The sequence below is a fragment of the Bacillus sp. N3378-2at genome, from assembly GCF_033412715.1.
Classification (GTDB): domain Bacteria; phylum Bacillota; class Bacilli; order Bacillales; family Bacillaceae; genus Bacillus; species Bacillus subtilis.
The window spans coordinates 230,685-344,137 of record NZ_CP117986.1; the positions used below are offsets into that span (position 1 = coordinate 230,685).

Sequence of the window (113,453 nt, forward strand, 5' to 3'; positions counted from 1 at the left end):
GAATTGGCGAAGGGATTGCTGTCGCTGTTGCTTTAGCAGCTGCGGGTCAGGCGCTGACGATTTTTGTTCGGACGATCACTGTCTTTTTCATCCACCGCGCTGATCAATATGCAAAAGCGGGAAATATAAGAGGAATTGAAATTATGCATATTACCGCGATGGTGTTTCAAGCTTTGCGCGTCATGATTCCTACATTGATTGTTGCTTTAATTAGTGTCAGCGCTGTTCAGGCGTTCCTGGGAAATATTCCTGATGTCATTACAAAAGGACTGCAAATAGGCGGAGGCATTATTGTGGTTGTCGGGTATGCCATGGTGATCAATATGATGAATATTCCTTATTTAAAGCCATTTTTCTATATTGGTTTCTTATTAGCGGCGTTTACCGATTTTAACTTAGTGGGATTTGGAGCCCTTGGTCTCTGTCTGGCGCTTTTATACCAGCAGGTGATGCAAAAACAAAGCGCTCACGGAGCAGTCGCGGCCGCATCAGACAGTGGCAGTGTTGCTGTTTATGATGACGATGATGATGATCTTGATGCCTAAACGATGAGGGGGGAAGAAAAAATGGAGAAAGAAAAACGATTAACGAAGAAAGAAATTTTCAGCATGTTTATTCGTTCAAATTTTTTACTCGGTTCCTTTAACTTCGAACGTGTGCAGGCAATGGGATATTGTTATGTCATGATACCGGCGATCAAAAAATTGTACGGTCCCGGAGCGAAAAGAAACGAAGCCTTGCAGCGGCATTTGGAATGGTTTAATACACATCCGTGGCTGACAGCGCCTATATTTGGCGTGACGGCAGCCATGGAAGAAGAAATGGCGAACAATAAAGGAATTGACGGAAAAGCGATAAGCGGAATGAAAATTGGTTTGATGGGACCAATAGCGGGCGTAGGCGACCCAATTTTCTGGGGAACGATTCGTCCTGTCTTAGCTGCGCTAGGAGCCTCCCTTGCTTTAGGAGGAAACATTGCCGGCCCTTTGCTATTCTTTTTCTTGCTGAATGCCATAAGATTAAGCACAAAATATTACGGATTAAAGTATGGCTATGTGAAAGGAATGGAGATTCTTCAGGATTTAGCGGGGAATCGCATTCAAAAGCTTACAGAGGGCGCTTCGATTCTCGGGTTATTTGTTATGGGGGCTCTCGTGTCCAAATGGACCACCATCAACATTCCAATCGTTGTATCCAGGATTAAGGATGAAAGCGGAAAAGTAGATGTTCAAACGGTACAAAACGTGCTAGACAGCATTATGCCGGGGGCGCTGCCTCTCGGATTAACGTTATTGGTGGCATGGATGCTTCGCAAAGGGGTGAATCCTCTTCTCATTATTTGCGGCATCTTTGTCATCGGGATTCTCGGGTATTGGGCTGGATTCTTAGCATAAGGTGTGTGAAGGAAAAAGAGAGAAACTGCAGCAGTCTTCTCATATATAAATCATTCGGATAACAGCGAAACAGAGGAGAATTGCCAGAAACGGACCAGCTTGCTTAGCAGTCTCTCTTTAAAGTGTTCAAACATGAAGAGAGGAGCGAAGGAACAAATGAAAAAGAGACTTATTCAAGTCATGATCATGTTCACCCTGCTGTTGACTATGGCATTTTCGGCAGATGCAGCCGATTCAAGCTACTATGATGAGGATTACCGTCCTCAATACCACTTCACACCAGAGGCAAACTGGATGAATGACCCAAACGGAATGGTATATTATGCCGGGGAATATCACTTGTTCTATCAATACCATCCATACGGGCTTCAGTGGGGGCCCATGCATTGGGGGCATGCCGTCAGCAAAGATTTGGTTACATGGGAACACCTTCCTGTTGCGCTGTATCCGGATGAAAAAGGCACGATCTTTTCTGGAAGCGCAGTTGTAGATAAAAATAACACAAGCGGTTTTCAAACAGGCAAAGAGAAGCCGCTTGTGGCCATTTATACACAGGATCAGGAAGGCCATCAAGTGCAAAGTATTGCCTATAGCAACGACAAAGGAAGAACATGGACGAAATACGCTGGCAACCCTGTCATTCCAAACCCGGGTAAAAAAGATTTTCGCGATCCAAAAGTCTTTTGGTATGAAAAAGAAAAAAAGTGGGTGATGGTGCTTGCGGCCGGTGACCGTATCCTCATTTATACATCAAAAAATCTGAAGCAGTGGACGTATGCAAGTGAATTTGGTCAGGATCAAGGAAGCCACGGAGGAGTATGGGAATGCCCGGATTTATTTGAGCTTCCGGTAGACGGCAATCCGAATCAAAAGAAATGGGTCATGCAGGTCAGTGTCGGAAACGGAGCGGTCTCGGGAGGATCAGGCATGCAATATTTTGTAGGGGACTTTGATGGAACTCATTTTAAAAATGAAAACCCGTCAGACAAAGTTCTCTGGACGGATTACGGCAGAGACTTTTATGCGGCTGTATCCTGGTCCGATATTCCATCAACAGACAGCCGCCGGCTATGGTTAGGGTGGATGAGCAATTGGCAATATGCGAATGATGTTCCGACATCCCCATGGAGAAGTGCAACGTCCATTCCAAGAGAGTTAAAATTGAAAGCGTTTACCGAAGGGGTTAGAGTGGTCCAAACACCAGTGAAAGAGCTGGAAACCATTCGCGGGACCTCTAAGAAGTGGAAGAATCTGACCATATCGCCTGCAAGTCATAATGTGTTAGCAGGGCAATCTGGAGATGCCTATGAAATAAATGCAGAATTTAAAGTAAGCCCTGGTTCAGCTGCTGAATTTGGTTTTAAGGTCCGAACAGGTGAAAATCAATTTACGAAGGTCGGCTATGACCGAAGGAACGCCAAATTGTTCGTTGACCGGAGCGAGTCGGGCAACAACACCTTTAATCCGGCCTTTAACACCGGAAAAGAAACAGCCCCATTGAAGCCGGTAAATGGGAAGGTTAAGATGCGCATTTTTGTTGACCGCTCTTCGGTTGAAGTATTTGGGAATGACGGAAAGCAGGTCATAACGGATATTATTCTCCCAGACCGATCAAGCAAAGGGCTTGAATTATATGCTGCAAATGGCGGTGTAAAGGTAAAATCTTTAACGATACACCCTTTGAAAAAGGTATGGGGAACGTCACCTTTTATGTCCAATTTGACCGGCTGGACGACTGTAAATGGCACGTGGGCCGACACAATTGAGGGGAAACAAGGGAGGTCGGACGGAGATTCCTTTATCTTGTCTTCAGCATCCGGGTCAGACTTCACTTATGAATCTGATATCACCATTAAGGATGGAAACGGAAGAGGGGCAGGAGCACTAATGTTTCGCTCTGACAAAGATGCCAAAAACGGTTACCTTGCCAATGTGGATGCGAAGCATGACCTAGTGAAATTCTTTAAATTTGAGAACGGTGCTGCTTCTGTCATTGCTGAATACAAAACACCGATAGACGTTAATAAAAAGTATCATCTGAAAACAGAGGCCGAGGGCGATCGCTTTAAAATCTATTTAGATGATCATCTTGTGATTGATGCACATGATTCCGCATTTTCAGAAGGCCAATTTGGCTTGAATGTGTGGGACGCGACTGCTGTCTTTCAGAATGTAACGAAGGAGTCTTAATTTTAAAAAAGGCACAGACCTGAACAGTCTGTGCCTTCTCGTTTTATTTTAACAAATTTAATGATTCGCGGTTAAATGCTTCCAAATCATCAGGTGTTCTGCTTGTGACAATGTTGTGGCTGACGACTACTTCTGCATCTTTGTAGTTTGCACCGGCATTGATTAAATCTTTGCGGATGCTGCGGTAGCCTGTGATATCTTTGCCTTTTAGAAGATCCGTATCAATCAGTACTTGCGGGCCGTGGCAAATTGCGAAAACAGGTTTTTTGTTTTCGACAAATGCTTTTGCGAATTCACCCGGACGGTCATCTGCACGAAGCAAATCCGGAGAGAATCCTCCAGGAATTAGAAGTGCATCAAAGTCACTTGCATCCACATCAGAGATGGCTTTGTCAATCTTTACTTTCTCGCCATGTTTACCGGTGACTTCTTTGCCGGCTTCCAAATCGATAGCCACAACACTGTAGCCAGCTTCTTCGTATGCTTTTACCGGACTTGTATATTCGATGTCTTCGAATTGGTCTGTAACAAGAACTGCAATTTTTTTGCTCATAAAAAACCCTCCTAATAACTCTCTATTCATAGAATAACAGGAAGATTGACCGGCCTTCAAAATATTTGCTTAACGAGATCGTTTTTCGTGAGTTTCATTATAAGCGGTTCAGCCCATATAAGGATTAACCTATTACAATGTGGAAATATCAATCACAAATCGATAGCGGACATCGCTTCGGAGGATACGTTCGTATGCTTCGTCCACTTGGTCAGCTCCGATGACTTCGATTTTAGGTTCGATGCCATGCTCAGCTGCGAAATCCAGCATCTCTTGAGTTTCTTGAATTCCGCCGACTAGAGAACCTGCAATGCTGCGGCGCCCCATGATTAGGGAAAACACACTGTATGTGTCCGGCTTGGCAGGAGCTCCAACGTTTACAAGTGTCCCGTCTATACGAAGCATTGATAAATAGGCATCTACATCGAGATTTGCCGATACCGTATTTAAGATCACGTCAAAACGCCCGGCCAATGCAGTGAATGTGGCTGGGTCACTTGTTGCAAAGTAATGATTTGCACCGAGTTCCAGAGCTTCCTCTTTCTTATTCATGGAACGGCTCAGGACGGTTACCTCTGCACCCATCGCATGTGCAAATTGAATCGCCAAATGTCCAAGGCCACCCACGCCTACAATCGCAACTTTTTTACCCGGGCCAACATTCCAGTGTTTCAGCGGAGAATATGTTGTGATACCTGCACACAACAGCGGACTGGCAACATCCATTTCCAAACGATCTGGGATTCGAACAACAAATCTGTCAGTGACAACGATTTTTTGGCTGTACCCGCCATAAGTGGGGTTTCCGTCGTAGTCTACTGAGTTATACGTTTGAACAACACCCTTCGTGCAGAACTGTTCCTCTCCGTTTAGACAGTATTCGCATTCTCCGCATGAGTCAACAAAACAGCCGACACCAACGCGGTCCCCGACAGCAAATTTGGTGACTTCTGCTCCAACGGCTGTTACGACACCGGCTATTTCATGTCCTGGCACCATTGGGAAGATGCCACCGCCCCATTCATCAAAAGCACTATGAATGTCTGAATGGCAAATACCGCTGAATTTAATATCGATTAAGACATCGTGCGGCCGTAATCCTCTTCGCTCAATCGTCGTTTGTTCAAATTTGGCTTTTGCATGTGACACGCTTAATACACGGGTTTGATGTTGATTACACATACGAACCTATCCTTTCTTCATCATAAGTGTTGTAAATAAAAACATGCACTTATTTATGTTTTATGGTGTCTTCAACATAACGATAAACCTTAAAGTCTGCTTTAAGGCAAGGGTTTTTTTTTAAAACCATTTAAAATGAACCTGATTTATAAGCTGAGAAACAGTCAGCAATTAATGCAGAAACTGTAATCATGCTGCGATCCCGGGATGAAAGTTCTTCTTCTCTTGCCCAAATGTCACCGAATAGAACATCATCATGAAGTTCAGCAAACTTTGGCGCAAATTCTCCTAATTGTTCTCTTCCGGCAGTGTGTTTATTTGCCATTCAACAATCCCTCCAACTACACTGTTTTTAGTGCATGGAGAAGTATAGAGTTTAAAGTGTGCTTTAAGGCAAGTCCCGAATATATAAACCCAGATTCAGCAGCTAACCACTTGTTTTGAGCTTGACTTAAAGTTAACTTTAAGTGTTACCTTCACAACATACAGGATAGAGAGGTGAAGATCATGAATATTGCTCAGGTGGCAAAGCAGTTTGGCCTGACAGCCGCAACACTCCGATATTACGAACGTGTAGGATTAATCCCGCCTGTAAAACGAAAAAACAGCGGCATTCGCGACTATGATGAAGAAGATATCAAATGGATTGAATTCATTAAATGCATGCGAAATGCGGGACTATCGATAGAAGCGCTAATTGAATATACAACATTATTTACCGAAGGTGACCGTACAGTAGAAGCTCGAAAAAATATCCTGGCTGACGAACGACAGCGGCTGATAGAGAAGCGGAAAGAAATTGATGAAACAATTAAAAGATTAGACACAAAAATTAAAGATTATGATGGGAAATTGCGCGAAAACGAGGCAAAACTCAAAAGCAGGCCTAAAACGGAAAGTCTTCACGGATCAGTGGAGCAAAGAAGGTAGCATTCTTTGCGTGTGAAGAGGGCAGGTCAAAAACGAAGGATTTTGTTTCTGGCCTGTTTTCTCCATCAAGAGATCGCATAAAAAGAGGTGGTTACGATTCCTTATTTGGATTGGAGAATTTGCAAACATTATCGGAGATCAGATGGAGAAAAGCGGTTAATCTATTTACGGTCATAGGACCCGAACAAACAGTGCTCATTTTGAAGCTGAGGAACAGTTGTGGCCAATCAATACTGTTCCTCAGCAAATCAGTCATTGTATGTTAAAGGGTCGGCAATTGAATCGCTGTATCAATATTTTGTAAATTCAGCTTGACTTGTTCGTCAGTGTTCCAAGGATGGTACCAGCCTTTTTCCATCATATAGCTCGAGAGTTGTTCGTGCATATCAAGGGCTTCTTCCAAATGGCGGATAAGGACCTCTTTTACTTCAGGTGTTCCGGCTTCAGTGGCTGCCATCGCATAATTTCTGACTCCGTTTTTTGCTGAAATTAATAAGTCCATAGCGATGATTTGGTCTGTCAGAACATTCATGCCAGTCAGATATTCTATGATAGGATTCATGATTTATTCATCTCCTCATTCGTGCTTTGCATTAGATAAAATAGAGGCGAACTCCTGCAGCTGCCGTGTGGTGATGTCAACGTCTTGCTGCATGATTTCTTTAAGCTTCGGATCAGATACCAGTGCTTTCATTGTTTTAGATTTCGTCAAACAAAGTGTCTTAAAAGCAGTCATTTCCTGAACCTCAAGCACTTCATGTAAGGCGTATTCCATTTCTATAACCTCCGTTTTTTAAGGCTTTAACACAACTTTGATACAATCATCCATTTTTGAATCAAAAATGTCATAGCCATGCTTGGCTTCACTAAGCGGCAGGACATGGCTGACAACATCTCCCGGATCAATTTTGCCCGTTGATACGAGTTCAAACATGTACGGCATATAGTGAATCACAGGAGCCTGTCCAGAGCGTATATTGACGTTTCGCTGCATAATATCTCCTAACGGAAAACCGTTATATCTGCCTCCATACACACCTGTAATTTGTATGGTTCCTCCTTTGCGAACAGCTTGGGAGGCAATGACCAATGCACTCATCGTTCCGCCATGAAGCTTTAATCCGCTGGCAAGGAACTCGAGATCGCTCATTTTACCATCCATCCCAACAGCGTCAATGACTACATCCGCTCCGCCTTTCGTGATTTCCTTTAAATAACTTCCTGTATTCTCATGGTCTTCAAAGTTTACGATTTCTACTTTGTTTGTGCGTTTCGCATGCTGTAAGCGATAGTTTACATAGTCAACTGCTATGACGCGTTTTGCGCCCTTTAGCCAGCAAAATTTTTGCGCAAACAGGCCGACTGGCCCGCAGCCGAGAACGATAACTGTATCGCCTTTTTTTACGCCGGCATTATCCACACTCCAAAAGCCGGTGGTCATGGCATCGGCAATCACGCTTAATTTCTCATCGGGTTCCTCACAAGATTCAGGGATTTTAAAATGGGTAAAATTCGCAAACGGCACTCTTAAATATTCAGCTTGCCCGCCTGGATAACCGCCTGTTTGCCCTGAATAGCCGAAATAAGCGCCCATTTCCCCATTGTCATTAGACTGATCGCATTGGCTTTCCAGCTGGTTTTTACAAAAAAAGCATTCCCCGCATGCTATATTAAAGGGAATAATTACCCGATCTCCCTTTTTTAGTTTAGTCACACCAGAACCAACTTCTTCGACGATTCCCATCGGTTCATGGCCGATGACATAGTCTTCTTGCATATTAGGAATGAATCCATGGATTAAATGTAAATCTGATCCGCAAATGGCTGTACTGGTGACCTTTATAATCATGTCATCGGATTTTTCAATCTTTGGATCGGGGACATCTTTGACAACAACATTTTTAATGCCTTGATACGTTACTGCCTTCATGCTGTAAAACCTCCAGTGTTAGTGTTCATCAGGTGTCCGGTCAAACATCCCTTTACGATTTGTTTCATCAGGAAAGAGGTTCATATTGCCGACCATGATCGTGTTTTTTGCAGAGAGCTGGTCCAGCTTATACTGTTCGCTCAGCTCATATGGATGGAACCATTTTTTGCTGATCATCAGTTCCGTAATCTCTTGGTGCATCGCAATTCCTTGCATCAGCTGTTTCCGCAGCAAGGCTCTTACATCTGGTGAAGCGGTTTCTGTCAAAGCTACAGCAGTATTCCTTACGCCTTCCTTAGCTCGTATAAGAAAATCCATCGCGAATGTAGTGTCTGCAAGTTCAGGCACATTCAGCGAATTAATGGGGTCTAAATGATCATTATTCAAAGATGCGTACCTCCTTCAATTGATGATTGGCGTTGGGCGGCTTTGAGGGACAGGGGCCTGAAATGAGGCACGCTCATAAACCGCTTGTAATTCAGTGAGGGCTTGAATGGATTGCTGCACATCTTTTTGCATCAAGTCCTTCAGTTCTTGGTCAAACACAAGCCCTTGCATTAACTTTGATTTCGCTATACAAAGTGTTTTAAAGTTCACAATTTCATGTAAGTCTACAGCCTCGTGAGCTGCTAATGTTTGATGATCCATATTAATGTAACCTCCTTTTATCAACGTTACATTTCCCGAAATGAAGTTGAAGCATACAGAAAATACACTCGGTATCATTTTTTGTTTTAAGAATCGCTGTTTTTGCTCGTTCTTATGACTTGCACTAAGCTGCACTTAAATCTGAAATAAGGGTGAAGTATGGAAATTTATTTATGGAAACTTGACATAGTGCTGTCAGGTTTCTTTGGTATCATTAAATTGGATGACCAGTAAAAGTATGGTTTTATAGGAGGCACTCGATATGAAGCTGTTACAAATTAGACTTTTGGTGAATGATTTTAAGAAAAGCGTCGAGTTTTACAAAGATTCATTAGGACTTCCAATAAGTTGGTTAGAGAATGAAATGGAATATGCACTCTTTGATAATGGGGAAACGAAAATAGAGCTTTTATCTCGAGAAACGATGGCTGAAATCGTTGGAGAGGAAAAAATATCGTTGGAAGGAGAAGCTCAATCAAAATTTTTGCTTCAGTTTAAGGTAGAAGATGTTGATAAAACGTATGACGATTTACACGAAAAAGGAGTTAAATGTGTGAATAAACCGCATGATCGCAAGGAATGGAGTGCCCGAGTTGCTCACTTCAGAGATCCAGATCATAATCTGATTGAAATATATAAAATGTTATGATTTTTCGACTCGCAAAATCATAGAATAATGTTTGATAACGTACCTCATCATTTTTATACGCCCTGGTAAAAGAAAGCGAAGTCATAATAGGTTGCGGACACTGAACTTGCAGCATTTACGCTGATTTGTTTGGTGTCCGTTTTTGATTGGTGAAAAAGGTGGAGTATCTATGAATCGAGAAGAAGCGTGGATACAAGGCAGAAGTACACTGATTGAGTTAATTGGTGGAAACGAAGCCGCTTGATCCATGTCCTTTTTCCGGATTGTCAATCGTGATTACTGACTGGACAAATGATTAAGAGCCAAATGTAACACACCATCAATATCACGCCTGACTGCCATTTATTTTGTATCCTTAATTGTCGAAAACATAGGAATAATTCCACTTTTGAAAGATCTAGTTTATGGTACATTGATAAATATATGGGAGGGGAGGAGGCATGGTATCTGAAAGTAAATCCTTAACTGGATGTAAGAAAGTCAAACGTACGGCATTTATAAGGGGAGGGTATTAGGTGAATAAGCTAAAGAGGCTAAGTATGCTAACGGTGATGATTGCATCTGTGTTCATTTTTTCTAGCCATGCACTTGCGGCTCAGTATTATACGGTTTCAACAAGCAGCGGTGCTCCTGTCAATATGCGCAGCGGCCCAGGTACAAGTTGGGGAATTGTAACGACCATTCCGAGCGGAACCCGCATCCCGATCTATTGCTACAAAACCGGTACAACTGTAACTGGAAAGTATGGAACGAGTAATATTTGGAATTACACAGAGCGGACGCTTGCCAGCGGGGAGATCGTTCCTGGATTTGTCTCTGATACATATATGTATACAGGCTCAGACGGTCCGGTTGTTCCTAAATGCAGCTGGTAGCCTATGTTCTATCGTTTTTTAAAATGAAGGAATTGAAGAAAGAGGGATGACATTGACTAAACTGAAAATGCTGAGTATGTTAACCGTTATGATTGCATCATTATTCATTTTTTCCAGTCAGGCACTTGCCGTTCAGTACTTTACTGTCTCAACAAGCAGCGGTGCGCCTGTCAATATGCGCAGCGGTCCTGGTACAAATTATCCTATTATGCTTTCCATTCCGAGCGGCTCCCGTGTTCCTTATTATTGTTACGCTTATGGAACGACTGTTACAGGGAAGTATGGAACGAGTAATATCTGGGACCAAATCCAGTGGAAAGATTCACGGGGTGTCGTGAATATTGGATATGTGTCTGACACATATGTGTACACAGGTTCAGACGGCCCTGTCGGTTACAAATGCAATTAGATATATACTGATCTCCCTCTTAAGGGTCTATCAGAGAAAAACCATACCAACAACAATAGTAGGTATGGTTTTTGCTATGCTTGCGTCTTCTATTCCTGCATTTGTGATGATTTTCAAAAGAGATTCATGATGTTAGACACTGGTGGTTGTTGAGGACAAAATAACGAGCCGCTTTAAAGTTGTATCTATTGGTATAAAATACGGAATTAAGATAGGAAATAATCAATAGGAGAACGTAATGTACAAACCTATTTTTCGATGAAATTCCTAATATCACTTTGGTTAGACATCTCACATTGCGTTCTCGTTAGTGAAAAGTTCTTTTTACGCTTCGTGAAATCTTCTCTAATTCCATAGTTAGTTTTACCTGTCCTATTATGAAAATTTTAATCAATCCTTAACACGTATGTTTCTTTTCTTTTTCTAACATGTCGTGTAACCTCTCAGAAAATTCTTTATGATGCATTGTGTACCCCGTATGATTTCCGGGGAATTCAACCAATTCTGTTTTCAATTGTTCCGCTAGGGCGTTCGCGCAACGATAAGGAAAAAGCTCCCGAGAAGCACTTCCGCCAGCTGGGAGTACCTTCATCGGTGAAGATGTAAACACAGTTTTTAATGCTTCGAAATCTAATGTATAATTGAGAATTCCTTGAATTTCATACTCAGTGAAATACGTTGAATTGCCGAGAAGCCGCTTTGTCAGCACAGCCTTTGATTGTTCGTCTGTCTCTAATCTTGACATTAACTTAATGACTTCACTTCGATGATTTTTCTTAAGGTCTTCCATGAATTGCTCGGCTTGTTTCAGCTCATTTCCATGCAGAAGCTGCAATAAGATTGGTTCGTGTGGGATCATGACATGTACTTGTTCGGGATGGCGTATGCACAGATCAAGCCCGATAACAGCCCCGGAGCTGCTTCCAAATACGTATGCCGGTTTATTGGTGATTTTGGCTAGAAGACGGTGAGCATCGTCACTGTGTGTTTCCACACGGTAATCTTCAATCTGATTGGTGAGATTGCTGCGGGAATGGCCGCGGCGATCATAAGTAACAACCGTGTACCAGTTAGCCAGATGATTGGCAACATGATGGAACTTATCGGCATCACCGCCTCCGCCGTGGACCAAAAGAATGATTGGACCTGAGCCACGCACCTAATAGTGGATGTTCGCGCCGGGTACTTGCAACGTTCCATTGTTTATTGTCATTTGTAGGACCTTCCTTTCTTCTCATCTCCCTTAACTTTACACAATTGGCCAATGGTATCATATGCAGGAAATAACTAAGAAACAAACTCGCCATATAAAAAGCACTGATGATTTTTCATCAGTGCTTCCGTTTTGTTTATTTAGAGTAGACAATTTTTTTTATTGTTTCATCAGAGAGGTGATATTCATCAGATAATTGATGAATGGTTTTGCCATTTTTAAATGCTTTTTTAATAGAAGCGTTTCTGTCATCGATCAGCTTTCTTGTTCCTGAACACGCACCCCATTTTTGATGAGAGGATTCAGGTTTAGGGATATATATTGTTTTTCCTTGAACATACTTTTGAATTTCCGATATCAGCTTTTCAGGTAAAATAGCGGTTACTTTTACATATGCCATTTCTGCCAGCTCCTTATTTTTTATGTTAAATAAGGTGCAAAGCCACTATATCAGAAAAGCTTACTTGGGCGATCTTTTAGAAAGTCTACCCCATGCAAAGTATCGCCTTCCCAATAGTAGGCTTTGCATGGGACGTTGCGGAATCTGGCATTCTCAGCTTGCTTGCCATTTACATCACCTCCCTAACGATTTTCGATGATCACTTCCATTATAAAATAGAGTAAAGCCTTATGGCATCTTGTTAATGAAAGTTGAAGCAGTATGAAAATCAAGGGACCTTCCCAGTGAGAGGGGCTAAGGCTGATTGGCAATGAAAAGAGTAAGATTCAAGCTATATTACTTTAGATTCAAAATATTGACAAATTGATGTATTTTCAACAATAGGGCAGTCTCTTCATGTATACTGAGTCTGTATTTACAATATTTAGAAAGGGGAAGTGCAATGAAAATCAGTATGCAAAAAGCAGCGATCTCATTACTTGTTTTCACCATGTTTTTTACCCTGATGATGAGCGAAACGGTTTTTGCGGCGGGACTGAATAAAGATCAAAAGCGCCGGGCGGAACAGCTGACAAGTATCTTTGAAAACGGCACAACGGAGATCCAATATGGATATGTAGAGCGATTGGATGACGGGCGAGGCTATACATGCGGACGGGCAGGCTTTACAACGGCTACCGGGGATGCATTGGAAGTAGTGGAAGTATACACAAAGGCAGTTCCGAATAACAAACTGAAAAAGTATCTGCCTGAATTGCGCCGTCTGGCCAAGGAAGAAAGCGATGATACAAGCAATCTCAAGGGATTCGCTTCTGCCTGGAAGTCGCTTGCAAATGATAAGGAATTTCGCGCCGCCCAAGACAAAGTAAATGACCATTTGTATTATCAGCCTGCCATGAAACGATCGGATAATGCCGGACTAAAAACAGCATTGGCTAGAGCTGTGATGTACGATACGGTTATTCAGCATGGCGATGGTGATGACCCTGACTCTTTTTATGCCTTGATTAAACGTACGAACAAAAAAGCGGGCGGATCACCTAAAGACGGAATAGACGAGAAGAAGTGGTTAAATAAATTCTTGGACGTACGCTATGACGATCTGATGAATCCGGCCAATCATGACACCCGTGACGAGTGGAGAGAATCAGTTGCCCGTGTGGACGTGCTTCGCTCTATCGCCAAGGAGAACAACTATAATCTAAACGGACCGATTCATGTTCGTTCAAACGAGTACGGTAATTTCGTAATCAAATAAGCATTAAATGAATAAAACGGCAGCGTTTTTGTCGATGTTTAGCCAGCATTTTCAGCACGATGTGGAAAAGACAAGAGACAAACAAGCTCTTGTCTTTCCTATATATGATAGTTCAGCATAACTATTTAAGTAATGGGTGTATCACCAGGCGTATGCCTCAGGTGTCTCTCCTCCAGGTCCGGGAAAGATATCATTTAACATGCGGAGAACCTCCTTATCCAGACTGATTTCAACGGCTTTTATCGTATCACGCAGCTGCTCAACCGTTCGTGGTCCGATGATCGGCGCAGTTAAAACTGGATTTGCCAGCACCCATGCCAAAGCCACATTTGCTTCTTTTTCTCCTAGTTCTTTGCATAAATCTGAAAATTTCTCGAGTTGCAAACGATGTTTTTCAATTAAATCTGCTCTTTTTGCTGTACGAATTCCGGCATTGCTTTTCAATGCCTTCCCGCCAAGAAGCCCTCCTGCAAGGGGACTCCACGCCACTACTCCTAAACCAAGATCCCGTGCAGCCGGCAGCACTTCCATCTCAGCTGTTCGTTCTAATAAACTATACTTGTGCTGTTCAGTGACGAGTCCCATGAATCGCCGTTTTTCAGCTTCAGCTTGCGCTTTAACTAAATGCCAGCCTGCAAAATTACTGGATCCAATATAGTCTACTTTGCCGGAGCGAACCTGAGTCTCAAAAGCTTCCCATATCTCATCCCACGGTGTCCGCCTATCAATATGATGCATTTGGTACAATTCGATATGATCTGTCTGAAGCCGCTTCAGTGATCCTTCCAGATGACGTCTGATTTTGTATAGAGACAAGCCCCTCATATCATTTGGTCCGTCTTTCGGATCAGAAATAGGTTCATATACTTTTGTCGCCAGAACAACTTTCTCGCGGCGCTGTCCTCCTTGTGCAAACCATTTTCCAATGATGCTCTCTGTCAATCCTGCGTTTTTGCCCCAGCCGTAAATATTGGCAGTATCAAAAAATTGAATGCCGTTATCAAGCGCTTCATCCATGATACGGAACGCAGTTTTTTCGTCTGTATCAACTCCAAAATTCATCGTGCCTAAACATAAACGGCTCACCCGCAATCCTGTTCTCCCTAAATAGGTATACTCCACAACAAATTTCTCCTTTATCATTATTTTTTGCAACAGCTGCAATACAATTGATTCAACAATTGTTTCGCTCTTTGTTACGATTAAAAAGACGAAGCAAATGTAAAGCAGACGCAAAATTATAGGAGGTTTTTTCAAATGAATATAGAGGATCTATGGGATCAATTTCATCAGCCGTTAAAAACATATATTTCACATAGGGTTAACGATCAATCTATCGTTGATGACCTCTTGCAAATCGTATTTATGAAAATACAAGTGCATCTCCCAAATCTGATCGATGAACAAAAGATCGACAGCTGGATTTATCGGATCACTAGAAATACGATTATTGATTTTTACCGTACAAAAAAAACAAGCGAAATATTGCCTGATGTTCTACATTTTAATGACAGTGCAGAGGAAGAAAATTTCACCAAGGAAGCAGCTGTGTGTATTCGATCGACCATCAAACGGTTGCCTGAAAAGTATCGAGAGGCGCTCGAGTTAACTGAATTCCAGGGGTTATCACAAAAAGAGTTGAGTGAAAAGCTCGGCATTTCTTACTCCGGAGCAAAATCAAGGGTACAACGCGGACGTGGAAAATTAAAACAGCTGCTTGAGGGGTGCTGTCATATTGAAGCTGATCGATATGGAAATATCGTAGACTTTCGTATTTTAAAGGAATAACTGATGAACATAGTCAGTTATTCCTTTAAAATAGGCCATCCTGAAGAGCATTTTCCCTTTGATGTTTGCAAGAGATATATGTATAATATAAATCGTAATGTTTTCGATTTAATAAAAAGGAGTGTTGGAATGAACATTTTATTTTCAAAGCGGCTAGGCATATTAACGATTGGTTCATTACTAGTTTTGGCAGGATGTCAGACTTCCGGTTCTTCTGCAGGTGAGTCTAATAAAACAACATCATCCTCAGCAGTTGAAGAAGACTCTTCCAAAACGCAAGAGCAAACATCTGACAGTCATACACACGAACATTCTCACGATCATAGTCATGCGCATGATAAAGAAACAGAAAAAATATATGAAGGCTATTTTAAAAACAGCCAAGTAAAGGATCGCTTACTTTCTGATTGGGAAGGAGATTGGCAATCTGTATATCCATACCTGCAAGATGGTACTCTTGACGAAGTGTTTTCATATAAATCAGAACACGAAGGCGGCAAGACAGCTGAAGAATATAAAGAGTATTATAAAAAGGGCTATCAAACAGATGTTGACCGTATTGTAATCCAGAAAGATACTGTAACGTTCTTCAAAAATGGACAAGAATATTCTGGTAAGTATACGTATGACGGATACGAAATTCTAACCTATGATGCGGGCAATAGAGGGGTAAGATACATATTCAAACTAGCTAAAAAAGCAGAAGGGCTGCCTCAGTATATTCAGTTTAGTGATCATAGTATTTACCCGACTAAAGCTAGTCATTACCATCTCTATTGGGGGGACGACCGTGAAGCTTTACTTGATGAAGTCAAAAACTGGCCTACCTACTACCCGTCAAAAATGGATGGACACGATATTGCCCATGAGATGATGGCTCATTAAATGATGATTACTCTATGAAAGTTTTTCTGCCATAGCCATTTTTTTCTGTGGAGAATTGATAGAATGGGGAAAAAACTGATTGAGACCACTCAGGATCCGCCACATTATTGTGACGTGGCATACCTTGAGTCATCTCACAGGAAGAGTAGAAGAAACCTATTTCAAAATAAAAAATCATTGGATGTATGGCAGTGGATTACGCTTGAAATCTATTGGCTTATATGAAGCAAAGAAGAGACCCAAAGACCGCAAAGCTTCTTCAAGAAAGCTTTGCGGTTTTTTATATGTCTAAGCCTCGATTCATCTCACCATAAAAAGGTATTTCAACTTTCTCTTTTGATCGACAATAGTCCATAAAGGGAAGAATATTTCCCTCACAAAGAAGTCGTGGCAGTAATCTCCATAGGTGTGTTTGCATGGCCCACTTTAATGGTTTTGTTTAAATCTAATAAAAAACAGACGCCATAAAGATTTCTTATGGCGTCTGATGGATATGAGGTAAGGTGTGTTCTTAATAGCCACCAAAGAAAGATGTCCCAACGATGATTAATAGGATGAATAGAACTACAATTAATGGAAATGACCTCATAACATCACCTTCCTTAAAAGAGGATAGTACATGATATGCAGATCGAGCTTATTCGATAGTGATGCTAATTTAATTGATGTAAAAATATTTTTAAGGCTGGACTGCTAACTGATCTTTATTAGTTATTGGATCATACTTATGATTTTGGAATGAATCCGTTTCAAAGTGATGTGTTGTTCTCGGCCAATCGCTGGTTAATCTTCCTGGTGCAATCAAGCTATATGAAGACCCCTCTTTTATGAAAGTACACCCAAAACTTCTCTCTCTTGCAGACCCTTAATCATTTGACTTGCATATCGAGCGTAAGCATGCCTCATCTAAAAATAAAGTGCACCATCTGCTATTTGTTTTAACATTTTTAAGACAGTGATGCACACCTTTTGCGTTGAGCAAATGGAACAGGCTCAGAAGGGGCGAGCTGCTCCTTACTTCACCCAGATAAAAGACGGGGATAGACGGCATGCACCGAAGCTAACTGAAAGTTAAATTGAAATGAAAAAAGGGGCATGTTAAGCCCCCTTTAAGACTATCGAGAGCTTCTCAATAGCCTAACGCATTGTATGTTTAACATGTTTTAATTTTTCACAACGGATAAACTGACACTGTTGCCTGAGACTGTTACTTTAGCGAAGTCTTGTGTATCAATTACAGGTGTTATTGCTTTGTTGTCGATGGTGATGTTTGTAAAAGATGTTGAAAAATTTGATTTGATAGATTGGCGTGAACCTGTTGTAGCAACTGTAGCAAGCGCTTTCCATTTGGAGATGGAGCCGACATTTGTTTTGCTGATTTCTGAAATGAGACGGCCGTTGTATCCGGCATTGTTCGTGCCCCAGTATGTAGCGCGGGTATTGCCGTTAAGGTTTTTGTAGATGGTAAGTTGTACGGTGCTGCCGGGACGGAAGCCTTTCGTATTCGTGAATTGGCTTCCTCCTTCGAGGTACTGAACCTGATCCTGTCCTTTTGAACCAACTTTCATATATGGTTTCCATACATTATATTTATCACTGTACTGAAGCCCAATATCGGATTCTGTGCCTCCGCTAAAACCAGAGTAGATGTAGGCTGTCCCATTTGAAACCTGAGTGGAGCTAGGAAGCTGGATTTTCGTAACAAGAATGGCACCATTACTGTTCAAGTAAGCCCTCCCGCCGATTCCATCAGTTAGCTGTGATGCAGCTTCTGCGGTTTTTGGACTAATAATACCCGGCACATCTACTGCACATGTGCCAAAAAGCACGGTTGCCGTAAGCGCACCCGCAAGCAGACCTTTTTTCATCATCATTATTTCCCCCTATCATTATAATTAGAAAACGCTATCATCTTGTATTATAAAACATTATGAAAATAATTCCATAATAAACATGCACATAGATACAGAATTTACACATTATGACTTTGTGCATCTGGCAAACGGTCGATTCGCAATCGTGAAAAATCTCCTGTGAAGTGTAAATGTTACGATAACTTTTCAATCGAGACTTGTGTTTTATTGAAATAGAAAAGCTATAGAGATGGGGTAGAAATAAGAGGGGAAAGAGCGAAAACACTGTAATCAGATATGTGTGTATAACTCAATTGTTTGTTAGAAAAAAAGTGGGCTTTTTAAGCCCGCTTCTTAGTTCATGTTTCTCTTCAGGAGATTGTCTTTTTCATTTACATTCAATGTCTAACATGACTCCTTTGAGTTTCATCTAATATTTCAAACAATCTTTTGTACTTTGATATGATTTCTTGGTCCACAATTTTGTGGCCAGAATCGAAAAAGGTGATTGAGCCCGATCCTTTACCAAGCTGGTTACGATCTGCAAGAACTTTTTTCAACTGTTTTGCAGTACCGACACTGCCTGAAATCATATCAACTTTTATCCCAAACAGTTTTTCAAAACTGTTTTTGAAAAACGGAAAATGAGTGCATCCTAACACAATCGTTCCATATTGTTTCAGATCAAAAGAAGATAGTTCGTTCTTTAGATATTTAATGATTTTGTCTTCACTAAAATCAAAGTTCTCAGCAAATTCAACTAGTCCTGGAAGAGCTAAGCAATCAACAAGGTCATGGTGATCAATTTCTTTAACTAGATTATGAAATTTCTCTTCTTTAAGCGTCAAATTAGTAGCAACTACCAGAACTCTTTTTCTTTCCTCTGTACATTTATTTATAGCAGGCTTTACAGCGGGTTCGATTCCGATTATCGGAAAGTCGAAGTTTCTCCGAAGATCTTCTATCGCAATGCTAGTAGCTGTATTACACGCAATAACAAGAGCTTTGATATTTTGACTGGCTAGAAATTCAGCTGCATTGAAAATATATTCTTTAACTCTACCCTTTGATTTTTCACCGTATGGAACGTTTAACGTATCTGCATAAAAAATGTAATCTTCATAAGGAAGAACTTTTATGGCCTCATACAATACAGTCATGCCACCAATTCCTGAATCAAAAAATCCTATTTTCATCACTTCTCACGCTTTCTGTCTCATTCTTTTTTTATCATATGACTTTATATCATCTGAATCAAACGAAAAACAACCATTTTACTATTCGAATTTAATATGGGAGTTATCGATTTTTCGAATAGATAGCAAAATTTGAGAAGGGGAGATAAGATCGAAATGTTGGTGATGTATTGTGGTTGTGGTGAAATCATTAAGATCGCATCGTATCAATGGGATGATTGGTAACCCGATTCAATTAGCTTTGAAAATGTAGGAGTATTTAGATTTCCAGAGTCAGGGGATGAAATTACGAAAAAAAAGCAAACTGCCTGTCGAAGTTTGCTTTTTGCTCTATCAATGAGGTGCGCCTATATTTTTATATCTTCTTGGCAAAGCTGATTTAAAAGCTGCTTAACCGAAATTTCCTCAGTCAATGACCGTATCCCTTGACCTGCCCATAAAGACATCTGATCATGGTTATTTTGAAGTGAAGCCTGCTGTCTCATTGCCTTCGTTAGTGTATTTTGATAAGGGTACGGAAGGGTTTGTGTCTCAAACTGTTCTTTTTCTTCCATCCATTTATTTACGATTCCTCTGGCCTCTTTACCTGAAAATAATGTCGTAAGCTTTGTATCTGCTTCGTTTGCTTCTAGTATTTTCTGTTTATGTACTGGATGTGCGTTACTCTCGTGACAAATTAAAAAGGCAGAACCGATTTGAACGCCTTGGGCTCCAAGGGTTAAAGCTGCTTTTACTCCTCTATGGTCTATCATTCCCCCAGCAGCTATGACAGGTACGCTCAGTGCATCTGCTGCTTGTGGAATCAGAGCCATTAAACCTACGGCAGATTCACCTTTGGAAGGTAAGAATGCTCCGCGATGTCCACCGGCTTCACTTCCTTGAAGGACTACTATATCCATTCCCCGTTCTTCCATTAACAATGCTTCTTCTACTGTTGAAGCGGTTCCTATTAAACAGCATCCAGCGGTTTTTAGCTCCTTTACTGCGTCTTCAGGCGGCAGATCAAAAGTGAATGAGCAAGCCTTAACCTTATATTTTAAAATTAGATCAATTTTTTGATAGAAGTCATCCCACTCTTCTTGTACAGATGTGAATTGATTTACTTGATTAGCTAACGGTATGTTTTCTTTCCACTTTTTAATCTGATCTTCTGGTGGCATCTCTAGACCTAGCGGAACAAACACATTAATTTGAAAAGGAGCGTCTGTCAGCTCAAACATTTCTTTTATCTGTTGTTCTAGCAGGTCTGGCGTAAGATACCCCGATGCTAAGCTGCCAAGAGCACCTTGATTCGAAACTGCAGATGCAAGTCGGGGCGTTGTAATACCGCCAGCCATTGGAGCTTGAATAATCGGTTTTGTTAAGGAAAACTTCTTCATAAATTCATTCATACCGAATCCCCCCGTTAAGACATGATTTTTGAAAAAAGTGTCATTTTAAAATTTGCTCAAAAACTCGTATTCGCTTAAATATATCGTTTTCCTTCTTTTTGTCAATCTCTCATACCAGTTAACATGTCGATAAAGCAGGGGGGATTAAAGTGTGTCAAAGATAGTGTCGTCCCATGGCGGCTCTACAAAAAACTGAATATTCATGTAGTCCTTCATAGTTGATATCTGATTTTGAGATGTCTTGCATCTTAATTTTGAATGATATATAGAAGGACTTCATGTAAAATAAAGCTTAGAAGAATACATCACATTCAAGAGTAAAAAAATCTATAAGACGTACAGATCAATATTCGGTTTTACAGTTAGATATTAAGGCTGAAACGGAGGAACATGCGATGCGAAGTGAGCAGGAAATGATGGACATTTTCTTGGACTTTGCTTTGAACGATGAGAGAATCCGATTGGTCACTTTGGAAGGGTCACGTACAAACAGAAATATCCCTCCTGACAACTTCCAAGATTATGACATCTCGTATTTTGTAACTGATGTAGAATCTTTTAAAGAAAATGATCAGTGGCTCGAAATCTTTGGGAAGCGCATTATGATGCAAAAACCAGAAGATATGGAGCTTTTTCCTCCCGAATTAGGTAATTGGTTTTCATACATCATTCTTTTTGAGGATGGCAACAAATTAGATCTAACCCTTATTCCAATTCGTGAAGCAGAAGATTATTTTGCTAATAACGATGGTTTGGTTAAGGTCTTGCTCGATAAGGATTCGTTCATCAACTATAAAGTGACCCCAAATGATCGCCAATACTGGATGAAAAAGCCGACTGCAAGGGAATTTGATGATTGCTGTAATGAGTTCTGGATGGTTTCGACTTACGTAGTAAAAGGACTAGCAAGAAATGAAATCCTTTTTGCCATTGACCATTTAAATGAAATTGTACGTCCTAATTTATTGAGAATGATGGCCTGGCATATCGCATCTCAGAAAGGGTATTCATTTAGTATGGGGAAGAACTATAAATTTATGAAGCGGTACCTTTCAAATAAAGAATGGGAGGAACTCATGTCTACATATTCTGTGAATGGGTATCAGGAAATGTGGAAGTCTTTATTTACTTGCTATGCATTATTTAGAAAGTATTCAAAAGCTGTATCAGAAAGTCTTGCATATCAGTATCCTGATTACGATGAAGGCATCACTAAGTATACGGAAGGTATTTATTGCTCAGTAAAGTGATAAGAATATAGGATTGTCTTCATATGATATTTGATTCTCGCTGACAATGGAGACCAAGGAGTCACCATGTTTGTAAAAAGATGCGTAAATCGTTATGTTTAAGAATGTCTACGCATTTTACTATAATTATTCTTGTCCAAAATTTTTTGTTCTTTTTAACGAAACGAGGCATTATAATTAACCTATAGGCACATTGAAAAAACAAAAAGGAGGATTTTTGTGTTTCAAACCTTAGACCATTTTTTGAAATCTTGGGAGTTCGAAGCAGATGCTACACAGAAACTATTAAATAATCTGACTGATGAATCACTTAAACAAGAAATAACTTCACAAAATTGGACTCTAGGCCGTATTGCTTGGCATACTGTTGCTGCCATTCGCATCATTACCTCAAACACAGACTTAACGTTCCATGCCCCAGCTGAAGATTATCCTGTTCCAACTTCGGCTCAGTTTATAGCTGACAGCTATCATCAAGCCAGTAATGCATTTGTACAGGCATTAAAAACCCAATGGACTGACCATACACTTCAAGAACGTATCAACTTTATCGGACAACAATTGCCTAACGGTTCACTTTTGATGTTTTTAATTCAACATCAAAACCACCATCGGGGACAAATGACTGTTCTTATGAGACAAGCAGGTTTAACTGTTCCAGGTATTTATGGTCCAGCAAAAGAAGAATGGGCAAAATTTGGTTTGGAAGCCCCGAAAATGTAATCAACCTTTTTATAAAAAGTTACGCTATGACAACATATAAGAAGATGTTTTGATCAATCTTTTTTCAAAACATGTTCTTTTTTTGTTCGTTTACCAATGATAAGAACATATTCGAATCATTTTTATTCCAAACCACTTCAAATGACAACGTTCTTCCGCTTTATTGTTGGCCTATTCCCAACGATGTAAGTATAATTTTTAATGCTGTCAAATCTTCTAGATACACATATCTATAGATTCCTCTCTAACAAAACCCCGCTTTTTCTGCCATCACTCGAGGTGGGTAAGGCATTTCATTTTTCAACCACCATTCGACTACTCCTACGTATGCATTTGCAACAAATTCAGCAGCGATCTATGGTTCAGAAATTCCAATCAAACATTCAGGTATTGCTCAATTTCGACTAGAAGCAGCTGCGCCAAAAGGAAGCCTATTGGAAGAGTCTAGCTAAGTTGCAACAAATGGATACAAGAGGGGAACGTTTTCTCAAAAGGGAAGGTAGTGTATTACTGTAATTCATACAATGAGTAAAGCCTCCCAGGTATAATCTTTACTTCGTTCGACAAATTCTGCAAATTGTAGACAACTTCCTGATTATTTGGATAATTAACTGGATAGGAGGGGAAAAGTTGTCATATTTCATTATACTTATCATCGTTCTATTAATCGGAGCATTGGTAATAGCAGCAGTCGGTATCGCCTCTTCAAAAGTAGAGGTAATCTCGCCGAAAACTACAATAGAATCTAAAGAGGAAGAACAGAAAAGTTTTTATACGCTGAAATAAAGCAGAGAAAGAGCATCTCCTGCGGGGGTGTTTTTTATAGAGGAGTTGGAAAAACTGAATCAGACTAATTTACTTTTAAGATTCACCCTTGAAATTGCTGCACTAATCTCCTTAGGCGTGTTTGCTTGGATAAGCTTTAATGGTTATTTTAAATATGTTTTAACTTTGGTTTTACCTATTGCAGTTATGATTGTCTGGTCTGTATTTGCAGTACCTCATGATCCTAGTCGAAGCGGACAAACTGTAATAGCTGTAAACGGGGTAACAAGGTTAGTTATTGAATTATTGATCTTTGCAATGGCTGTTGCAGCGCTTTATTTTAGTCATTTAAAACCAGTTGGTATTGTCTTTTTATGTCTAATAATACTCCACTACATCTTTTCAGCTGAGCGTATCAAATGGCTTCTAAATCAATAGTTTTTCATTTCGGCACTCGTTATTAGAGTGTTTTTTATTATTCTCTGTAGAGCCAGTGATTCTGAGATTAGATTTGAAGGTTAACGGCTTGGGCACAGTTGCAGTATAGAACGCATTTTCCAATAAAGAAGGCGCTCATTTGAAATTCATCATTAAACAATTGTGCAAAAGTAAAATTTGTATTTAGAATGTAGTAATAAATAGAAATTCTACATAGGAGGGTATCTTGTGGAAGAAAAGAAAAAAGCTTTAATCATTGTGGATGTACAAAAAGCCTTTGATGATAAAAAATGGGGGGAACGGAATAACGTAAAGGCGGAAGAAAACATTAGTAAAATACTAAAATTATGGAGAGAAAAAGGATGGACAGTCATATACATACAACACACTTCTGATAAACCTCATTCTTTATTCCATCCAAAGAATGAAGGGTTTGCGATAAAGGAAATAGTTAAGCCTATGGATGAAGAAGTCATTATAACCAAGACAGTAAATAGCAGCTTTATTGGTACGAATTTAGAAGAATTCTTAAAATTAAATGAAATAACCACTGTAGTCATAACTGGTTTAACCACGCCTCACTGTGTATCAACCACCACAAGAATGAGTGGTAATTTAGGGTTTGATACATACCTGATTTCAGATGCAACAGCAGCCTTCGGAATGAGAGACCAAAATGATACATATTATGATGCGGCGACTATTCATAATATATCTCTAGCTACATTGCATGATGAATTTGCCACAATATTGACAACTGATCAATTAATAAATGATTTTATAAAAACTCACTGATGAAAAACATTTTGGCACAGTAAAACGGCAGGCGCCTTTCCAATAGGAAGGGCGCTTTAATTCGATTTCCTGCTTTACTGCTCAGAGGAGATGTATCAATGTTTCTTTATCGACAAGCAAGGGCAGATGAATGAAGCAAAGTGGCAAAGCTCTTTTATGGATTTACTCGTAAAACGCGAAAAAAAAGATCATTCATTTATTTTTGAAATGCATAAAGTACTGACAAGAGCATATTTTAAAAAGCATTTCTTTTTTGTTGACATTCAGAATGGTGAAATGGTTGTTGCCGCTCTATTAAAACATCGTGATAAACCCGACATTAACTTGATCGATTATATAGCAGCAGGGGGGATAACATTAATCAAAATGGGGGGATTTTCAGTATTGAACATGTTGGCGGTGACTAATGAGACTGAAAAATCTTCCAAATCCTTATAAGAGCCGGCATGGTATTTAGAAGTATTAGGAGTTTCGCCATTTTATCAGGGAAAGAGTTTGGGCAGCAAAATGATTAATGACTGACTCATACCTTTTATTTCAAAATGCGGGGCGGCATCTTGGCCCTTATCACGAATGCTGATCTCAATAGATCATTTTACAAATCGTATTGATTTTATATTTAAAGATTATCTTAACCTTTCATAAAGATGGAGGTCGAATGAATGTCTTCAAAAGAAAAAAATAGTGTAACCATTTTGACGGAAAGTCAATTGTCTTCGAGAGCATTTAAAGATGAAGCGTATGAATTTTATAAAGAATTGCGAAAATCACAGCCTCTCTACCCATTATCTTTAGGAGCTCTGGGGAAAGGCTGGCTCATATCGAGATATGAAGATGCAATACATTTATTAAAGAATGAAAAATTAAAGAAAAACTATGAAAATGTATTTACCGCAAAAGAAAAACGTCCTGCTCTATTGAAGAATGAAGAGTCTTTAACAAAGCATATGCTTAATTCAGATCCCCCTGATCACAACCGCTTGCGAACTCTTGTTCAAAAAGCATTTACGCATCGGATGATTTTCCAGTTGGAAGACAAAATCCAGCATATCGCAGATTCTTTATTGGATAAAGTGCAGCCCAACAAATTCATGAACCTAGTAGACGATTATGCGTTTCCATTGCCGATTATCGTGATAAGTGAAATGCTTGGCATTCCCTTGGAAGATCGTCAAAAATTCAGAGTGTGGTCACAAGCAATTATTGATTTTTCAGATGCCCCTGAAAGACTTCAGGAGAATGACCACTTGTTAGGAGAATTTGTTGAATATTTGGAATCCTTAGTTCGCAAAAAAAGGAGCGAACCTTCAGGAGATTTAATCAGTGCATTAATTCAAGCGGAAAGTGAAGGCACACAATTAAGTACAGAAGAATTGTACTCGATGATTATGCTGCTTATCGTTATAGGTCATGAAACAACCGTAAACTTAATCACCAATATGACCTATGCTCTGATGTGTCACGGTGATCAATTAGAAAAGCTCCGCCAGCAGCCAGACTTGATGAATTCAGCCATAGAAGAAGCATTGTGGTTTCACAGCCCTGTTGAGTTAACGACGATTCGCTGGACGGCTGAACCGTTTATGCTGCATGGACAGGAGATTAAACGGAAAGATGTGATCATCATTTCTTTAGCATCAGCAAACCGTGATGAGAAGATATTTCCAAATGCCGACATATTTGATATTGAAAGAAAGAACAACCGCCATATTGCTTTTGGCCATGGCAATCATTTTTGCCTTGGTGCACAGCTAGCCCGCTTAGAAGCAAAGATTGCGATTTCCACCTTATTACGCCGCTGTCCAAATATACAGTTAAAAGGCGAAAAGGAACAAATAAAATGGAAAGGGAATTTTCTGATGAGAGCACTCGAAGAACTGCCGCTTAGTTTTTAATTTTTGGGGGGATATGTGATTTTCAAACATATCTCGTTTTACTCCTCAATTAGATTAAACGATAGTAAAAGCTGTAACATAAAAATTTGATATGATAGCTTTTCAAAAACAAAGTTTAGCATTATTTATGCCTACCGGGCATGAAAATCTCTTGCAAACACCAATAGTTTCATCTTATCGGTGTTTTTTATTTGTTTTCAGCCTCATTTAGACAAACAGCTGTTACATAGAAAATGTTTGTTAAGATAAAATAATGGAGGGCATAGTTTCTAATGAGAAAAATAATGATAGATGGAAGAGACTTTGAAAATATTGAAGTTTTACATGATGTTTTAAAAGATAAATTAGACTTCCCAGACTACTATGGAGGAAATTTAGACGCTTTATGGGATTGCCTGACAGGGTGGGTGGATTTGCCGCTTACTTTAGTCTTGATAAATTTTGAGTTTAGTAAAAAGTTTTTAGGTTCATACGCTAATGATGTATTAGAAGTTTTACAAGAGGCTCAAGAGGAATTAAAGGACGAGTTTAAAATAATAATAGAATAGACTTTCTGTTTTGTGAATTTTAACAATTTTTGTTCGCAGAAAAAGGCAATAGGTCACCGCAAATTCAATTTTCGGTGAGACCGCAATAACTTTTTGGCTTCTGATAAGTTTCTTATGATGTTGGTATCAAGTCATACAAGTACATAACTCTCCCATGACTTCTTTCTGATGTAAGTTAATTTCATTATGAGTTAATCACGAGAATAATTTTATTCTGTGAATAATATTTTAAAAGGATTTAAATTTAAATAATATTTGATTAACGAATAAAAATTCTTTATTATTTAAACTTAATGAAATATAATTCTTTTAATTCGTATTGGGGGTTATGAAATGAGTATTATGCTTGACGAAACTGATAAGGCCATTTTAAGAGAATTGCAGGAAGATGCTTCAATATCAAATTTAAATTTATCTAAGAAAATTGGGCTTTCACCATCAGCTTGCCTTGCAAGAACAAAGAACCTAGTAGAAGCAGGTATAATTAAAAAGTTTACGACTATTGTTGATGAGAAAAAACTTGGAATCGAAGTCACAGCACTAGCTCTCATCAACTTATCACCCTTAAATAGGGAGACAATTCATTCATTTTTAGAGGATATAAACAAATTCCCACAGGTTCAAGAATGCTACACACTTACAGGAAGCCATGACTATATGCTTAAGATTGTGGCGAAGGACATGGTGAGTTATCGGAATTTTATCATTGATTCATTAATCCAGAACCCTGCTATTAGTAGAGTTGACACAAGCATAGTCATGAGTACAGAAAAAAGAACTGTCAGTGTGCCAATTGATGAAATGTAGGAGGTTGTTGATTTGAATAAAAATAAAGAATCGTTACATTTAAGCTCTCCTGCTATAAACACTCATATGAATAAGAGAGGTCAAATATGGGCTGCATTTCGTTCTGCATTCCCATATACAATTCCGATTTTTGCGGGGTTTTTGTTTTTGGGGATAGCTTATGGAATCTTTATGCATTCTTTGGGATTTAGCGCAATCTATCCAATCATCATGAGTTTTATGATATTTGCGGGCTCAATGGAGTTTGTTGCAGCGAATTTTTTACTTGGTGCGTTCAACCCTATGAATGCTCTTTTTTTGACGTTAATGGTCAATGCCAGGCATTTGTTTTATGGAATTTCCATGTTGGATAAGTACAGGGGGACTGGAAAGAAAAAGCTTTATCTGATTTTCGGAATGTGTGATGAATCATTTTCTATCAATTATACCGCTAATGTTCCGGCGAATGTTGACAAGGGCTGGTTTATGTTTTTTGTGACACTGCTTAATCATTTATATTGGGTCGCGGGGGCTGCGATAGGAGGTATTTTTTGTGATGACTGCTCTGTTTATTGTGATATTCATAGAACAATGGATGAAAGAGAAAAAGCATTACAGTGCTCTCACAGGACTTGGGCTTTCAGTAGCCAGTCTTATTCTTTTTGGCGGAAACCAATTTATTATTCCTGCTATGCTCGCCATTTTAGGGGTACTGACTGTTCTGAGAAAACCATTGGAGAAAGCTGAGGTTTCCGTATGACGATGACTATGACGCAGCAAATAATCACCATTGCAATGGTCGTGCTAGGAACAATGCTGACACGGTTCCTTCCATTCATGATTTTCCCGTCTGGCAAACCGACACCGAAATATGTACAGTATCTTGGTAAAGTGCTGCCATCAGCGGTAATCGGGCTTTTGGTCATTTATTGTTTAAAAGATGTGAGTCTGCTTTCTGGAAGTCATGGCATTCCTGAATTAGTTGGAGCAGCTGCAGTTGTACTGCTTCACTTGTGGAAGAAAAATATGCTTCTTTCCATAGCGGGGGGAACCGTTGTTTATATGGTTTTGGTGCAATTGGTTTTTTAACCGATATCGGAAACGATCAAAATGATCATGTTTTTATTGAACTTGATAAAAATATATAAAACTGACACAAACTTATTTTGGAATCAACACTGCGCCAGTGCAAATAGCATCTGTAATGTTTCCTGGCTATTCAAGAAGTGTCTACTTTAATCGGAGGATATATAATGTCAAAAAAAGTGTCTGCTTCCTATATCATCATTATAGGATTAATGCTATTTGCATTGTTTTTTGGAGCAGGAAATCTCATTTTTCCGCCTATGCTTGGTCAAATGGCTGGAAAAAATGTATGGATCGCTAATGCAGGTTTCTTAGTGACCGGAGTTGGATTGCCATTACTGGCTATAACAGCATTTGTTTTTTCGGGTAAACAAAACTTACAGTCGTTAGTCAGCCGTGTTCACCCGGTGTTTGGCATTGTATTTACGACGATTCTCTATTTGGCAATCGGGCCTTTTTTCGCTATCCCGAGATCAGGAAACGTATCGTTTGAAATTGGGGTAAAACCTTTTTTATCAAATGATGCAGGCCCTGTCTCATTGATCATATTTACAATATTATTTTTCGGATTGGCATGCTTGTTATCACTTAATCCTTCAAAAATCATTGATATAGTTGGAAAATTTTTGACGCCAATTAAGCTGACATTTATCGGATTGCTTGTAGTGGTAGCTCTTATTCGCCCAATTGGAACCATTCAAGCACCATCAAAAGGGTACACATCACAAGCGTTTTTTAAAGGATTTCAGGAAGGATACCTTACTCTGGATGCTCTTGTAGCATTTGTTTTTGGAATTATCATCGTGAATGCATTGAAAGAACAAGGAGCTTTTACCAAAAAACAGCTGATGGGTGTTTGTGCAAAAGCAGCCGCGATTGCAGCTGTACTCTTAGCAGTTATGTATACAGCCCTTTCCTATATGGGGGCTTCCAGCGTTGAAGAACTGGGGATTTTAGAAAATGGAGCAGAGGTCTTGGCTAAGGTTTCATCCTATTATTTTGGATCTTATGGTTCAATCTTATTGGGCTTAATGATTACAGTGGCGTGTCTGACGACAAGTGTCGGACTGATCACAGCGTGTTCTTCATTTTTTCATGAATTATTTCCGAACATTTCTTATAAAAAAATTGCTGTCGTTTTATCAGTGTTTAGTACACTTGTCGCAAATATAGGATTAACCCAGCTCATTAAGGTGTCAATGCCTGTCTTACTGACGATGTATCCTATCGCGATTTCCTTAATATTTTTAACGTTTTTGCATTCTGTATTTAAAGGGAAGACAGAAGTGTATCAAGGCAGTTTATTATTCGCATTCATCATCAGCTTATTTGACGGTTTGAAGGAGGCGGGAATAAAAATTGAAGTTGTGAATCATATTTTCACTCAGATTCTACCTATGTATAACATAGGGCTGGGGTGGCTCATTCCAGCTATTGCAGGGGGAATATGCGGCTATATACTGAGTATATTCCGAACAAAAACAAGTTGATCAATCAACAGCAATATCACTCAGATCTGCAGGAAGGACAAAGTGCTTGTTCGCCGGTTGACTTGCTTATTAAATGTGATCAACCAAATTTACAATCATCCTTCCTCTTGCTTCGCCTCTTCGTAAGGTAGGAAGAAAATCCGGTAATTGATCAAGAGTTACTTCATTCTGCACGAAATTTTCTAAATTTGCCGGCTTAAGTTCACTTTCAGTTACAAGTAAATCCCGACCGGAAGAGAAGAAACAAAAATTTTACAGGCTGTTAGCCGAAAGACTGGAATCTGAGTGTGGTATCGCATCAACTGATTTAATTGTATCTATTGTTGAAAATGATAATGCTGACTGGAGTTTTGGACTTGGGGAGGCCCAATTTTTAACAGGTAAATTGTAGTTGAATACTACCCTCAAATGCTTGATTGAAGAAAAGGATAGAGAAACTAGGTTAGCGGAGCAAACCATGGGTTTGCTCCGCTTTTTTATGTTTATAAAAGAATAATTAAGGAGGTATTGTGGATTTCTATAAAAATATTTTGACATTTCAGTAAAGAGCAGGTATATTTATATATGAACACATGCTCATATATAAATATTATTTGCATCATGTTAGAATGCTTCATAACAGATTTGAAATAATAAATACATATGTATTAAAAACTTTAGTTAAGGAGGAGTTTTTTATGGGTCACAATCATAATGAAGGAGCAAATAAAAAGGTTTTATTGATCTCTTTTATCATGATTACAGGTTATATGATAATAGAAGCTATAGGTGGATTTTTAACAAATAGTCTGGCGCTTTTATCTGATGCAGGCCATATGCTGAGTGATTCAATTTCATTAATGGTTGCCCTGATTGCTTTTACATTAGCTGAAAAAAAGGCAAATCACAATAAGACATTCGGCTATAAACGATTTGAGATTCTTGCAGCTGTGATAAACGGTGCTGCCTTAATTCTTATTTCTCTTTATATCATTTATGAAGCAATCGAACGCTTCTCTAATCCACCAAAAGTAGCAACAACTGGAATGCTTACAATTAGTATCATCGGGTTAGTTGTGAATCTATTGGTCGCTTGGATTATGATGAGTGGCGGAGATACAAAGAATAATCTGAATATAAGAGGAGCTTATTTACATGTAATAAGCGATATGCTCGGCTCTGTAGGTGCCATTTTAGCTGCCATCCTCATCATCTTCTTTGGATGGGGCTGGGCAGACCCATTGGCTAGTATCATTGTGGCTATTCTTGTTCTAAGAAGCGGTTACAATGTGACTAAAGATTCCATTCACATATTAATGGAAGGAACTCCAGAAAATATCGATGTCTATGATATCATTCGTACAATTGAAGGGACAGAGGGAATTCAAAACATTCATGATTTACACATATGGTCTATCACAAGCGGATTGAATGCTCTTTCTTGCCATGCAGTTGTTGACGATCAACTGACCATTTCAGAAAGTGAAAATATTTTACGCAAAATTGAACATGAACTTGAGCATAAAGGCATTACGCACGTAACCATTCAAATGGAAACCGAAGCGCATAATCACGACAATGCGATCCTTTGTCAGCCCAAAATGGAGAAGCCGCGTGACCACCATCACCATTAAATTTTTTATCTAACTTTATAGTGAGGAGATCAACTAGCATTTTGCAGATTCTGTCTACTGACAATTTGAAATTGGCGGGGTGATAATGTGTACGACACTATCGTAATCGGGGCTGGTCAAGCAGGGATCTCGATAGGATATTATTTTAAGCAGTCCGATCAAAAGTTTATCATTTTGGATAAAAGTCATGAGGTGGGGGAGAGCTGGAAAGATCGGTATGACTCATTGGTTTTATTTACTTCTCGAATGTATAGCTCTTTGCCTGGAATGCATCTTGAAGGAGACAAACATGGATTTCCTACAAAAAATGAAATTGTTGCTTATCTAAAGAAATATGTTGAAAAATTTGAAATTCCAATCCAATTACGGACAGAAGTAATAAGTGTCCTAAAAATAAAGAATTATTTCTTAATAAAAACAAATCGGGAAGAATATCAAACGAAGAATCTTGTCATTGCTACAGGGCCTTTTCATACCCCTAATATTCCATCAATATCAAAGGATTTATTCGATAATATTAATCAACTACACTCATCACAATATAAGAATTCAAAACAATTGGCATATGGAAATGTACTAGTAGTTGGTGGTGGGAATAGTGGTGCTCAGATAGCTGTTGAATTATCCAAAGAAAGAGTTACATATTTAGCCTGTAGTAATAAACTAGTTTATTTCCCTTTAATGATCGGAAAAAGAAGCATCTTTTGGTGGTTTGATAAATTAGGAGTTTTACATGCAAGTCATACATCAATAGTAGGCAAATTCATTCAAAAGAAAGGTGATCCAGTATTTGGGCATGAATTAAAACATGCAATAAAACAGAAGGAGATCATCTTAAAAAAAAGAGTCATTGCCGCAAAGCAAAATGAAATCATTTTTAAAGATTCATCTACATTAGAAGTAAACAATATTATTTGGGCTACTGGTTTCAGGAATCCCTTATGTTGGATAAATATAAAAGGTGTTTTGGATCAAGAAGGTCGAATCATACATCATAGAGGTGTTTCACCTGTAGAAGGATTGTACTTTATAGGGTTGCCTTGGCAGCATAAGCGAGGTTCAGCATTGCTTCAAGGCGTAGGAAATGATGCTGAATACATTGTAAAACAAATGAACGGTGAATAAACGAAGCAGAGCAGTAACTCACATGTTTACTGCTCTATTTTATTGTGAATAAGGGTAGCGAAGTGGAGATGCGCCTTCTCTTTTATTTAAGAAGTTAACATAGAAAGAGAAAAAGCTCTTTAAGACATACTCATATTTTTATGTTCAACAATGGTCTTAAGGAGGCTGCGCATTGAATTTGTCAGGTACGCATCTTTATGGCGTATAAAGATTGTTGAGATACAGCTATCTTTCTCAGGTAATGGGTGACAATAAACCTTACCTTGTGCAGCTAGATGCATAACAGCAGATTCCGGTACCACTGTTATACCGAGTCCAAGTGCAACACTATTTAAGATTGTCTCTAGGATGTTAAATTCCATCATTCTGTTTGGGAGCACACCTTCATCTTTGAGCCATTGTTCAAGCCTAGACCGATACCCGCACCCCTGGTTAAAAACAAGAATCGGAGTCGTTGAAAAATCCTCTATATTAAACGTTTTGTTACTGGTTACAAGAGTAAGTTTTTCAGTATAAACATCATACTGTTCCAGAATAGAATGTTTCAAAGGGCCTGAAATAAAAGCTCCGTCTAATTCGTGATTCATGACCTTTTTAATAAGTTCCTCTGTTAGACCAGCCTGCAATGATAAATCCACATTAGGATACTTTTTATAATAGGAAGCTATGATGGTCGGCAGTATCCTCACTGTTTCCACTGTACCGATTTTTAATATTCCAGATGGTATTTCAGTATCTAGAAAGACCTGCTCCAGTTCTTCAACATCTTTCAAAATTTTGTTAACGTATTCAATCATTTTTCGGCCCTCTGGGCTTAGTGAAACCCCTTTTTTATGGCGATTGAAAAGAGGTGTTTTGAGCTCATTCTCTAATTGCTTAATCCGCGCAGTTACATTAGATTGTACATAATTTAACTCTTTTGCAGCACCGGTAATACTCTTGTGATGGGCTACGCATTTGAAAATTTGTAAGTCTCGCAGTTCCATGAAGATCCCCCCTTCATTAAAGTATCATTATCAATGATGTTTTTCATCACTTTTGTTCATTTTACTTGATGCTTACTTCTTTTTATAATTCTCATTGTAATTTTAAAGAAAAGGAGGGGAATTCAATGAAAAAAAGTCAATTATTCATTGGTGCCCTTACATGTTTAGTGGCAAGTATGTCTTGGGGCGCGATGTTTCCAGTTGCAGATCATGCATTAGAATTTATTGATCCGTTTTATTTTTCATTTATTCGCTACGGTGTGGTAACAATTATGTTAGTGATTTTATTATTAGTGAGAGAAGGAAAAAAATCATTTCATTTAGAGGGTAAAGCAAAATGGATCATTTTATTTGGGGTGATGGCGTTTACTGTATACAATGTTCTTATTTTTTTAGGTCAAAGGTTGATGGGGAAGTCTGGAATTATGACAGCGTCCATTGCCGAGGCACTCATGCCGATGCTTTCAATTGTTATTCTATGGGGATATAAACATGTGAAACCTAAAAAATACACAATGATCAGTATATTGATTGCCTTTTTGGGGGCTTCGATGGTCATAACCAAAGGTAATATAAGTTTCTTTTTTTCATTAGGGGATCATCTATTCTCGCTACTCTTTATATTCATTGGTGTTTTAGGATGGGTTGTCTACACAATGGGGGGACAGTTATTCCAAGAGTGGTCCACACTTCGTTATTCAACATTGACATGTTTATTCGGCACAGCTATAACAGGAATCATGACAGCTATACTTACCGCGCAAGGTTACGTGTCGGTACCGAGTATTAAAGTGATTGCAGCAATTAAGTATGATTTTTTATTTATGATTACTTTACCAGGTATCATAGCCCTCCTTGGTTGGAACTATGGCATTAAAATCCTATCATCCATTAATGGGATTTTATTTATTAACTTTGTCCCCATTACTACATTGTTAATCATGGTGATCAAAGGATATAACATAACTGCATTTGATATAGTAGGAACACTGTTTGTCATTATTGTACTCATTTTAAATAACATATATCAGCGTAAGGAAGATTATAAGCAGGTATTACAAAAAGAAAAAACACATTTGACTATCAGTTAGACGGTGGGGGATTTAAAATGTTTGAAGGTTTATTGTTTTTCATTTCAGCTGGAATTGTCTGTGAACTTGCTGCAATTAATAGAAATGGCCGCAAAAATATAAAGCAACAGGCGGAATTGATTCAAATTTTAAAAGAAAACCTTAATAAAGACATTAAATAAATCAAGACGGTTGGATATTATTGAAACACACCAGAAAATTCAGGTGTGTTTTTATTTTGCTTCCTTTTTTAAGCCTTAAAACGCCACTAATCGTTAGTTGAAGACTATGGGAACCACTCTCCATGCGGAAAAAGATGATTATTTACATCATTCAGAGTTGATTTTAGGTTCTTTTGAACTTATAATGTTATATATACTGTTTTTTGTTTATTCAGAAAAAAAGGATGTTATAAAAATAAAAGAAAATATTTACATCGGAGGTGTACGCCTTACTAGGTAAGGCAAATCATTGACAACCATTAACCTTATAATCTTTACTATTTTAATTGTCTTAACAGCATTTTTTGTTGCGACTGAATTTGCGATAGTAAAGATCAGGTCATCAAAAATTGACCAACTCATATTAGAGGGAAAAAAAGGTGCCGTATCAGCCAAAAAGGTCATTACTCATTTGGACGAATATTTGTCAGCTTGTCAATTAGGGATCACGGTTACAGCGTTGGGAATTGGCTGGGTCGGAGAATCGACTTTTGAAGTGATTCTGCACCCCTTATTTGCTCATTTTCATGTAAGTGAAACAGTCTCACATGTATTGATCTTAGTGATTGCTTTTGTGATGGCGACTTTTTTGCACGTTGTAGTTGGAGAACTTGCTCCTAAAACACTCGCTATCCAAAAAGCGGAAACCATCACTCTTTTGACTGCAAAGCCAATTATTTGGTTTTACCGCATCCTGTTCCCTTTTATATGGTTTTTAAATGGTTCAGCCCGGTTTATAGTAGGACTCTTCGGTTTGAAACCTGCATCAGAACATGAACTTGCTCATTCTGAAGAAGAACTGCGCATCTTACTGTCTGAAAGCTATAAGAGCGGTGAAATCAATCAAAATGAGTTGAAATATGTAAATAATATTTTTGAATTTGATGAAAGAATCGCCAAAGAAATTATGATTCCGAGAAGAGAGATCGTAGCGATTTCTAGTGAGGATTCTTATGAAACTATTGTTAAGACCATTAAGACAGAGAGTTATACAAGGTACCCAGTCCTAAATGGAGATAAAGATTCAATCATTGGTTTTATCAATGCTAAAGAATTCTTGTCAGCTTATATTGACACAGACCAGAAGATAAAAGAGGATTTCAAGTTAGAAAATCATATCAACCCTGTTATCCATGTTATTGAATCCGTTCCAATTCATGATTTATTGGTAAAAATGCAAAAAGAGCGAACACATATCGCTATTCTTGTGGATGAATATGGCGGAACTTCAGGTTTAGTCACTGCTGAAGATATTCTTGAAGAAATTGTCGGGGAAATCAGAGATGAATTTGATAAAGATGAAGTGCCTAATATTAGAAAAGTAAATGATAATCACTATATCTTAGATTCGAAAGTGCTCATTGAAGATGTAAATGATTTATTGGGAACGACGTTAGCAAGTGACGAAGTGGATACAATAGGCGGCTGGTTTATGACTCAACAAATAGACGCTGCAGTTGGGTCCGTTATAGAAGCCGATGGGTATATTTTTAAAGTGTACAAAACAGTTGGCCGGCATATTAATTATTTAGAAATTGTCCGGAAAAAAGAATAACATCTGGATAAAACACATGAGATTTTGACTAATAAGATGCTTAAAGCCTGAGATGAATTGAATTTTCATCCAGGCTTTTTTTAACAGTAATCTTGCAGTTTAAGCAGGTGATAATCGAGGTTCAAAAGTTTCTCAGCAAACGAAGGAGGCTTGGATATCTATAGCTCTTTTACCATTACCTTCTCACCATTAAAGTCGAGTTCACCATTAAATTGAAAACCAAACCTTTGATAAAGGCGTATAGCATGAATATTATTTTCAAATATACTTAAATAAATTCTCTTGCATTTATATAGCTCAGCAAGGTGCTGAATGAGGGCTTTAAGCATTTTCTTCCCTAATCCTTTTCCCTGGTAGTGTTTGTCAATAAAAAATCGGTCAAGCCAGACTCGTCCGTTTTTATTATCTTCATCATACTCGGGAAACAATCCATACATTGCAAAACCGACTAGATCTCCTTCATAGTAAAGCCCGACAGGTTTATAATAGTGACATTCTTTTGCATCCTCTAAACATACTTTTGTAGATTCAATATATGATAATTGATTCTGGCTGACATGCAGATCAAGAATTGCAGCACGATTATCATCAGTTACTGCTTTTATGTTTATACTCATACTACATTCTCCTTTTTTCTTATCCCGGTGATGGCAGATGAAATCCTGATATTGCTAAAACTCAGCTTAAACTATATTCACGTCAAGCAACATGTAGCCTATCATATTAAGTACCTTTTCTTATTGTGCATACCCAGGGGCATTCCCTGCATCCAAATGACTTGACTTTATAGAAAATGAATTAATTCAAAGCTGCAGCATCATTCTTTTTTTCTTTCCAAACCATTGTAAGACCAAGGCCGACAACCATAACGAAACCTGCAAAAAGGAAAGGATAATGAATGTTAAGATCAAATAGTATACCGCCTAGAGCAGGTCCAAATATATTTCCCAGGCTGGTATATGTGGAGTTCATGCCTGCTACGAAACCCTGCTGGTTACCGGCGATATTGGATAAATGAGCGGTTAAGGCGGGACGTAGCAAATCGAACGCCAGAAAAATAAAACAAGTTACAAGCAAAACAGTTAAAAATCCTGACATAACAGTAGACACGAAAGCTAAGATCGCACCAATTATTAAGCACAGCTGAATCATTCTTTTCTCTCCAAGTTTGTCGACCAATTTCCCGAATAGTAAAACTTGAATAACTACCGCAACAATGGAACTAATCGTGATAATGGCTGCAATATCTTTTGGTGTGAAGCCAAATTTATGATCAGAAAACAAGCTGAATACCGTTTCATAAGCTGATAAACCAAAAGCCATCACAAAGACGATAATAAATGCAATCAAATAGACAGGATGAATGGATCTCTTCAAGTCTTTAATGAAATTTGATTCCTTTGTATGAGAAGAGAGTTGATGGCGTTCTTCTATCGACAATGACTCTTTTAGTATAAAAACGGAAGTGACAGCTGCTATTAACGCGATGGCGGAGGTTAAGAAAAACGGCATGCGAATGCCAAAGCCGGCAATAAATCCTCCCGCACCAGGCCCAATAATAAAGCCGGTGCTAATTGCAGCAGAAACATACCCCATAGCCTTTGACCTTTCCTTTAGGGTTGTAATATCAGCTACATATGCTGTTACCGCGGGCATGATAAAAGCCGCACTTATACCACCCAATATCCTGGAGAAATAAAATATTGAAACATGGGTCCCTAATCCGAAAATCAACTCAGATAAACTGAATATAAGCAACCCGAGAATAATCATTTTTTTTCTCCCGAAACGGTCAACCCACCTACCTGCAAAAGGTGAAGTAATTAACTGAGAAATGGCAAAAGCCGCAACAAGATAACCCATTGTGCTGCCGGATAAATGCATGATTTTCATAAAAGAAGGCATAACTGGAATGATTAAACCGATACCAAGAAATGCTACGAAGATGTTGCTTAATAGTATAATGAATATCGTTTTTTGCTCATTTATTGATTTTTTCATCTGAATTCCCCTTTTACTCAATTGAACCCTTTTTACCTATCCTTTTCGCTTGAAGCTTTTTTCAAGTACAATCAAATCATAAGGTATATGGTTACCGTATAGTCAAGGAGGTTTTTATGAGCGAAGATGTTAAGAAGTATTTCACAACAGGGGAGTTTTCGAAGCTCTGCCGTGTAAAAAAACAAACCTTATTTCATTATGATGAGATTGGTCTTTTCTCGCCGGAAATAAAAAAAGAAAATGGGTATAGATATTATTCCTATCATCAATTTGAGATTTTTCAAGTCATCAGTCTATTTAAAGAGCTTGGGGTTCCATTAAAAGAAATAAAGTGTCTAATAAAAGGAAAAACACCAGACAAGATCCTGCATGTTCTAAAAGAAAAGTCTATTGAGATTGATAAAAAAATAAATGAGCTTAAGCAGTTGCAAACGATCTTACAAACAAAAGTGACGCTTACAGAACAAGCACTTGAGACTGATTTTTCCTCAATTTCTTTTGAATATTTAAATGAAGAAACATTCATGTTAAGCCGAAAAACATTAAACTTACCAGAACGAAAATATGTGGCAGCCATTTCAGAACTCATTCATGAAGTTCAGCAATATGAATTAGATGAAGGATATCCGATAGGCGGAATCTTTGCACGGGAACAAATCTTAGAAAAAGACTTCTACAATTACAGTTACTTTTATATAAAAGTAAAAGATGGGGCAGAGAACATAAATTATCATGTACGGCCAAAAGGCCTGTATGCAGTTGGATATGAAATAGGCGGAAATACTGAAGAGGCGTACCGGAGAATCATTGAGTTCATTGAAAGAAATGGAATGCAAATAGGGGAAAATGCATATGAGGAATATATGCTGGATGAGATGGTAGTTGACGGGTATGAAAATACATATGCAAAAATCCTCCTTCAAGTTAAAGAGGTGTAAGATTACGAGATTTTCATATAGAAAAATTGCTTCTGTTGTGTGCCCAAAAAGAATATAAACTGGTTTACTAAAAGCGAGCCCACAGCCGAACTTCAAAAGCTATACCATTGAGTAAAAAGCAATGTCAACCTGTAACTATTTGTAAAACATTTAAACGTCTAGTGAAAGGGGCAAGGAGAATAAAATAAACTTCAAAGGGGTTTAATCATGAAAATGAATGAAAAGATGAAAGAGGTTCAAAGAAAATATAGTGAAGAGCTTAAGAAACAAGAACTTGAAGATGATAAAAATTATATTAAAGAAACAATTATTGTCGTAACGATAATTGTATTGTTTATTGTTTATTCTTTATTCTTTATTCTTCACTTACCCCTTGCAAGGTTTTTAACAAAAAGATCCCTTTTTCCCATTTCGATACTTACCGGTTTTTCTCACAATAAATAAACGCGCTTTTTTATGAAGTAAGTTCAGATGATGGGGTGTATCTAAAATGAAATGGATTGGTAAATGGAGTTTGCTTGATGGAGGGGTTTAATATCAATAAAAAATTATTAAAAAGGTTAATGATAATGCCAATTTTATTCATCTGTTATGTTTTATTTTTAAACCCTGAAATTATACTTGAAGAGCAATGTCCCAATAAGCCTTATAGTTTAACAATCGTAAAACACGGGACAGGTATATTCGATAAGAAAATTGAAAATTGTTCTAATAAATTACAAGATCAATGGAAAAACAGTAGCTGTTGGTAATTTGGTGTTTTTTGAGAATTTCGGCAGAGATATAGATGTTACTTGGGATACGAATACTGATGATGGAACTTGGTGGATAGATAAAAGCGTACATTTAACCATGACTTATGCTGAAAATTTCAAGGGGGATTTAGACAAGAAAGATATTGATTTTGATTATGGTACTGTTCAATAATAATGAAGTCAAATAGGAATATACACTAAAAGAACCGCCAGCCGGGTTCTTTTGTGTTTAGATTTAAACGGATTTAGGAGCAGTTTTTCTTTCCTTGCAAGTACCATGGTTCCAGAAGATTATCATAAGTATTGCTGGTATTAGGTATTCAATGATGACTTATTCAAACCAATAAACGGTCAACCAAGGGCAACCGATTGGCAGGTTGAACAAATCCAATCAGTCTTAAATTATCAATACTTGAATCATATGCCTTTGCTGATTTGTTCGGAGTTAACAATCGATGAGCTTTTGGCCATTGACGAGGCTCTTGGTTCACGAATTCACCAGATGTGTTGTGATTACATAGTGATTTGTAAAAGATGCCCTGAATCATCTGATATACAAAGATGATAGTCAGGTTGTGGATCTGAAAGTTAGCAAGTTTTATAGCGAAGAGCCAAGGGTGGAGATCAAGATAAAAGAGATTTCTGCCTAAAAATCAAAAACACTGAAGCGTTTGGCCTCAGTGTTCTTGATATGAACTGGTACCTCTATCATAACATAGGGGGCGCTTTAAGATTGACCCAGGGAAAGTTCAAATCATTGTTTTAGATGGGAATGAAGGTACTGCCCATGTCTTAGATGCTCCGGAGCACGGTAAAACTGTTATTCAAACTGTAAAGGGGAGCTTTGCGCAGGTTGATCATGAGATAGGTTACAAAGTCAGGTAAGCAATAAAAGGGAGTTTTATGATGGTGCCATTATAAGTTGAACTTCAAATGTGTTGTCAAGTCAATGACAGTTGAAGCAATGACTGTCAATCATACAGTAGAACTATAAGAAAGAGGAGGCTATAAACCTCCTCATAGTTAACTTGAATAGTAGGCGATATAAGATCCATCAGGATAAAAAGTAACACTGTCTAAATAATATGTTGTTCCGTTGATAGTGATTGTTTGTCCTGGGTCAGGATCAGAAGGAAGTCCACGAACAACTAGGGTACCTAATGCAGATACTTCCTTTGTTTGACTTACTTCAGAATGAGTATCAGTAGGACTTGCGGCAAAGGCAGGAGCGGCAGAAACAAGCAAAGCAAGTGACAATGCAGTACCAGTTAAAACTTTTTTCAACTTCATCATTTAACACTCCTTTAGTTTTTTAATACAAGTGTATTATTACATGAAATGTAAAAATATCCAAGGTATTTTTTGTTAATATTTTGTGACTTAGTTTAAATATAGAGCATCTCGAATGCCTGCTCCTCAAAGTGGAGCACAACATAGAAGAAGTTGGGTATAGAATGAAAGCATTATAATTAATAAGAGGCAGTATCGGTGATTCCACAAGATGGGCTAAAGCGAACCTTGATATGGATATCACTTCATTCTCCTGTTGCTTACTTCAGAGATATTAATAAGAAGCCCTAAAAAAAGCAAATTAGCTACCGATTTTAATAAGAGAATTAAAAAAGGTGGAATGTATATGGGAATAGTGAAGGATTTTCTTAATGAACTATGTTTACCGGATAAAGGAGGACTACTCGTGAATCAAAAAGACATTGAAAATATAATCAATTTGAGCGTTTGTTGAATCTGAAAAAATCTGTAGTGTAAAATGGAAGGCAGGTCGGCGTGGTGAAATTATGGAGCCATCTAAAACATATAGTACATAGGTTAATAAAACATTCGACAAAATTTGCGAATTGTTCCTTTGTCCTTTTCTTTCACCGATAATAAGGAGGGAGGGGATTAAATGAGCAGTCAAAAAAAATGGGGAGATCTTTCATTAAGAGGCATAGGGATAGAAAAACCTAAAATTCAGCCGCCTGCACTTAACCACCCTTTGTCTGATACCAGTTATCTTAGGGAATTTAATGAGCAAAGAGCTTTAGAAAAAGAACGAAATGAGCAAGCTAGCATAAAAAAAGAAAAGGATGAGCAAGAATATCGAGAGCAAACTCTTCAACTTCTTGCGGGTATTGAAAGGAACACCGCGATACTTCATGAAATATCCTCATTAATGAAAAAAAATAATGATAAGCAAAACGAAACTTTTGATATTATCGTTGAAATCCTAGAGATAATGAAGAGTAAATCAAATGAAGAAGTTGTTGGCAGGTATCAAAAGGTCATGAGTAAAATTAATCAATTTACTAACGATGTCGAGACAATTAAGTCTTTATATACAATAGGCGCAACAATATATAGTACAGCTTCAAATATGTTTACCTAAAGCATCCTTCGGGGTGCTTTTTTATATTCTCTGTAAACTGCTACCGGAAAATCTTAGAATAGACAATGGCGGTTGGTTTAAACATGGTGGCAGTTTAGAAGGGAATATCTTTTTCAAAACAACACGAATCAGAAGGAGGCGGCAGTGAATGTAGATGGTAGAAAAGCATATTCAGGCATATAAGGATTACGTCAAAGGAATGAAATACAAGGACCTTTCCAATCATTGTAAAGAGGAGTAGGAGAGAAACTCCAATTGCCTTCCAGATTACATTGCGTTTCTCCTCTACCCAGACAAGTTGTTGACCTTTCCGGCTATTATGGTGATGTCTGAGACGATTAAATAAGCTCATTAAACTAGATATACAACTTCAGAAAGATGAAGAAATTTGTTTAACTGGATGAATCTGGATATCTATGTACAATATTTATTCTATCGGGATTGACAGTAGCAGCTACCAATTTACCACCAGATGGATAGATGACTCTAACTTTACCACCTGACCATGCAGGTTTTCGAATATAAATTCTTCTTGGATGTTCAAATAAGTCTTCAATTGAAGCTGTAATAAAAGTATCAGGATTGAATGTTGGTCTGAATTCTGGTTCTTCAGGATAATCTTCAGAATGGTTTTGAGGATAGTATTGATAATCACATGGAATTGGAACAAGTTGATATTGTGGGTAATAATAATACACTTTAAATCAATCTTCTTCGAAGTTAATTTACAAATTATGTATTTATGCTACTCGTAACAGGAGAAAATACTCATTTTAAAAACAAACACAAACTTAATTTTGAGGTCCGGAGGTGGGTGAGATGTAATGCCAAGACCACGTGATCCACGCAGAGAGGAAGCTTTTCGTTTGTGGGAAGAGAGCTGCGGGAGCAAGAAGTTAAAAGACATTGCCGAGGAATTAGGTATCAAAAGCAACACTATTCGCAAATGAAAAGCAAACGATAAATGGGAAGAAAAAATAACAGGGAGCGCTCTTTTACGTCGAGGCGCACCTAAAGGGAACAAAAATGCAAAAGGAAACAAGGGAGGAAGAGCACCACTTGGTAATAAAAATGCATTGGGTAATAAAGGCGGTGCTGCTCCACTAAGAAATCAAAACGCTGTGACTCATGGTTTCTTCTCTAAATTCTTACCTAAAGACACACTCTCTATAATGAAAGAAATTAAGGAGCGCTCACCTGTCGATATGATTTGGAACCAAATACAAATCCAATATGTTGCAATTATAAGGGCACAAAAGATCATGTTCGTTTCTGATAAGCAGGAAATGATTAAAGAATTGAAAAAAAACTGTGCTATCTAAGACAAACGAAGTCGAAGAGGAAGAGTATGAATTCAAATTTTCTTGGGGTCGTCATATCAACGTTCTTGGAACGTGAAATAAGTATGGCATTAAAAGCGCAAAACACTATTTCTGTTAAAGAGGGCAGGTTGTTTGTTGATGGAGAAGAAATAGCCCTTATAAAACGTTTGAAGCCAACGTGGAGAAAAATAAATCCGAGGTCAATATCATGGGGGCGTCGGATGACAGGGCATAAAACGACTAGAGTAAACGGAACAGGGATAGCCACTTTTTATAAAGTGACTCCTCAATTTGTTCTTATTATGATGGACTATGTGAAAAGGGAAATGGTCTTTACTTCACTTTACAAGCTGTTCTGGATGACGCATCTTCAGGGCGTGGTACTGAACGAGTCATCTTTTATGATGTGGGCTTTGATTCTGCTAAAATCACAGGAAGGGAAGTGGTACCATTTACCTTTGAGGACTTTGTTGTTCCTGAGCAGTTAAAATCTACATTCTAATCACTTTTACAAAATCATCAAACAGATTACGAAAAAGCTTGCGTAAAAAATGACGAAACTCTCACGAGATATTCAAGAAAAAATGTGGTAAGATTACTTTAGAAGTAATCCAACTAGGGTGAAATAGAAATATGTATTTCTTTTAAAAGATATGCATAAAATAAAAAATACCGGAGTGCGGCAACACTCCGGCTGGTACAAATGCTGGCTCCTTCTTGGAGCGCTGGTTATAGGTGTATTTAGATATGGACCTACCCTAGAAGTTTCCTAGGCCTCAAAGGGTGGTCTATTTCTTTTTGTCTAAATACGTCAACAAAGCGAGAATAAACATCCCAAACGCAAGCATTAAACTAAGAGCTTGAAATGTTGACATAAGGCATCACCCCCTTTCAGGGGATTTAGCCAGCAGTCCACCTTTGGGTTAGCCGTGCAAATGTACAGGAATAATTATACACTAGACAACCATTTTTGTGGTTGTCTTTTTTGTTGGTCTAATCATGTAATCCTAAATTCAAAGGAGCTAATGAACATGAGCGAAAACAAAACGAAAAAAATTCAAAAAGCACAGGCTGTACTATACTTCTACAAGATAAAGGAGCAAAGAATAACGGCATATACGGCATTTATGGTCCGAAAACAGCAGATGCATGAGCTTTCTGTTGATGGAAACTATGGACCGATACGAGAGCAAAACTTGAAGCATTATTGAAATAAAGGATGGCCCTCTGTTAAAGGGCCTTTTATTAACCTAAAGAATGTGTATTTTTTATTTGCGTGCCCATTCATTCCACAAAGGTTCTAAGCTGTTTTTTAGATCTATGAACATCCATGGGTAGAGTTAGAAAAAAAGTAATAATAGTAGTATTCCATATACTGAATGTGTATTTAAATAAGTCTATAAGCCAAATTTTAAAAGAGGTGTGTAGACGTCAAGTCAAAATTTACATTTTTTGCTTATTTGCTTTTTACACTTCTGCTGAAAATACACTTTTTCGATGTTTCATTCGATAGCTATCTCCATCCATATGAATGACTTCTACACGATGAAGTACACGATCTAAAATTGCAGTGGTAATTCCTTGATCTCCCATTAATTCACCCCACTGTTCAGGGCTTTTATTAGATGTGAGAATGATGGAACTTCGTTCATACAAATGATTAATTAAATGAAAAAACAAATTCGCTTCTCGTTGATCCATTGCCATGTACATTAAATCATCAATAATGACCAGATCGGCGCCTCTTAATCGCTTTAGCTGCACTTTTGATTTATTTAGAAATTCTTCCGTTTTTAAAAGATGAATAAGCTCACCCATAGTTACGAAATAGACGTTGAAACCTCTGTGAATAGACTCAATTCCCAAACCGATTGCTAAAAATGTTTTACCAACACCTGGCGGTCCCAATAAAATTAAATTATACTGCTGCTCAAGCCAGTTTAGCTCTGCGAGCTGGGTCAATTGGCGCCCCGTTAAAGCTGTTTGCTCTTCTAAATTAAATTCACTTAGTGACTTCACGTAAGGGAAGTGCGCCCACTTCATTCTTTTTTCTAAACTTTTTACTTCACGTTTTCTTAGTTCATAACGTGTGATAGATTCAAGAAATTCTAAATACGTCCAAGAAGATTTTTCAGCCTCACGTAGGAGCTTTGGTAGCTCCTCAGCTGTTTCGGATAACCTTAATTGGCGAAAGTGCTCCTGCAAGTCATTTACAGTTTTATTCACTGTGGTTCACCCCCTAAAATACTTGTGTAAGCAGTAAGAGAGCGAGTTGTCACTATGATGTTGTCTTGACTTGAATGTTTTATAAAGGGAATCTTCACCTTTTGGGTACATTCAGTTTGTAATGCATTTTGATGGTTTGCGATATCCCGAAAGTCATTGGCGCTGTAAAGTTTATCTATCAGGCATTTAGTCAAAGTGGCTTCAATCCACATTGGGTATTTCTCAATGACGTTTTGAATAATTATGAGCTGATCACGCCGATACCGTGGGTATCTTAAACAAATTTCATTTAAATAAGAAGTTGCACGTTCCTGATCTTCAAAATGTGAAACAAGTTGTTGCTTAAATTCTTCAATACCTTTTGAGCGATCCCGGATATGATGTAGATGTTGAATAAGCTTTCCCTTTTCATTACTAATGCTATGTTCAGCAATTACTTCTCCATCCAACTGTTTACGGATAATCAGCGTTGGTGGTTGGCTCGAAGTGACTTCAATAAAAACCTCATTATCAGAGACTGCACTATACGTTCCGAGAGGAACGGAATAACGGTTTGATTTGAACCGTATTGTATTGTCCTTACTAATATTCCTTGTTATACTTGGGGTAATGACGCTTTCGTATGAGAGTGGTGAAGAGACGGGCTGTAAGTGTTGCTTTTCGACGGGGAACACTTCAGCTGGTCTTTTTTTCGTTGTCTGATGAACATGTTGATTTCCAGTGCGATGTAGCCACTGTAACGCACGGTTATTCCAATCTTCAATATTGCTAAATACTCGGCTGTCTGCGAAATTTCCCTTTATGTACTTTACAACGTTCTCAATCATTCCTTTTGATTCTGGGTCTGCCTTACGACATAAATGAACTTTAAACTTACGATCATTTACATAGCTTTGAAATTCAGAAGTTAAAAGTAGCTGACCTGAATTTTCGCTTACTGTAATTAAACGATCCTGATCATACACAATTTCTTCTGTACGTCCTCCGTAAAATTGAAATGCATTTTCATGACATCGTATGGCATCATTTGTCGTAAAAGGCCGGTCCTGCCACTCCATGTATTTGTATCGAGAGTGAGCTAAGACAAAAGCGATGAAATATAGTTTGATTTCATTCTTTTCAGTGGTCTTCTGTTTCGTTTCTCCCCAATCCACCTGGATTTGCTTACCCATAGGTTGTTCAGGGATTGCTTCATACTGCCGAATGATTACTTTTTTCTCAATCTGATAAATCTCCCGTATCTCTTTCACATAGGCTCTTACTGTACTCTCGCCAACAACTAAATCTGGATAACGCTCTAAGAGCCAATCGTGGATTTGTGCTGCACTGAGATGAGGGTATTCTTCAAGCCAAGCGATAATCCAATCCCTGTAGGGATCCAATTTCTTACCTTTGCCTTGTAGCTGTTCCATGTATGCTTTTGTCTCTTCAAATGTCATTTTTAAATATTTATAAACGGTTGGTCTCGATACTTTGAGCTCCTGTGCAATTTGAGATACTTTAAACTTCCGTTGATGTAACTGTTGAATATTTAAATAAAGCATTAACTTCTCCTCCAAGACGCTGTCCCCCCTAGTAAAATAACACCTTCTATTATTTTACTAGAGTTCTAGCTTATTGAAGCAAAAATGTAAAATTACGTTGAGCAAAAACTGTCAATTATATTCTAGCGTTTACAAGGTGCCTCCTTCAAAATGATCAGCAACTATTTGTAATTCCTGTGGTACTGAAAAAAACAGCAGACTTAGAAGAATGCAACATAAAATTATTTGCTGAATAAAATCGATGAAGAATTTACTTTTGTCATATGAGTTTGATGTAAGCTTTATGGCAATTGAAAAAAGAATGTACTTAATTAATATACCTGGTTATAAAGACAGCCAAAAGAATTGCAACAAACCAATAATATGGAAGCATATGGACTTGTACTCCTATGATTTAAAAAAGAATAAAGATTCAGGGTGATCAAAATGCATAAAATTATTAATTACATCCTAGTGGGGTTATTAGTACTCTAGATCATTGTATCTTTTACATTAAATATAAATAATGATACTCCTTATATAACAGTTGCTCTGGTTCTCATTATTGTATCTTTTGTAATAGAAAGAAAAAAGGTACACAAAAAATAGAAAAAACAACCCTCTTCTTATATTGAAGAGGGTCTTTATTTTTAACAACTGTAATACACAAATTATTGATTAAAGTATGTATGAATTATTGTACACAGCGGATATGTTTAATTTCATTTAAATCCATTTTACATGTTTTGTTCTTTGACTTCTCATGCTGACGGCTTTATGGCCCTCAAAGAGATAGCGAAACCGAAGCATCTTTGGATTAAATAGGCCCTCTCATAAAATGGGGGCCTTTCAGTGTTTCTTTTAAATAGCTTCTTTTAGTTGTTCTATTACACTTTTCAACCATTCTATTGGTGGTAATCCAATTGCCGGGAAATATATTTCTGTATTACACTTTATAATGTCTTCCTTTTCTTCTTCAGTTAGATTGCTATTTAGAAACTCTTCGCAATACTCTACTGTAAATAGCAAACCTGCTCTACTAATTTCCTCAATAAATTCGTCTAATGCGTGTTCAGGCGATTGGATATCTTGATGAAATGTTCCACCTAAAAAATTTTCTAATTCGTCTAAGAAATCATAACTTTCATCCATGGTACTTCCTCTCTTTTTTATATGGTTGGTTGGAATAAGCCCCCATTAAGAGGGACTTGTCTAGTACTCTTCTTTATTAAATAAAACATCGATTTTGAATGAATGTTATTTAAGCAACAGATTCTCTCTTTATATCAAAGATATCAATCTGCTTTGATTCCAAAAGATCTTGTAAATGGTCTGGACTGTATTGTTCAGCTATTTGCAATTCTCCTTCTGATATAGGTATAGCCATTAGCCAAGTAACACTTTTGTTGCTAAATTCAAGTAGTTCTAAATCTTCCTCCCAGAGAAATGGGGGAACGAACATAACATGTTTCATATCGGTTTCCTGATCATACATACTAATCACATCTTTAAAAATAACACCTGGTGCACAAGAGAAATTTGAGTTGATTATATTAAAGGCGCAAGTTGATAAAACATTAGCATATATGTCTGAAACTGACTCCATTGCAGCTACGATTTCTATCCGTAACGGGGTGCCATTCACCTCATAATTAATAGAATGATCCGACAAGCTAGAGTTGAGTACGACGTGATATCTTCCTGAGGCTGGTCACTAACCGATAAAATATCTATGCTGCTATTCTTGTTATTGTCCTAATATTTCGTAATTTTTGGTTTACCTCCAAAAGCTCCTAAAACTGTTCTAGCAATTACTTTATTTTCTTGTGTAACGCCCATTAGACAATCACTCCTAATCACCAAAGTCAAAGGTAATTCAGGTTGATAAAGCTCTGGATTTTTGCTGTTAGTTTAGAATTCGTAAACTTGAAAACCTGATCTGGAGTTAAGCTTTTGTTGAATTGTGCTAACACCAAAAGGAACTAACATTTTGTGCTACCGAGGCTCTGTTCTTGCCTTTCTTTGAAGACTTTATATTGCTGGAATAATTTTATTTTCCCAATCTGTATATTTCACATTATCATACTTTTTGGTAGCAACAATTTTTCATGAATTTAAATAATCGCCAGGAAGCCGTTGGATAGTTATATTTTGATTAGACTCTTGGTTTGAAGAACAAGTTGTAATATCATTTTGAGAAAAAGTGGTTGGAACTATTGGTGCTGTAATATCTTTGCTCTGTTCATTGTTATTTTGTTGAGCAGCAAGTATACTGTTCGTAGGAATCAACAAAACAAAAGACATTACTAAAGCTAATACAATTTTTATACTACCTTTCATTCAAAAAACATCCCTTCTTTGGTTATATGGGCCCGTATATAATATACTTCTTATTGGGATTTTTTGTTTAAATTTTGAATTGAATTAAGTGAAAATTAAGAAAGGTATGGATTTTACAGTGAAATTACTAATGAGTTTTGTATTTGGAACTTTAGGGGCATTATTAATGGTAAGTGTGAGAGAAAATTTTTCTTTCACTGTGACATTAATTGTTTTAGTTGTTGTTATTATCGTTGCTTTTATTCTTGATGAGGTATGGAAAAGGCATAAAAAAAAGAGAGAAGAAGATTAATTTTCTTCTCTCTTTTTTTTAGTCAATTTGGTTTATTTTGATCTTTGGGTTTAGTGAATTTTGTAGAATATCCAGCGGCTAATAAAAAGATAATGGCAAGAACATACGCTAAAATACCTTGATGAAATACGAATATAGAAATTAAATTAGATGCTACAGCAAGAATAATGAAAATAATTGTATATATGTTTAATCGCAATAGGGAGACCTCCCTTGGTTTCTTTTGAAGAATTTTATCATTTGTAAATAGAAAAATAAAGAAAGCCAAAGTACCCAAAGGATATTTGGCTTTCTTTATTTCGTTTAGTTATTTATTGGGCCCACAATCTTCTAAGCAGTTCATAATCTGTACGCTATATACCAATAAAGGTCCTTCAATACAAGCAGCGCAAAGGATGATCGTGCCACAGGCAGCCCCACATAATGCTGCGAAGACTCCAATAGCCCAGTTACTTAGCCCTTGGTTTGCTAAGCAAGTGTTCATACAGCTTAACCATCCTTGTGCAGAAATCTCGCCTTCTGAAATTGGTGTAGTCCCCGTAGCAGTCTCTTCATTATCAATATAATATCTGTAGGTAACTGAAGAAGAATCTTGATTTTCAACAATGAGTTCTTGATATCTTAAAAAATCTTTTTCTTTATCAAATACTAAGGTAATTGCACTTGTTTCTTTAATAGATTTTTTAATTTTATATGGGATTGCGACAATATAGTTGGAATCCTCTGTGTTTTTATTGACTACTGCATTATCCCCGAATAAATTATGTCCAGTTATAACCCTTACCATTTGCTGAAGCAGAACCTTCTTGAAATAGAACAAAGCCCCTTAGAAATTTCATGGGGCTTCAAAATAACATAACAATGTACAACATAGAAATATTCAGCTTTTCCTTATAGCTTAATATTATATTTCTCTTTAATGGTTTCCATATATTTTTCTACTTCTAATTTATTGTCTGGGTGTCGTTCTACATATTGACCAACAATTTCATTTAAATATTTATAGAAATTTTCGTAATCTAATATGACTTCTTCATCTTCTTTGACTGTTGGGTAATCGAAATAAAAAGCTATACCCTCATCTCCAAAGTAATCTTCTTCCCACTGTTCGTAGTCATCAGCAAATACACACCAGACATTCTCTATACCATAACCTTCTCCGTTGGAGAAATTCTCTAAAATTCGTATAAATCGTTCATCACCAATAACCTTAAAGAAATAATTAATTAATTCTTTATTTTTATTATCCATTTCATTTTTCCACCGAATTAAAGCCTCTCATAACGAGAAGTGCTTTCCACCTTTTAATACTCTCTTCTCAAAAAGAAGGGGAAAGGCTTTATCCGTTTATCCCTCGTATAGTTTATTAATCAACTCTGTAAATGAATCACAAACATAGCTAATGGAACTTTCCTTATCTTCATAAGCTATCTCATGATCCCAAAAAACAATTACGGGTTCTTGAGCAGACATTCTGTAATCAAAACAAAAGAGGTTTCCCCCTGCATCTGTAGCAAAAGGTATGATCTTATCAACTAACCGGTCTTTAACATTATCAATGGTACTAAGGAGATCAATTGGCCGAGTAGGATCTCCTATGCTCAGTAAATTGTTGATTGTTTCTCGAGAATTTTGGAATAAAACAACCTTTTTATCTATAGGGGAACATCCATTATGGTCTTTAATGAACTCTCTGTAATCTGTTGGGAACTTGATTTTTAATTTCTCTTCTACATACTCAATTTGATTGTTTGTAGCCTCTTGAAAAGTGCTTCGTTTTCTCCATTTAATACTTTGCATTTGTTAACCTCCTACTGTCATATACCTGGCAAAGTTATCCCTTGTATTAAATAAAAAGAGCCTTTCTCCTCAAAAAGAAGGGGAAAGGTCTTATCCGTTTATTCCTCGTATAGTTTATTAACCAACTCTGTAAATGAATCACATATATGACTCAAAGCTTTATCAGGATCTTCATATGCAATCTCGTGATCCCAGAAAACTACGGACGGATTCTCTTTATTAAGACGATAATCGAAGCAGATTTCGTTACCGAAAGGATCACAAGCAAAAGGAACTACCCCAGAAAGCATCCTTCCATCCTGGTAATCTTCAAAGACCTCTAAAATAAAACTTGAACTATCCTCAGTTAGACCATGTAATCGATTAAAAACAGCACCTTTTGTATTTTTAAAGTCAAATATCTTTTTATTTGGGCGCGCCCCATTGTTGTTTAATATAGTTGTAACATAGTTGCTAGGGAACTTAATATCTAATGCCTTTTCGATTTTTTTAACAGTTGTTTCCCCAATAGGTTTTTCGGCAAATCTCCACTCTGTCATATTGTCCAACTCCTATCTGTTCTTACTTCCTCCAACCCAAAGGTGTCGACCTCCTGTATGGCCTGTTTTCTGTTGCGTCTTTTGATCAACTAATTGCATCCTCCTGAATCTTGATGATATTGTCAAGTATAACCATTCGGTGTTATCCCATCTTCAAACAGAATAAGAATAGAAATATTGTCGAAGTTTTCTGGAGATAAGTTTCAGCCTTGGGATAGTGAATAAAATATAATCTCTTTCGGCCTTTGACGGAAATATCGTCTGAAACAGCAGACAGTTCGACGATTGTATAATGCATGGGCTTTCTGCTAATGGAATTTACGGACCTAAGACTAGAGAGAAAATAGAAGCGTTATTGAAATAAAAAAAGGCCTTCTTTTTAAGAGGACCTTTTTTATAATATTAATTCTCGATATTTTTAATTACCTGTCTAACCATCTCATGTATTTGGTCAAACTGCCATTCTATATCACCTATTACTAAATGTAACTGTAGTAATTCAGAAGTTAGTTTTTCTTTATCTTCAATTTGACTTAAATTAGCTAAAATTTTATTCATTCTTTCATCTATTTGCGGAAGTTCTTTAATATTTTCCTCTTCTTCTAAAAGTTCTTCTGTTGAAATTAATGTACTATTATATTTTTCATTTAATTCTTTTAAAGCACTAAAGATTTTATCAATATTTTTCATCTATCTTAACCACCTATTTTAATTTTCTTCCAATGGCATTCTTAGTCTTAACTTCGTTCAATGTTCCATCCAAATTCAACACTACTCTTAAATTTCCTCTTTTATCGAAAACTTCTAAATGATCCTTGTGCAAATTATCTAAATAAAATCTATCGCCTTTTTTCAGATACGAATTATCCAATTTTTTATTAACTTCATAGATTGATTGGCCTTGGAATTGATTTTTTGTTTTTGTAACATTGTTTTTTATAGTTTTTCCAAATCCATCATTAAAAAATTCTTTCATATTCGATACGGATTTAGCTTCACTGGTTATCTTACTACTATTAGCATTCCCCTTAGAACCATGATCAACATCAAAAGACTTTTTAATTTGTTGAATTGTATCTTGTCCAGATTTTTGTAAGTTTAGCACATTTATAGGAACATCACTAGCTAACAGAAGTTCTTTAGCAAAAGGATTTGGTATTGACTCTAAACCTTTTTTTAAAAGTTTCCCAAAGTCTTTGGTGTCTTTTACTACTTTTTTTGATGCAGATTTACCAACATTTCCGGCACTGTTTACCCCTTTTTTACCCGACTTGCTGATTCCCTTCTCTGCGACTTTCCCGACCTTTGAAACGACGGATCCACTCTTTGTAACAGCACCACCGCCGCCTGATATGAATAGGCTGGCTACATTCAAAGTGAAATATGTGGTGTAGTGCGATTGTGAATACATATCTCCGTTACAAAGTTTTTGTCCCAGCTTTCTTTTACCTCATCCCAAGTAGAATCCCAGGCTTTTTTATAGTCGAATTCAAAAACGGACTTTATCGTTCCTTTTGGATCTAAACCGAGATCGATCCCGAATTTTGCAATTCCTAAAAGTCCTTCACCAGTTTCCTTCGAAAAATCATAATATGCCATTTGTTTGCCTTTATAGTATTCATATACTGGACCTAGGTATTTTTTACCCGCTGCATCTATAGGGGCTAAATATTCTTTAACCGTCTTCTCTGTATCATCTATACCGGCTAATAAACCTTCATATACACCGTCAATCTGTTCTTTCAAAATATCCTTGGTCGCTCGAAGAGGATTATCCCAAAACTCGAGGGATTTAACATACTCCTGTTGTTCAGTGGTGAGGTTGTCGTATCCAATCTCTTTAGCAACTTTTAGATACTCGTCAGGATCATCAACCAACGTATTGAGCTTTTTCTGTAATTCTTTGATTTCCCAATCTTTTTCTTCTTTCTTCTTAATCATCAAATAAGCTTCCGTTCGCTTCTCAATATCGCCTTTTTTCTTATGTATGTCGCTTTCACGGTATGCCTTGGCGTTGTAGTGGATGGGCGTAGCGTTTTTGCCTTTGCCAGTTGCTTCTTGGAGCTTTTGGAAATCTGACTTGATGAATTGTTCATTTGGTTCCGACATAGCATATTCTGTCAGTAAATCTTCGTCAAGATCACCTAGTTTTTCAATTGTTTTTTTGCGTTTATCATTGGCATCTGCAAGCTTTTCTTTGAAGGTTTCTGTTGAAAACAAGTCGAGCGGAAGGATGTCGTCAATGTCGTTTAGGATATCTTTCATGGCTTTTTTCTGCTCCGACATGATTGATTTTGATTTTTTATGGGCGTTAGCTAGTTCATGTTCTAGAAAAGACTCTTCAATATAAGCATCAGAGAGACCTTTGTCTTCGACAGCTCCGGCAATGCTGTTAAAGAATGCGATTTTCATGTCAATGTAGTCAATCCATTGATCAGTGACACCAACCTAATCGTGATAGAATGCTTTAATGTTATTAGCGCCTTTACCTGAGAATTCACTGTCGTCAAGTTCAGCGACGCTTTGTAAAGCTTTTCTCAAGTTGACCATTTGCGTCCTTAGTTCTTTATATTCTTTGGCGCGCGGTCTGTAGCTTCAGACATAAGTGTTTTAGCTTCAAAGACTTTCATAATCATACCCTTTCATTTAATCATATATCAAAATATTACCATGAAAGAAGAAACGAACCTAAAATTAACTTGATTGATCATATCAAAGATAGCAAATAAAAAGTTTGCGGTTTTTTTGCGGTCCGAACACTTTTTGGAAATGTTAGAATATTACATAAAAAGACATAAAAGGAGGGGTCCTGTGAATCCGGTTTTATCATCGTCAGAAGTTGGCGTAAAGATCAATGAATGGTATAAAATGATACGTCAATTTAGTGTCCCGGATGCAGAGATTTTAAAGGCAGAGGTCGAGCAAGAAATCCAACGGATGGAGGAAGATGAGTATTTACTCATTTACTTCTCCTTAATGAAATTCCGTCATCAGCTCATGTTAGATTATTTGGAACCCGTAACGACACGTATAAGACCAACTATTGAGGAACTTCTTGAAAAAATTGAGACTTCAAATAAAGGCATATCTGGCCTGTTATCGTATTATTCTCTGTTTTTCAGAGGGATGTACGAGTTTGATAAGAAGCAATACATGAAAGCTATCTACTATTATAGAGAAGCCGAAAAGCAGCTTATACATGTCCCTGATGAGATCGAAAGGGCAGAGTTTCATTTTAAGTTAGCTGAAGCATATTATGGTATGAAGCAAAGTCATGTGTCTATGCATCACGTTAAACAAGCGTTGGATATTTATAATCAATATGAACTTTATAAGGTGCGAAAAGTTCAATGTATGTTTGTTATCTCAGGGAATTATACTGATTTTAAACATTACGAAAAAAGTCAGCCGCATCTTGAAAAGGCATTAAAGTTATCTAGGGAATTGAATAACAAAAGGTTGATTAGTTCTGCACTATATAATTTAGGCACTAATTTTGCTGACAGTGGTGATTACGAGCAGGCGGAAGTATACATAAAGCAAGCAGTGGAGATTACAGAAAAAGAAAAGCTCACAAACTTGCCACATTCTTTATTTTCTTATGCAAAAATCCTTTTTAAACAAGGAAAAATGAATGAGGCTATCCAAGTAAGTAAGAAAGGTTTGTCAGCAGCTCTTTATCAAGGTGATGAGCTTTTCGCAAAATTACAGGGATATTTAAATGCTCTTTATGTCGATGCAGTGGACCAACAAGGTGTTAATAAAACCATAGAATACTTAGAAAAAAATAAGAACTATTCATATATTGAAGACATTGCCTGTGAGACCGCAGCTGCTTACGCAAACTCAAAAGAATTTGAAACATCCTATGTATATCATCAGAAAATGCTTGAGACTCAAACACAAATTCAAAGGGGAGAATGCCTGTATGACTTTTAAAAAGAAGGTATGCCTAATCCTGGGTTTGTCACTTGTTTTAGTGTGTGGTTTCGGATCCTTAACAGAAAATCAAACTCAAAACACATTTCATATTGCCTCTGATCGTTTTCAAACTTGATAATATTACATTCAACCTCCTTCAGAAATGGAGGTTTTTTTATTTGATATCAACAGAAACATTGGAATCAAATGCGATATAATTAGTCCCCCCCTTTAAATCCTTGAGGCCTAATCTTATTTTTTGGAGAGAAAAAGGCAATAGGGCACCGCTATAACTTTTGGTTCTCCAGGAAATCTCTCAGATGGGAATTAAGTGGTTTTGGGATGCAAAAAAGACGCTTTCTTATAAAAGAATAGCGCACGATTGTTGAATACCTTATCTTTCTAACTCAATGAGTTACATTTAAAGTGATTTTGAGGCATGGCTGACCAATAACACTAGCTGCCCGGTATCAAACGAATCCCCTTCACAGAGCTTCAGTGTTTTTCTTTCTGATGGACCATCGAATATGTCTTCAGGAAGTTCCAGTTCGGTAGCATTAAAGATTGTAAGTGAACAGCATTTGTCGATGTCGTGATGACAGCAGCATATTTTCTGTTATTCGAAAAATGGGGCTTCTTATCCTGAATTCATGGACTTCCGTTATATCCTTATGGACGTCTTACATAAATTTGTGGAGAGTTCCTTTGCCATGGTTCTTTTAACGCTTCAATAAAATCCTGATTTATTTTGCATAGTTTACGGTTTAGTAATCATCCATGTAACACCAAATTTATCTATCACTTCTCCATAGTATGCGCCCCATGGCTGTAAAGCAATGGGATATTTGTTTTCTCCACCCTCACCAAGCTTGGTATATGCCTCTCTTGCTTCGCTCTCATTATCATAGGTTAAAGCAAGACTGATGCTACGATTACCGACCACTTGTTCAAAGGAATCAGAAAGCATCAGAATATTGTTTCCAGCTATCTTCAAAGACAGATGCATTACTTTCTCCTTCATATCTTCTGGAGTGTCTGGTACCTCACCGAATGTTTTAAGTGATACAATTTCTCCACCGAGTGATTCTAAGTAAAAATCCGCCTGGCTTCTTGCGTCCTCTGACATTAGATAAGAGTTTAATTGTGCTCCCATGATTTCAACAACCTTTCCATTTTTAATTGTCTTTCTACGAATACAACGAATACGACTTAATGAAATCGACAAAGGAAAAAACTTTTTTAAAATCTTTTTAACATGTGGAGTTGTTCCATTAAATTGATTTTCATAAATCAGAACATTTGAGTCCCTTAAGAACCCCCCCTATCCTCCTGGATTACTTTTCGACAATTACTTTCGACGTGAAGCAGAAAATTCCTGCCAGTCATAAAAGGGTAGTACGGACGTTTATTGTTTGTGCTCACCATTTTTTAACCATAATTCATATAAATGTAAGGAAATGAGGGCAAATGAATATAAGGAATGTAATGAAAATAAGCTTCCATAACCAATGATATGGATTTACTATGTTGAGGGCCTCCTGGTTATATAAAATTCATGGTTTTTAAACTATCGGTTTTTTTAGTGTTTTTTTCATACTCCCTGAAAATCTCCTCATTAGGATAATCAGTTATTACATAGCATCACCTAAGGGATGATGCTGCTTGAACGTCTGGCTAAATCTTAATGGTGGGTGAAAGCAAATAAGTAAATAACCTGCAATGACTGAACTTTTCATCGGCAGTATGGATTAAAATAGCATCTTAAATATTTACTCACTTTGTAGATACAGACAGAGCCTCAAATGTTGGTTTCATAATAGTTGGAGATCAAGTTAGGGACTAAAGGAAGGAAAAAATCGTGCCCATTTTGTGCCCAAAATAGATATAAAATGATGCAATGAGTGTGTATTAGATAACTTCAGACGCTTGAAAGCTTCTGTAACTGACAATATACTTCCACTTTATTGAGGGCAACGAACTAATAAAGAAGATACCAAAAAGCCATTTTGGTATCTTCTTTGTTTGTTTTTTCTTTAGAGCTATTAAATCCATCTAGGAGTACGATGACTTGGCCTCAACAACAGTAACTAAATACTATATCGAATCTATTTGAGGAAACTGATTGATGATATATTGCTTGAAGTTTTCAGTGACAGGTGATAGGTGCTTCCCTTTAATCCAAGAGAGGCCAACTGTACGCTCAAACCTTGGCCAACTAATCCGAACCTTTGCGATATTCGTTTGGTCTAAGCCTTTAAAATCAGGGAGAATTGAAACACCAAGACCCGCTGCAACAAAACCTGCGATTGTTGTAGCTTCTTCACCTTCAAATACAATGTTTGGGGTAATATTAACTTGCTCAAAAATATCATCTATTGTCACTCGAAGGGCGAAACCTTCTTTCATTAAAACAAAAGGCTCATTAGCTATTTCGTTTAACGTAATATCCTCACGAGTAGCTAACACATGTTTTTTTGGCAAAAATAAAAAAAGCTCCTCCTTCCATAAGGGTTTCCACATTATATTTGATTCGACTGGAAAAGAAGCAAGTAGGCAGAGATCAAGCTCACCTGATTTTAGTTTATCTAAAAGCAAATTAGAGTGAGACTGGTTTAGTTGAAATTGAACTTTTGGGTAATTATCTTTAAACGTTCCAATTAAATTTGGAACTATTGTTGTACCCAGGGTGTGTAAAAAGCCTAAAGACACTTCACCTTGATCCGGTTTTAAAAGAGATTGAATTTCTTCCTTTCCTTCTGTATATTCTCGAATCATGGAATCAACCCTCTTGAGGAATATTTCCCCATATTTATTTAATTTAATGGACCGGCCTTGTCTATCAAAAAGCGGAACACCTAAGTGATTTTCTAATCTAACAATAGACCGAGAAAGTGCTGGCTGTGTTATTGATAACGTTTCAGCAGCTTTGGTTACATGCTGTATACGAGCAAGAGTTTGAAAGTACTCTAATTGTTCCCATTCCATAAAAAAACCTCACTTCTTATAAATCATTACATAAAAGAATTAAAATCATATTTATTATGCATTATACATCATGATTTATTAGTGTTAAGCTAAATTTAGCAGCAAAATAAATAAATTTTTATATGAATTTTAAACTATTTTCGTGTTCAGAAGGAGGACTATTTTAATGAACTATCGAATTGAAAAAGATACTTTTGGAGAAATAAAGGTGCCTGCTGATAAGTTTTGGGGAGCGCAAACACAACGTAGTAAAGAGAACTTCAAGATAGGTTCTGAAAAAATGCCAAAACGTATTGTTAAAGCTTTTGCTATATTGAAGCGCAGTACAGCTATTGCTAATAATCGTTTAGGAAATTTGGATAGTGAAAAAACAGAGGCTATTACCGCAGTTTGTGATGAAATTCTTGAAGGCAAATATGATGACAATTTTCCACTCGTTGTTTGGCAGACGGGAAGCGGTACACAAAGCAATATGAATGTTAACGAAGTTATAGCGAACCTTGCAACATCTTTACTAAAAGAGAAAGGCTCTATCCAAACCATACATCCAAATGATGATGTGAACCGCAGTCAAAGTTCGAATGACACTTTCCCAACAGCGATGCATGTTGCAGGTGTATTAGCTATCTATGAACAATTAGTTCCTGTACTTGATCAACTTCGGAACACATTAGATGAAAAAGCAAAAAAATTCAATGACATTGTAAAAATAGGTCGTACACATCTTCAAGATGCTACACCTCTTACGCTTGGACAAGAAATTAGCGGTTGGGTATATATGATTGATCGTTCGAAAGAAATGATATTGGAAGCAACTGATAAAATGCGTGAGCTTGCTATCGGGGGTACGGCTGTAGGGACAGGCATTAATGCACATCCACAGTTTGGAGAAGTTGTCTCAGAGGAGATCTCGAAGTTTACAGGCCAACATTTTAAAAGTTCACCTAATAAGTTTCATGCGTTAACTAGTCATGATGAAATAACGTATGTACATGGTGCTATGAAGGCATTAGCTGCTGATTTAATGAAAATTGCGAACGATGTTAGATGGCTTGCAAGCGGTCCTCGCTGTGGGATCGGGGAAATTTCAATCCCGGAAAATGAGCCTGGTAGCTCCATTATGCCCGGTAAAGTTAACCCTACTCAATGTGAAGCCCTTACCATGATTGCGGCTCAAATTATGGGGAATGATGCAACTATTGGTTTTGCTTCAAGTCAGGGCAACTTTGAACTAAATGTATTTAAACCAGTTATTATCTATAACTTCCTACAATCCGTGCAGTTATTGAGTGATGGAATAAAATCTTTCCATGATCATTGTGCGGTTGGTATTGAACCTAATGCGAAAACCATTAAAGAAAATCTTTCCGGATCTTTGATGCTTGTCACAGCATTGAATCCTTATATCGGATATGAAAATGCTGCAAAAATTGCTAAGTTGACTCATAAAGAAGGCTTGACGTTAAAAGAGGCTGCTGTGCAACTTAAATTGCTAACGGAAGAACAATTTGATGAGATGGTTAAACCAGAAGATATGGTGAAACCAAACATTTAAATCTTTTAAGGTGAAAACTAGTTACTGATTTGTAGCTAGTTTTTTCTTTTTTTACACTCATTGAAAATCACCTCATTAGGACAAACAGTTATTACATAGCATTACCCAAGGGGTGATGCATTTAATGAAGGTGATAATCATCGAGGGATCGCAAGCTGACAAATGCATTAACGATTGCTATCATTATTTAATAAAACTTTATAGGAAGGAGATCCAGAGTGATAGCAATATATGTAAGGGTATCGACCGAGGAACAAGCGATCAAGCAAGCATCGACAGCCAGATTGAAGCCTGTATAAAGAAAGCAGGGACAAAAGATGTGCTGAAGTATGCTGACGAAGGATTTTCTGGTGAGCTTTTTAGAACGTCCTGCTTTGGATTGCTTGAGGGAGGATGCAGGCAAAGGACTTATAAGTTCAGACATTTGCTACGCTTTCTCGGAGAGCTTATCAGCTATGAAAAAAATGATTTTCATAACTCTTTCAAATAGAGAAAGCCGGAATATGAGATCCGGCCTCTTCTGCATTATTTCCCCTTCGCCTTCTTCCGCTTTTCCTTCTCTGCCCGATAAAACTCATGAAACATCTTCATCAACGCCCGCTTTTCAATCCGCGATACATAGCTGCGCGAGATACCGAGTTCTTTGGCAATCTCTCGCTGCGTTTTTTCCTTCTTCAAATCAAGTCCAAACCGACCGACAATCACTTCCTTCTCACGGTCATCTAAAATGTCAATGTATTGTTTCACTTTTTCAAGCTCCATATTGAGCTGGATCGTATCTATCACGTCTTCGTTTTCTGATTTCAAAACGTCAATCAGGCTTATTTCATTCCCTTCCTTATCCTGCCCGATCGGATCGTGAAGGGAGACGTCTTTTTTTGTTTTTTTCAATGCGCGCAAATGCATGAGGATTTCATTTTCAATACACCTCGCAGCATACGTCGCCAGCTTTGTCCCTTTACCAGCGGAATAGCTTTCAATTCCTTTTATCAACCCGATCGTTCCGATGGAGATTAAGTCCTCTGCATCCTCACCTGTATTTTCGAACTTTTTCACAATATGGGCGACCAAGCGAAGATTATGCTCAATCAGCATGTTTCTGGCATGTTCATCCCCTTTAGCCATGAGCTCTAAGTATTTTTTTTCTTCGCTGCTTGAGAGCGGTTGTGGAAAGGCATTGTTTTTCACGTAAGATACTAAAAAGACAAGCTCTTTAACAACAAAGCCGAGCGCTGCGAAAACACCTGTCACCATCGTCACCTCCACAAAAGTATGTAGGCAAAAGCCTATATGTAAATGTATGTGACCTGGAGGCTGTCTGTGTCTGTACCGGGAAATTTCTCGCGGGGGAGTCCGGCTTTTGTAAGCAGCATACTAACTTCAAATGTTAAAAATAATCTTTATCAAGCGCCCATACATTGAAATGAACAAAGGTATGGGGGGATGGGAATGAAAAAATGGATGGCAGGCCTGTTTCTTGCTGCAGCAGTTCTTCTTTGTTTAATGGTTCCGCAACAGATCCAAGGCGCATCTTCGTATGACAAAGTGTTATATTTTCCGCTGTCTCGTTATCCGGAAACCGGCAGTCATATTAGAGATGCGATTGCAGAGGGACATCCAGATATTTGTACCATTGACAGAGATGGAGCAGACAAAAGGCGGGAGGAATCTTTAAAGGGAATCCCGACCAAGCCGGGCTATGACCGGGATGAGTGGCCGATGGCGGTCTGCGAGGAAGGCGGCGCAGGGGCTGATGTCCGATATGTGACGCCTTCTGATAATCGCGGCGCCGGCTCGTGGGTAGGGAATCAAATGAGCAGCTATCCTGACGGCACCAGAGTGCTGTTTATTGTGCAGTAGTAAAGAAGAGGCTCTTTCTTGAGCCTCTGTTGTTACAATCCTTCGCCGTGCTGAATTTTCGGGGGATAGGTTTCTGCTTTTCGCCAATATTGGCGTGTGCCTTCGTCCCGTACAACGATGCCCAGCTGTGCCAGTTCGAGACGGAATTCTTCAATATCGTCTTTTTCTTCGTCCTGCAGCGCTTTATGACGAGCTTTTAATAAGGCATGGGCGCCTTGCGATAGGTCTGGTGCATCAGGAATCCATCGGCGAAATTGATCTTTAAACGGATCACCATCTGCTGCCCATTCGTAATGATGCTGTCTAAAGGCCTTCTCAACGTTTACTGGTTTTTCATCAATTTCTTCCCGTACCAATTCATATCCGGCTGTTCCCAGGAGGACAAGCCGTTTGTGATCCATAAATACAAGAGCGATGTCATCGGAATGAATTGTTTGCACTTTTTTTCCTTTGATGAATTCCACTGTGTGATCTGTAATTTTGACAGACAGCAGCATTGCAATAACAGAATGAGCGAACCAAATCCCCGCACACATACCGAGAAGAGCAGTGATAAATGCAGCTGTAGATCCCTGAAAAGAGGTAACGAGCCGAAGCGGTCCTTCAAGAGGGATCCAGGGGAGGGATAATGCCCATTTCGCAATCTGCGGGATAAAATACCCGATTGCAAAACCGATGATTGCAAGTGCAGCGTATAAAAAGAATACAGCGGTTTTCGTAACTCCAATAAGAGTATGAGATTGATTCTGCAACATGTCACCTTCTTTTACTGAAAATATCGAATTCCTTCCCATATTTTAACTTAAAATGATGGTAAATCAAGGATAAAGTGATAATTATCGATATAAAGAGATTCAGTAATAGAACTGGCAGGCGCAGTCAGTCATGAAAAATAAAATTTACATGCGCAGACGATGTAAGCCCCATTTGTTTTCTGCGTATCGCAATACAATTCAAAGGGAACATAAAGAGTAAAGGCTTTTTAGACAATCAGGAGGAACAGATATGAAAATCGGATTAATCGGCTTAGGGAAAATGGGCATAAACATAGGAAAGCAATTCATTGACCGCAATCATCAAGCGGTTGGATATGATGTAAATCAAGCGGCTGTTGATGAACTGAAAGCATACGGAGCTGAGGGGACAACGAATCTTAAAGAGTTCATTTCTTTATTACACCCGCCGCACATCCTATGGGTTATGGTACCGCATGGTATTGTCGATGCTGTTTTGCGTGATGTATCACCTTTATTAAGTAAAGGCGATATGATTATCGAAGCTGGAAACTCTCATTATAAAGAATCAATTCGCCGCTACAATCAAATGAAAGAAGCGGGTATCCATTATCTCGATGCCGGAACGTCGGGCGGAATGGAAGGCGCACGGCATGGAGCCTGTTTTATGGTGGGGGGCGATCATGAAGCATGGGAGATTGTGGAACCGCTTTTTCGTGATACCGCCGTCAAAAATGGTTATCTATACGCTGGTGAAGCGGGAAGCGGACATTTTTTTAAAATGATCCATAATGGAATTGAGTATGGAATGATGGCCGCGATTGGTGAAGGATTCGAAGTGCTTGAAAACAGCCAATTTGATTTTGACTACGAGAAGGTTGCCAGAGTGTGGAATCACGGTTCTGTCATTCGCTCTTGGCTTATGGGATTGACTGAGCGAGCTTTCTCTAAGAATGCGAAACTGGATCAGATCAAGGGCATTATGCATTCCTCAGGTGAAGGAAAATGGACGGTGGAAACCGCGCTTGATCTGCAGACGGCAACTCCGGTCATCGCCATGGCACTGATGATGAGATACCGTTCTTTAACAGACGATACGTTTACAGGAAAGGTTGTCGCTGCGCTTCGAAATGAATTTGGAGGCCATGCGACAGAAAAAAAGTAAGGGGGCCAACAAGCCTCCTTATTTTTTTGGCACCTTTAGAAGATGAGGGAACTTTTTATAAATGACCAGCATGATGATCAGAATATATGCACCGTAAATGCTGATAGACAATAATTTATTGCTGGTGAAGTTGGCGCCTGCAATAGTGACAACAACAATATTGGGGATTTTCCCTATTAAAGACGCAAAGAAAAAAACATGCCAGCGAACTTGGCTCAGACCGCAGATCACATTCATTATAAGGGAAGGTATGACTGGTATCAGCCTTCCTAATAAAACAGCGGTAAAAGCGTTTTTGTTGAAGGAAGCCTCGTAGCTTTGTATGGCAGGGTAGGCCTGAACTTTTTTTCTGGCCCAATCTCTAAAACTGTACCTGGCGAGAAAAAACAGCAATATAGTACCAAGCATTGAGCCGGTCAGTGTAATCCAAATTCCATTTGCAGTCCCGAACACTGCGCCATTTAAAGCAGCAACCAAAGCAAACGGCACTATTGGGAAAAAAACATCGGCAGCAATCAGCAGCATACTAAATAAAACGGAAAACATCCCTCCTGCTTTGATTGCATCAAGCCAAGCTTCTTTCTGAAAAAAACCGACTGCAATGATAGCGATAATCACAAGGATACCTATTACTTTTTTTAACATGTCTATGGTCACTCCCAACTTAGGTGATGTCAGGAGCCAAAACCTCCGTCATCTAAATTAGTATAACTGGTGCCATTTCAGCGGTTCAACTGAAAACCAGGTTAAGAACACAATTCTTTTTTACCTCATAAAAAAGGCTGTCCATCTCTCTGTTTTCTGCATTCTTAATAATAGGGAGGGATAGAAATGGTAACCATAAAAAAGGATTTTATACCGCTATCAAATGATAATCGTCCTGGCTATGCGATGACGCCTGCTTATATTACGGTGCATAATACAGCGAATACAGCAAAAGGCGCTGATGCGAAAATGCACGCCAAGTTTGTGAAAAACCCGAACACATCCGAAAGCTGGCATTTTACAGTTGACGATTCAGTCATTTATCAGCATCTCCCGATAGATGAAAACGGCTGGCATGCGGGAGACGGTACAAACGGGACAGGAAACCGCAAATCGATCGGGATTGAAATCTGTGAAAATGCTGACGGCGATTTTGAAAAAGCAACATCAAATGCCCAGTGGCTGATCAGAAAGCTGATGAAGGAAAACAATATTCCGTTAAATCGTGTTGTTCCCCACAAAAAATGGTCTGGGAAAGAATGTCCGCGGAAACTCTTGGACCACTGGAACTCTTTTCTAAACGGAATTTCTTCCTCGGATACACCTCCAAAAGAATCTTCACCATCATATCCTCTGCCGTCTGGGGTTATAAAGCTCACTTCGCCTTATCGAAAGGGCACAAACATTCTCCAGCTGCAAAAGGCTTTAGCTGCACTTCACTTTTACCCTGATAAGGGAGCCAAAAACAATGGCATAGATGGAGTTTACGGACCGAAAACAGCGAATGCCGTCAAGCGTTTTCAACTCATGAACGGATTAACTGCAGACGGGATTTATGGGCCAAAAACAAAGGCCAAGCTTAAATCGAAGTTAAAGTAAATGCAGGATTTAACGGATAACCTGTTTCCAGTGCGGATTCAGGTTATTTTCTTTTCTTTGGTTTGTGTGTTTTTCAGATTGGAAAGAAGGGAATTTTAAAAAATCATCAGCTGCGCCGCAATGAAAGCAGAATGATATTCACTGAGGGGGACACGTTAACTATAGGAAAAAACAGTGATAGCGAAAAACTCTTCATTGAACGAAGAGAAACAGAGGTATAACATTAAAGTGAGGCTTTTGGGGGTGTAAAGATGAAACATTTTATCATCCTTTTCCTTCTGCTGTTCGTTACAGCAGGATGCGAGGGAAGGGGATACGAAGACGTTGTAGCATTTGGTGACAGTAATACGCGTGGCTCAAATTGGGATTATCGCGATTATCCAAAAGCACAGCAGTGGGTCAATATATTAAAAACAGCTGAGCGCGGTAACCTTGATATACTCAATGCGGGAATCGGCGGACAGACGACAGAGGATGCCCGTCTCCGATTTCAGACAGATGTGCTGGATCAAAAACCGAAGTATTTGTTTATTATGTTCGGCACCAATGACGCTGCCATACTGACTGAAGGGAAACCGAGAGTGTCGAAGCAGCGTTTTAGAGAAAATCTGGTTTATTTTATTGAAGAAAGCAGAAAACACGGGATCAAGCCTATCTTAATGACGTGTATCCCAATTATAGAAGGTAATGGGAAGCATCATCTGTTTTACTATTCCAGATACCAAGCAGCTGCTTTTGAACCAAAAGGCGGAGCAAGGAAATGGCACAACTCATATAACGATATTACAAGAGATGTGTCGAAGCGCCTGGATGTCCCTCTTGTAGATAACTGGAAGCATTTTATAGAAGCAGACGGCGGAAAAGCAACTGATGAAGCGCTTATCCAATCTGGTTTAATAGATCCTTCTGGAAATCATATGACACCTAAAGGGGCAAGGATCGTATATGAAGGAATACAAGATGGGCAGATCCTGCAGCGTTGAGCCGGACAACCGCCTAGTCCGATTTATTTCTCCTACATAGGCTGTTATAAAACCTTATTAAGGAGGCGCTTCACATGTATGGCGCAGGCAGAGCATATGGATACGCTTTTATTGTTGTTTTAGTTGTTGTTCTCCTGGTTGTGGGCGGGATATACTGGTTAGCATAATAACCGGCCCTTTAAAACACCTCTTTTTAGGGGTGTTTTTTGCTGAAAATAGTAGTAAAGCGCGCAGCCAAAGTGATATAATATCAGTCATCTGAGTAAAAAAAGGAAATACGCCCGGAAAAAATAGACAAATTCCTATTAAGAAGATACGGAAATAATATGTCCGAGCGATCTTCTTTTTATTTCGTTTTCAATTAACTCGATAAAGTCACGGTTTAAATTCATTTCGGTGGCTTTGAAATAAGATTCTATTAGTAATTCATCAGACAGTTTTCTCATGCTAGGAACCCAATTAATGGGAGAGGCACCTCCTTAAAAGTTGGAATCATTCATGATTTTAACGCATACAATGATAAGTTGCGTTCATCTGAGGTTGAAGTTATCTTTAATCTACCATGAAATGCATATAAGAACAATCGTTCTGTTATCCACACCAAAAAGTGGATAACTTGTGAGTATCGTGTTTATAATTTGTCTAAAGAGTGATGTAATAAGAGTGGATAGTGTGTGTAAATTTATCCACACCTGGTGAAGAAACCCAATTTTTGTCGAAATTTTTTTGCTCAGTTTTTCTTTAGGCGCAAGTTCGATTTTTTTCGACAATCATTTTGAAAGATAGAAAAAGGGAAGGGTGCGGGTTTTGTTAAAAAAGTTTTTTTTACCTGACGAGTTTGTAAAAAATATTTTTCATATTACACCTGAGAAATTAAAGGAACGAAATGTAAAAGGGATTATTACTGACCTGGATAATACGCTTGTTGAATGGGACAGACCGAATGCGACGCCGCGATTGATCGAGTGGTTTGAAGAAATGAAGGAACACGGCATTAAAGTGACAATTGTCTCTAATAATAACGAAAGAAGAGTGAAACTTTTCTCAGAACCGCTTGGAATCCCATTCATCTATAAAGCAAGAAAACCGATGGGTAAAGCCTTTAATAGAGCGGTGCGCAATATGGAGCTGAAAAAAGAGGACTGCGTTGTCATCGGAGACCAGCTGCTGACCGATGTACTCGGGGGAAACCGAAACGGCTACCATACGATTTTGGTCGTGCCAGTCGCTTCCTCTGACGGATTCATTACGCGCTTTAACCGCCAGGTCGAACGCAGAATACTGAGTGCTCTCAAACGAAAAGGGCACATTCAGTGGGAGGAGTAAGAAATGGAAAAGGTTGTTTGTATCGGGTGCGGAGTTACGATCCAAACCGAGGACAAAACAGGTTTGGGGTACGCGCCGCCTGCATCGCTTACGAAAGAAAATGTGATTTGCCAGCGTTGCTTCAGACTGAAAAACTATAATGAAATACAAGATGTCTCCTTAACTGATGATGATTTTTTGAACATTCTTCACGGTATTGGAGAAACGGACTCTCTTGTCGTAAAAATTGTTGATATTTTTGATTTTAACGGCAGCTGGATTAATGGGCTGCAGCGCTTGGTGGGGGGAAACCCTATCTTATTAGTTGGCAATAAAGCGGATATTTTGCCTAAGTCACTGAAAAGAGAGCGTCTGATCCAATGGATGAAGCGTGAAGCGAAAGAGCTTGGCTTAAAACCGGTTGACGTATTTTTGGTCAGTGCGGGACGCGGCCAGGGAATAAGAGAAGTAATTGACGCGATTGAGCATTACCGCAACGGAAAAGACGTCTATGTTGTCGGATGTACAAATGTAGGAAAGTCAACCTTTATTAACCGGATTATTAAAGAAGTGTCAGGTGAAGAAGATATTATTACAACATCCCAATTTCCTGGCACAACCCTTGATGCGATTGAAATCCCGCTGGATGACGGTTCATCGCTTTATGATACACCGGGAATTATCAACAACCATCAAATGGCGCATTATGTCAATAAAAAGGATCTGAAAATATTATCTCCTAAAAAGGAGCTGAAGCCTCGCACATTCCAGCTTAATGATCAGCAAACACTGTATTTTGGCGGACTTGCAAGGTTTGATTATGTGTCTGGGGAAAGATCTCCTTTTATTTGCTATATGCCGAATGAGCTGATGATTCATAGAACAAAACTTGAAAATGCAGACGCGCTTTATGAAAAGCATGCAGGGGAATTGCTCACACCTCCGGGTAAAGATGAAATGGATGAGTTTCCGGAATTGGTCGCCCATACGTTTACGATAAAAGACAAAAAGACAGATATCGTTTTCTCTGGGTTAGGCTGGGTTACTGTCCATGACGCCGATAAAAAGGTAACTGCATACGCGCCAAAAGGCGTTCATGTATTTGTTCGGCGTTCATTAATTTAAGAAAAGGGGAGAGGAGTATGAAAAAGCTGTACGGGGTTATCGGAAATCCGATTGGCCATTCTATGTCACCTGATATTCATAACGCATCATTGAAAGACCTCGGGCTTGACGGACATTATCATGCCTTCAAGGTAGAAGAGGATGATCTGGAGGATGCGGTAAAAGGAATAAGAGCTCTAGGCGTACAAGGAATCAATGTGACTGTTCCGCACAAGGTTTCCATTATGGATTATCTGGATCATATTGATGAGAGTGCAAAAGTGATCGGTGCCGTAAACACGGTCAGAAGAGAGGGAGATAAGCTTGTCGGATACAATACCGATGGGGAAGGCTTCGTGAAGTCATTAATGAAGGTATTAGACAAGCCCATCTCTGAACTGTCATTCTTAATGATCGGCGCTGGCGGAGCGGCGAGAGCCATTTTTACAACAATTGTCCGAAATACCCCGAAAAAATTTGACATTTGCAACCGGACGTTAGAAAAAGCAAAGCGGCTTACAGAAGCTACTCCCTCGTTTCACAATAAAGAAGTATTAAGCATAAAAGAAGCAGAAGAACGTCTTGAGCAGTATGATGTTATCATCCATACAACGTCTGTGGGCATGTATCCGAACGTGGATGATGTGCCGCTTTCATTACAGCGTGCCGCGAGCAGTGCCGTCGTATGTGATATCGTGTATAATCCAATACAGACGGCCCTTTTAAAGGAAGCAAGCCAAAAAGGCTTGAAAACACTCGACGGTGTGGGCATGTTTGTTGAACAGGCAGCATTGTCTTTCCAATTGTGGACTGGACAAGAGCCTGATATTGAAAAAATGAGATCCATTGTAATAGGAAAATTAGGAGGAACAGAATGTTAACAGGTAAACAAAAACGTTTTTTGCGTTCTAAAGCGCATCATTTAACGCCGATTTTTCAAGTAGGTAAAGGCGGAGTAAACGACAACATGATTAAACAAATTGCTGAGGCGCTTGAAGCGAGAGAGCTGATTAAAGTCAGCGTGCTTCAGAATTGCGAAGAGGATAAAAACGATGTAGCGGAAGCTCTTGTAAAAGGAAGCCGCTCTCAATTGGTGCAGACAATCGGCAATACGATTGTGTTATATAAGGAATCAAAGGAAAATAAACAAATCGAGCTTCCTTAAAGGTGGTTGAAATGAAGAAAATCGGAATTTTCGGAGGCACGTTTGACCCTCCGCATAATGGTCACCTCTTAATGGCGAATGAGGTGCTGTACCAGGCGGGGCTTGATGAAATTTGGTTTATGCCTAATCAAATTCCGCCGCATAAACAGAACGAAGACTATACCGACAGCTTTCATCGCGTGGAAATGCTAAAGCTTGCAATTCAATCTAATCCGTCCTTTAAGCTGGAGCTTGTTGAAATGGAAAGAGAAGGACCGTCATATACCTTTGATACCGTTTCTTTACTGAAGCAGCGTTATCCAAATGATCAGCTGTTCTTTATTATCGGCGCTGATATGATTGAATATTTGCCGAAATGGTATAAGCTGGACGAGCTGCTGAACCTCATTCAATTTATTGGAGTAAAGCGCCCCGGTTTTCATGTTGAAACCCCTTATCCGCTTCTCTTTGCAGACGTTCCGGAATTTGAGGTATCATCAACTATGATAAGGGAACGGTTTAAAAGCAAGAAGCCCACTGACTACTTAATCCCTGATAAAGTGAAGAAGTATGTAGAGGAGAATGGTTTATATGAATCGTGAGGAGGCACTTGCATGCGTGAAGCAGCAATTGACCGAACACCGATATATCCATACGGTTGGCGTGATGAACACGGCGATCGAACTTGCGGAGCGTTTTGGAGCCGATTCTAAAAAAGCGGAAACAGCGGCAATCTTTCATGATTACGCCAAATTCCGCCCGAAAGAAGAAATGAAACAAATTATTGCGCGAGAAAAAATGCCTGCGCATTTATTGGATCATAATCCGGAGCTCTGGCACGCTCCGGTCGGCGCTTATTTGGTCCAAAGAGAGGCAGGGGTTCAAGATGAAGACATTCTTGACGCCATTAGGTATCATACCTCAGGGCGCCCCGGCATGACACTTTTAGAAAAAGTCATTTACGTTGCCGATTACATTGAGCCAAATCGGGCATTTCCCGGTGTCGATGAGGTGCGTAAGCTTGCTGAGACAGATTTGAATCAAGCGCTGATTCAGTCCATTAAAAATACAATGGTTTTTCTTATGAAAAAAAATCAACCGGTTTTTCCAGACACATTTTTAACATATAACTGGCTTGTGTCTGGCAGCTGAACAGGAGGAATTTGTGAATGAACCAAAAGTCCATTTTAAAGATCGCAGCTGCGGCTTGCGACGATAAACGGGCAGAGGATATTTTAGCACTGGATATGGAAGGTATTTCTCTGGTTGCTGATTATTTTCTGATCTGTCACGGAAATTCAGATAAACAGGTACAGGCGATTGCCCGTGAAATCAAGGATCAGGCTGATGAAAACGGCATTCAAGTCAAAAAGATGGAAGGCTTTGATGAAGCAAGATGGGTTCTCGTTGATCTAGGCGATGTGATTGTCCATGTCTTCCACAAGGACGAAAGAAGCTACTACAACCTTGAAAAGCTGTGGGGAGACGCTCCGCTCGCAGATCTTGACCTTGGAATGAATCAATGATTTATCAAGGCTTTGCAAGTGTGTATGACGAGTTAATGTCACACGCGCCTTACGATCAATGGACAAATTGGATTGAAGCATCTCTCCCGGAAAAAGGCCGTATTCTCGATCTGGCATGCGGCACGGGGGAAATCTCCATCCGGCTTGCCGAAAAAGGCTTCGAGGTTACAGGCATCGATCTCAGCGAAGAGATGCTTTCTTTCGCCCAGCAAAAGGTATCGAGTAGCCAGCCTATTTTATTTCTTCAGCAGGATATGAGAGAGATTACCGGCTTTGATGGTCAGTTTGACGCTGTTGTGATATGCTGTGACTCATTAAATTATTTAAAAACAAAAAATGATGTGATCGAAACCTTTAACAGTGTTTTTCGGGTATTAAAGTCTGAAGGCATACTGCTGTTTGATGTTCATTCATCTTTTAAAATTGCGGAAGTCTTTCCGGATAGCACATTTGCTGACCAGGACGAAGATATCAGCTATATTTGGCAGAGCTTTGCCGGAAGTGACGAGCTTTCTGTCATTCATGATATGTCGTTTTTTGTGTGGAACGGAGAAGCGTATGATCGTTTTGATGAGACACACGAGCAAAGAACGTTCCCGGTGGAAGAATACGAAGAAATGCTTAAGAACTGCGGCTTTCAGCTCCATCGCGTGACAGCTGATTTTACGGATACCGAGCCATCAGCACAATCAGAACGCCTCTTTTTCAAGGCGCAGAAATCAAAAACCATCGTTTCCTAAAACGATGGTTTTTTAAAATGCTTTTTTATGCTTTTGCAGTACAGACGAACGTATGACATACTCGTCTACACATGAAACTGCTTTTTCACTGCGGAAATATCCTCCTCGTACTTCATATGAGTATTTTGAAATACCCGGTGAAACATATCCTGCACACCGCTTTCCAGCGCTTTAATGCCTTCTCCTGTTACACCGCCTTTAACGCAAACCTTTTCCTGTAATGCAGGCAGGGTATACAATTCGGTTTCTAACAGTTTTCCCATTCCGACAAGCATTTCCTTACACATCAAAATCGCGTCCTGTTTAGACACTGATGTTTCCGAAACAGCTGCATCTATAAACCGCTGAATCAGATAGCTCATAAAAGCGGGGCCGCAGCTTACGATGTCTGATGCAACCCTGGTGATGTCACTTTCAATTTGCAGCGGATGAGAGATATGCTGCATCAGCTCATTGATTTTCGTTTTTGCAGATTCGCCGCAGCTTGTGCCGAAAGTGACGAGAGAAACACCTGCCAGCGCTCTGTTCGTAATACTTGGGATCACTCGAGCCACTTGACACGGCACATATTGTTCGAGCTGTTCGGTTTGAACGGGGCTTGTAATTGAGATGAGAATATGATCTTTTCTTAAATAAGGTAACGCTCTTGCCAGTAAAGGATATATATCAAGCGGCTTAACACAAATAAAAATCATCTCGTTTTCAGAAACGAGCTTTTCGAGACTTTCGGTAACGTTTATGCTGTTGTAGCGGTTTTTTATGTGCAACGCTTTTTCAATTGTGCGGTTTGTGATTGTCATGTTTGAGGGATCGGCTGCTTTTGATTCAATAAATGATTCGATAAGGATCGTACCCATATTTCCTGTGCCGATAAAGCCTATCTTCAATGGTTTCCCCTCCTTTGAGCTATTATCCTCTAAACCATATGTGTTATGAAAATAAAATATGACGAAAGCGGGGAACATGCACGATGAATTGGTTGAATCAGCATAAGAAAGCAATTATTTTAGCGGCTTCTGCGGCTGTTTTCACAGCGATTATGATCTTTCTGGCCACAGGGAAAAATAAAGAGCCGGTGAAGCAAGCTGTACCAACAGAGACAGAAAATACAGTGGTAAAGCAGGAAGCAAACAACGACGAGTCAAACGAAACAATTGTGATAGACATCAAAGGTGCTGTTCAGCATCCTGGCGTTTATGAAATGCGAACAGGGGACAGAGTATCTCAGGCAATTGAGAAAGCGGGCGGGACCAGTGAACAAGCAGACGAAGCGCAAGTAAATTTGGCGGAGATTCTGCAGGACGGGACAGTGGTGTACATCCCGAAAAAGGGAGAGGAAATAGCAGTGCAGCAAGGTGGCGGAGGGTCAGTCCAAAGCGATGGAGGGAAGGGAGCGCTGGTGAATATCAATACAGCAACCTTAGAGGAGTTACAAGGCATCTCAGGGGTGGGGCCATCCAAAGCTGAAGCTATTATTGCATACCGGGAAGAAAACGGGCGTTTCCAAACAATTGAAGATATCACTAAGGTTTCAGGAATAGGTGAAAAGTCATTTGAGAAAATAAAGTCTTCCATTACAGTAAAGTGATTTGACGGTCATGCATTATGATAGGTAAACTAAAGGTCAGGCAACACAACATTTGGAGGGAACAACGTGGAACGAATTTCATGGAATCAATACTTTATGGCTCAAAGCCATTTATTGGCGCTGCGCAGCACATGTCCGAGATTATCTGTCGGCGCTACTATAGTCAGAGACAAACGCATGATAGCAGGAGGCTACAATGGGTCAATCGCGGGCGGCGTACATTGTGCAGATGAAGGATGCTTAATGATAGATGATCATTGCGCAAGAACCATTCACGCTGAAATGAATGCGATTCTTCAATGCTCTAAGTTTGGGGTGCCGACTGATGGAGCCGAGATTTATGTGACGCATTATCCGTGCATTCAATGCTGCAAATCTATTATTCAAGCGGGTATCAAAACGGTTTATTATGCTGAGGATTACAAAACACATCCATATGCGCAGGAATTATTTGAACAGGCGGGTGTAACAGTTGAACAGGTTGAACTCGATGAAATGATCGTTGATCTGAAAAACAGGGAAAAGCTTTCATTTGTAGCGGGTCTTATAGGGAAATTGGCTGATGCCGGTTTAGCGGAGGAAGAATTGAAAAAGATACATGAACAGGCGAATACACTTTTCACGAGCTACGTGTGATGAATGCGTAATTCGCGCTTATTATTGCCTATGGCGGCAGCTTCGGCAACGGCTGGAATTACTGCCGCCGCTTATTTCCCCGCTATTTTTCTTTTCATCCTCTTTCTCCTCATCATTTTAATCAAAACGAGGCACGCTTTTCTCATTATTGTTTGTTTCTTCTCTTTTATATTGTTTTTTGTACTGTATGCAGTCACAGATTCTCAGAATGTCTCTTCCTATCGGCAGGGAACCTATCAATTCAAGGCAGTGATTGACACTATTCCCAAAATTGACGGCGACCGTATGTCTATGATGGTTGAGACACCTGATAAGGAAAAATGGGCTGCTGCGTATCGCATTCAGTCTGCTGGTGAAAAAGAACAGCTGTTATACATAGAACCAGGAATGTCATGTGAGTTGACTGGTACATTGGAAGAACCGAATCACGCAACTGTGCCGGGTGCATTTGATTATAACGAGTATCTTTATCGGCAGCATATTCATTGGAACTACTCTGTCACGTCTATTCAAAACTGCAGCGAACCTGAAAATTTTAAGTACAAGGTGCTCAGCTTGAGAAAACATATCATATCATTCACAAACAGCCTTTTGCCTCCTGATTCGGCAGGGATTGTACAGGCACTTACAGTTGGTGACAGATTTTATGTGGAGGATGAAGTGCTTACCGCGTATCAAAAGCTTGGTGTTGTCCATCTCTTGGCAATATCAGGACTCCACGTGGGGATTTTGACAGCAGGTTTGTTTTATATCATGATTCGCCTTGGTATAACTAGAGAAAAGGCGTCAATTCTGTTGCTGTTATTTCTGCCGCTCTATGTGATGTTGACCGGCGCTGCTCCTTCAGTGCTACGCGCCGCTCTCATGTCGGGTGTTTACTTAGCTGGAAGCCTTGTCAAATGGCGTGTCCACTCTGCAACTGCAATTTGTCTTTCATACATCGTCCTTCTGCTCTTCAATCCTTATCATCTCTTTGAAGCCGGTTTTCAGCTATCGTTCGCCGTCAGTTTTTCTTTAATTCTATCCTCTTCTATTTTTCATCAGGTTAAAACCTCCTTGGGGCAGCTGACAATTGTATCACTCATCGCTCAGCTGGGCTCGCTTCCGATTCTCCTATATCATTTTCATCAGTTTTCTATCATCAGCGTACCGATGAATATGTTGATGGTACCATTTTATACCTTCTGTATTTTGCCGGGAGCTGTAGCAGGTGTTCTTCTATTAAGTCTTTCCGTTTCGTTTGGGAGATTGTTTTTCAGCTGGTTTGATTTATTGATAAGCTGGACCAATAGGCTAATCACAAACATTGCAGATGTTGAAGTGTTCACGATTATGATCGCACATCCTGCACCTGTTTTGCTTTTTTTATTCACGGTCACGATCATCCTATTGCTTATGGCGATTGAAAAACGCTCCTTGTCGCAGTTGATGGTAACCGGAGGCATTTGCTGCACGGTGATGTTTCTGCTCTTTATATATCCGTGTCTTAGTTCCGAAGGAGAAGTGGATATGATAGATATTGGACAGGGTGACAGCATGTTTGTAGGTGCTCCGCATCAGCGGGGGCGTGTCTTAATTGATACCGGCGGCACTTTGTCTTACTCGTCAGAGCCTTGGCGCGAAAAACAGCATCCGTTTTCACTGGGGGAAAAGGTGCTGATTCCGTTTTTAACTGCTAAGGGAATCAAACAGCTTGACGCTTTAATTCTGACGCACGCTGACCAAGATCATATCGGAGAGGCGGAGACTCTGCTGAAGCATCATAAAGTAAAGCGCCTCGTGATTCCGAAAGGGTTCGTTTCTGAACCTAAAGATGAGAAAGTGCTGCAGACAGCCAGAGAAGAGGGAGTGACAATTGAAGAGGTGAAGCGAGGCGATGTATTGCAAATAAAGGATTTGCAGTTCCATGTACTGTCACCTGGAGCACCTGATCCGGCAAGCAAAAATAATTCCTCTCTCGTTCTGTGGATGGAGACGGGCGGTATGAGCTGGATCTTGACGGGTGACCTGGAGAAAGAAGGGGAACAGGAGGTGATGGACGTGTTTCCAAATATTAAAGCAGATGTCTTAAAGGTGGGGCACCATGGGAGCAAAGGCTCTACCGGTGAAGAATTCATCCAACAGCTTCAGCCGAAAACGGCCATTATCTCAGCCGGGAAAAACAATCGGTACCATCATCCTCATCAAGAAGTTCTGCAACTATTACAGAGACATTCTATCCGCGTGCTGCGAACAGATCAAAACGGAACGATCCAATATAGATACAAAAACAGAGTTGGAACCTTTTCTGTCTATCCTCCATATGATACATCAGATATAACAGAGACGAACTAAAAAAGACTGCCGAGAAATCAGCAGCCCGGGCAGTCGCTGTTATGAACCAACTAGGTGAATAACCGTTGCCATGACAAACAAGAAGGCGAAAAATCCGAAGGACACAACAAAACCAACAGCTGAATCTACAGCATCATTTCGTTTGCTTTGAACGTTTTTTTCAAAATCATTCAACTTTATCCCTCCTGACTGACTTAAGTATAATGGAATTGTTTTGAAAAATCTAGAAGCTAAGGTAACGTTTTCTGTTCTGGTGATTATCGCCTTTTTACAAGCTGTCCCGGGGGCTTGCGAACAGGCGTTTAATATAAATGGGGAAGCAGCAGTCAGGCTTCCTCTTTACTATTTTGCAAACTCAATTTAGGATAGAAGGGGATGATGAAAGAGAGGAAGTCGTACAACAATGGTATTTGATGTGTGGAAAAGCCTGAAAAAAGGAGATGTCCATCCAGTTTATTGTTTATACGGAAAAGAGACATATCTGCTGCAAGAAACCGTCAGCAGGATCAGACAGACGGTCGTTGATCAGGAGACAAAGGATTTCAATCTATCCGTTTTTGATCTGGAAGAGGACCCGCTGGATCAAGCGATTGCAGATGCTGAAACGTTTCCGTTTATGGGGGAGCGGCGTCTTGTCATTGTGAAAAATCCATATTTTTTAACAGGTGAAAAGAAAAAAGAAAAAATTGAGCACAACGTCAGTGCGCTTGAATCATATATACAATCACCTGCGCCTTACACAGTCTTTGTCCTGCTTGCTCCGTATGAAAAGCTTGATGAGCGAAAAAAGCTGACGAAAGCGTTAAAGAAGCACGCGTTTATGATGGAGGCGAAGGAATTAAATGCAAAGGAAACGACAGACTTTACTGTCAACCTTGCAAAAACAGAGCAGAAAACAATCGGCACGGAAGCGGCGGAGCATTTGGTTCTGCTTGTGAACGGTCATCTGTCATCGATTTTTCAGGAGATTCAAAAGCTCTGCACGTTTATTGGAGATCGTGAAGAAATTACGCTGGATGATGTAAAAATGCTTGTTGCTAGAAGCCTTGAACAAAATATTTTTGAGCTGATCAATAAAATCGTCAACCGAAAACGAACAGAGAGTCTGCAAATTTTTTATGATTTGCTAAAACAAAATGAAGAACCGATCAAAATTATGGCGCTTATTTCGAATCAGTTCCGGCTGATTCTGCAGACGAAGTACTTCGCGGAACAGGGATACGGACAAAAACAAATCGCTTCTAATCTAAAAGTTCACCCATTTCGGGTAAAGCTGGCGATGGATCAAGCAAGGCTTTTTTCAGAGGAGGAGCTCCGTTTAATTATTGAACAGCTTGCCGTCATGGACTATGAGATGAAAACCGGGAAAAAGGACAAGCAGCTCCTGCTCGAACTGTTCCTTTTACAGCTGTTAAAAAGAAATGAAAAAAACGATCCCCATTATTGAGGATCGTTTTTATATTATGCAGAAAGTCCGTTCACTTTTTTCGCTAGTCTTGATTTGTATCGAGCTGCGGTATTTTTGTGTACAAGACCTGTTTTCACTGCTTTATCAATACGTTTAGCTGCTTCAGTAAGAGCAGTTTTCGCTTTGTCAGCTTCGTTGTTGGCAACAGAAGCTTCAACTTGTTTGATTGCAGTACGCATAGCAGATTTGATTGTCGCGTTATGAACGCGGCGTTCGTTGTTTGTTTTTGTACGTTTAATCGCTGATTTAATGTTTGGCATGTGTTTCACCTCCTAAGATACAACCTGTAGCACAGTGTCTTAAGGTTAAATCTTCTTCACAATAGAACAAATTGTATTCTATCAAACACACCTTTAGATTGCAATATAAATGTAAAGTATTTTTCATTGAAGGTTCTCTTATTAGCATGATTCATTCAGCAAATGGCAACAATATAGGTACTTAATGTGAAGGAGGCCCCTGTATGAAAAAGAGTGAGCTGGATGTGAATCAGTATTTGATACGTACCGATTTGGCAGTGGAAACGAAGGAAGCAATGGCCAATCAGCAGGCTGTGCCGACAAAAGAAATTAAAGGCTTTATTGAAAAAGAGCGTGATCATGGCGGCATTAAAATCCGCACAGTTGATGTTACAAAGGAAGGCGCAGAGCTTTCGGGAAAAAAAGAAGGGCGCTATTTAACGCTTGAAGCACAGGGAATCAGGGAGAATGATTCGGAAATGCAGGAGAAGGTCTCTGCTGTCTTTGCGGAGGAATTCTCAGCTTTTCTTGAAAACCTTAATATCTCAAAAGATGCGAGCTGTTTGATCGTTGGGCTCGGCAACTGGAACGTGACACCTGATGCGCTTGGACCGATGGCAGTAGAAAATCTGTTGGTAACAAGGCACTTGTTTAAGCTTCAGCCGGAAAACGTACAGGAGGGTTACAGGCCTGTCAGTGCTTTTGCACCGGGTGTAATGGGGATAACAGGAATCGAAACAAGTGACATTATTAAAGGTGTGATTGAGCAATCGAAGCCTGATTTTGTCATCGCCATTGATGCGTTGGCGGCGCGGGCGGTGGAAAGGGTCAACACAACCATTCAAATATCGGATACAGGCATTCACCCGGGATCTGGAGTGGGGAATAAACGAAAAGATTTAAGCAAAGACACGCTTGGTGTTCCGGTGATTGCTATCGGTGTTCCGACAGTAGTTGATGCCGTGACAATTGCCAGCGACACGGTGGACTACATATTAAAACATTTTGGCAGAGAAATGAAGGATAACAGGCCATCAAGATCGCTTGTTCCGGCAGGCATGACGTTTGGGAAAAAGAAAGTGCTCACTGAAGAAGATCTTCCCGATCAAAAGCAGCGCCAATCGTTCCTAGGGATTGTCGGAACCCTTCAAGAAGATGAAAAACGGCAGCTCATTCACGAGGTGCTTTCGCCTTTAGGGCACAACTTAATGGTTACACCGAAGGAAGTCGATTCATTTATCGACGATATGGCAAATGTTTTAGCGAACGGATTAAACACAGCGCTTCATGAAAAAGTGTCACAAGAAAACAAAGGCTCCTACAATCACTAAACAGTTCTACTTCCTCTAGCTTGTTCATAGAGTAATTACTAGACAAGCGCTGGAGGGATTCAATGAGAAATAAACGCAGAAACAGACAGATTGTTGTTGCGGTAAATGGAGGGAAAGCGGTAAAAGCCATCTTTCTATTTATCGTAAGCCTTATCGTGATTTTTGTTCTATCCGGTGTGCTGACGTCTCTCCGGCCGGAACTTAGGCCGTCGTCTGACTCTTTTTATGGGATTGCTGAAGAATTGCCGGGTGACGTATTTGCACATTTGCTGCGGATGGAAAACCATTATTTCGCTTCTGACCTCTCTCAAACCGACAGCTCATTTCATCTTTCTCGTCTTTCTTTAAAGCTGGCGACGAGCATTAACCTCGAAGATCCGCGGAGCTTTCTCGGTCGGGAGCTGCCGGGGTTTGCACAATTTGATACCGAGATTTTGTTAGCTGGACAAGGGACGGATTATACGAATATGCCTGCGGAATCGCCGCCGCCGTCTAAGGTGATGGAGGAAGAAAGAGAAGCGAATTTGGCAGAGATTGAAAAACAGCAAACGCAATCAGATAATGCACAAAAAGATCCGCCCAAACAAACAACAGGTGATAAAAAGGTCGTGTTTATCTATCACACGCACAATACCGAATCATATCTCCCTCTATTAAAAGGCGAGACCGATCCTGACATGGCGCGCCATTCTAAAGCCAACGTCACGCTTGTAGGAGATATGTTCGGACAAGCGCTTGAATCCCAGGGAATCGGAGCCACAGTGAATAAAACCGATATACAGTCAAAATTAAATAAAAAAGGCCTAAACTATGCCAGGTCCTATGATGAATCAAGGCCGGTTGTGAAAGACGCCCTCGCTTCAAACAAAAATCTGCAATATATCATTGACATCCACAGAGACTCACGGCGCAAAAAAGACACAACCGCAACGATTAAAGGAAAAAGCTATGCCAGGGTAGCCTTTGTCGTCGGGAAAAAAAGCAAAAACTTCGAAGAAAACTATAAAATTGCGAGTGAGCTTCATAAACTGATGGAGAAAAAATACCCCGGACTTAGCACAGGTGTCTTTTCCAAAGGCTCGCCAGGCGATAATGGTGTTTACAATCAGGATTTAACCGATAGAGCGCTTTTGCTCGAGTTTGGCGGAGTAGATAATAATCTCGAAGAGCTGCAGCGTGCGGCTAACGCGGCCGCGGACGTATTCAGCGAAATGTACTGGGATGCTGAAAAGGTCAACGCAGCGAGCGGGGAGACGAAAAAACAATAAGAAATAGGTGGTTGATTTGATTGCATACTTTGGAAAATACTTACTGCTTGTCACGATCATGTTTTTAGGCGTTCTGTTCGGCATGCAGCAGGCAAACAACGGGATGCTGAGTATGAAAGGCTATCATGACCCTTCACTGAGGGGGGCGTTTACGCTCACCGACGGAAAAGATAATGAAAAAGAAGCCTCAATCCTAGGAGAAACAGTCACGGCAAAAGATTTAGAAGAAAAACAAAAAGAGCTGGAAAAGGTGGAGACATTCAATATGTTTTCAAAAGCCGGACAAGCGCTTTCGAACACCGTAACCAATACTGCCCAGTCAATGTATGAATGGATACGGGATATGAATCAATAAGTACGTGAAAGAGAAAAGCAGCCCAGATATGATAGGGAACTTTTCTCTTTCTTGTTTTACATTGAATCTTTACAATCCTATTGATATAATCTAAGCTAGTGTATTTTGCGTTTAATAGTAGGAGTGATAGATTGTGACAGATAAAGAAAAGCGTTTAGAGAGGCAATCGAGAATACGGAATTTCTCTATCATTGCCCATATTGACCACGGAAAATCGACCTTAGCGGATCGTATTTTAGAAAAAACGTCGGCAATCACTCAACGAGAAATGAAAGAACAATTGCTCGATTCTATGGATCTTGAACGTGAGCGGGGCATAACCATTAAATTAAACTCTGTTCAGCTTAAATATAAAGCAAAAGACGGAGAAGAATATATCTTTCATCTAATCGATACGCCGGGACACGTCGACTTCACGTATGAAGTATCCCGAAGCCTTGCTGCCTGCGAGGGAGCGATTCTTGTCGTGGATGCAGCCCAGGGGATTGAAGCGCAGACGCTCGCCAATGTCTACTTAGCGCTTGACAACGATCTTGAAATCCTTCCGGTCATCAATAAAATCGACCTTCCGAGCGCCGAGCCCGAACGTGTGCGCCAAGAGGTAGAAGACGTTATCGGCCTTGACGCATCAGAAGCCGTGCTTGCTTCAGCAAAAGCCGGTATCGGGATTGAGGAGATTTTAGAACAAATCGTAGAAAAGGTGCCAGCTCCGACCGGAGATCCGGAGGCGCCGCTCAAAGCGCTGATCTTCGACTCGCTTTATGACGCCTACCGCGGTGTCGTGGCTTATATCAGAGTCGTTGAAGGAACGGTAAAGCCGGGACAAAAAATCAAAATGATGGCAACCGGCAAAGAATTCGAAGTAACAGAGGTGGGCGTGTTCACGCCGAAAGCAACTCCGACAAATGAACTGACGGTCGGTGATGTAGGCTTCCTGACTGCCTCAATCAAAAATGTCGGTGACACACGTGTCGGTGATACAATAACGAGCGCTGCCAATCCTGCAGAAGAAGCGCTGCCGGGATACCGCAAGCTAAACCCGATGGTGTACTGTGGTTTGTATCCGATTGATACAGCGAAGTATAATGATTTAAGGGAAGCTCTTGAAAAGCTTGAGCTGAATGATTCCTCCCTTCAATATGAAGCGGAAACTTCGCAAGCGCTTGGATTCGGGTTCCGCTGCGGATTTTTAGGCATGCTTCACATGGAGATCATTCAGGAGCGAATTGAGCGTGAGTTCAACATCGACCTGATTACGACAGCGCCAAGCGTTATCTATGATGTGTATATGACAGACGGCGAAAAGGTCGTTGTCGACAACCCGTCCAACATGCCGGATCCTCAAAAGATCGAAAGGGTTGAGGAGCCATACGTAAAAGCGACGATGATGGTGCCGAATGACTATGTCGGCGCTGTAATGGAGCTTTGCCAAGGAAAACGCGGCAATTTCATTGATATGCAGTATTTAGACGCAAACCGTGTCAGCATCATTTATGATATGCCATTAGCGGAAATCGTATATGAGTTTTTTGATCAGCTGAAATCAAGCACTAAAGGCTATGCGTCCTTTGATTATGAACTGATCGGCTACAAACCGTCCAAGCTTGTGAAAATGGACATTATGCTGAATGGTGAAAAAATCGATGCCCTTTCCTTTATCGTGCATCGTGATTACGCATATGAACGGGGAAAAGTGATCGTTGAAAAACTGAAAGAACTCATTCCGCGCCAGCAGTTTGAAGTTCCGGTACAAGCCGCAATCGGCCAGAAAATCGTGGCCCGCTCCACCATAAAAGCAATGCGTAAAAACGTATTGGCTAAATGTTACGGAGGGGACATCTCGCGTAAACGGAAACTTCTTGAAAAACAAAAAGAAGGAAAACGCCGTATGAAGCAGGTCGGCTCAGTTGAAGTGCCGCAAGAAGCATTTATGGCAGTTCTGAAAATGGACGACAGTCCGAAAAAACAATAGAAGCCGCCGCAGTCTTGTACTGCGGCTTCTTTCTGTAAAGAAGGTGAATCCGTTGAAATCAGCTTATATCCATATCCCATTTTGTGAGCATATTTGCCACTACTGCGATTTCAATAAATATTTTATTCAAAGTCAGCCAGTCGACGAGTATTTAAACGCACTCGAACAGGAAATGATAAATACAATAGCAAAAACCGGGCAGCCTGATCTTAAAACAATCTTTATCGGAGGAGGCACGCCAACCTCCCTGTCTGAGGAACAGCTTAAAAAGCTAATGGACATGATCAACCGCGTGCTAAAGCCCTCAAGCGACTTATCGGAATTTGCGGTTGAAGCGAATCCGGACGACTTGTCCGCAGAGAAATTAAAAATATTAAAAGAAGCAGGCGTAAATCGCCTCAGCTTTGGTGTGCAAACGTTCGAAGACGATCTGTTAGAAAAAATCGGCCGAGTGCACAAGCAAAAAGATGTATTCACCTCTTTTGAAAGAGCGCGGGATATCGGTTTTGAGAATATCAGTCTTGATCTCATGTTCGGGCTTCCGGGGCAAACCCTCAAGCATCTGGAACATTCCATAAACACTGCTTTATCACTGGATGCCGAGCATTATTCCGTTTACTCCCTTATTGTAGAACCGAAAACGGTATTTTATAATTTGATGCAAAAAGGGCGGCTTCATCTTCCGCCGCAGGAGCAGGAAGCTGAAATGTATGAAATGGTGATGAGCCAGATGGAAGCTCACGGCATTCATCAATATGAAATCAGCAACTTTGCTAAGGCAGGCATGGAATCTAAGCACAATCTAACGTATTGGAGCAACGAACAATATTTCGGTTTCGGAGCCGGCGCTCACGGATATATCGGCGGCACACGAACAGTGAACGTCGGACCTGTTAAGCATTACATTGACCTGATAGCTGAAAAGGGTTTTCCGTACAGAGATACACATGAAGTAACAACAGAAGAACAGATTGAGGAAGAAATGTTTTTAGGTTTGAGAAAAACAGCCGGTGTCAGCAAAAAACGATTCGCAGAAAAATACGGCCGTTCCCTGGATGGACTTTTCCCAAGCGTGTTAAAAGACCTCGCTGAAAAAGGGCTGATTCACAATTCGGAGTCTGCCGTTTATTTGACTCATCAAGGGAAATTATTAGGCAATGAAGTTTTTGGCGCTTTTTTGGGTGAGTTATAATTGACATTTTTCTTGTGGTTTGATACTTTTGTTATAGAATTAGCACTCGCTTATTGAGAGTGCTAACAGAGGTGATGATGATGTTAACAAATCGTCAGCTGCTGATCCTTCAGGTTATAATCAACGATTTTATTAAATCGGCACAGCCGGTGGGATCAAGAACTCTTTCGAAAAAAGATGAAATCACATTTAGCTCTGCAACAATAAGAAACGAGATGGCTGACTTGGAGGAATTGGGCTTTATTGAAAAAACCCATTCATCCTCAGGACGTGTTCCGTCAGAAAAAGGGTATCGGTACTATGTTGACCATTTGCTGTCACCCGTCAAACTGACGAAAAGCGACCTGGACCAAATCCACTCGATCTTCAAAGAGAAAATTTTCGAGCTGGAGAAGACAGTTCAAAAATCAGCGCAAATTTTGTCCGATCTGACGAATTACACATCCATCGTACTCGGGCCGAAGCTGAGTGAGAATTACCTTAAACAGATTCAAATCATTCCGATTCAGCCTGATATGGCGGTAGCGATTCTCGTTACCAATACGGGGCATGTGGAAAACAAAACGATTAACTTTCCGACCAAAATGGATCTGTCTGATATTGAAAAACTGGTAAATATACTGAACGACCGTTTAAGCGGCGTTCCAATGGATGAACTGAATGAGCGCATATTTAAAGAAGTTGTCATGTACCTAAGACAGCACATTAAAAACTATGACAATATACTCGACGCGCTTCGTTCAACCTTTCATTCCACAAATCACATTGAAAAGTTGTTTTTTGGCGGGAAAATCAATATGCTGAACCAGCCTGAGTTCCATGATATCACCCGAGTTCGGTCGCTGCTTTCATTAATTGAGAAAGAACAGGATGTTTTAAAGCTGGTTCAATCCCCGCGCACGGGAATTTCGATTAAAATCGGAAAAGAAAACGACTATGAAGAGATGGAAAATTGCAGTCTGATTACGGCTTCTTATTCCGTAGACCAGAAGCAGATCGGCTCAATTGCGATTATCGGCCCGACCCGCATGAATTATTCCAGGGTTGTCAGCCTGCTTCAGCATGTGACTTCGGACTTGTCAAAAGCATTAACAAGTCTGTATGATGAATAAGGGAATTTTGGCAAATTTTATGAAGGACAGCACCTGTCCTTCTCCTTACACTTTGAGGGAGGTGAACACAATGTCAGAAGAAAAACAAACCGTTGAACAAAACGAAACAGAAGAGCAAGAAATCATTGAAGAACAAGCTGCCGCTGATGAACAGCAGGAAGAAACAAATGAAAGCGAACTTCTTCAAAACCAAATTAACGAATTGCAAGGTTTGCTTGAGGAAAAAGAAAACAAACTTTTGCGTGTTCAAGCAGACTTTGAAAACTATAAACGACGCAGCCGTTTAGAGATGGAAGCGTCCCAAAAATACCGTTCTCAAAATATCGTGACTGATTTGCTGCCGGCTCTTGATAGCTTTGAACGAGCGCTTCAGGTTGAAGCCGACAATGAACAGACGAAAAGTTTGCTCCAGGGAATGGAAATGGTCCACCGTCAGCTCGTAGAAGCCTTGAAAAAAGAAGGCGTCGAAGCCATCGAAGCTGTAGGGCAGGAATTTGATCCTAATCTGCACCAAGCTGTTATGCAGGCTGAAGACGAAAACTACGGCTCCAACATTGTTGTTGAGGAAATGCAAAAAGGCTATAAGCTGAAGGATCGCGTCATTCGCCCTTCCATGGTCAAAGTGAATCAATAATTACATAGCAGGAGGTTATTCAAGTGAGTAAAGTTATCGGAATCGACTTAGGAACAACAAACTCATGTGTGGCAGTTCTTGAAGGCGGCGAGCCTAAAGTGATTGCTAACGCTGAAGGAAACCGCACAACGCCATCAGTTGTTGCGTTCAAAAACGGCGAACGCCAAGTAGGGGAAGTGGCTAAACGCCAATCTATTACAAACCCTAACACAATTATGTCTATCAAACGTCATATGGGTACTGATTATAAAGTTGAAATTGAAGGAAAGGATTACACTCCACAAGAAGTGTCTGCTATCATCCTTCAACACCTTAAATCATACGCTGAAAGCTATCTTGGCGAAACAGTATCAAAAGCAGTTATCACAGTTCCTGCATACTTTAACGATGCTGAGCGTCAAGCAACAAAAGACGCTGGTAAAATTGCCGGTCTTGAAGTAGAACGTATCATCAACGAGCCGACTGCAGCAGCGCTTGCATACGGACTTGATAAAACAGATGAAGATCAAACGATCCTAGTATACGACCTTGGCGGCGGTACATTCGACGTTTCCATCCTTGAGCTTGGCGACGGTGTATTCGAAGTTCGTTCAACTGCCGGCGACAACCGTCTGGGCGGGGACGATTTTGACCAAGTTATCATCGATCATCTTGTGTCTGAATTCAAAAAAGAAAACGGCATTGATTTGTCAAAAGACAAAATGGCGCTTCAGCGTTTGAAAGACGCAGCTGAAAAAGCGAAAAAAGATCTTTCCGGCGTTTCTTCTACGCAAATTTCTTTACCGTTTATCACAGCTGGAGAAGCAGGACCGCTTCACCTTGAACTTACATTAACTCGCGCTAAATTCGAAGAGCTTTCTTCTCATTTAGTAGAGCGCACAATGGGTCCTGTCCGTCAAGCGCTTCAAGATGCAGGACTTTCTGCAAGCGAAATAGACAAAGTCATCCTTGTCGGCGGATCAACTCGTATCCCTGCCGTACAAGAAGCAATCAAAAAAGAAACTGGAAAAGAAGCGCATAAAGGCGTAAACCCGGATGAAGTTGTAGCGCTTGGTGCTGCGATTCAGGGCGGCGTTATCACAGGTGACGTAAAAGACGTTGTTCTTCTTGACGTTACACCGCTTTCTCTCGGTATCGAAACAATGGGCGGCGTGTTTACAAAACTGATCGACCGCAACACGACGATCCCGACAAGCAAATCTCAAGTGTTCTCAACTGCTGCTGATAACCAAACAGCTGTTGATATCCATGTTCTTCAAGGTGAGCGCCCAATGTCTGCCGACAACAAAACACTCGGCCGCTTCCAGCTTACTGATATCCCGCCAGCACCGCGCGGCGTGCCTCAAATCGAAGTTTCTTTCGATATTGACAAAAATGGTATCGTAAACGTAAGAGCAAAAGACTTAGGCACAGGAAAAGAACAAAACATTACAATCAAATCTTCTTCAGGTCTTTCAGATGAAGAGATCGAACGCATGGTAAAAGAAGCGGAAGAAAATGCTGACGCTGATGCGAAGAAAAAAGAAGAAATCGAAGTCCGCAACGAAGCAGATCAGCTTGTTTTCCAAACTGAGAAAACATTAAAAGATCTTGAAGGCAAAGTGGATGAAGAACAAGTGAAAAAAGCCAACGATGCCAAAGACGCTTTAAAAGCAGCAATTGAGAAAAACGAATTTGAAGAGATCAAAGCGAAAAAAGATGAGCTTCAAACAATCGTTCAAGAGCTTTCTATGAAGCTTTATGAAGAAGCTGCTAAAGCACAGCAAGCTCAAGGCGGAGCAAACGCTGAAGGCAAAGCGGATGACAACGTTGTCGACGCTGAATACGAAGAAGTAAACGACGACCAAAACAAAAAATAAGTTCTTTTTAGTGTCAGCCCCGCTTCCGGAGCTGACCGAAAAGAACACATTTCATAATCTGATTCAATGATTAGAAAGTCAAAGTCAGGCATCTCTTGGCTTTGACTTTTTTTCTTGCCCGGGATAAAAGGAATTGAAAAATCATAATTCAAAATGATACAATCTAATTTATGTGAGAAATTCGGGAGAGTGAAGCGAGATGAGTAAGCGTGATTACTATGAAGTGCTGGGAGTAAGTAAGAGCGCTTCAAAGGATGAAATTAAAAAAGCTTATCGGAAGCTGTCAAAAAAATATCATCCTGATATTAACAAAGAAGCCGGATCAGATGAAAAATTTAAAGAGGTAAAAGAAGCGTACGAAACGCTGTCAGATGACCAAAAACGTGCGCATTACGATCAATTTGGTCACACTGATCCTAACCAAGGCTTCGGCGGCGGAGGTTTTGGCGGCGGCGATTTCGGCGGTTTTGGTTTCGATGATATTTTCTCAAGTATTTTCGGCGGAGGCACAAGACGGAGAGATCCAAATGCTCCGCGCCAGGGTGCTGATTTACAGTATACGATGACCCTGTCGTTTGAGGATGCGGCTTTCGGTAAAGAAACAACCATCGAAATTCCCCGCGAGGAAACGTGCGAAACATGTAAAGGCTCAGGTGCGAAACCTGGAACAAATCCAGAAACATGCTCCCACTGCGGAGGCTCCGGCCAGTTAAACGTGGAGCAAAATACACCGTTTGGAAAAGTCGTTAACAGACGGGTCTGCCACCACTGTGAAGGTACAGGCAAAATCATTAAAAACAAATGTGCGGACTGCGGCGGCAAAGGAAAAATCAAAAAACGCAAGAAAATCAATGTGACAATTCCAGCCGGTGTAGATGACGGGCAGCAGCTTCGTCTATCGGGACAGGGTGAACCAGGAATAAACGGCGGCCCTGCTGGGGATTTATTTGTCGTGTTCCATGTACGCGCACACGAGTTCTTCGAGCGTGACGGCGATGATATTTACTGTGAAATGCCGTTAACGTTTGCTCAGGCTGCTCTTGGAGATGAGGTAGAAGTGCCGACGCTGCATGGAAAAGTGAAATTGAAAATTCCGGCCGGTACACAAACAGGAACGAAATTTAGATTAAGAGGCAAAGGCGTTCAAAATGTCAGAGGCTATGGACAGGGTGACCAGCATATCGTCGTCCGCGTCGTTACGCCGACAAATCTGACTGATAAACAAAAAGACATTATCCGCGAATTTGCCGAAGTCAGCGGAAACCTGCCTGACGAACAGGAAATGAGTTTCTTTGACAAGGTAAAACGCGCGTTTAAAGGTGATTAATTATTGGATGAGGAGTTGGTAGTTTTGAAATGGTCCGAATTAAGCATTCACACAACACATGAAGCGGTCGAACCTATCTCAAATATATTGCATGAAGCTGGTGCAAGTGGGGTTGTGATAGAGGACCCGCTTGATTTAATTAAAGAACGTGAGAATGTGTACGGGGAAATCTACCAGCTCGACCCCAATGATTACCCAGATGAGGGTGTCATTGTCAAAGCATATCTGCCGGTTAACAGTTTTCTGGGCGAAACTGTAGACGGCATCAAAGAAACGATTAATAATCTCCTTCTTTACAATATTGATTTGGGCAGAAACCACATCACTATTTCTGAAGTAAATGAAGAAGAGTGGGCGACTGCCTGGAAAAAGTATTATCATCCTGTGAAAATTTCTGAAAAGTTTACAATTGTGCCGACGTGGGAGGAATATACGCCGGTCCATACTGATGAACTGATTATTGAAATGGACCCGGGAATGGCTTTCGGCACAGGGACACATCCGACAACCGTACTCTGCATTCAGGCGCTTGAACGCTTTGTGCAAAAGGGTGATAAGGTGATTGATGTCGGCACTGGTTCGGGAATTTTAAGTATTGCGGCTGCAATGCTTAAGGCTGAATCGGTTCATGCCTACGATCTTGATCCCGTGGCTGTAGAAAGTGCACGCCTCAATCTCAAGCTGAACAAAGTCAGCGATATTGCTCAAGTGAAGCAAAACAATTTGTTAGACGGGATTGAAGGGGAACATGATGTGATTGTGGCCAACATTTTGGCTGAAGTCATTCTTCGCTTTACTTCACAAGCGTACAGCCTGTTAAAAGAAGGCGGCCACTTTATTACGTCAGGAATCATCGGTCATAAAAAACAAGAAGTAAAAGAAGCACTGGAACAAGCTGGCTTTACCATTGTAGAAATCCTTTCAATGGAAGATTGGGTCAGCATTATTGCGAAAAAATAACAGTTAGTAGGTGTCACAGCGTATGCAACGATATTTTATCGAGCTCACGAAGCAGCAAATAGAGGAAGCGCCGGCTTTTTCGATTACCGGCGAAGATGTTCATCATATTGTGAACGTGATGAGAATGAATGAGGGAGATCAGATTATCTGCTGCTCTCAAGACGGCTTCGAGGCAAAATGTGAACTTCAATCTGTTTCCAAAGATAAAGTGTCCTGCCTTGTGATAGAATGGACGAATAAAAACAGAGAGCTTCCGATAAAGGTCTATATTGCGAGCGGCCTTCCGAAAGGAGATAAGCTTGAATGGATTATTCAAAAGGGGACTGAGCTCGGAGCTCATGCCTTTATTCCTTTCCAAGCCGCGCGTTCTGTTGTCAAGCTGGATGACAAAAAGGCAAAGAAAAAGCGGGAAAGATGGACGAAAATTGCAAAGGAAGCGGCTGAGCAATCGTACCGTAACGAAGTGCCGCGAGTGATGGATGTCCATTCTTTTCAGCAGCTTCTTCAAAGGATGCAGGATTTCGATAAATGTGTCGTTGCATACGAGGAGTCATCGAAGCAAGGGGAAATAAGCGCATTCAGCGCGATTGTAAGCAGCCTTCCGAAAGGATCATCTCTATTGATCGTATTTGGTCCAGAAGGCGGTTTAACAGAAGCTGAGGTTGAACGGCTCACAGAGCAAGACGGTGTGACGTGCGGCCTTGGACCGAGAATTTTAAGGACAGAAACCGCTCCGCTATACGCATTGAGCGCGATTTCTTATCAAACAGAGTTATTAAGAGGTGATCAGTAATGGCAACTGTTGCTTTCCATACGCTTGGCTGTAAAGTCAACCATTATGAAACAGAAGCAATCTGGCAGCTTTTCAAAGAAGCGGGCTATGAAAGAAGAGACTTTGAACAAACAGCTGATGTATATGTCATTAATACATGTACGGTTACAAATACGGGAGATAAAAAAAGCCGCCAAGTGATCAGACGCGCCATTCGTCAAAATCCTGACGGTGTCATCTGTGTCACAGGCTGCTACGCGCAAACCTCACCTGCTGAGATTATGGCGATCCCCGGTGTCGACATTGTAGTTGGAACACAGGACCGTGAAAAAATGCTTGGCTACATTGACCAATACCGAGAAGAACGCCAGCCGATTAATGGCGTCAGCAACATCATGAAAGCAAGAGTATATGAAGAGCTTGATGTGCCTGCTTTCACGGACCGCACAAGAGCGTCATTAAAAATACAGGAGGGCTGCAATAATTTCTGCACATTCTGTATCATTCCGTGGGCGCGCGGCCTGCTCCGCTCCCGCGATCCTGAAGAAGTCATTAAACAAGCGCAGCAGCTTGTTGATGCCGGATATAAGGAAATTGTTCTTACGGGTATTCATACAGGCGGCTACGGCGAAGATATGAAAGATTACAACTTCGCGAAGCTTTTGAGCGAATTAGACACCCGTGTGGAAGGCGTGAAACGGATCAGAATTTCTTCCATCGAAGCCAGCCAAATCACTGACGAAGTGATCGAGGTCTTAGACCGCTCAGATAAGATAGTGAATCATCTGCATATTCCTATCCAATCCGGATCAAACACAGTGCTTAAACGAATGAGACGCAAATATACAATGGAATTCTTTGCAGACCGTTTAAATAAATTGAAAAAAGCACTGCCAGGCTTAGCTGTTACTTCTGATGTCATCGTCGGATTCCCTGGAGAAACAGAAGAAGAATTTATGGAAACCTATAACTTTATTAAAGAACATAAATTCTCTGAACTGCATGTTTTCCCTTACAGTAAACGTACAGGAACACCAGCTGCGCGAATGGAAGACCAAGTGGATGAAAACGTGAAAAACGAACGTGTGCACCGCCTGATTGCTCTTTCTGACCAGCTTGCAAAAGAATACGCTTCTCAGTATGAAAATGAAGTGCTTGAGATTATCCCTGAGGAAGCGTTTAAGGAAACAGAAGAAGAAAATATGTTTGTCGGTTACACAGACAATTATATGAAGGTTGTTTTCAAAGGTACGGAAGATATGATCGGCAAAATCGTAAAAGTCAAAATCCTAAAAGCAGGTTATCCTTACAACGAAGGACAGTTTGTCCGTGTGGTTGAGGATGAAATAACTGAACACATGCGTTTGTCTTCTTAACCTAAAAAATCGGTGCATTAAAATGTACCGGTTTTTTATTTAGCCGGGATAAGAAGGTGAATCAAGCGGTAAAACAAGTTTGTAAGCGGAAGAAATAAAAGAGCTGTTACTACATTAAATAAAAGGCTGAAATGAGCAATCCTTTGGGCAGGATCGGGTGATAACTGCTCTACAAAGCCGGTCGCTGCGGTCAGAAAAGGCAATACTAGAGCCACCCCTAGCACGTTAAATACCACATGCGCATACGCTGTCTGTTTCGCCGCATATCCACCGGATACAGCAGCCATGACAGCTGTAATGCATGTCCCGATATTTGATCCGAGTACGACGCTCATCGCCTGTGTCAGTCCGATAATCCCTTCATTCATAAAACTCATCAAAATGCCGATACAGACAGAACTGGAGTGAATGATGGCAGTTAACACCATGCCGATGAGCAAAGCGGACCAGTTTGAATCGTTAACATGGTATAGAACGTCGGCTCCCGTTTTCAGCTTCGTCAGCGGCCCGGCAAGGTGGCTGAATCCGCTGATGCAAAAGAAGATGATGCCCAGTCCGAGGAAGCTTGTTCCCAGCTGTTTCAAAGGATACCTGCCAGTCAGAAAAAACAATAAACCTCCTATTAAAAGAACCCAAATCAAAATATCCATTTTGATAGCAATAAATTCAGTTGTAAAAGTAGAGCCAACATTTGTCCCCAGAATCATCGGTATCGTCCGCTTAAAAGAAAGAACGCCCGCACTTACAAAGCCGATGACAATGACCATAAAGGCTGAACTGCTCTGAAGTATCCCCGTAAATACAATGCTGATAAGAAACGCTTTTAACGGATGGTCTGTAAATAAAAGCAAACGATCTTCAATTTTTGAGTACGCCATAGAAATTAAGCCTTTTCGAAGCATGTTCATGCCTGTGAGAAAGAATAATATAAGAGCAGTAAAGCTAATCAGAATTAACATCCTATTCACCAACCCCTTTCTATCATTATATAGACAGGCAGTCGCACTCATGACGGAAAAGTGAACTCACTTAGTTGACCTGACTGATGGCTTATATTATAATGTCAAAGTACATGTTTATATGTGTAACTTAAAGGTAGTCGATTGGTGTATTCGGAGGGAGGGAAAGAGAATGTCAAAAACGGTCGTTAGAAAAAACGAATCGCTTGAAGATGCTCTTCGTCGCTTCAAACGCAGTGTATCAAAGACAGGTACTTTGCAAGAAGCAAGAAAGCGTGAATTTTATGAAAAACCTAGCGTAAAGCGCAAGAAAAAGTCTGAAGCTGCTAGAAAACGCAAATTCTAAAAGAGGGTGGATTTATGAGTCTTCTTGAGCGTCTCAACCAGGATATGAAGCTGTATATGAAAAACCGTGAGAAAGACAAACTGACTGTCGTTCGAATGGTTAAGGCTTCACTTCAAAATGAAGCAATTAAGCTTAAGAAAGACAGTTTGACCGAGGATGAGGAACTCACTGTCCTTTCTCGTGAACTTAAGCAACGTAAAGACTCCCTCCAGGAATTTTCAAACGCTAATCGTTTAGATTTAGTAGATAAAGTTCAAAAAGAGCTGGACATTTTAGAAGTTTATTTACCTGAGCAGCTGTCAGAAGAAGAGCTGCGTACAATCGTAAATGATACCATCGCGGAGGTCGGTGCGAGCTCAAAAGCGGACATGGGCAAAGTGATGGGGGCAATTATGCCTAAAGTAAAAGGTAAAGCTGACGGAAGTTTAATTAATAAACTTGTGAGCAGTCAACTGTCTTAAATGGCAAAGAAAAGGACATCTTTCTAAGAGAGATGTCTTTTTTTATACATAAAAAAATGAAACCTTTGATACATTTGTTACGTATGAAGAGAAGGCACTTATTATAAAAGGAAGGAGGGATACACCGCCCTTGCTTCAAATCAAAGGATTCCGTGCTGCTCTTTTGGGTATATTTTTGCTTTCTTTATTAGGCGTACAGCTGAACGCAAAAGCAGAAAAGCAAACTGTTTATGTGATTCCGGTTGAAAAAAATGTCGAACAGGGTCTCGTCTCGTTTTTGTCCCGTTCGTTACAAGACGCAAAGGATGCACATGCAGACCATATTATTCTTGATATCAATACCCCGGGGGGATTGGTCAAATCTGCTATTGATATGGCCGATTTGATAACCGATAGCGAGATCCCCGTAACTGCATATGTCAACAAACGCGCGTTGTCTGCTGGTGCATATATTGCACTTCAAGCAGATCACATTTATATGGCGCCTGGCGGAAAAATGGGAGCCGCCGCGATTGTTGATGGCCAAGGCAATGCCGCTGACCAAAAAGCTCAATCACTTTGGCTGGCAGAGATGGAAGATGCCGCAGTGAAAAATAACCGCGATCCAAAATATGCGCTCGCAATGGCTGACCCAGATATAGATGCCAAGGAAGTCGGCGCGCCTAAGGGAGATCTGCTGACACTTAACGCAGACAAGGCAACTGAGGTAGGCTATTCAGAAGGCACTGCTGACAATTTGTCCACGCTCGTAAAGAAGCTTGGGTTCGAAAAAGCGCAGATCAGCTACGCAAAGGAGAGCTTTGCGGAAAAGACAGCAAGGTGGCTGACGAATCCGGTCATTGTCCCTATTCTGCTGACAATCGCTTTTTTAGGTCTGACGGTGGAGCTTTTTTCCCCGGGTGTCGGCCTCCCTGGAACGGCTGGACTCATTGCGTTATTGCTGTTCTTCTACGGGCATCTCGCAGCAGGCCTTGCCGGGTATGAGACGGTTCTCCTCTTTATAGCAGGGGTGATTCTCATTCTGCTTGAGATTTTTCTTCCCGGAGGAATCATTGGATTACTGGGCTTAGGAGCGATTATTGCGAGCCTGTTTTTAGCCGCGGGGAGCTTCACTGTCATGGCGGTTTCTCTCTTGATCGCCTCAGCTGTTTCGATTACAGCTTTTATTTTACTGACAAGGGTGTTGGGAAAGCGTATGAAATTCTTTAAGAAATTGATATTAAATGATTCTACAAACACGGAGAGCGGCTACGTTTCAAATCAAACGCGCACGGACTTAATGGGAAAAGTGGGTATAACCTTTACACCGCTGCGTCCTTCCGGTACCGTGATTATTGATGATGAACGCCTTGACGTTGTTTCGGAGGGATCGTTTACAGAAAAAGATAAAAAAGTAAAAGTGATTAAAGTAGAAGGCTCACGCATTGTCGTGAGAGAAATTTAAATAGAAACGAGGAGAAGTTATATGGATCCGTCAACACTTATGATTCTGGCAATTGTCGCAGTAGCGATCATTGTTTTGGCAGTATTTTTTACATTTGTGCCTGTAATGCTTTGGATTTCAGCTTTGGCAGCCGGAGTGAAAATCAGCATTTTCACTCTAGTTGGGATGAGGCTTCGCCGTGTCATTCCGAATCGGGTTGTTAACCCGCTGATTAAAGCCCATAAAGCGGGACTTAATGTTGGAACAAACCAGCTTGAAAGCCACTACCTGGCTGGAGGTAATGTTGACAGAGTCGTCAACGCGCTTATCGCCGCTCAGCGAGCTAACATTGAACTCACATTCGAGCGCTGTGCTGCCATTGATCTTGCAGGCCGGGACGTGTTGGAAGCTGTTCAAATGAGCGTTAATCCTAAGGTGATTGAAACACCGTTCATTGCCGGTGTTGCAATGGACGGGATTGAAGTGAAAGCGAAAGCGAGAATCACAGTAAGAGCGAATATCGAGCGCCTCGTCGGGGGAGCAGGGGAAGAAACCATTGTAGCTCGTGTAGGTGAGGGGATCGTTTCTACAATCGGTTCATCTGATAATCATAAAAAAGTGCTTGAAAACCCTGACATGATTTCTCAGACAGTCCTTGGAAAAGGATTGGACTCAGGAACTGCGTTTGAAATTCTCTCAATTGATATTGCAGATGTAGATATCGGCAAAAACATCGGTGCAATTTTACAAACCGATCAGGCTGAGGCTGATAAAAACATCGCGCAGGCAAAAGCGGAAGAACGACGTGCGATGGCTGTCGCTCAAGAACAGGAAATGCGTGCCCGCGTAGAAGAAATGCGCGCGAAAGTAGTAGAAGCCGAGGCGGAAGTGCCGCTTGCGATGGCAGAAGCTTTGCGCGAAGGGAATATTGGCGTCATGGATTACATGAATATCAAGAATATCGATGCTGACACAGAAATGCGTGATTCATTCGGCAAGCTGACGAAAGACCCTTCGGATGAAGACCGCAAATCATAATCTCTCTAAGAAGGGAGAACGCTGATGGAAGATTTACTGACCAATCCGCTTATTATTGCAGCGATCATCGGAATCATTTCTGCGATTTTCGGCAAAAAGAGCAAAGAAGAAAAGCAAAACAGCCAAAAAAGAAAAAAACCTCAACACGTGCAATCTGCTTCTTCTCAAAAGAAGCAGTCAAAAGAAGATGCCCCTGCACCTATCCCTAACCGTATGGAACAGGCAAGACGGGAAGCGGAAGAAAGACGCAGGGAAACAGCAAGAAACCTGAAAGGGCTGGAACGAGATCTTGCTGCTGCCAAACAAAAAACAGTATACACAAAACAAAAAATGCTTCAGGTGAATAAGGACACCGTCGTACAGGGAATCGTTCTAGGAGAGGTGTTCGGGCCTCCACGGGCGAAAAAACCTCACCGTACGATGCGCTCAGCCCGTAAAAATTAAAGTGTTAGAACCTCCTTTCAAATCATACATATGAGATGAAAGGGGGTTCTTTTTGTATGGGGCAAAGAAAGAATCGTATGAAAGCTTGGCTGACAAGAGCATTGGAAATTCCCCCGGACGTTATGATGGATCTGCCGAGGATTACAATGGTTGGCAGACTTCATATCTACATAGAAAACCACAGAGGCCTTTTGCTTTTCAGTGAGAATGAAGTGAGGCTGATGCTGAAGCAGGGCCAGTGCATCATATCTGGTAAAAATTTTGTCATCAAGGCGATTCTTCCGGAAGAGATACTTTTGGAGGGTACGATTGATGTCGTTCGATATGTTGAGTCATAAAGCCGAGGGGGAAATGTTGTGAAAAATAAATGGCTGTCTTTTTTTTCGGGTAAGGTCCAGCTTGAATTGACGGGAAGAGGGATTGAGCGGCTCCTTAATGAATGCACAAGACAGGGGATTCCGGTCTTTCATGTCAAAAAAAAGAAAGAAGCCGTATCGTTATATATACAGCTTCAGGATGTACATGCCTTTCGGCGGGTGAGAAGTAAATTTAAATGTAAAGCCCGATTTATCCATCGGAAGGGTTTTCCCTTCCTGTTGCTGAAATCAAAGCTGAATATAGGGTTTACGATCGGTTTTGCGATTTTTTTCATCCTTTTGTTTTTGCTGTCCAATATGGTGTGGAAAATTGATGTGACAGGCGCTAAGCCTGAAACAGAACATCAAATGAGGCAGCATCTTAATGAAATCGGCGTCAAAAAGGGCCGTCTGCAGTTTTTAATGATGTCGCCCGAAAAAATACAGAAATCATTAACCAATGGAATAGACAATATCACTTGGGTCGGAGTTGATCTGAAGGGGACGACCATTCACATGAAAGTTGTGGAGAAAAATGAGCCCGAAAAAGAAAAGTATGTTAGCCCGCGCAATATTGTCGCCAAAAAGAAAGCAACCATTACGAGAATGTTTGTGCAAAAAGGACAGCCCATGGCCGCCATACACGATCATGTTGAAAAGGGGCAGCTGCTTGTTTCGGGACTGATCGGCAGCGAAGACCATCAGCAGGAAGTCGCCTCAAAAGCAGAAATTTACGGAGAAACCTGGTATAGATCAGAAGTGACAGTCCCGCTTGAAACATTATTTAACGTCTATACGGGCAAAGTAAGGACAAAGCACAAGCTTTCTTTTGGTTCTTTGGCAATCCCGATCTGGGGGATGACGTTTAAAAAAGAGGAATTGAAGCATCCAAAAACAGAACAAGAAAAGCATTCGCTTCATTTTCTCGGATTTAAGCTCCCTGTATCCTATGTCAAAGAGCAAACGAGAGAAAGTGAAGAGGCTTTGCGAAAATATACGAAAGAAGAAGCAGTTCAAGAAGGCATTAAATTGGGTAAACAGGATGTAGAGGATAAAATAGGCGAAAACGGCGAGGTGAAAAGTGAAAAAGTTTTGCACCAGACTGTTGAGAATGGTAAAGTAAAGTTGATTATTCTCTACCAAGTTATAGAAGATATCGTTCAAACCACACCTATTGTCAGGGAGACTGAAGAATGACAGAACATTTACTTGCGATGAATCAAAAACTGAAAAACCCGGACGAGGCGCTTTCACTCTTCGGGAACCAAGATTCTTTTTTGAAATTGATGGAGAAAGATCTGAATGTAAATATCATTACGCGCGGCGAGACGATTTATGTTTCAGGCGATGATGAATCGTTTCAGATTGCAGACAGGCTGCTGGGATCGCTCCTCGCTTTAATTCGCAAGGGGATAGAGATCTCTGAACGTGATGTGATTTACGCCATCAAAATGGCAAAGAAGAATGAACTTGAATACTTTGAAAGCATGTATGAAGAAGAAATTACAAAAAACGCAAAAGGCAAATCAATCCGTGTAAAAACAATGGGACAGCGGGAATACGTGGCCGCTATGAAGCGGAATGACCTTGTATTCGGCATTGGTCCGGCGGGAACCGGGAAAACGTACCTGGCTGTCGTAAAAGCAGTCCATGCTTTAAAAAACGGACATATCAAAAAAATCATTTTAACAAGACCTGCCGTGGAAGCCGGTGAAAGCCTTGGTTTTCTCCCAGGTGACCTAAAAGAAAAAGTAGATCCTTATTTGCGCCCGCTGTATGACGCTCTCCATGATGTGCTTGGGGCAGATCATACAGAACGTCTGATGGAAAGAGGCATCATTGAAATTGCTCCGCTCGCATATATGAGGGGGCGGACGCTCGATGATGCTTATGTTATACTTGATGAAGCACAGAATACCACGCCTGCTCAAATGAAAATGTTTTTGACGAGACTGGGTTTTGGCTCTAAAATGATCATTACAGGTGACGTCAGCCAAATTGATCTGCCGAAAGGCGTCAAATCGGGACTTGCAGTAGCGAAGGAGATGCTGAAAGGAATAGACGGCATTTCTATGATTGAGCTAGACCAGACAGACGTGGTCAGACATCCGCTTGTTGCGAAAATTATTGAAGCATACGATAAGCAAAATTAATGCTGAATGACCCGATCGCGCGTTATCGGGTCATTTTTATGATTGCTTATGGGCTTGATGTTTCAAGAGGAGGTTCTTGTGTTGAAAAAGAAGGCTAAGACCAAAAGCAGCTCAAAAAAATGGAGCAGTTTTAAAAATGCCCGCTCCATGCATGTACTGCTGTATCTTCTGCTGGCTACCATTATGTTTGCTTTGCTCTTTATACATGTTAAGCCGGAAACACTTGATTTAGACCTGTTTTCAGTTAGCGACAAGACCATTTACGCTCCGGCAACCGTAGAAGATCAAAAAGCCACAGAGGAAAAAAAGCAAGCCGCTGAGGACGCGGTTGAAGATCAATATACATTAAAAAAAGAATATACAGACAATCGGATTGACCTTGTGTCATCAATATTCGACAGTATTAGTGAAGTGAAAAAATCATCAGAAGAAGGCAGTAAATCACCATCGGAAAAATCAATGGTCAAATCTGTAAAGGACAAATTGACATCAGATGTGAATGATTCTATATCGGAGGATTCCATCAAGACATTGCTGAAAGCAGACAGTGAAGACTTTTCTTTTGTCAGAGATACGGTCATTACCGCGGTAAATACGGTCATGAGCAGTGAAATCCCCTCGGATAAACTATCTGATGCAAAGGATAAGGTAGAAAAAGAGCTAAAGAGCAATTCTATTCCGTCTAAATACTTGGGAGCCGCGACAGAAATCGGGCGTTTTGCTATTATTCCGAATTACGTCTTCGATCCGAAAGCAACAGAGGCAAAACGGCAGGAAGCCTCAGATAATGTCCAGCAGGTTCAAATCAAACAGGGACAAGTGCTCGTGGAAGAAAATGACCTCATTGATCGGGAAGTGTACAGAAAACTTGAGCTGACCGGGTTATTAAATAACTCAAATCTCTTTAAACCGATCAGCGGGCTATTGATTATGATCGGACTTTTCATTGCAACACTTGTATATTATTTTGAAAAACAGAAACAAAATCTGAAGTTTAAAAACCAATCCATTCTGTTATTCTCCATAATCACAACACTTTTGCTTGTGATCATGGAGGTTGTCAGTTTGTTTCAGAAGATGGAGTATAATAATATCGGCTATCTGGTCCCCATTGCGGCCGGCGCCATCTTAATCAAACTGCTGATGAATGAACGCATTGCCATTTTGGGAAGTATCATTCTTGCGATTTGCGGAAGTATGATGTTTAATCAGGGTGTGACAGGAACATTCAATTATGTCATAGGGATTTATTATTTGATCAGCGGCATTTCAGGTGTATTATTTTTAGGAAAACACAATGCAAGATCAAAGATTTTGCAGACCGGACTTTTCGTGGCGTTTATTAATATGGTTGTCGTTCTATCCTTATTATTGATCCAGAACACTGCGCTGTCGGGTCTTGAAATCGGCACGTTAATGCTCATGGGGGTTGTGTCGGGGTTTGCTTCATCTGTATTGATCATCGGCCTGATGCCGTTTTTTGAGACGGGCTTTGGCATTTTATCCACCATGAGGCTGCTCGAGCTGTCTAATCCTAACCATCCGCTATTGCGCAAAATACTGACAGAAACACCAGGTACATATCATCACAGTGTAATGGTTGCCAATTTATCAGAGGCAGCCTGTGAAGCGGTTGGGGCTAATGGTTTGCTTGCAAGAGTCGGCGCATATTATCACGATCTCGGAAAAACAAAGCGCCCGCAATATTTTATTGAAAACCAAATGAATATTGACAATCCGCATGACAAGCTGTCACCTCAGTTGAGTAAAAATATTATTATCTCGCATACGACAGACGGTGCGAATATGCTGAGAAGCTATAAATTTCCGAAAGAGCTTGTCGATATTGCTGAGCAGCATCATGGAACCTCGCTTTTAAAGTTTTTTTACTATAAAGCGAAGGAAAAAGGCGACCAGATTACAGAGGAAGAGTTCCGTTATCCGGGGCCGAAGCCGCAGTCAAAGGAAGCCGCAATTATATCAGTGGCCGACAGTGTTGAAGCGGCCGTCAGATCCATGCACAATCCAAATCCTGAACGAATTGAAAAGCTTGTCCGGGGTATTATATCCGATAAGCTTCAGGACGGACAGTTCAGTGAATGCGATCTGACATTTAAAGAGCTGGATACAATCGCAAAAACGCTCTGTGCAACATTAAAAGGAATTTTCCACTCCCGGATTGAATATCCGGAGGCTACTAAGAAGGTGAAATAGATGAGTTTACTGATTGATATCGTTGATGAAACAGGAAGCGTCTCAGAAGAGCTGCTCAAAGAAGTAGAAAATCTGCTTCAATTTGCCGCTGAGCGTGAAGGCGTTCAAGACCAGGCTGAAGTTTCTGTCACGATTGTTTCCAATGATGACATACATCAGATTAACAAAGAATACCGGGGAAAGGATGCTCCGACAGATGTCATCTCATTTGCTCTTGAAGAAGAGGGAGAAGGCGAGATCGAAATCGTGGGCGCCGAAATGCCTCCGGTTTTAGGTGATATTATCATCAGTGCCGATCGCACAAGAGAGCAGGCAGAGGAGTATAATCATTCTTTTAAAAGAGAGCTCGGATTTCTAGCTGTACACGGATTTCTGCACCTTTTAGGATATGACCATATGACGAAAGAGGAAGAAGAGGAGATGTTTACTAAGCAAAAGGAATTGCTGGACGCTTATGGACTCAAAAGATCATAGAAATGAGCTGAATCGATTCTTCAAAAGCTTCGTGCATGCAGGCCGGGGCATCTGGGAAACAGTGCGGACGGAGCGGAATTTCCAATTTCATGCCGCAGCCGCCTGCGCTGTTCTCATTTGCGGCTTCCTTGTAGAGCTCAGCATGATTGAGTGGATGATTATATTCCTTTTGATAGGCGGTATGTTTTCGCTTGAGCTTTTAAATACAGCCATTGAACATACGGTGGATTTAATAACTGACAAACATCACCCTCTTGCTAAAGCGGCCAAGGACGCTGCCGCCGGGGCTGTTTGCGTTTTTGCCGTGATTTCGTGTATCATTGGTTTACTTATTTTTTTGCCAAAGCTGTAATGGCTGAAAATTCTTACATTTATTTTACATTTTTAGAAATGGGCGTGAAAAAAAGCGCGCGATTATGTAAAATATAAAGTGATAGCGGTACCATTATAGGTAAGAGAGGAATGTACACATGAACAGACAAGAATTAATAACAGAAGCTTTAAAAGCGCGTGATATGGCATATACGCCGTATTCCAAATTCCAAGTAGGAGCCGCTCTTCTTACCAAGGATGGAAAAGTGTACAGAGGCTGCAACATTGAGAACGCGGCATACAGCATGTGCAATTGCGCCGAGCGTACTGCTTTATTTAAAGCTGTTTCTGAAGGGGATACAGAGTTTCAGATGCTGGCCGTTGCGGCTGACACCCCTGGACCGGTATCTCCGTGCGGAGCCTGCCGCCAGGTGATTTCTGAGCTTTGCACAAAAGACGTTATTGTCGTACTAACTAATTTACAAGGACAAATAAAAGAAATGACTGTGGAAGATTTATTGCCAGGCGCATTTTCATCGGAGGATTTACATGACGAACGAAAGCTTTAAATCAGGATTTGTATCCATTATTGGAAGACCAAACGTAGGAAAATCTACATTTTTGAACAGAGTCATTGGACAAAAAATCGCGATCATGAGCGATAAGCCCCAAACGACGAGAAACAAGGTGCAAGGAGTACTGACGACAGGCACATCACAAACCATTTTTATTGACACACCAGGGATTCATAAACCTAAGCATAAGCTTGGGGACTTTATGATGAAAGTGGCGCAAAATACATTAAAAGAAGTCGATTTGATCTTGTTTATGATCAATGCTGAGGAAGGCTACGGGAAGGGCGACGAATTCATCATTGAGAAATTGCAGACGATGTCTACGCCTGTATTCTTAATCGTAAACAAAATCGATAAAATTCATCCCGACCAATTGCTTCTGCTAATTGACGAATACCGCAAACGTTATCCTTTTAAGGAAATTGTTCCGATTTCTGCTTTAGAAGGAAATAACATCGAAACCTTGCTCGCTCAGATTGAAGCGTATTTGCCGGAAGGGCCGCAATTCTATCCGAGTGACCAGGTAACTGACCACCCTGAACGATTTATCATTTCTGAATTAATCAGGGAAAAGGTGCTGCATTTGACGAGAGAAGAAATCCCGCACAGCATTGCGGTGGCCATCGAATCCATCAAAGGGCAGGACAACGGTTCTGTGCACGTAGCGGCAACGATTGTGGTCGAGCGGGATTCCCAGAAAGGCATCGTGATCGGTAAAAAAGGAAGCCTTCTAAAAGAGGTTGGAAAAAGAGCGAGAGCGGATATTGAAGCACTGTTGGGCTCCCGTGTCTACCTTGAATTGTGGGTGAAAGTGCAGAAAGACTGGCGTAATAAAATGTCCCAGCTTCGCGATTTTGGCTTTAAAGAGGACGAATATTAATCTCTTGCTGTGTGTGTCATTATCTCACATGAACAGGGATACATTAGCAAATTTTGTTTAACATGAAATGGAGGACATCTGGTCAAGATAAAGGTAAGAATTTGGAGTTTAGGTAAGCTAGTTTAACTACAGAAAGGTGGGTTTCTTGTGTTGAATTTTACCTGGAACGTATTTTCTCAAACAGGAAATGTTGATACGTATCTTCTTTTTAAAGAACTGGAAAAAGAGAACATGGAAAGACCCGAAGAACTAGAAGATGAGCTAGCCCGATTTGATTATCCAATTTTATAAACCTCTTGGCCGCTCCTGCTTGAGGAAGGTGCGGAAATGCTGACAAAATGTGAAGGAATCGTTCTTCGCACAAATGATTACGGAGAGACGAATAAAATCGTAACTTTACTGACAAGAGAACACGGAAAAATAGGTGTTATGGCACGAGGCGCCAAAAAACCGAACAGCCGTTTATCAGCAGTCAGCCAGCCCTTTTTGTATGGTTCTTTCTTAATGCAAAAAACATCGGGCCTCGGAACGCTTCAGCAGGGGGAAATGATCCTCAGCATGAGAGGCATCAGGGAAGACTTGTTTTTAACAGCATATGCTGCCTATATTGCTGAGTTAGTCGACAGAGGCACAGAAGAAAAAAAGCCAAATCCTTATTTATTTGAATTCATATTAGAATCATTAAAACAGCTGAATGAAGGAACAGATCCGGATGTTATCACCTTCATTGTTCAAATGAAGATGCTCGGTGTCATGGGCCTGTATCCTGAGCTGAATCATTGTGTACATTGTAAGAGCCAAGACGGAACCTTTCATTTCTCTGTTCGTGATAATGGTTTTATATGCCACCGCTGTTTTGAAAAAGATCCTTACAGGATACCGCTCAAACCGCAAACGGCAAGGCTGTTAAGACTCTTTTACTATTTTGATCTGTCGAGGCTCGGCAATGTGTCCTTAAAAGAGGAAACAAAAGCTGAATTAAAGCAAGTGATTGATTTATATTACGAAGAATATTCGGGATTGTATTTAAAATCAAAGCGCTTTTTAGATCAAATGGAAAGCATGAAACATCTTATGGGTGAAAACAAAAGTTGACATTTGGTCCATCTTTTTATATGATCATTTATTATAAAATATGTTGCAGTGAGAGAAAGAAGTACTTGCGTTTACCTCATGAAAGCGACCTTAGGGCGGTGTAAGCTAAGGATGAGCACGCAACGAAAGGCATTCTTGAGCAATTTTAAAAAAGAGGCTGGGATTTTGTTCTCAGCAACTAGGGTGGAACCGCGGGAGAACTCTCGTCCCTATGTTTGCGGCTGGCAAGCATAGAGACGGGAGTTTTTTGGTTGCTGCCGCAGTCAACTTATGAAAGAAAAGTGGAGGTGCTTGAAATGAATATTCAAGACATGATTCTAACCTTGCAAAAGCATTGGTCCAGTCAGGGCTGTGTGCTTATGCAGGCTTACGATGTAGAAAAAGGAGCCGGCACGATGAGCCCGTATACATTTTTGCGCAGTATCGGCCCTGAGCCGTGGAAAGTGGCTTATGTAGAGCCTTCCAGACGTCCTGCAGACGGCCGCTACGGGGAGAACCCGAACAGACTGTATCAGCATCATCAGTTCCAGGTCATTATTAAACCGTCTCCTGATAACATTCAAGAACTGTATTTAGATTCCTTGCGTGCTCTTGGAATTGATCCGCTTGAGCACGATATTCGCTTTGTTGAAGACAACTGGGAGAATCCGTCTTTAGGCTGCGCGGGTCTAGGCTGGGAAGTTTGGCTTGACGGAATGGAAATAACACAATTTACGTATTTCCAGCAGGTCGGGGGATTAGAGTGTAAACCCGTTTCTGTAGAGATTACGTATGGAATAGAGCGTCTCGCGTCTTATATCCAGGATAAAGAAAACGTGTTTGACTTGGAATGGACGTCAGGGTTTACAGTAAAAGATTTATTCATGATGGCTGAATATGAGCATTCTGTTTATACGTTTGAAACATCAGACGTCGATATGTTGTTCCAATTGTTCAGCACATATGAAAAAGAAGCGATCAAGCAAATGGATAACGGACTTGTTCATCCAGCGTATGACTATGTGCTGAAATGCTCGCACACCTTCAATCTGCTTGACGCCAAAGGTGCGATCTCTGTTACCGAGCGGACGGGCTATATCGCAAGAGTGCGGAATTTAGCTAGAAAAGTAGCAAAAACCTATTATGAGGAACGAGAAAAACTAGGGTTCCCAATGCTTAAAGGGGAGGGTTCTTCTCATGAGTAAACAGGATTTACTTTTAGAGATCGGATTAGAGGAAATGCCGGCGCGCTTTTTGAATGAAAGCATGGTTCAGCTTGGCGACAAGCTGACAGGCTGGCTTAAAGAAAAAAATATTACTCACGGTGAAGTGAAACTCTTCAATACACCGAGACGTCTTGCTGTGTTCGTTAAGGGTGTCGCAGAAAAGCAGGATGATATAAAAGAAGAAGCAAAAGGACCTGCGAAAAAAATTGCCCTTGATGCGGACGGGAACTGGACAAAAGCGGCAATCGGCTTTTCAAAAGGCCAAGGCGCGAATGTGGAAGACCTGTACATCAAAGAAGTAAAAGGCATAGAGTATGTATTCGTGCAAAAATTCCAAGCCGGCCAAGAAACGAAGTCGCTTCTGCCAGAATTGAGCGGTTTAATTACAAGCTTGCATTTCCCGAAAAACATGCGCTGGGGAAATGAAGATTTGCGTTATATCCGACCGATCAAATGGATTGTCGCATTATTTGGACAGGATGTCATTCCATTTTCGATCACAAACGTTGAGTCTGGACGGACAACACAGGGACATCGTTTCCTCGGACATGAAGTGTCAATTGAATCACCTTCAGCTTATGAAGAGCAGCTGAAAGAACAGCATGTTATTGCTGATCCTAGCGTCCGAAAGCAAATGATTCAATCTCAGCTGGAAGCAATGGCTGCTGAAAACAATTGGAGCATTCCAGTTGACGAAGACCTTCTTGATGAAGTGAATCATTTAGTAGAATACCCGACAGCTCTTTACGGTTCATTTGAATCGGAGTTTCTGTCAATTCCTGAAGAAGTGCTTGTCACGACAATGAAAGAGCATCAGCGCTACTTCCCTGTCAAAGACAAAAACGGTGACCTGCTGCCTCACTTTATCACAGTCCGAAACGGCAACAGCCACGCGATTGAAAATGTGGCCCGAGGCAATGAAAAAGTGCTGCGCGCACGTTTATCTGATGCTTCATTCTTCTACAAGGAAGATCAGAAACTAAACATTGATGCAAATGTGAAGAAGCTTGAAAATATCGTTTTCCATGAAGAGCTTGGTTCTCTTGCTGATAAGGTTAGAAGAGTCACATCAATCGCAGAGAAACTTGCCGTTCGTCTTCAGGCTGATGAAGATACATTAAAACATGTGAAGCGGGCTGCTGAAATTTCTAAATTCGACCTTGTGACGCATATGATATATGAATTCCCTGAACTTCAAGGAATTATGGGCGAAAAGTATGCGAGAATGCTTGGCGAAGATGAAGCTGTGGCTGCGGCAGTTAATGAACATTATATGCCTAGATCAGCGGGCGGAGAAACGCCTTCTACTTTCACCGGAGCTGTTGTAGCAATGGCGGATAAGCTTGACACAATCGCTTCATTCTTCTCTATCGGCGTAATTCCGACCGGTTCCCAGGACCCTTACGGACTGCGCCGCCAAGCAAGCGGTATTGTTGCGATTCTTCTTGACCGCAACTGGGGAATTTCATTTGAAGAGCTGCTTACTTTCGTACAAACCGATAAAGAAATTGAACTGCTGGATTTCTTCACTCAGCGCTTGAAATATGTCTTGAATGCTGAACAAATCAGACATGATGTCATTGACGCCGTGCTGGAAAGCTCTGAGCTTGAGCCGTACTCTGCGCTGCATAAAGCACAAGTACTGGAGCAAAAGCTTGGTGCACCTGGCTTTAAGGAAACAGCCGAAGCGTTAGGCCGAGTGATCTCTATCAGCAAAAAAGGAGTCCGCGGAGACATTCAGCCTGATCTGTTTGAAAATGAATACGAAGCAAAACTGTTTGATGCCTACCAAACAGCGAAGCAAAATCTGCAGGAAAACTTCAGCAAAAAAGATTATGAGGCGGCGCTTGCTTCACTTGCAGCCTTAAAAGAACCGATCGATGCTTACTTCGATCATACAATGGTTATAGCGGATAATGAGTCATTAAAGGCAAATCGTTTAGCGCAAATGGTAAGCTTGGCGGATGAGATCAAGTCCTTTGCGAATATGAATGCCCTTATTGTAAAATAAAGAGAGAAAAGGCGGTTGCTGTGTGATCGGTAATCGTCTTTTCCCCATTTATAAGTTTTTTGTTTGATTACAAGATATTTACGTTATAATATGGATTATTATTTCTTTACATAGCTATGAACTGAAAAGGTGGTGAGTACGATCGAACTAAATAAACGGCAAGAACATATTTTGCAGATTGTAAAAGAAAACGGGCCGATTACAGGGGAGCATATTGCAGAAAAGCTGAACCTAACCAGGGCGACATTGCGCCCGGATTTAGCCATACTCACCATGTCAGGATTCCTCGAGGCGCGCCCGAGAGTCGGTTATTTCTATACGGGAAAAACCGGCACACAGCTTTTGGCAGATAAACTCAAAAAGCTTCAGGTGAAAGACTTTCAATCTATCCCCGTAGTGATTCACGAAAACGTTTCTGTGTACGATGCGATTTGCACCATGTTTTTAGAAGATGTAGGTACTCTGTTTGTGGTGGACCGCGATGCTGTTTTAGTCGGGGTGCTTTCACGAAAAGACTTGCTCAGAGCGAGCATTGGCCAGCAGGAGCTTACATCGGTCCCTGTTCACATCATCATGACAAGGATGCCGAACATTACGGTGTGCAGACGCGAGGATTATGTGATGGACATTGCAAAGCACTTAATAGAAAAACAAATTGATGCACTGCCTGTCATCAAAGACACCGATAAAGGCTTTGAAGTGATCGGCAGAGTGACAAAAACAAATATGACAAAAATACTTGTCAGTTTATCTGAAAATGAAATCTTATAAGATTGCAAACTAACGGGGGGATAATATGAATAACCGCATCATCTATGTTGTATCGGATTCCGTCGGTGAAACGGCTGAATTGGTAGTAAAAGCAGCACTCAGCCAATTTAACGGATCGGCGGATGATACTCATGTAAGAAGAATTCCTTATGTTGAAGATATAGGCACTATCAATGAAGTGATTTCACTTGCAAAGGCAGACGGCGGCATTATCTGTTTTACACTCGTGGTGCCGGAAATCAGAGAATATTTGATAGCCGAAGCGGAAAAAGCAAATGTTTTATATTATGATATTATCGGCCCGTTGATTGATAAAATGGAAACAGCCTACGGTTTAACAGCGAAATATGAACCGGGGCGGGTGCGCCAGCTTGATGAAGATTATTTCAAAAAAGTGGAGGCCATCGAGTTTGCAGTTAAATACGATGATGGACGTGATCCAAGAGGGATTTTAAAAGCTGATATCGTTTTGATCGGCGTGTCAAGAACGTCTAAAACACCGCTGTCTCAATATCTCGCACACAAACGCCTGAAGGTTGCCAATGTTCCGATTGTACCGGAGGTTGATCCGCCGGAAGAACTCTTTAACGTTGATCCGAAAAAATGCATCGGTTTAAAGATTAGCCCTGATAAACTGAATCATATCAGAAAAGAACGCTTAAAATCACTCGGGCTTAATGATAAAGCGATTTATGCAAATATCAACAGAATCAAAGAGGAACTCGAGTATTTCGAAAAGATTGTGGATCGGATCGGCTGCCAAGTTGTTGATGTTTCAAATAAAGCGGTTGAGGAAACAGCAAATATTATCCATCATCTCAAAACAAAAAACATATAACTCAGGACGCTCTATCCTGGGTTTTTGGCTGTGCGAAAAGGGAATAATGAAAAACAATAGCATCTTTGTGAAGTTTGTATTATAATAAAAAATTGTGATAAAATGATTAATTTTAGGTTTAAGGATCGTGTGATACGAATAAACTATTATGGGTAAGATGTCAAGAATTTCTCCCGGAAATTTTTCGACAAATTCATATACATCCACAATAATAAAGGATGTGCGATTTTGCTTGCTTTTATGCAGGAGTTTAATGGAGGGATGGAGAATTACTCTTCTTAATGAACAAGAAAAGACGATTTTTGTCGATGCTGATGCTTGTCCGGTAAAAGATGAAATTTTACAAACAGCATCCGAGTATGAAGTTCAAGTTCTTTTTGTCGCTTCATTTGAACATTATCAGCTTTCCAGAAGCAATGAAGAAAAATGGAAGTATGTTGATCCTCATAAAGAAGCTGCTGATTTATATATCGCAAATCACGTGAAACCGGGAGATATTGTTGTGACGCAGGACATCGGATTAGCATCTCTGCTGTTGAACAGAAATGTCTCCGTTATGTCGGAAAGAGGTCGTCTTTACAAAGAAGACACGATTGATTTTGCCCTAGAGGGCCGTCATTTTTCCGGCAAACAAAGAAGAAAAGGCGTATATGCCAAAGGGCCTAAAAAATTGAATAAAGAAGATCGAGAACGATTTATTACACTGCTGCAAAAAATCCTGTCGAACGATGAAGGGATTTTGCACTAAAGCATCGAATAATGTACGACGGAGTGTTATAAGATGGGAAATCGGATACCAGATGAAATTGTGGATCAGGTGCAAAAGTCGGCAGATATCGTTGAAGTCATAGGTGATTATGTTCAATTAAAGAAGCAAGGCCGAAACTACTTTGGACTCTGTCCTTTTCATGGAGAAAGCACACCTTCGTTTTCCGTATCGCCCGACAAACAGATTTTTCATTGCTTTGGCTGCGGAGCGGGCGGCAATGTTTTCTCTTTTTTAAGGCAGATGGAAGGCTATTCTTTTGCCGAGTCGGTTTCTCACCTTGCTGACAAATACCAAATTGATTTTCCAGATGATATAACAGTCCATTCCGGAGCCCGGCCAGAGTCTTCTGGAGAACAAAAAATGGCTGAGGCACATGAGCTCCTGAAGAAATTTTACCATCATTTGTTAATAAATACAAAAGAAGGTCAAGAGGCACTGGATTATCTGCTTTCTAGGGGCTTTACGAAAGAGCTGATTGATGAATTTCAGATTGGCTATGCTCTTGATTCTTGGGACTTTATTACGAAATTCCTTGTAAAGAGGGGATTTAGTGAGGCACAAATGGAAAAAGCGGGTCTCCTGATCAGACGCGAAGACGGAAGCGGATATTTCGACCGCTTCAGAAACCGTGTCATGTTTCCGATCCATGATCATCACGGGGCTGTTGTTGCTTTCTCAGGCAGGGCTCTTGGCAGCCAGCAGCCTAAGTATATGAACAGTCCTGAAACCCCGCTCTTTCATAAAAGTAAACTGCTTTACAATTTTTATAAGGCCCGCCTTCATATCAGAAAGCAGGAAAGAGCAGTCTTATTTGAAGGGTTTGCTGATGTCATATCGGCCGTAAGCTCGGGTGTAAAAGAAAGCATAGCCACGATGGGAACGTCTCTT

At 40.1% G+C, this 113,453-nt stretch carries 127 protein-coding genes and 12 pseudogenes (2 of these 139 cut by a window edge); 94 read left to right on the plus strand and 45 right to left on the minus strand.

All coding sequences use genetic code 11. The features are described from left to right. The 3 genes from levF to sacC all read left to right on the plus strand — a co-directional run. Positions 1-545 carry the 3' portion of a PTS fructose transporter subunit IIC gene (levF, locus tag PUN35_RS01135; protein WP_014480390.1) on the plus strand. The gene continues 265 nt to the left of window position 1, outside the view, so 545 of the gene's 810 nt are visible here — the last part of the coding sequence; its start codon lies beyond the left edge, outside the window; its stop codon occupies positions 543-545. A gap of 21 nt (positions 546-566) precedes the next feature. Further along, positions 567-1,394 carry a PTS fructose transporter subunit IID gene (gene levG, locus PUN35_RS01140; protein WP_003229834.1) on the plus strand — a complete coding sequence of 276 codons (828 nt, stop codon included), beginning with the start codon at positions 567-569 and terminating at the stop codon, positions 1,392-1,394. A gap of 156 nt (positions 1,395-1,550) precedes the next feature. Next, a complete protein-coding gene (sacC, locus tag PUN35_RS01145; RefSeq protein WP_033881349.1) occupies positions 1,551-3,584 on the plus strand; it encodes a levanase in 2,034 nt (677 codons plus the stop codon). Positions 3,585-3,627: 43 nt separating this feature from the next. Here sacC and yraA read toward each other — a convergent pair whose 3' ends face one another. The 3 genes from yraA to PUN35_RS01160 form a co-directional block, all read right to left on the minus strand. Further along, the gene (yraA, locus tag PUN35_RS01150; protein WP_003229836.1) at positions 3,628-4,137 is read right to left on the minus strand and encodes a cysteine protease YraA; all 510 of its coding nucleotides are present in this window, start codon (positions 4,135-4,137) and stop codon (positions 3,628-3,630) included. 132 nt (positions 4,138-4,269) lie between these two features. Beyond that, positions 4,270-5,319 carry an NAD(P)-dependent alcohol dehydrogenase gene (adhA, locus tag PUN35_RS01155; RefSeq protein ID WP_014480388.1) on the minus strand — a complete coding sequence of 350 codons (1,050 nt, stop codon included), beginning with the start codon at positions 5,317-5,319 and terminating at the stop codon, positions 4,270-4,272. A 130-nt stretch (positions 5,320-5,449) separates the two neighbouring features. Beyond that, the gene (locus PUN35_RS01160) at positions 5,450-5,644 is read right to left on the minus strand and encodes a carboxymuconolactone decarboxylase family protein (RefSeq protein WP_014480387.1); all 195 of its coding nucleotides are present in this window, start codon (positions 5,642-5,644) and stop codon (positions 5,450-5,452) included. A gap of 182 nt (positions 5,645-5,826) precedes the next feature. Between PUN35_RS01160 and adhR the strand changes: the two genes are divergently transcribed. Continuing rightward, a complete protein-coding gene (gene adhR, locus PUN35_RS01165; protein WP_014480386.1) occupies positions 5,827-6,249 on the plus strand; it encodes an aldehyde stress transcriptional regulator AdhR in 423 nt (140 codons plus the stop codon). Between the two features lie 262 nt (positions 6,250-6,511). On the opposite strand, the gene PUN35_RS01170 is transcribed toward adhR, so the two are convergent. The 5 genes from PUN35_RS01170 to PUN35_RS01190 are packed head-to-tail and all read right to left on the minus strand — an operon-like array spanning position 6,512 to position 8,827. Then, positions 6,512-6,811 (minus strand): spore coat protein, encoded by a 300-nt coding sequence (locus tag PUN35_RS01170; protein ID WP_014480385.1) that lies wholly within the window; start codon positions 6,809-6,811, stop codon positions 6,512-6,514. A gap of 15 nt (positions 6,812-6,826) precedes the next feature. Further along, positions 6,827-7,024, minus strand: a complete 198-nt coding sequence (locus PUN35_RS01175) for a hypothetical protein (RefSeq protein WP_014480384.1) — start codon at positions 7,022-7,024, stop codon at positions 6,827-6,829. 18 nt (positions 7,025-7,042) lie between these two features. Further along, positions 7,043-8,179, minus strand: a complete 1,137-nt coding sequence (locus tag PUN35_RS01180; RefSeq protein ID WP_014480383.1) for a zinc-dependent alcohol dehydrogenase — start codon at positions 8,177-8,179, stop codon at positions 7,043-7,045. Positions 8,180-8,197: 18 nt separating this feature from the next. Beyond that, entirely contained in the window at positions 8,198-8,566 is a 369-nt protein-coding gene (locus PUN35_RS01185) for a spore coat protein (protein WP_009967868.1), read from the minus strand. A gap of 15 nt (positions 8,567-8,581) precedes the next feature. Continuing rightward, entirely contained in the window at positions 8,582-8,827 is a 246-nt protein-coding gene (locus PUN35_RS01190) for a hypothetical protein (RefSeq protein ID WP_014480382.1), read from the minus strand. Positions 8,828-9,089: 262 nt separating this feature from the next. On the opposite strand from PUN35_RS01190, the gene PUN35_RS01195 reads away from it, so the two are divergent. The 4 genes from PUN35_RS01195 (at position 9,090) to PUN35_RS01210 (ending at position 10,760) form a co-directional block, all read left to right on the plus strand. Continuing rightward, entirely contained in the window at positions 9,090-9,476 is a 387-nt protein-coding gene (locus PUN35_RS01195; RefSeq protein ID WP_014480381.1) for a VOC family protein, read from the plus strand. Between the two features lie 142 nt (positions 9,477-9,618). After that, entirely contained in the window at positions 9,619-9,720 is a 102-nt protein-coding gene (locus PUN35_RS01200) for a hypothetical protein (protein WP_121517030.1), read from the plus strand. Between the two features lie 271 nt (positions 9,721-9,991). After that, positions 9,992-10,351, plus strand: coding sequence for an SH3 domain-containing protein (locus tag PUN35_RS01205; RefSeq protein WP_004399021.1), 360 nt, complete (start codon positions 9,992-9,994; stop codon positions 10,349-10,351). A 52-nt stretch (positions 10,352-10,403) separates the two neighbouring features. After that, complete coding sequence (locus tag PUN35_RS01210) at positions 10,404-10,760, plus strand: SH3 domain-containing protein (protein WP_004398671.1); 357 nt, start codon at positions 10,404-10,406, stop codon at positions 10,758-10,760. 397 nt (positions 10,761-11,157) lie between these two features. On the opposite strand, the gene PUN35_RS01215 is transcribed toward PUN35_RS01210, so the two are convergent. Then, entirely contained in the window at positions 11,158-11,919 is a 762-nt protein-coding gene (locus PUN35_RS01215) for an alpha/beta hydrolase (RefSeq protein ID WP_228224805.1), read from the minus strand. Positions 11,920-12,109: 190 nt separating this feature from the next. Further along, positions 12,110-12,373, minus strand: coding sequence for a CD3324 family protein (locus PUN35_RS01220; protein WP_014480379.1), 264 nt, complete (start codon positions 12,371-12,373; stop codon positions 12,110-12,112). 442 nt (positions 12,374-12,815) lie between these two features. Here PUN35_RS01220 and csn point away from each other — a divergent pair, with 442 nt between their 5' ends. Beyond that, positions 12,816-13,631 carry a chitosanase gene (gene csn / locus PUN35_RS01225; RefSeq protein ID WP_014480377.1) on the plus strand — a complete coding sequence of 272 codons (816 nt, stop codon included), beginning with the start codon at positions 12,816-12,818 and terminating at the stop codon, positions 13,629-13,631. A gap of 141 nt (positions 13,632-13,772) precedes the next feature. On the opposite strand, the gene PUN35_RS01230 is transcribed toward csn, so the two are convergent. Further along, a complete protein-coding gene (locus PUN35_RS01230) occupies positions 13,773-14,753 on the minus strand; it encodes an aldo/keto reductase (protein WP_014480375.1) in 981 nt (326 codons plus the stop codon). 135 nt (positions 14,754-14,888) lie between these two features. On the opposite strand from PUN35_RS01230, the gene sigZ reads away from it, so the two are divergent. The 3 genes from sigZ (at position 14,889) to PUN35_RS01245 (ending at position 16,529) form a co-directional block, all read left to right on the plus strand. Next, complete coding sequence (sigZ, locus tag PUN35_RS01235) at positions 14,889-15,419, plus strand: RNA polymerase sigma factor SigZ (protein WP_014480374.1); 531 nt, start codon at positions 14,889-14,891, stop codon at positions 15,417-15,419. A gap of 129 nt (positions 15,420-15,548) precedes the next feature. After that, positions 15,549-16,304 carry a metal-binding protein ZinT gene (locus PUN35_RS01240; protein ID WP_014480373.1) on the plus strand — a complete coding sequence of 252 codons (756 nt, stop codon included), beginning with the start codon at positions 15,549-15,551 and terminating at the stop codon, positions 16,302-16,304. A gap of 63 nt (positions 16,305-16,367) precedes the next feature. After that, positions 16,368-16,529: a hypothetical protein gene (locus PUN35_RS01245; protein WP_033881351.1), complete on the plus strand. Its 162-nt coding sequence runs from the start codon at positions 16,368-16,370 to the stop codon at positions 16,527-16,529. Positions 16,530-16,815: 286 nt separating this feature from the next. Here the strand turns inward: PUN35_RS01245 and PUN35_RS01250 are convergent, their stop codons facing one another. The 4 genes from PUN35_RS01250 to PUN35_RS01265 all read right to left on the minus strand — a co-directional run bounded on the left by PUN35_RS01250 (position 16,816) and on the right by PUN35_RS01265 (position 20,744). After that, the gene (locus PUN35_RS01250) at positions 16,816-16,893 is read right to left on the minus strand and encodes a YjcZ family sporulation protein (protein ID WP_072175780.1); all 78 of its coding nucleotides are present in this window, start codon (positions 16,891-16,893) and stop codon (positions 16,816-16,818) included. Positions 16,894-17,467: 574 nt separating this feature from the next. After that, positions 17,468-18,175, minus strand: coding sequence for a YrpD family protein (locus PUN35_RS01255; RefSeq protein ID WP_032726255.1), 708 nt, complete (start codon positions 18,173-18,175; stop codon positions 17,468-17,470). Positions 18,176-18,555: 380 nt separating this feature from the next. After that, positions 18,556-19,353: a glutamate racemase gene (gene murI / locus PUN35_RS01260; protein ID WP_014480371.1), complete on the minus strand. Its 798-nt coding sequence runs from the start codon at positions 19,351-19,353 to the stop codon at positions 18,556-18,558. 347 nt (positions 19,354-19,700) lie between these two features. Further along, positions 19,701-20,744 (minus strand): nitronate monooxygenase, encoded by a 1,044-nt coding sequence (locus PUN35_RS01265; RefSeq protein ID WP_014480370.1) that lies wholly within the window; start codon positions 20,742-20,744, stop codon positions 19,701-19,703. A gap of 395 nt (positions 20,745-21,139) precedes the next feature. On the opposite strand from PUN35_RS01265, the gene aadK reads away from it, so the two are divergent. Next, positions 21,140-21,994: an aminoglycoside 6-adenylyltransferase AadK gene (gene aadK, locus PUN35_RS01270; RefSeq protein ID WP_014480369.1), complete on the plus strand. Its 855-nt coding sequence runs from the start codon at positions 21,140-21,142 to the stop codon at positions 21,992-21,994. Positions 21,995-22,213: 219 nt separating this feature from the next. Then, positions 22,214-22,717 (plus strand): DinB family protein, encoded by a 504-nt coding sequence (locus tag PUN35_RS01275; protein ID WP_014480368.1) that lies wholly within the window; start codon positions 22,214-22,216, stop codon positions 22,715-22,717. A 230-nt stretch (positions 22,718-22,947) separates the two neighbouring features. Here PUN35_RS01275 and PUN35_RS01280 read toward each other — a convergent pair. Next, positions 22,948-23,072, minus strand: a pseudogene (locus tag PUN35_RS01280) (TetR-like C-terminal domain-containing protein); the annotation flags it as partial. A gap of 275 nt (positions 23,073-23,347) precedes the next feature. Here PUN35_RS01280 and PUN35_RS01285 point away from each other — a divergent pair. From PUN35_RS01285 to PUN35_RS01350, 13 genes and pseudogenes are all read left to right on the plus strand, one after another. Further along, positions 23,348-23,503 carry a hypothetical protein gene (locus PUN35_RS01285; protein WP_014480367.1) on the plus strand — a complete coding sequence of 52 codons (156 nt, stop codon included), beginning with the start codon at positions 23,348-23,350 and terminating at the stop codon, positions 23,501-23,503. A gap of 45 nt (positions 23,504-23,548) precedes the next feature. Next, entirely contained in the window at positions 23,549-23,920 is a 372-nt protein-coding gene (locus PUN35_RS01290; RefSeq protein WP_072592606.1) for a YrdB family protein, read from the plus strand. Between the two features lie 228 nt (positions 23,921-24,148). Further along, a complete protein-coding gene (locus PUN35_RS01295; protein WP_014480365.1) occupies positions 24,149-24,715 on the plus strand; it encodes a cysteine hydrolase family protein in 567 nt (188 codons plus the stop codon). Positions 24,716-24,841: 126 nt separating this feature from the next. After that, the gene (locus PUN35_RS01300; RefSeq protein ID WP_224588647.1) at positions 24,842-25,153 is read left to right on the plus strand and encodes a hypothetical protein; all 312 of its coding nucleotides are present in this window, start codon (positions 24,842-24,844) and stop codon (positions 25,151-25,153) included. A gap of 224 nt (positions 25,154-25,377) precedes the next feature. Continuing rightward, positions 25,378-26,610, plus strand: coding sequence for a cytochrome P450 family protein (locus tag PUN35_RS01305; RefSeq protein ID WP_014480363.1), 1,233 nt, complete (start codon positions 25,378-25,380; stop codon positions 26,608-26,610). A 272-nt stretch (positions 26,611-26,882) separates the two neighbouring features. Beyond that, positions 26,883-27,158: a barstar family protein gene (locus PUN35_RS01310; protein WP_014480362.1), complete on the plus strand. Its 276-nt coding sequence runs from the start codon at positions 26,883-26,885 to the stop codon at positions 27,156-27,158. A 333-nt stretch (positions 27,159-27,491) separates the two neighbouring features. Next, positions 27,492-27,965, plus strand: a complete 474-nt coding sequence (gene azlB, locus PUN35_RS01315; protein WP_014480361.1) for an azlBCD operon transcriptional regulator AzlB — start codon at positions 27,492-27,494, stop codon at positions 27,963-27,965. Positions 27,966-27,977: 12 nt separating this feature from the next. Beyond that, a pseudogene (azlC, locus tag PUN35_RS01320) lies at positions 27,978-28,704 on the plus strand (azaleucine resistance protein AzlC). After that, the gene (azlD, locus tag PUN35_RS01325) at positions 28,701-29,033 is read left to right on the plus strand and encodes a branched-chain amino acid transporter AzlD (protein ID WP_014480359.1); all 333 of its coding nucleotides are present in this window, start codon (positions 28,701-28,703) and stop codon (positions 29,031-29,033) included. The pseudogene azlC and the gene azlD overlap by 4 nt, the downstream one beginning before the upstream one ends. 164 nt (positions 29,034-29,197) lie before the next feature. Next, positions 29,198-30,520, plus strand: a complete 1,323-nt coding sequence (brnQ, locus tag PUN35_RS01330; RefSeq protein ID WP_014480358.1) for a branched-chain amino acid transport system II carrier protein — start codon at positions 29,198-29,200, stop codon at positions 30,518-30,520. A 196-nt stretch (positions 30,521-30,716) separates the two neighbouring features. Then, positions 30,717-30,911 (plus strand): annotated as a pseudogene (locus PUN35_RS01340) (tautomerase family protein); the annotation flags it as partial. A gap of 286 nt (positions 30,912-31,197) precedes the next feature. Next, entirely contained in the window at positions 31,198-32,133 is a 936-nt protein-coding gene (gene czcD / locus PUN35_RS01345) for a CDF family zinc transporter CzcD (protein ID WP_014480357.1), read from the plus strand. A gap of 87 nt (positions 32,134-32,220) precedes the next feature. Continuing rightward, positions 32,221-33,258 (plus strand): flavin-containing monooxygenase, encoded by a 1,038-nt coding sequence (locus tag PUN35_RS01350; RefSeq protein WP_014480356.1) that lies wholly within the window; start codon positions 32,221-32,223, stop codon positions 33,256-33,258. 119 nt (positions 33,259-33,377) lie between these two features. Here the strand turns inward: PUN35_RS01350 and czcR are convergent, their stop codons facing one another. Then, a complete protein-coding gene (gene czcR, locus PUN35_RS01355; RefSeq protein ID WP_014480355.1) occupies positions 33,378-34,244 on the minus strand; it encodes a LysR family transcriptional regulator CzcR in 867 nt (288 codons plus the stop codon). 125 nt (positions 34,245-34,369) lie between these two features. Here czcR and PUN35_RS01360 point away from each other — a divergent pair, with 125 nt between their 5' ends. The 3 genes from PUN35_RS01360 (at position 34,370) to PUN35_RS01370 (ending at position 37,090) form a co-directional block, all read left to right on the plus strand. Continuing rightward, positions 34,370-35,335 (plus strand): DMT family transporter, encoded by a 966-nt coding sequence (locus PUN35_RS01360; RefSeq protein ID WP_014480354.1) that lies wholly within the window; start codon positions 34,370-34,372, stop codon positions 35,333-35,335. Positions 35,336-35,352: 17 nt separating this feature from the next. After that, positions 35,353-35,496, plus strand: coding sequence for a YrzO family protein (locus PUN35_RS01365; RefSeq protein ID WP_014477437.1), 144 nt, complete (start codon positions 35,353-35,355; stop codon positions 35,494-35,496). Positions 35,497-35,785: 289 nt separating this feature from the next. Continuing rightward, a complete protein-coding gene (locus tag PUN35_RS01370; RefSeq protein WP_014480352.1) occupies positions 35,786-37,090 on the plus strand; it encodes a hemolysin family protein in 1,305 nt (434 codons plus the stop codon). Positions 37,091-37,248: 158 nt separating this feature from the next. Here the strand turns inward: PUN35_RS01370 and bltD are convergent, their stop codons facing one another. Together bltD and blt are read right to left on the minus strand one after the other, a co-directional pair. Beyond that, the gene (gene bltD, locus PUN35_RS01375) at positions 37,249-37,707 is read right to left on the minus strand and encodes a spermine/spermidine acetyltransferase (RefSeq protein ID WP_014480351.1); all 459 of its coding nucleotides are present in this window, start codon (positions 37,705-37,707) and stop codon (positions 37,249-37,251) included. A gap of 181 nt (positions 37,708-37,888) precedes the next feature. Further along, positions 37,889-39,091: a multidrug efflux MFS transporter Blt gene (gene blt / locus PUN35_RS01380; RefSeq protein ID WP_014480350.1), complete on the minus strand. Its 1,203-nt coding sequence runs from the start codon at positions 39,089-39,091 to the stop codon at positions 37,889-37,891. Positions 39,092-39,207: 116 nt separating this feature from the next. Between blt and bltR the strand changes: the two genes are divergently transcribed. The 6 genes and pseudogenes from bltR to PUN35_RS01410 all read left to right on the plus strand — a co-directional run bounded on the left by bltR (position 39,208) and on the right by PUN35_RS01410 (position 41,669). Next, on the plus strand, positions 39,208-40,029 hold the full coding sequence (bltR, locus tag PUN35_RS01385; RefSeq protein ID WP_014480349.1) for a multidrug efflux transcriptional regulator BltR: 822 nt from the start codon (positions 39,208-39,210) through the stop codon (positions 40,027-40,029). A 207-nt stretch (positions 40,030-40,236) separates the two neighbouring features. Further along, positions 40,237-40,417: pseudogene (locus PUN35_RS01390) on the plus strand (hypothetical protein). Positions 40,418-40,725: 308 nt separating this feature from the next. Further along, the gene (locus PUN35_RS01395) at positions 40,726-40,956 is read left to right on the plus strand and encodes a hypothetical protein (protein WP_224588644.1); all 231 of its coding nucleotides are present in this window, start codon (positions 40,726-40,728) and stop codon (positions 40,954-40,956) included. 144 nt (positions 40,957-41,100) lie between these two features. Further along, a pseudogene (locus tag PUN35_RS01400) lies at positions 41,101-41,349 on the plus strand (hypothetical protein); the annotation flags it as partial. Further along, a pseudogene (locus tag PUN35_RS01405) lies at positions 41,312-41,434 on the plus strand (RusA family crossover junction endodeoxyribonuclease); the annotation flags it as partial. The pseudogenes PUN35_RS01400 and PUN35_RS01405, both read left to right, overlap by 38 nt. 82 nt (positions 41,435-41,516) lie before the next feature. Further along, complete coding sequence (locus PUN35_RS01410; protein ID WP_049832653.1) at positions 41,517-41,669, plus strand: XtrA/YqaO family protein; 153 nt, start codon at positions 41,517-41,519, stop codon at positions 41,667-41,669. Between the two features lie 138 nt (positions 41,670-41,807). On the opposite strand, the gene PUN35_RS01415 is transcribed toward PUN35_RS01410, so the two are convergent. After that, the gene (locus tag PUN35_RS01415) at positions 41,808-42,074 is read right to left on the minus strand and encodes a hypothetical protein (RefSeq protein ID WP_033881358.1); all 267 of its coding nucleotides are present in this window, start codon (positions 42,072-42,074) and stop codon (positions 41,808-41,810) included. Positions 42,075-42,690: 616 nt separating this feature from the next. Here PUN35_RS01415 and PUN35_RS01420 point away from each other — a divergent pair. Beyond that, on the plus strand, positions 42,691-43,170 hold the full coding sequence (locus PUN35_RS01420; protein WP_014480344.1) for a hypothetical protein: 480 nt from the start codon (positions 42,691-42,693) through the stop codon (positions 43,168-43,170). Positions 43,171-43,562: 392 nt separating this feature from the next. Here PUN35_RS01420 and PUN35_RS01430 read toward each other — a convergent pair whose 3' ends face one another. Beyond that, positions 43,563-43,868, minus strand: coding sequence for a hypothetical protein (locus PUN35_RS01430; protein WP_123772463.1), 306 nt, complete (start codon positions 43,866-43,868; stop codon positions 43,563-43,565). Between the two features lie 126 nt (positions 43,869-43,994). Between PUN35_RS01430 and terS the strand changes: the two are divergent. Next, positions 43,995-44,559: pseudogene (gene terS / locus PUN35_RS01435) on the plus strand (phage terminase small subunit); the annotation flags it as partial. Continuing rightward, positions 44,519-44,994: pseudogene (locus tag PUN35_RS01440) on the plus strand (phage tail tube protein). The pseudogenes terS and PUN35_RS01440, both read left to right, overlap by 41 nt. Before the next feature lie 286 nt (positions 44,995-45,280). Here the strand turns inward: PUN35_RS01440 and PUN35_RS01445 are convergent. Continuing rightward, positions 45,281-45,367: a putative holin-like toxin gene (locus tag PUN35_RS01445; RefSeq protein WP_072592549.1), complete on the minus strand. Its 87-nt coding sequence runs from the start codon at positions 45,365-45,367 to the stop codon at positions 45,281-45,283. Positions 45,368-45,541: 174 nt separating this feature from the next. Here PUN35_RS01445 and PUN35_RS22445 point away from each other — a divergent pair. Next, positions 45,542-45,708 (plus strand): annotated as a pseudogene (locus PUN35_RS22445) (peptidoglycan-binding domain-containing protein); the annotation flags it as partial. A 251-nt stretch (positions 45,709-45,959) separates the two neighbouring features. Here the strand turns inward: PUN35_RS22445 and istB are convergent. From istB to PUN35_RS01475, 5 genes and pseudogenes are all read right to left on the minus strand, one after another. After that, on the minus strand, positions 45,960-46,718 hold the full coding sequence (gene istB, locus PUN35_RS01455) for an IS21-like element helper ATPase IstB (RefSeq protein WP_014479891.1): 759 nt from the start codon (positions 46,716-46,718) through the stop codon (positions 45,960-45,962). Beyond that, positions 46,715-48,262: an IS21 family transposase gene (gene istA, locus PUN35_RS01460; RefSeq protein WP_014480339.1), complete on the minus strand. Its 1,548-nt coding sequence runs from the start codon at positions 48,260-48,262 to the stop codon at positions 46,715-46,717. Before istA ends, istB begins: the two co-directional genes overlap by 4 nt. A gap of 840 nt (positions 48,263-49,102) precedes the next feature. Next, on the minus strand, positions 49,103-49,393 hold the full coding sequence (locus PUN35_RS01465; RefSeq protein WP_014480337.1) for a contact-dependent growth inhibition system immunity protein: 291 nt from the start codon (positions 49,391-49,393) through the stop codon (positions 49,103-49,105). A 109-nt stretch (positions 49,394-49,502) separates the two neighbouring features. After that, a pseudogene (locus PUN35_RS01470) lies at positions 49,503-50,080 on the minus strand (suppressor of fused domain protein). Between the two features lie 267 nt (positions 50,081-50,347). Further along, entirely contained in the window at positions 50,348-50,581 is a 234-nt protein-coding gene (locus PUN35_RS01475; RefSeq protein WP_224588641.1) for a hypothetical protein, read from the minus strand. Between the two features lie 88 nt (positions 50,582-50,669). Here PUN35_RS01475 and PUN35_RS01480 point away from each other — a divergent pair, with 88 nt between their 5' ends. Continuing rightward, positions 50,670-50,873 (plus strand): hypothetical protein, encoded by a 204-nt coding sequence (locus tag PUN35_RS01480; RefSeq protein ID WP_123772462.1) that lies wholly within the window; start codon positions 50,670-50,672, stop codon positions 50,871-50,873. Between the two features lie 307 nt (positions 50,874-51,180). On the opposite strand, the gene PUN35_RS01485 is transcribed toward PUN35_RS01480, so the two are convergent. From PUN35_RS01485 to PUN35_RS22455, 7 genes and pseudogenes are all read right to left on the minus strand, one after another. Beyond that, complete coding sequence (locus PUN35_RS01485; protein WP_014477426.1) at positions 51,181-51,693, minus strand: hypothetical protein; 513 nt, start codon at positions 51,691-51,693, stop codon at positions 51,181-51,183. A 71-nt stretch (positions 51,694-51,764) separates the two neighbouring features. After that, entirely contained in the window at positions 51,765-52,124 is a 360-nt protein-coding gene (gene cdiI, locus PUN35_RS01490; protein ID WP_014480334.1) for a ribonuclease toxin immunity protein CdiI, read from the minus strand. A gap of 96 nt (positions 52,125-52,220) precedes the next feature. Further along, positions 52,221-52,673 carry an SMI1/KNR4 family protein gene (locus PUN35_RS01495; RefSeq protein WP_014480333.1) on the minus strand — a complete coding sequence of 151 codons (453 nt, stop codon included), beginning with the start codon at positions 52,671-52,673 and terminating at the stop codon, positions 52,221-52,223. 98 nt (positions 52,674-52,771) lie between these two features. Next, positions 52,772-53,212: an SMI1/KNR4 family protein gene (locus PUN35_RS01500; RefSeq protein WP_014480332.1), complete on the minus strand. Its 441-nt coding sequence runs from the start codon at positions 53,210-53,212 to the stop codon at positions 52,772-52,774. Between the two features lie 402 nt (positions 53,213-53,614). After that, positions 53,615-53,902: a hypothetical protein gene (locus PUN35_RS01505; RefSeq protein ID WP_014480331.1), complete on the minus strand. Its 288-nt coding sequence runs from the start codon at positions 53,900-53,902 to the stop codon at positions 53,615-53,617. A 13-nt stretch (positions 53,903-53,915) separates the two neighbouring features. Beyond that, positions 53,916-54,623 carry a hypothetical protein gene (locus tag PUN35_RS22450; RefSeq protein WP_014480330.1) on the minus strand — a complete coding sequence of 236 codons (708 nt, stop codon included), beginning with the start codon at positions 54,621-54,623 and terminating at the stop codon, positions 53,916-53,918. A 385-nt stretch (positions 54,624-55,008) separates the two neighbouring features. Next, positions 55,009-55,842 (minus strand): annotated as a pseudogene (locus PUN35_RS22455) (ribonuclease YeeF family protein); the annotation flags it as partial. 181 nt (positions 55,843-56,023) lie between these two features. On the opposite strand from PUN35_RS22455, the gene PUN35_RS01515 reads away from it, so the two are divergent. Further along, entirely contained in the window at positions 56,024-57,151 is a 1,128-nt protein-coding gene (locus tag PUN35_RS01515; protein ID WP_014480328.1) for a Rap family tetratricopeptide repeat protein, read from the plus strand. A gap of 739 nt (positions 57,152-57,890) precedes the next feature. On the opposite strand, the gene PUN35_RS01520 is transcribed toward PUN35_RS01515, so the two are convergent. Together PUN35_RS01520 and PUN35_RS01525 are read right to left on the minus strand one after the other, a co-directional pair. After that, positions 57,891-58,286: a VOC family protein gene (locus PUN35_RS01520; RefSeq protein WP_014480327.1), complete on the minus strand. Its 396-nt coding sequence runs from the start codon at positions 58,284-58,286 to the stop codon at positions 57,891-57,893. A gap of 941 nt (positions 58,287-59,227) precedes the next feature. Beyond that, positions 59,228-60,118 carry a LysR family transcriptional regulator gene (locus tag PUN35_RS01525; RefSeq protein ID WP_014480326.1) on the minus strand — a complete coding sequence of 297 codons (891 nt, stop codon included), beginning with the start codon at positions 60,116-60,118 and terminating at the stop codon, positions 59,228-59,230. 166 nt (positions 60,119-60,284) lie between these two features. Here PUN35_RS01525 and fumC point away from each other — a divergent pair, with 166 nt between their 5' ends. Together fumC and PUN35_RS01535 are read left to right on the plus strand one after the other, a co-directional pair. Continuing rightward, on the plus strand, positions 60,285-61,673 hold the full coding sequence (gene fumC / locus PUN35_RS01530; RefSeq protein ID WP_014480325.1) for a class II fumarate hydratase: 1,389 nt from the start codon (positions 60,285-60,287) through the stop codon (positions 61,671-61,673). Between the two features lie 218 nt (positions 61,674-61,891). Next, positions 61,892-62,104, plus strand: a pseudogene (locus tag PUN35_RS01535) (recombinase family protein); the annotation flags it as partial. Here the strand turns inward: PUN35_RS01535 and PUN35_RS01540 are convergent. Continuing rightward, positions 62,101-62,199, minus strand: coding sequence for a hypothetical protein (locus PUN35_RS01540; RefSeq protein WP_031600702.1), 99 nt, complete (start codon positions 62,197-62,199; stop codon positions 62,101-62,103). The pseudogene PUN35_RS01535 and the gene PUN35_RS01540 sit on opposite strands and share 4 nt — an antisense overlap. Further along, the gene (sigK, locus tag PUN35_RS01545) at positions 62,199-62,927 is read right to left on the minus strand and encodes an RNA polymerase sporulation sigma factor SigK (protein WP_013308023.1); all 729 of its coding nucleotides are present in this window, start codon (positions 62,925-62,927) and stop codon (positions 62,199-62,201) included. The genes PUN35_RS01540 and sigK overlap by 1 nt, the downstream gene beginning before the upstream one ends. 195 nt (positions 62,928-63,122) lie before the next feature. On the opposite strand from sigK, the gene nucB reads away from it, so the two are divergent. Further along, positions 63,123-63,533: a sporulation-specific Dnase NucB gene (nucB, locus tag PUN35_RS01550; protein WP_009967785.1), complete on the plus strand. Its 411-nt coding sequence runs from the start codon at positions 63,123-63,125 to the stop codon at positions 63,531-63,533. A gap of 32 nt (positions 63,534-63,565) precedes the next feature. On the opposite strand, the gene PUN35_RS01555 is transcribed toward nucB, so the two are convergent. After that, positions 63,566-64,288 (minus strand): YqeB family protein, encoded by a 723-nt coding sequence (locus tag PUN35_RS01555; RefSeq protein ID WP_014480321.1) that lies wholly within the window; start codon positions 64,286-64,288, stop codon positions 63,566-63,568. Between the two features lie 250 nt (positions 64,289-64,538). Between PUN35_RS01555 and gnd the strand changes: the two genes are divergently transcribed. Beyond that, on the plus strand, positions 64,539-65,432 hold the full coding sequence (gene gnd, locus PUN35_RS01560) for a phosphogluconate dehydrogenase (NAD(+)-dependent, decarboxylating) (protein ID WP_014480320.1): 894 nt from the start codon (positions 64,539-64,541) through the stop codon (positions 65,430-65,432). Positions 65,433-65,450: 18 nt separating this feature from the next. Here gnd and PUN35_RS01565 read toward each other — a convergent pair whose 3' ends face one another. Next, complete coding sequence (locus PUN35_RS01565) at positions 65,451-66,077, minus strand: TVP38/TMEM64 family protein (RefSeq protein ID WP_014480319.1); 627 nt, start codon at positions 66,075-66,077, stop codon at positions 65,451-65,453. Positions 66,078-66,263: 186 nt separating this feature from the next. On the opposite strand from PUN35_RS01565, the gene cwlH reads away from it, so the two are divergent. Together cwlH and PUN35_RS01575 are read left to right on the plus strand one after the other, a co-directional pair. Further along, complete coding sequence (cwlH, locus tag PUN35_RS01570) at positions 66,264-67,016, plus strand: N-acetylmuramoyl-L-alanine amidase CwlH (RefSeq protein ID WP_014480318.1); 753 nt, start codon at positions 66,264-66,266, stop codon at positions 67,014-67,016. A gap of 251 nt (positions 67,017-67,267) precedes the next feature. Next, on the plus strand, positions 67,268-67,999 hold the full coding sequence (locus tag PUN35_RS01575) for an SGNH/GDSL hydrolase family protein (RefSeq protein ID WP_003229964.1): 732 nt from the start codon (positions 67,268-67,270) through the stop codon (positions 67,997-67,999). 305 nt (positions 68,000-68,304) lie between these two features. On the opposite strand, the gene PUN35_RS01580 is transcribed toward PUN35_RS01575, so the two are convergent. Beyond that, positions 68,305-68,445 carry a sporulation histidine kinase inhibitor Sda gene (locus PUN35_RS01580; protein WP_003226124.1) on the minus strand — a complete coding sequence of 47 codons (141 nt, stop codon included), beginning with the start codon at positions 68,443-68,445 and terminating at the stop codon, positions 68,305-68,307. 361 nt (positions 68,446-68,806) lie between these two features. Between PUN35_RS01580 and PUN35_RS01585 the strand changes: the two genes are divergently transcribed. The 8 genes from PUN35_RS01585 to PUN35_RS01620 are packed head-to-tail and all read left to right on the plus strand — an operon-like array spanning position 68,807 to position 73,818. Continuing rightward, a complete protein-coding gene (locus PUN35_RS01585) occupies positions 68,807-69,325 on the plus strand; it encodes a YqeG family HAD IIIA-type phosphatase (protein ID WP_003226126.1) in 519 nt (172 codons plus the stop codon). A gap of 3 nt (positions 69,326-69,328) precedes the next feature. After that, complete coding sequence (gene yqeH / locus PUN35_RS01590; RefSeq protein WP_003229966.1) at positions 69,329-70,429, plus strand: ribosome biogenesis GTPase YqeH; 1,101 nt, start codon at positions 69,329-69,331, stop codon at positions 70,427-70,429. A gap of 17 nt (positions 70,430-70,446) precedes the next feature. Further along, on the plus strand, positions 70,447-71,289 hold the full coding sequence (gene aroE, locus PUN35_RS01595; RefSeq protein WP_014480317.1) for a shikimate dehydrogenase: 843 nt from the start codon (positions 70,447-70,449) through the stop codon (positions 71,287-71,289). Further along, positions 71,283-71,573, plus strand: coding sequence for a ribosome assembly RNA-binding protein YhbY (yhbY, locus tag PUN35_RS01600; protein WP_003226133.1), 291 nt, complete (start codon positions 71,283-71,285; stop codon positions 71,571-71,573). Before aroE ends, yhbY begins: the two co-directional genes overlap by 7 nt. 11 nt (positions 71,574-71,584) lie before the next feature. Further along, positions 71,585-72,154, plus strand: a complete 570-nt coding sequence (locus PUN35_RS01605; protein ID WP_004398676.1) for a nicotinate-nucleotide adenylyltransferase — start codon at positions 71,585-71,587, stop codon at positions 72,152-72,154. Beyond that, positions 72,144-72,704 (plus strand): bis(5'-nucleosyl)-tetraphosphatase (symmetrical) YqeK, encoded by a 561-nt coding sequence (gene yqeK, locus PUN35_RS01610; RefSeq protein WP_014480316.1) that lies wholly within the window; start codon positions 72,144-72,146, stop codon positions 72,702-72,704. Before PUN35_RS01605 ends, yqeK begins: the two co-directional genes overlap by 11 nt. A 17-nt stretch (positions 72,705-72,721) precedes the next feature. Beyond that, positions 72,722-73,078, plus strand: coding sequence for a ribosome silencing factor (rsfS, locus tag PUN35_RS01615; protein WP_014480315.1), 357 nt, complete (start codon positions 72,722-72,724; stop codon positions 73,076-73,078). Continuing rightward, a complete protein-coding gene (locus tag PUN35_RS01620; protein ID WP_014480314.1) occupies positions 73,075-73,818 on the plus strand; it encodes a class I SAM-dependent DNA methyltransferase in 744 nt (247 codons plus the stop codon). The genes rsfS and PUN35_RS01620 overlap by 4 nt, the downstream gene beginning before the upstream one ends. Before the next feature lie 65 nt (positions 73,819-73,883). Here PUN35_RS01620 and comER read toward each other — a convergent pair whose 3' ends face one another. Further along, the gene (gene comER, locus PUN35_RS01625) at positions 73,884-74,705 is read right to left on the minus strand and encodes a late competence protein ComER (RefSeq protein WP_014480313.1); all 822 of its coding nucleotides are present in this window, start codon (positions 74,703-74,705) and stop codon (positions 73,884-73,886) included. 83 nt (positions 74,706-74,788) lie between these two features. Between comER and comEA the strand changes: the two genes are divergently transcribed. The 3 genes from comEA (at position 74,789) to PUN35_RS01640 (ending at position 78,376) form a co-directional block, all read left to right on the plus strand. Then, a complete protein-coding gene (comEA, locus tag PUN35_RS01630) occupies positions 74,789-75,406 on the plus strand; it encodes a competence protein ComEA (protein WP_014480312.1) in 618 nt (205 codons plus the stop codon). A gap of 66 nt (positions 75,407-75,472) precedes the next feature. Then, positions 75,473-76,042: a ComE operon protein 2 gene (locus PUN35_RS01635; RefSeq protein ID WP_003229978.1), complete on the plus strand. Its 570-nt coding sequence runs from the start codon at positions 75,473-75,475 to the stop codon at positions 76,040-76,042. A gap of 3 nt (positions 76,043-76,045) precedes the next feature. After that, positions 76,046-78,376 carry a DNA internalization-related competence protein ComEC/Rec2 gene (locus tag PUN35_RS01640; protein WP_033881047.1) on the plus strand — a complete coding sequence of 777 codons (2,331 nt, stop codon included), beginning with the start codon at positions 76,046-76,048 and terminating at the stop codon, positions 78,374-78,376. 39 nt (positions 78,377-78,415) lie between these two features. Here PUN35_RS01640 and PUN35_RS01645 read toward each other — a convergent pair whose 3' ends face one another. Then, positions 78,416-78,550, minus strand: coding sequence for a YqzM family protein (locus tag PUN35_RS01645; RefSeq protein ID WP_003229983.1), 135 nt, complete (start codon positions 78,548-78,550; stop codon positions 78,416-78,418). Between the two features lie 40 nt (positions 78,551-78,590). Between PUN35_RS01645 and PUN35_RS01650 the strand changes: the two genes are divergently transcribed. Next, positions 78,591-78,740 (plus strand): hypothetical protein, encoded by a 150-nt coding sequence (locus tag PUN35_RS01650; protein WP_003229985.1) that lies wholly within the window; start codon positions 78,591-78,593, stop codon positions 78,738-78,740. A 39-nt stretch (positions 78,741-78,779) separates the two neighbouring features. Further along, positions 78,780-79,823: a DNA polymerase III subunit delta gene (gene holA / locus PUN35_RS01655; RefSeq protein ID WP_014480310.1), complete on the plus strand. Its 1,044-nt coding sequence runs from the start codon at positions 78,780-78,782 to the stop codon at positions 79,821-79,823. Between the two features lie 14 nt (positions 79,824-79,837). On the opposite strand, the gene rpsT is transcribed toward holA, so the two are convergent. Beyond that, positions 79,838-80,104, minus strand: coding sequence for a 30S ribosomal protein S20 (gene rpsT / locus PUN35_RS01660; protein WP_003229989.1), 267 nt, complete (start codon positions 80,102-80,104; stop codon positions 79,838-79,840). 203 nt (positions 80,105-80,307) lie between these two features. On the opposite strand from rpsT, the gene gpr reads away from it, so the two are divergent. The 12 genes from gpr (at position 80,308) to mtaB (ending at position 94,241) form a co-directional block, all read left to right on the plus strand. Then, a complete protein-coding gene (gene gpr / locus PUN35_RS01665; protein WP_014480309.1) occupies positions 80,308-81,414 on the plus strand; it encodes a GPR endopeptidase in 1,107 nt (368 codons plus the stop codon). Between the two features lie 62 nt (positions 81,415-81,476). After that, a complete protein-coding gene (gene spoIIP, locus PUN35_RS01670; RefSeq protein WP_014477383.1) occupies positions 81,477-82,682 on the plus strand; it encodes a spore autolysin SpoIIP in 1,206 nt (401 codons plus the stop codon). 16 nt (positions 82,683-82,698) lie between these two features. Continuing rightward, positions 82,699-83,037, plus strand: coding sequence for a YqxA family protein (locus PUN35_RS01675; protein WP_014480308.1), 339 nt, complete (start codon positions 82,699-82,701; stop codon positions 83,035-83,037). A 133-nt stretch (positions 83,038-83,170) separates the two neighbouring features. After that, complete coding sequence (gene lepA / locus PUN35_RS01680) at positions 83,171-85,009, plus strand: translation elongation factor 4 (protein WP_003229999.1); 1,839 nt, start codon at positions 83,171-83,173, stop codon at positions 85,007-85,009. A gap of 52 nt (positions 85,010-85,061) precedes the next feature. Continuing rightward, positions 85,062-86,201: a radical SAM family heme chaperone HemW gene (gene hemW / locus PUN35_RS01685; RefSeq protein WP_014480307.1), complete on the plus strand. Its 1,140-nt coding sequence runs from the start codon at positions 85,062-85,064 to the stop codon at positions 86,199-86,201. Between the two features lie 80 nt (positions 86,202-86,281). Further along, positions 86,282-87,313, plus strand: a complete 1,032-nt coding sequence (hrcA, locus tag PUN35_RS01690) for a heat-inducible transcriptional repressor HrcA (RefSeq protein WP_014480306.1) — start codon at positions 86,282-86,284, stop codon at positions 87,311-87,313. Between the two features lie 70 nt (positions 87,314-87,383). Then, entirely contained in the window at positions 87,384-87,947 is a 564-nt protein-coding gene (grpE, locus tag PUN35_RS01695) for a nucleotide exchange factor GrpE (protein WP_003230005.1), read from the plus strand. A 23-nt stretch (positions 87,948-87,970) separates the two neighbouring features. Next, a complete protein-coding gene (gene dnaK / locus PUN35_RS01700; RefSeq protein ID WP_004398786.1) occupies positions 87,971-89,806 on the plus strand; it encodes a molecular chaperone DnaK in 1,836 nt (611 codons plus the stop codon). A 199-nt stretch (positions 89,807-90,005) separates the two neighbouring features. Continuing rightward, a complete protein-coding gene (gene dnaJ, locus PUN35_RS01705; protein WP_003230010.1) occupies positions 90,006-91,133 on the plus strand; it encodes a molecular chaperone DnaJ in 1,128 nt (375 codons plus the stop codon). Between the two features lie 24 nt (positions 91,134-91,157). After that, on the plus strand, positions 91,158-92,093 hold the full coding sequence (gene prmA, locus PUN35_RS01710) for a 50S ribosomal protein L11 methyltransferase (protein WP_014480303.1): 936 nt from the start codon (positions 91,158-91,160) through the stop codon (positions 92,091-92,093). A gap of 22 nt (positions 92,094-92,115) precedes the next feature. Next, entirely contained in the window at positions 92,116-92,886 is a 771-nt protein-coding gene (locus PUN35_RS01715; RefSeq protein ID WP_014480302.1) for a 16S rRNA (uracil(1498)-N(3))-methyltransferase, read from the plus strand. Then, positions 92,886-94,241 carry a tRNA (N(6)-L-threonylcarbamoyladenosine(37)-C(2))-methylthiotransferase MtaB gene (gene mtaB, locus PUN35_RS01720; RefSeq protein ID WP_003230017.1) on the plus strand — a complete coding sequence of 452 codons (1,356 nt, stop codon included), beginning with the start codon at positions 92,886-92,888 and terminating at the stop codon, positions 94,239-94,241. The genes PUN35_RS01715 and mtaB overlap by 1 nt, the downstream gene beginning before the upstream one ends. A 35-nt stretch (positions 94,242-94,276) precedes the next feature. Here mtaB and PUN35_RS01725 read toward each other — a convergent pair whose 3' ends face one another. After that, on the minus strand, positions 94,277-95,200 hold the full coding sequence (locus PUN35_RS01725) for a Na/Pi symporter (protein WP_014480301.1): 924 nt from the start codon (positions 95,198-95,200) through the stop codon (positions 94,277-94,279). A 172-nt stretch (positions 95,201-95,372) separates the two neighbouring features. On the opposite strand from PUN35_RS01725, the gene rpsU reads away from it, so the two are divergent. From rpsU to dnaG, 21 genes are all read left to right on the plus strand, one after another. Beyond that, positions 95,373-95,546, plus strand: coding sequence for a 30S ribosomal protein S21 (gene rpsU / locus PUN35_RS01730; RefSeq protein ID WP_003152957.1), 174 nt, complete (start codon positions 95,373-95,375; stop codon positions 95,544-95,546). A gap of 14 nt (positions 95,547-95,560) precedes the next feature. Further along, positions 95,561-96,007 carry a GatB/YqeY domain-containing protein gene (locus PUN35_RS01735; protein ID WP_014480300.1) on the plus strand — a complete coding sequence of 149 codons (447 nt, stop codon included), beginning with the start codon at positions 95,561-95,563 and terminating at the stop codon, positions 96,005-96,007. Between the two features lie 130 nt (positions 96,008-96,137). Further along, positions 96,138-97,451, plus strand: a complete 1,314-nt coding sequence (locus tag PUN35_RS01740; RefSeq protein ID WP_014480299.1) for an NfeD family protein — start codon at positions 96,138-96,140, stop codon at positions 97,449-97,451. A 21-nt stretch (positions 97,452-97,472) separates the two neighbouring features. After that, positions 97,473-98,468 carry a flotillin-like protein FloA gene (gene floA / locus PUN35_RS01745; RefSeq protein WP_003230026.1) on the plus strand — a complete coding sequence of 332 codons (996 nt, stop codon included), beginning with the start codon at positions 97,473-97,475 and terminating at the stop codon, positions 98,466-98,468. A gap of 24 nt (positions 98,469-98,492) precedes the next feature. Next, entirely contained in the window at positions 98,493-98,912 is a 420-nt protein-coding gene (locus PUN35_RS01750) for a hypothetical protein (protein WP_014480298.1), read from the plus strand. Between the two features lie 56 nt (positions 98,913-98,968). Beyond that, positions 98,969-99,250 (plus strand): sporulation protein YqfC, encoded by a 282-nt coding sequence (yqfC, locus tag PUN35_RS01755; protein ID WP_003226191.1) that lies wholly within the window; start codon positions 98,969-98,971, stop codon positions 99,248-99,250. A gap of 18 nt (positions 99,251-99,268) precedes the next feature. Next, a complete protein-coding gene (gene yqfD, locus PUN35_RS01760; RefSeq protein ID WP_014480297.1) occupies positions 99,269-100,465 on the plus strand; it encodes a sporulation protein YqfD in 1,197 nt (398 codons plus the stop codon). Next, a complete protein-coding gene (locus PUN35_RS01765; protein ID WP_014477373.1) occupies positions 100,462-101,421 on the plus strand; it encodes a PhoH family protein in 960 nt (319 codons plus the stop codon). The genes yqfD and PUN35_RS01765 overlap by 4 nt, the downstream gene beginning before the upstream one ends. Positions 101,422-101,499: 78 nt before the next feature. Continuing rightward, positions 101,500-103,635 carry a cyclic-di-AMP phosphodiesterase PgpH gene (gene pgpH / locus PUN35_RS01770; protein ID WP_014480296.1) on the plus strand — a complete coding sequence of 712 codons (2,136 nt, stop codon included), beginning with the start codon at positions 101,500-101,502 and terminating at the stop codon, positions 103,633-103,635. Further along, entirely contained in the window at positions 103,636-104,109 is a 474-nt protein-coding gene (ybeY, locus tag PUN35_RS01775; RefSeq protein WP_014480295.1) for an rRNA maturation RNase YbeY, read from the plus strand. Beyond that, the gene (locus PUN35_RS01780; protein WP_014480294.1) at positions 104,090-104,461 is read left to right on the plus strand and encodes a diacylglycerol kinase family protein; all 372 of its coding nucleotides are present in this window, start codon (positions 104,090-104,092) and stop codon (positions 104,459-104,461) included. Before ybeY ends, PUN35_RS01780 begins: the two co-directional genes overlap by 20 nt. 118 nt (positions 104,462-104,579) lie before the next feature. Further along, positions 104,580-104,990, plus strand: coding sequence for a cytidine deaminase (locus PUN35_RS01785; RefSeq protein ID WP_014480293.1), 411 nt, complete (start codon positions 104,580-104,582; stop codon positions 104,988-104,990). Next, positions 104,971-105,876 carry a GTPase Era gene (era, locus tag PUN35_RS01790; protein WP_003230051.1) on the plus strand — a complete coding sequence of 302 codons (906 nt, stop codon included), beginning with the start codon at positions 104,971-104,973 and terminating at the stop codon, positions 105,874-105,876. The genes PUN35_RS01785 and era overlap by 20 nt, the downstream gene beginning before the upstream one ends. Positions 105,877-106,023: 147 nt before the next feature. Next, positions 106,024-106,167, plus strand: a complete 144-nt coding sequence (locus tag PUN35_RS01795) for a YqzL family protein (protein ID WP_003230053.1) — start codon at positions 106,024-106,026, stop codon at positions 106,165-106,167. Between the two features lie 36 nt (positions 106,168-106,203). Then, entirely contained in the window at positions 106,204-106,971 is a 768-nt protein-coding gene (gene recO / locus PUN35_RS01800; RefSeq protein ID WP_014480292.1) for a DNA repair protein RecO, read from the plus strand. Positions 106,972-107,267: 296 nt separating this feature from the next. Next, positions 107,268-108,155, plus strand: coding sequence for a glycine--tRNA ligase subunit alpha (gene glyQ / locus PUN35_RS01805; protein ID WP_003226213.1), 888 nt, complete (start codon positions 107,268-107,270; stop codon positions 108,153-108,155). Next, a complete protein-coding gene (gene glyS / locus PUN35_RS01810) occupies positions 108,148-110,187 on the plus strand; it encodes a glycine--tRNA ligase subunit beta (RefSeq protein ID WP_014480291.1) in 2,040 nt (679 codons plus the stop codon). The genes glyQ and glyS overlap by 8 nt, the downstream gene beginning before the upstream one ends. Before the next feature lie 132 nt (positions 110,188-110,319). Further along, positions 110,320-110,958, plus strand: a complete 639-nt coding sequence (gene ccpN / locus PUN35_RS01815; RefSeq protein ID WP_003237058.1) for a transcriptional regulator CcpN — start codon at positions 110,320-110,322, stop codon at positions 110,956-110,958. A gap of 25 nt (positions 110,959-110,983) precedes the next feature. Further along, the gene (locus PUN35_RS01820; protein WP_003230064.1) at positions 110,984-111,796 is read left to right on the plus strand and encodes a pyruvate, water dikinase regulatory protein; all 813 of its coding nucleotides are present in this window, start codon (positions 110,984-110,986) and stop codon (positions 111,794-111,796) included. A 253-nt stretch (positions 111,797-112,049) separates the two neighbouring features. After that, positions 112,050-112,544 carry a YaiI/YqxD family protein gene (locus PUN35_RS01825; RefSeq protein ID WP_003230065.1) on the plus strand — a complete coding sequence of 165 codons (495 nt, stop codon included), beginning with the start codon at positions 112,050-112,052 and terminating at the stop codon, positions 112,542-112,544. 33 nt (positions 112,545-112,577) lie between these two features. After that, positions 112,578-113,453, plus strand: the beginning of a protein-coding gene (gene dnaG / locus PUN35_RS01830; protein WP_014480290.1) for a DNA primase. The gene runs 936 nt beyond the window's last position; 876 of the gene's 1,812 nt are visible here — the first part of the coding sequence; its start codon is at positions 112,578-112,580; its stop codon lies beyond the right edge, outside the window.

Excerpts from the sequence above, each read along its gene's own strand:
- levG (WP_003229834.1), top strand. The coding sequence starts at position 567 with ATGGAGAAAGAAAAACGATTAACGAAGAAAGAAATTTTCAGCATGTTT.
- sacC (WP_033881349.1), top strand. The coding sequence starts at position 1,551 with ATGAAAAAGAGACTTATTCAAGTCATGATCATGTTCACCCTGCTGTTG.
- yraA (WP_003229836.1), bottom strand. The coding sequence starts at position 4,137 with ATGAGCAAAAAAATTGCAGTTCTTGTTACAGACCAATTCGAAGACATC.
- adhA (WP_014480388.1), bottom strand. The coding sequence starts at position 5,319 with ATGTGTAATCAACATCAAACCCGTGTATTAAGCGTGTCACATGCAAAA.
- PUN35_RS01160 (WP_014480387.1), bottom strand. The coding sequence starts at position 5,644 with ATGGCAAATAAACACACTGCCGGAAGAGAACAATTAGGAGAATTTGCG.
- adhR (WP_014480386.1), top strand. The coding sequence starts at position 5,827 with ATGAATATTGCTCAGGTGGCAAAGCAGTTTGGCCTGACAGCCGCAACA.
- PUN35_RS01170 (WP_014480385.1), bottom strand. The coding sequence starts at position 6,811 with ATGAATCCTATCATAGAATATCTGACTGGCATGAATGTTCTGACAGAC.
- PUN35_RS01175 (WP_014480384.1), bottom strand. The coding sequence starts at position 7,024 with ATGGAATACGCCTTACATGAAGTGCTTGAGGTTCAGGAAATGACTGCT.
- PUN35_RS01180 (WP_014480383.1), bottom strand. The coding sequence starts at position 8,179 with ATGAAGGCAGTAACGTATCAAGGCATTAAAAATGTTGTTGTCAAAGAT.
- PUN35_RS01190 (WP_014480382.1), bottom strand. The coding sequence starts at position 8,827 with ATGGATCATCAAACATTAGCAGCTCACGAGGCTGTAGACTTACATGAA.
- PUN35_RS01195 (WP_014480381.1), top strand. The coding sequence starts at position 9,090 with ATGAAGCTGTTACAAATTAGACTTTTGGTGAATGATTTTAAGAAAAGC.
- PUN35_RS01220 (WP_014480379.1), bottom strand. The coding sequence starts at position 12,373 with ATGGCATATGTAAAAGTAACCGCTATTTTACCTGAAAAGCTGATATCG.
- csn (WP_014480377.1), top strand. The coding sequence starts at position 12,816 with ATGAAAATCAGTATGCAAAAAGCAGCGATCTCATTACTTGTTTTCACC.
- sigZ (WP_014480374.1), top strand. The coding sequence starts at position 14,889 with ATGAATATAGAGGATCTATGGGATCAATTTCATCAGCCGTTAAAAACA.
- PUN35_RS01240 (WP_014480373.1), top strand. The coding sequence starts at position 15,549 with ATGAACATTTTATTTTCAAAGCGGCTAGGCATATTAACGATTGGTTCA.
- PUN35_RS01245 (WP_033881351.1), top strand. The coding sequence starts at position 16,368 with ATGGGGAAAAAACTGATTGAGACCACTCAGGATCCGCCACATTATTGT.
- PUN35_RS01250 (WP_072175780.1), bottom strand. The coding sequence starts at position 16,893 with ATGAGGTCATTTCCATTAATTGTAGTTCTATTCATCCTATTAATCATC.
- PUN35_RS01255 (WP_032726255.1), bottom strand. The coding sequence starts at position 18,175 with ATGATGAAAAAAGGTCTGCTTGCGGGTGCGCTTACGGCAACCGTGCTT.
- murI (WP_014480371.1), bottom strand. The coding sequence starts at position 19,353 with ATGAAAATAGGATTTTTTGATTCAGGAATTGGTGGCATGACTGTATTG.
- PUN35_RS01265 (WP_014480370.1), bottom strand. The coding sequence starts at position 20,744 with ATGAATGAATTTATGAAGAAGTTTTCCTTAACAAAACCGATTATTCAA.
- aadK (WP_014480369.1), top strand. The coding sequence starts at position 21,140 with ATGCGAAGTGAGCAGGAAATGATGGACATTTTCTTGGACTTTGCTTTG.
- PUN35_RS01300 (WP_224588647.1), top strand. The coding sequence starts at position 24,842 with ATGAATGAAGCAAAGTGGCAAAGCTCTTTTATGGATTTACTCGTAAAA.
- PUN35_RS01305 (WP_014480363.1), top strand. The coding sequence starts at position 25,378 with ATGTCTTCAAAAGAAAAAAATAGTGTAACCATTTTGACGGAAAGTCAA.
- PUN35_RS01310 (WP_014480362.1), top strand. The coding sequence starts at position 26,883 with ATGAGAAAAATAATGATAGATGGAAGAGACTTTGAAAATATTGAAGTT.
- azlB (WP_014480361.1), top strand. The coding sequence starts at position 27,492 with ATGAGTATTATGCTTGACGAAACTGATAAGGCCATTTTAAGAGAATTG.
- azlD (WP_014480359.1), top strand. The coding sequence starts at position 28,701 with ATGACGATGACTATGACGCAGCAAATAATCACCATTGCAATGGTCGTG.
- brnQ (WP_014480358.1), top strand. The coding sequence starts at position 29,198 with ATGTCAAAAAAAGTGTCTGCTTCCTATATCATCATTATAGGATTAATG.
- czcD (WP_014480357.1), top strand. The coding sequence starts at position 31,198 with ATGGGTCACAATCATAATGAAGGAGCAAATAAAAAGGTTTTATTGATC.
- czcR (WP_014480355.1), bottom strand. The coding sequence starts at position 34,244 with ATGGAACTGCGAGACTTACAAATTTTCAAATGCGTAGCCCATCACAAG.
- PUN35_RS01360 (WP_014480354.1), top strand. The coding sequence starts at position 34,370 with ATGAAAAAAAGTCAATTATTCATTGGTGCCCTTACATGTTTAGTGGCA.
- PUN35_RS01365 (WP_014477437.1), top strand. The coding sequence starts at position 35,353 with ATGTTTGAAGGTTTATTGTTTTTCATTTCAGCTGGAATTGTCTGTGAA.
- bltD (WP_014480351.1), bottom strand. The coding sequence starts at position 37,707 with ATGAGTATAAACATAAAAGCAGTAACTGATGATAATCGTGCTGCAATT.
- blt (WP_014480350.1), bottom strand. The coding sequence starts at position 39,091 with ATGAAAAAATCAATAAATGAGCAAAAAACGATATTCATTATACTATTA.
- bltR (WP_014480349.1), top strand. The coding sequence starts at position 39,208 with ATGAGCGAAGATGTTAAGAAGTATTTCACAACAGGGGAGTTTTCGAAG.
- PUN35_RS01415 (WP_033881358.1), bottom strand. The coding sequence starts at position 42,074 with ATGAAGTTGAAAAAAGTTTTAACTGGTACTGCATTGTCACTTGCTTTG.
- PUN35_RS01420 (WP_014480344.1), top strand. The coding sequence starts at position 42,691 with ATGAGCAGTCAAAAAAAATGGGGAGATCTTTCATTAAGAGGCATAGGG.
- PUN35_RS01445 (WP_072592549.1), bottom strand. The coding sequence starts at position 45,367 with ATGTCAACATTTCAAGCTCTTAGTTTAATGCTTGCGTTTGGGATGTTT.
- istA (WP_014480339.1), bottom strand. The coding sequence starts at position 48,262 with ATGCTTTATTTAAATATTCAACAGTTACATCAACGGAAGTTTAAAGTA.
- PUN35_RS01465 (WP_014480337.1), bottom strand. The coding sequence starts at position 49,393 with ATGGATGAAAGTTATGATTTCTTAGACGAATTAGAAAATTTTTTAGGT.
- PUN35_RS01475 (WP_224588641.1), bottom strand. The coding sequence starts at position 50,581 with ATGAAAGGTAGTATAAAAATTGTATTAGCTTTAGTAATGTCTTTTGTT.
- cdiI (WP_014480334.1), bottom strand. The coding sequence starts at position 52,124 with ATGGATAATAAAAATAAAGAATTAATTAATTATTTCTTTAAGGTTATT.
- PUN35_RS01495 (WP_014480333.1), bottom strand. The coding sequence starts at position 52,673 with ATGCAAAGTATTAAATGGAGAAAACGAAGCACTTTTCAAGAGGCTACA.
- PUN35_RS01500 (WP_014480332.1), bottom strand. The coding sequence starts at position 53,212 with ATGACAGAGTGGAGATTTGCCGAAAAACCTATTGGGGAAACAACTGTT.
- PUN35_RS01505 (WP_014480331.1), bottom strand. The coding sequence starts at position 53,902 with ATGAAAAATATTGATAAAATCTTTAGTGCTTTAAAAGAATTAAATGAA.
- PUN35_RS22450 (WP_014480330.1), bottom strand. The coding sequence starts at position 54,623 with ATGTATTCACAATCGCACTACACCACATATTTCACTTTGAATGTAGCC.
- PUN35_RS01520 (WP_014480327.1), bottom strand. The coding sequence starts at position 58,286 with ATGGGAGCACAATTAAACTCTTATCTAATGTCAGAGGACGCAAGAAGC.
- PUN35_RS01525 (WP_014480326.1), bottom strand. The coding sequence starts at position 60,118 with ATGGAATGGGAACAATTAGAGTACTTTCAAACTCTTGCTCGTATACAG.
- fumC (WP_014480325.1), top strand. The coding sequence starts at position 60,285 with ATGAACTATCGAATTGAAAAAGATACTTTTGGAGAAATAAAGGTGCCT.
- PUN35_RS01540 (WP_031600702.1), bottom strand. The coding sequence starts at position 62,199 with ATGCAGAAGAGGCCGGATCTCATATTCCGGCTTTCTCTATTTGAAAGA.
- sigK (WP_013308023.1), bottom strand. The coding sequence starts at position 62,927 with ATGGTGACAGGTGTTTTCGCAGCGCTCGGCTTTGTTGTTAAAGAGCTT.
- nucB (WP_009967785.1), top strand. The coding sequence starts at position 63,123 with ATGAAAAAATGGATGGCAGGCCTGTTTCTTGCTGCAGCAGTTCTTCTT.
- PUN35_RS01555 (WP_014480321.1), bottom strand. The coding sequence starts at position 64,288 with ATGTTGCAGAATCAATCTCATACTCTTATTGGAGTTACGAAAACCGCT.
- gnd (WP_014480320.1), top strand. The coding sequence starts at position 64,539 with ATGAAAATCGGATTAATCGGCTTAGGGAAAATGGGCATAAACATAGGA.
- PUN35_RS01565 (WP_014480319.1), bottom strand. The coding sequence starts at position 66,077 with ATGTTAAAAAAAGTAATAGGTATCCTTGTGATTATCGCTATCATTGCA.
- cwlH (WP_014480318.1), top strand. The coding sequence starts at position 66,264 with ATGGTAACCATAAAAAAGGATTTTATACCGCTATCAAATGATAATCGT.
- PUN35_RS01575 (WP_003229964.1), top strand. The coding sequence starts at position 67,268 with ATGAAACATTTTATCATCCTTTTCCTTCTGCTGTTCGTTACAGCAGGA.
- PUN35_RS01580 (WP_003226124.1), bottom strand. The coding sequence starts at position 68,445 with ATGAGAAAACTGTCTGATGAATTACTAATAGAATCTTATTTCAAAGCC.
- yqeH (WP_003229966.1), top strand. The coding sequence starts at position 69,329 with ATGGAAAAGGTTGTTTGTATCGGGTGCGGAGTTACGATCCAAACCGAG.
- aroE (WP_014480317.1), top strand. The coding sequence starts at position 70,447 with ATGAAAAAGCTGTACGGGGTTATCGGAAATCCGATTGGCCATTCTATG.
- yhbY (WP_003226133.1), top strand. The coding sequence starts at position 71,283 with ATGTTAACAGGTAAACAAAAACGTTTTTTGCGTTCTAAAGCGCATCAT.
- PUN35_RS01605 (WP_004398676.1), top strand. The coding sequence starts at position 71,585 with ATGAAGAAAATCGGAATTTTCGGAGGCACGTTTGACCCTCCGCATAAT.
- yqeK (WP_014480316.1), top strand. The coding sequence starts at position 72,144 with ATGAATCGTGAGGAGGCACTTGCATGCGTGAAGCAGCAATTGACCGAA.
- rsfS (WP_014480315.1), top strand. The coding sequence starts at position 72,722 with ATGAACCAAAAGTCCATTTTAAAGATCGCAGCTGCGGCTTGCGACGAT.
- PUN35_RS01620 (WP_014480314.1), top strand. The coding sequence starts at position 73,075 with ATGATTTATCAAGGCTTTGCAAGTGTGTATGACGAGTTAATGTCACAC.
- comEA (WP_014480312.1), top strand. The coding sequence starts at position 74,789 with ATGAATTGGTTGAATCAGCATAAGAAAGCAATTATTTTAGCGGCTTCT.
- PUN35_RS01640 (WP_033881047.1), top strand. The coding sequence starts at position 76,046 with ATGCGTAATTCGCGCTTATTATTGCCTATGGCGGCAGCTTCGGCAACG.
- holA (WP_014480310.1), top strand. The coding sequence starts at position 78,780 with ATGGTATTTGATGTGTGGAAAAGCCTGAAAAAAGGAGATGTCCATCCA.
- rpsT (WP_003229989.1), bottom strand. The coding sequence starts at position 80,104 with ATGCCAAACATTAAATCAGCGATTAAACGTACAAAAACAAACAACGAA.
- gpr (WP_014480309.1), top strand. The coding sequence starts at position 80,308 with ATGAAAAAGAGTGAGCTGGATGTGAATCAGTATTTGATACGTACCGAT.
- spoIIP (WP_014477383.1), top strand. The coding sequence starts at position 81,477 with ATGAGAAATAAACGCAGAAACAGACAGATTGTTGTTGCGGTAAATGGA.
- hrcA (WP_014480306.1), top strand. The coding sequence starts at position 86,282 with ATGTTAACAAATCGTCAGCTGCTGATCCTTCAGGTTATAATCAACGAT.
- grpE (WP_003230005.1), top strand. The coding sequence starts at position 87,384 with ATGTCAGAAGAAAAACAAACCGTTGAACAAAACGAAACAGAAGAGCAA.
- dnaJ (WP_003230010.1), top strand. The coding sequence starts at position 90,006 with ATGAGTAAGCGTGATTACTATGAAGTGCTGGGAGTAAGTAAGAGCGCT.
- PUN35_RS01715 (WP_014480302.1), top strand. The coding sequence starts at position 92,116 with ATGCAACGATATTTTATCGAGCTCACGAAGCAGCAAATAGAGGAAGCG.
- mtaB (WP_003230017.1), top strand. The coding sequence starts at position 92,886 with ATGGCAACTGTTGCTTTCCATACGCTTGGCTGTAAAGTCAACCATTAT.
- PUN35_RS01725 (WP_014480301.1), bottom strand. The coding sequence starts at position 95,200 with ATGTTAATTCTGATTAGCTTTACTGCTCTTATATTATTCTTTCTCACA.
- rpsU (WP_003152957.1), top strand. The coding sequence starts at position 95,373 with ATGTCAAAAACGGTCGTTAGAAAAAACGAATCGCTTGAAGATGCTCTT.
- PUN35_RS01735 (WP_014480300.1), top strand. The coding sequence starts at position 95,561 with ATGAGTCTTCTTGAGCGTCTCAACCAGGATATGAAGCTGTATATGAAA.
- floA (WP_003230026.1), top strand. The coding sequence starts at position 97,473 with ATGGATCCGTCAACACTTATGATTCTGGCAATTGTCGCAGTAGCGATC.
- PUN35_RS01750 (WP_014480298.1), top strand. The coding sequence starts at position 98,493 with ATGGAAGATTTACTGACCAATCCGCTTATTATTGCAGCGATCATCGGA.
- yqfC (WP_003226191.1), top strand. The coding sequence starts at position 98,969 with ATGGGGCAAAGAAAGAATCGTATGAAAGCTTGGCTGACAAGAGCATTG.
- PUN35_RS01765 (WP_014477373.1), top strand. The coding sequence starts at position 100,462 with ATGACAGAACATTTACTTGCGATGAATCAAAAACTGAAAAACCCGGAC.
- ybeY (WP_014480295.1), top strand. The coding sequence starts at position 103,636 with ATGAGTTTACTGATTGATATCGTTGATGAAACAGGAAGCGTCTCAGAA.
- PUN35_RS01780 (WP_014480294.1), top strand. The coding sequence starts at position 104,090 with ATGGACTCAAAAGATCATAGAAATGAGCTGAATCGATTCTTCAAAAGC.
- PUN35_RS01785 (WP_014480293.1), top strand. The coding sequence starts at position 104,580 with ATGAACAGACAAGAATTAATAACAGAAGCTTTAAAAGCGCGTGATATG.
- era (WP_003230051.1), top strand. The coding sequence starts at position 104,971 with ATGACGAACGAAAGCTTTAAATCAGGATTTGTATCCATTATTGGAAGA.
- recO (WP_014480292.1), top strand. The coding sequence starts at position 106,204 with ATGCTGACAAAATGTGAAGGAATCGTTCTTCGCACAAATGATTACGGA.
- glyQ (WP_003226213.1), top strand. The coding sequence starts at position 107,268 with ATGAATATTCAAGACATGATTCTAACCTTGCAAAAGCATTGGTCCAGT.
- glyS (WP_014480291.1), top strand. The coding sequence starts at position 108,148 with ATGAGTAAACAGGATTTACTTTTAGAGATCGGATTAGAGGAAATGCCG.
- PUN35_RS01820 (WP_003230064.1), top strand. The coding sequence starts at position 110,984 with ATGAATAACCGCATCATCTATGTTGTATCGGATTCCGTCGGTGAAACG.
- PUN35_RS01825 (WP_003230065.1), top strand. The coding sequence starts at position 112,050 with ATGGAGGGATGGAGAATTACTCTTCTTAATGAACAAGAAAAGACGATT.